At 71.6% G+C, this 112,961-nt stretch carries 98 protein-coding genes and 2 pseudogenes (1 of these 100 running past the window's edge); 53 read left to right on the forward strand and 47 right to left on the reverse strand.

Translation table 11 applies throughout. The annotated features are described in order from the left end of the window. Positions 1-214 precede the first annotated feature (214 nt). Positions 215-952 (reverse strand): EI24 domain-containing protein, encoded by a 738-nt coding sequence (locus ACIBEJ_RS09365; protein WP_397182163.1) that lies wholly within the window; start codon positions 950-952, stop codon positions 215-217. Positions 953-1,220: 268 nt separating this feature from the next. Next, on the reverse strand, positions 1,221-1,595 hold the full coding sequence (locus ACIBEJ_RS09370) for an FKBP-type peptidyl-prolyl cis-trans isomerase (RefSeq protein WP_397182164.1): 375 nt from the start codon (positions 1,593-1,595) through the stop codon (positions 1,221-1,223). Between the two features lie 54 nt (positions 1,596-1,649). Between ACIBEJ_RS09370 and ACIBEJ_RS09375 the strand changes: the two genes are divergently transcribed. Continuing rightward, a complete protein-coding gene (locus tag ACIBEJ_RS09375; RefSeq protein ID WP_397182165.1) occupies positions 1,650-2,417 on the forward strand; it encodes an SDR family NAD(P)-dependent oxidoreductase in 768 nt (255 codons plus the stop codon). On the opposite strand, the gene ACIBEJ_RS09380 is transcribed toward ACIBEJ_RS09375, so the two are convergent. Next, positions 2,418-3,857 (reverse strand): GuaB1 family IMP dehydrogenase-related protein, encoded by a 1,440-nt coding sequence (locus ACIBEJ_RS09380; protein ID WP_397182166.1) that lies wholly within the window; start codon positions 3,855-3,857, stop codon positions 2,418-2,420. Positions 3,858-3,935: 78 nt separating this feature from the next. Between ACIBEJ_RS09380 and ACIBEJ_RS09385 the strand changes: the two genes are divergently transcribed. Further along, positions 3,936-4,388, forward strand: coding sequence for a GyrI-like domain-containing protein (locus ACIBEJ_RS09385; RefSeq protein WP_397182167.1), 453 nt, complete (start codon positions 3,936-3,938; stop codon positions 4,386-4,388). Here the strand turns inward: ACIBEJ_RS09385 and ACIBEJ_RS09390 are convergent. Beyond that, positions 4,377-4,922: a TetR/AcrR family transcriptional regulator gene (locus ACIBEJ_RS09390; RefSeq protein ID WP_397182168.1), complete on the reverse strand. Its 546-nt coding sequence runs from the start codon at positions 4,920-4,922 to the stop codon at positions 4,377-4,379. The genes ACIBEJ_RS09385 and ACIBEJ_RS09390 overlap by 12 nt on opposite strands. A 61-nt stretch (positions 4,923-4,983) precedes the next feature. On the opposite strand from ACIBEJ_RS09390, the gene ACIBEJ_RS09395 reads away from it, so the two are divergent. Beyond that, positions 4,984-6,225: an FAD-dependent monooxygenase gene (locus tag ACIBEJ_RS09395; RefSeq protein ID WP_397182169.1), complete on the forward strand. Its 1,242-nt coding sequence runs from the start codon at positions 4,984-4,986 to the stop codon at positions 6,223-6,225. Here the strand turns inward: ACIBEJ_RS09395 and ACIBEJ_RS09400 are convergent. Both ACIBEJ_RS09400 and ACIBEJ_RS09405 read right to left on the reverse strand, forming a co-directional pair. Then, positions 6,162-6,797, reverse strand: coding sequence for a nitroreductase family protein (locus ACIBEJ_RS09400; protein WP_397182171.1), 636 nt, complete (start codon positions 6,795-6,797; stop codon positions 6,162-6,164). The genes ACIBEJ_RS09395 and ACIBEJ_RS09400 overlap by 64 nt on opposite strands. Then, on the reverse strand, positions 6,797-7,909 hold the full coding sequence (locus ACIBEJ_RS09405; protein ID WP_397182172.1) for a CaiB/BaiF CoA transferase family protein: 1,113 nt from the start codon (positions 7,907-7,909) through the stop codon (positions 6,797-6,799). The genes ACIBEJ_RS09400 and ACIBEJ_RS09405 overlap by 1 nt, the downstream gene beginning before the upstream one ends. 167 nt (positions 7,910-8,076) lie before the next feature. On the opposite strand from ACIBEJ_RS09405, the gene ACIBEJ_RS09410 reads away from it, so the two are divergent. From ACIBEJ_RS09410 to ACIBEJ_RS09425, 4 genes are all read left to right on the forward strand, one after another. Next, a complete protein-coding gene (locus tag ACIBEJ_RS09410) occupies positions 8,077-9,585 on the forward strand; it encodes a serine/threonine-protein kinase (RefSeq protein ID WP_397182173.1) in 1,509 nt (502 codons plus the stop codon). Then, positions 9,582-10,562, forward strand: a complete 981-nt coding sequence (locus ACIBEJ_RS09415; protein ID WP_397182174.1) for an NAD(P)-dependent oxidoreductase — start codon at positions 9,582-9,584, stop codon at positions 10,560-10,562. The genes ACIBEJ_RS09410 and ACIBEJ_RS09415 overlap by 4 nt, the downstream gene beginning before the upstream one ends. A 130-nt stretch (positions 10,563-10,692) precedes the next feature. Next, positions 10,693-12,042 (forward strand): FAD-binding oxidoreductase, encoded by a 1,350-nt coding sequence (locus tag ACIBEJ_RS09420; protein WP_397182176.1) that lies wholly within the window; start codon positions 10,693-10,695, stop codon positions 12,040-12,042. A gap of 3 nt (positions 12,043-12,045) precedes the next feature. Then, a complete protein-coding gene (locus ACIBEJ_RS09425; protein WP_397182177.1) occupies positions 12,046-13,305 on the forward strand; it encodes a class I SAM-dependent methyltransferase in 1,260 nt (419 codons plus the stop codon). Here ACIBEJ_RS09425 and ACIBEJ_RS09430 read toward each other — a convergent pair. Next, on the reverse strand, positions 13,292-13,543 hold the full coding sequence (locus tag ACIBEJ_RS09430; protein WP_397182179.1) for a hypothetical protein: 252 nt from the start codon (positions 13,541-13,543) through the stop codon (positions 13,292-13,294). The genes ACIBEJ_RS09425 and ACIBEJ_RS09430 overlap by 14 nt on opposite strands. 95 nt (positions 13,544-13,638) lie before the next feature. On the opposite strand from ACIBEJ_RS09430, the gene ACIBEJ_RS09435 reads away from it, so the two are divergent. Beyond that, positions 13,639-14,439 carry an LLM class flavin-dependent oxidoreductase gene (locus ACIBEJ_RS09435; RefSeq protein WP_397182180.1) on the forward strand — a complete coding sequence of 267 codons (801 nt, stop codon included), beginning with the start codon at positions 13,639-13,641 and terminating at the stop codon, positions 14,437-14,439. A gap of 54 nt (positions 14,440-14,493) precedes the next feature. On the opposite strand, the gene ACIBEJ_RS09440 is transcribed toward ACIBEJ_RS09435, so the two are convergent. Next, positions 14,494-15,036 (reverse strand): hypothetical protein, encoded by a 543-nt coding sequence (locus ACIBEJ_RS09440; protein WP_397182181.1) that lies wholly within the window; start codon positions 15,034-15,036, stop codon positions 14,494-14,496. A 105-nt stretch (positions 15,037-15,141) separates the two neighbouring features. On the opposite strand from ACIBEJ_RS09440, the gene ACIBEJ_RS09445 reads away from it, so the two are divergent. The 8 genes from ACIBEJ_RS09445 to ACIBEJ_RS09480 all read left to right on the forward strand — a co-directional run bounded on the left by ACIBEJ_RS09445 (position 15,142) and on the right by ACIBEJ_RS09480 (position 24,269). Beyond that, positions 15,142-16,422, forward strand: coding sequence for an FAD-binding oxidoreductase (locus ACIBEJ_RS09445; RefSeq protein WP_397182182.1), 1,281 nt, complete (start codon positions 15,142-15,144; stop codon positions 16,420-16,422). Positions 16,423-16,759: 337 nt separating this feature from the next. Further along, a complete protein-coding gene (locus tag ACIBEJ_RS09450; RefSeq protein ID WP_397182183.1) occupies positions 16,760-17,272 on the forward strand; it encodes a hypothetical protein in 513 nt (170 codons plus the stop codon). A gap of 380 nt (positions 17,273-17,652) precedes the next feature. Next, a complete protein-coding gene (locus ACIBEJ_RS09455) occupies positions 17,653-18,501 on the forward strand; it encodes a DUF4097 family beta strand repeat-containing protein (RefSeq protein ID WP_397182184.1) in 849 nt (282 codons plus the stop codon). Between the two features lie 574 nt (positions 18,502-19,075). Next, positions 19,076-20,044, forward strand: coding sequence for an ATP-binding cassette domain-containing protein (locus ACIBEJ_RS09460; protein ID WP_397182185.1), 969 nt, complete (start codon positions 19,076-19,078; stop codon positions 20,042-20,044). Further along, complete coding sequence (locus ACIBEJ_RS09465) at positions 20,041-20,817, forward strand: ABC transporter permease (protein WP_397182186.1); 777 nt, start codon at positions 20,041-20,043, stop codon at positions 20,815-20,817. The genes ACIBEJ_RS09460 and ACIBEJ_RS09465 overlap by 4 nt, the downstream gene beginning before the upstream one ends. 16 nt (positions 20,818-20,833) lie before the next feature. Then, a complete protein-coding gene (locus ACIBEJ_RS09470) occupies positions 20,834-21,298 on the forward strand; it encodes a pyridoxamine 5'-phosphate oxidase family protein (RefSeq protein ID WP_397182187.1) in 465 nt (154 codons plus the stop codon). Positions 21,299-21,368: 70 nt separating this feature from the next. Continuing rightward, a complete protein-coding gene (locus ACIBEJ_RS09475) occupies positions 21,369-22,595 on the forward strand; it encodes a serine hydrolase domain-containing protein (protein ID WP_397182188.1) in 1,227 nt (408 codons plus the stop codon). Between the two features lie 63 nt (positions 22,596-22,658). Next, complete coding sequence (locus ACIBEJ_RS09480; protein WP_397182189.1) at positions 22,659-24,269, forward strand: DUF885 domain-containing protein; 1,611 nt, start codon at positions 22,659-22,661, stop codon at positions 24,267-24,269. 58 nt (positions 24,270-24,327) lie between these two features. On the opposite strand, the gene ACIBEJ_RS09485 is transcribed toward ACIBEJ_RS09480, so the two are convergent. Continuing rightward, complete coding sequence (locus ACIBEJ_RS09485; RefSeq protein WP_397182190.1) at positions 24,328-25,863, reverse strand: long-chain fatty acid--CoA ligase; 1,536 nt, start codon at positions 25,861-25,863, stop codon at positions 24,328-24,330. A gap of 149 nt (positions 25,864-26,012) precedes the next feature. Here ACIBEJ_RS09485 and ACIBEJ_RS09490 point away from each other — a divergent pair, with 149 nt between their 5' ends. Further along, positions 26,013-27,572, forward strand: coding sequence for a GMC family oxidoreductase (locus tag ACIBEJ_RS09490; protein WP_397182191.1), 1,560 nt, complete (start codon positions 26,013-26,015; stop codon positions 27,570-27,572). Here ACIBEJ_RS09490 and ACIBEJ_RS09495 read toward each other — a convergent pair. Together ACIBEJ_RS09495 and ACIBEJ_RS09500 are read right to left on the reverse strand one after the other, a co-directional pair. Next, positions 27,542-30,511, reverse strand: coding sequence for a WD40 repeat domain-containing protein (locus ACIBEJ_RS09495; RefSeq protein WP_397182192.1), 2,970 nt, complete (start codon positions 30,509-30,511; stop codon positions 27,542-27,544). The two genes, ACIBEJ_RS09490 and ACIBEJ_RS09495, sit on opposite strands and share 31 nt — an antisense overlap. Before the next feature lie 37 nt (positions 30,512-30,548). Then, positions 30,549-31,193 (reverse strand): annotated as a pseudogene (locus ACIBEJ_RS09500) (helix-turn-helix domain-containing protein); the annotation flags it as partial. On the opposite strand from ACIBEJ_RS09500, the gene ACIBEJ_RS09505 reads away from it, so the two are divergent. From ACIBEJ_RS09505 to ACIBEJ_RS09515, 3 genes are all read left to right on the forward strand, one after another. After that, entirely contained in the window at positions 31,090-31,446 is a 357-nt protein-coding gene (locus ACIBEJ_RS09505; RefSeq protein ID WP_397182193.1) for a hypothetical protein, read from the forward strand. The pseudogene ACIBEJ_RS09500 and the gene ACIBEJ_RS09505 sit on opposite strands and share 104 nt — an antisense overlap. Before the next feature lie 74 nt (positions 31,447-31,520). Next, positions 31,521-32,774, forward strand: a complete 1,254-nt coding sequence (locus tag ACIBEJ_RS09510; protein ID WP_397182194.1) for a cytochrome P450 — start codon at positions 31,521-31,523, stop codon at positions 32,772-32,774. A gap of 58 nt (positions 32,775-32,832) precedes the next feature. Then, positions 32,833-33,669: an alpha/beta fold hydrolase gene (locus ACIBEJ_RS09515; RefSeq protein ID WP_397182195.1), complete on the forward strand. Its 837-nt coding sequence runs from the start codon at positions 32,833-32,835 to the stop codon at positions 33,667-33,669. Here the strand turns inward: ACIBEJ_RS09515 and ACIBEJ_RS09520 are convergent. From ACIBEJ_RS09520 to ACIBEJ_RS09530, 3 genes and pseudogenes are all read right to left on the reverse strand, one after another. Continuing rightward, on the reverse strand, positions 33,638-34,639 hold the full coding sequence (locus ACIBEJ_RS09520) for a beta-ketoacyl-[acyl-carrier-protein] synthase family protein (protein WP_397182196.1): 1,002 nt from the start codon (positions 34,637-34,639) through the stop codon (positions 33,638-33,640). The two genes, ACIBEJ_RS09515 and ACIBEJ_RS09520, sit on opposite strands and share 32 nt — an antisense overlap. Before the next feature lie 76 nt (positions 34,640-34,715). After that, positions 34,716-34,790 (reverse strand): annotated as a pseudogene (locus tag ACIBEJ_RS09525) (hypothetical protein); the annotation flags it as partial. 61 nt (positions 34,791-34,851) lie between these two features. After that, a complete protein-coding gene (locus ACIBEJ_RS09530) occupies positions 34,852-35,538 on the reverse strand; it encodes a TRM11 family SAM-dependent methyltransferase (RefSeq protein WP_397182197.1) in 687 nt (228 codons plus the stop codon). Positions 35,539-36,392: 854 nt separating this feature from the next. On the opposite strand from ACIBEJ_RS09530, the gene ACIBEJ_RS09535 reads away from it, so the two are divergent. Further along, positions 36,393-37,634 (forward strand): cytochrome P450, encoded by a 1,242-nt coding sequence (locus tag ACIBEJ_RS09535; RefSeq protein WP_397182198.1) that lies wholly within the window; start codon positions 36,393-36,395, stop codon positions 37,632-37,634. Between the two features lie 3 nt (positions 37,635-37,637). On the opposite strand, the gene ACIBEJ_RS09540 is transcribed toward ACIBEJ_RS09535, so the two are convergent. Beyond that, on the reverse strand, positions 37,638-38,897 hold the full coding sequence (locus ACIBEJ_RS09540; protein WP_397182200.1) for a hypothetical protein: 1,260 nt from the start codon (positions 38,895-38,897) through the stop codon (positions 37,638-37,640). Positions 38,898-39,860: 963 nt separating this feature from the next. Between ACIBEJ_RS09540 and leuS the strand changes: the two genes are divergently transcribed. After that, on the forward strand, positions 39,861-42,344 hold the full coding sequence (gene leuS / locus ACIBEJ_RS09545; RefSeq protein WP_397182201.1) for a leucine--tRNA ligase: 2,484 nt from the start codon (positions 39,861-39,863) through the stop codon (positions 42,342-42,344). A gap of 6 nt (positions 42,345-42,350) precedes the next feature. Here leuS and ACIBEJ_RS09550 read toward each other — a convergent pair whose 3' ends face one another. Both ACIBEJ_RS09550 and ACIBEJ_RS09555 read right to left on the reverse strand, forming a co-directional pair. Next, positions 42,351-43,550, reverse strand: coding sequence for an RNA polymerase sigma factor (locus ACIBEJ_RS09550; RefSeq protein ID WP_397182202.1), 1,200 nt, complete (start codon positions 43,548-43,550; stop codon positions 42,351-42,353). Continuing rightward, positions 43,543-43,881, reverse strand: a complete 339-nt coding sequence (locus ACIBEJ_RS09555) for a YciI family protein (RefSeq protein WP_397182203.1) — start codon at positions 43,879-43,881, stop codon at positions 43,543-43,545. The genes ACIBEJ_RS09550 and ACIBEJ_RS09555 overlap by 8 nt, the downstream gene beginning before the upstream one ends. Before the next feature lie 129 nt (positions 43,882-44,010). Between ACIBEJ_RS09555 and ACIBEJ_RS09560 the strand changes: the two genes are divergently transcribed. Further along, positions 44,011-44,910, forward strand: coding sequence for an LLM class flavin-dependent oxidoreductase (locus tag ACIBEJ_RS09560; protein WP_397182205.1), 900 nt, complete (start codon positions 44,011-44,013; stop codon positions 44,908-44,910). Here ACIBEJ_RS09560 and ACIBEJ_RS09565 read toward each other — a convergent pair. Continuing rightward, on the reverse strand, positions 44,883-47,252 hold the full coding sequence (locus ACIBEJ_RS09565) for a discoidin domain-containing protein (protein ID WP_397182206.1): 2,370 nt from the start codon (positions 47,250-47,252) through the stop codon (positions 44,883-44,885). The two genes, ACIBEJ_RS09560 and ACIBEJ_RS09565, sit on opposite strands and share 28 nt — an antisense overlap. A 135-nt stretch (positions 47,253-47,387) precedes the next feature. On the opposite strand from ACIBEJ_RS09565, the gene ACIBEJ_RS09570 reads away from it, so the two are divergent. Next, positions 47,388-50,552 carry a PDZ domain-containing protein gene (locus tag ACIBEJ_RS09570; RefSeq protein WP_397182207.1) on the forward strand — a complete coding sequence of 1,055 codons (3,165 nt, stop codon included), beginning with the start codon at positions 47,388-47,390 and terminating at the stop codon, positions 50,550-50,552. A gap of 205 nt (positions 50,553-50,757) precedes the next feature. Here ACIBEJ_RS09570 and ACIBEJ_RS09575 read toward each other — a convergent pair whose 3' ends face one another. Together ACIBEJ_RS09575 and lexA are read right to left on the reverse strand one after the other, a co-directional pair. Beyond that, positions 50,758-51,837 (reverse strand): MalY/PatB family protein, encoded by a 1,080-nt coding sequence (locus ACIBEJ_RS09575; RefSeq protein WP_397182208.1) that lies wholly within the window; start codon positions 51,835-51,837, stop codon positions 50,758-50,760. 693 nt (positions 51,838-52,530) lie between these two features. Further along, positions 52,531-53,238: a transcriptional repressor LexA gene (gene lexA / locus ACIBEJ_RS09580; RefSeq protein ID WP_397182209.1), complete on the reverse strand. Its 708-nt coding sequence runs from the start codon at positions 53,236-53,238 to the stop codon at positions 52,531-52,533. Between the two features lie 1,036 nt (positions 53,239-54,274). Between lexA and ACIBEJ_RS09585 the strand changes: the two genes are divergently transcribed. From ACIBEJ_RS09585 to ACIBEJ_RS09595, 3 genes are all read left to right on the forward strand, one after another. Continuing rightward, positions 54,275-54,601, forward strand: coding sequence for a LysM peptidoglycan-binding domain-containing protein (locus tag ACIBEJ_RS09585; protein ID WP_397182210.1), 327 nt, complete (start codon positions 54,275-54,277; stop codon positions 54,599-54,601). 598 nt (positions 54,602-55,199) lie between these two features. Beyond that, on the forward strand, positions 55,200-55,691 hold the full coding sequence (gene nrdR, locus ACIBEJ_RS09590; RefSeq protein ID WP_397182211.1) for a transcriptional regulator NrdR: 492 nt from the start codon (positions 55,200-55,202) through the stop codon (positions 55,689-55,691). Continuing rightward, positions 55,688-58,516: a vitamin B12-dependent ribonucleotide reductase gene (locus tag ACIBEJ_RS09595; protein WP_397182212.1), complete on the forward strand. Its 2,829-nt coding sequence runs from the start codon at positions 55,688-55,690 to the stop codon at positions 58,514-58,516. The genes nrdR and ACIBEJ_RS09595 overlap by 4 nt, the downstream gene beginning before the upstream one ends. Positions 58,517-58,582: 66 nt before the next feature. Here ACIBEJ_RS09595 and ACIBEJ_RS09600 read toward each other — a convergent pair whose 3' ends face one another. Continuing rightward, positions 58,583-59,332, reverse strand: coding sequence for a BTAD domain-containing putative transcriptional regulator (locus ACIBEJ_RS09600; protein ID WP_397182213.1), 750 nt, complete (start codon positions 59,330-59,332; stop codon positions 58,583-58,585). A 110-nt stretch (positions 59,333-59,442) separates the two neighbouring features. Continuing rightward, a complete protein-coding gene (locus ACIBEJ_RS09605) occupies positions 59,443-59,985 on the reverse strand; it encodes a CGNR zinc finger domain-containing protein (protein ID WP_397182214.1) in 543 nt (180 codons plus the stop codon). An 87-nt stretch (positions 59,986-60,072) separates the two neighbouring features. Between ACIBEJ_RS09605 and ACIBEJ_RS09610 the strand changes: the two genes are divergently transcribed. Then, positions 60,073-60,915: an alpha/beta fold hydrolase gene (locus ACIBEJ_RS09610; protein WP_397182215.1), complete on the forward strand. Its 843-nt coding sequence runs from the start codon at positions 60,073-60,075 to the stop codon at positions 60,913-60,915. Here ACIBEJ_RS09610 and ACIBEJ_RS09615 read toward each other — a convergent pair. The 3 genes from ACIBEJ_RS09615 to ACIBEJ_RS09625 form a co-directional block, all read right to left on the reverse strand. Then, complete coding sequence (locus tag ACIBEJ_RS09615) at positions 60,881-61,468, reverse strand: TetR/AcrR family transcriptional regulator (RefSeq protein ID WP_397182216.1); 588 nt, start codon at positions 61,466-61,468, stop codon at positions 60,881-60,883. The two genes, ACIBEJ_RS09610 and ACIBEJ_RS09615, sit on opposite strands and share 35 nt — an antisense overlap. Then, entirely contained in the window at positions 61,449-62,651 is a 1,203-nt protein-coding gene (locus ACIBEJ_RS09620) for an MFS transporter (RefSeq protein ID WP_397182217.1), read from the reverse strand. Before ACIBEJ_RS09620 ends, ACIBEJ_RS09615 begins: the two co-directional genes overlap by 20 nt. A gap of 115 nt (positions 62,652-62,766) precedes the next feature. Continuing rightward, complete coding sequence (locus ACIBEJ_RS09625) at positions 62,767-63,975, reverse strand: amidohydrolase (protein WP_397182218.1); 1,209 nt, start codon at positions 63,973-63,975, stop codon at positions 62,767-62,769. A gap of 31 nt (positions 63,976-64,006) precedes the next feature. Between ACIBEJ_RS09625 and ACIBEJ_RS09630 the strand changes: the two genes are divergently transcribed. Further along, entirely contained in the window at positions 64,007-64,369 is a 363-nt protein-coding gene (locus tag ACIBEJ_RS09630) for an ester cyclase (RefSeq protein WP_397182219.1), read from the forward strand. Here the strand turns inward: ACIBEJ_RS09630 and ACIBEJ_RS09635 are convergent. The 3 genes from ACIBEJ_RS09635 to ACIBEJ_RS09645 are packed head-to-tail and all read right to left on the reverse strand — an operon-like array spanning position 64,329 to position 69,022. Continuing rightward, positions 64,329-65,732 carry an MFS transporter gene (locus tag ACIBEJ_RS09635; RefSeq protein ID WP_397182220.1) on the reverse strand — a complete coding sequence of 468 codons (1,404 nt, stop codon included), beginning with the start codon at positions 65,730-65,732 and terminating at the stop codon, positions 64,329-64,331. The two genes, ACIBEJ_RS09630 and ACIBEJ_RS09635, sit on opposite strands and share 41 nt — an antisense overlap. A gap of 34 nt (positions 65,733-65,766) precedes the next feature. Further along, on the reverse strand, positions 65,767-68,538 hold the full coding sequence (locus ACIBEJ_RS09640) for a BTAD domain-containing putative transcriptional regulator (RefSeq protein ID WP_397182221.1): 2,772 nt from the start codon (positions 68,536-68,538) through the stop codon (positions 65,767-65,769). Positions 68,539-68,557: 19 nt separating this feature from the next. After that, positions 68,558-69,022: a PPOX class F420-dependent oxidoreductase gene (locus ACIBEJ_RS09645; RefSeq protein WP_397182222.1), complete on the reverse strand. Its 465-nt coding sequence runs from the start codon at positions 69,020-69,022 to the stop codon at positions 68,558-68,560. A gap of 86 nt (positions 69,023-69,108) precedes the next feature. Here ACIBEJ_RS09645 and ACIBEJ_RS09650 point away from each other — a divergent pair, with 86 nt between their 5' ends. Beyond that, complete coding sequence (locus ACIBEJ_RS09650) at positions 69,109-69,894, forward strand: alpha/beta fold hydrolase (protein ID WP_397182223.1); 786 nt, start codon at positions 69,109-69,111, stop codon at positions 69,892-69,894. Here ACIBEJ_RS09650 and ACIBEJ_RS09655 read toward each other — a convergent pair. Then, positions 69,878-70,471 carry a GntR family transcriptional regulator gene (locus ACIBEJ_RS09655; protein WP_397182224.1) on the reverse strand — a complete coding sequence of 198 codons (594 nt, stop codon included), beginning with the start codon at positions 70,469-70,471 and terminating at the stop codon, positions 69,878-69,880. The genes ACIBEJ_RS09650 and ACIBEJ_RS09655 overlap by 17 nt on opposite strands. An 82-nt stretch (positions 70,472-70,553) precedes the next feature. Between ACIBEJ_RS09655 and aceE the strand changes: the two genes are divergently transcribed. The 3 genes from aceE to ACIBEJ_RS09670 are packed head-to-tail and all read left to right on the forward strand — an operon-like array spanning position 70,554 to position 74,799. Beyond that, entirely contained in the window at positions 70,554-72,992 is a 2,439-nt protein-coding gene (gene aceE, locus ACIBEJ_RS09660; RefSeq protein WP_397182225.1) for a pyruvate dehydrogenase (acetyl-transferring), homodimeric type, read from the forward strand. Positions 72,993-73,044: 52 nt separating this feature from the next. Next, positions 73,045-74,133: a PrsW family intramembrane metalloprotease gene (locus ACIBEJ_RS09665; RefSeq protein ID WP_397182226.1), complete on the forward strand. Its 1,089-nt coding sequence runs from the start codon at positions 73,045-73,047 to the stop codon at positions 74,131-74,133. A 42-nt stretch (positions 74,134-74,175) separates the two neighbouring features. Beyond that, complete coding sequence (locus ACIBEJ_RS09670; RefSeq protein WP_397182227.1) at positions 74,176-74,799, forward strand: pyridoxamine 5'-phosphate oxidase family protein; 624 nt, start codon at positions 74,176-74,178, stop codon at positions 74,797-74,799. Here the strand turns inward: ACIBEJ_RS09670 and ACIBEJ_RS09675 are convergent, their stop codons facing one another. Further along, positions 74,800-74,970, reverse strand: a complete 171-nt coding sequence (locus ACIBEJ_RS09675; RefSeq protein ID WP_397182228.1) for a hypothetical protein — start codon at positions 74,968-74,970, stop codon at positions 74,800-74,802. 346 nt (positions 74,971-75,316) lie between these two features. Between ACIBEJ_RS09675 and ACIBEJ_RS09680 the strand changes: the two genes are divergently transcribed. Together ACIBEJ_RS09680 and ACIBEJ_RS09685 are read left to right on the forward strand one after the other, a co-directional pair. Beyond that, on the forward strand, positions 75,317-75,763 hold the full coding sequence (locus ACIBEJ_RS09680; protein WP_397182229.1) for a hypothetical protein: 447 nt from the start codon (positions 75,317-75,319) through the stop codon (positions 75,761-75,763). Between the two features lie 160 nt (positions 75,764-75,923). Continuing rightward, positions 75,924-76,169: a hypothetical protein gene (locus ACIBEJ_RS09685; protein ID WP_397182230.1), complete on the forward strand. Its 246-nt coding sequence runs from the start codon at positions 75,924-75,926 to the stop codon at positions 76,167-76,169. 3 nt (positions 76,170-76,172) lie between these two features. Here ACIBEJ_RS09685 and ACIBEJ_RS09690 read toward each other — a convergent pair whose 3' ends face one another. The 5 genes from ACIBEJ_RS09690 to ACIBEJ_RS09710 form a co-directional block, all read right to left on the reverse strand. Continuing rightward, the gene (locus ACIBEJ_RS09690; protein WP_397182231.1) at positions 76,173-76,811 is read right to left on the reverse strand and encodes a response regulator; all 639 of its coding nucleotides are present in this window, start codon (positions 76,809-76,811) and stop codon (positions 76,173-76,175) included. Beyond that, the gene (locus ACIBEJ_RS09695; protein WP_397182232.1) at positions 76,802-77,899 is read right to left on the reverse strand and encodes a sensor histidine kinase; all 1,098 of its coding nucleotides are present in this window, start codon (positions 77,897-77,899) and stop codon (positions 76,802-76,804) included. The genes ACIBEJ_RS09690 and ACIBEJ_RS09695 overlap by 10 nt, the downstream gene beginning before the upstream one ends. Before the next feature lie 11 nt (positions 77,900-77,910). Further along, on the reverse strand, positions 77,911-78,687 hold the full coding sequence (locus ACIBEJ_RS09700; RefSeq protein WP_397182233.1) for an ABC transporter permease: 777 nt from the start codon (positions 78,685-78,687) through the stop codon (positions 77,911-77,913). Then, entirely contained in the window at positions 78,684-79,580 is an 897-nt protein-coding gene (locus ACIBEJ_RS09705; protein WP_397182234.1) for an ATP-binding cassette domain-containing protein, read from the reverse strand. Before ACIBEJ_RS09705 ends, ACIBEJ_RS09700 begins: the two co-directional genes overlap by 4 nt. 64 nt (positions 79,581-79,644) lie before the next feature. Beyond that, complete coding sequence (locus ACIBEJ_RS09710) at positions 79,645-80,346, reverse strand: sulfotransferase family protein (RefSeq protein WP_397182235.1); 702 nt, start codon at positions 80,344-80,346, stop codon at positions 79,645-79,647. Between the two features lie 110 nt (positions 80,347-80,456). On the opposite strand from ACIBEJ_RS09710, the gene ACIBEJ_RS09715 reads away from it, so the two are divergent. From ACIBEJ_RS09715 to ACIBEJ_RS09730, 4 genes are all read left to right on the forward strand, one after another. Further along, a complete protein-coding gene (locus ACIBEJ_RS09715) occupies positions 80,457-80,903 on the forward strand; it encodes a hypothetical protein (protein ID WP_397182236.1) in 447 nt (148 codons plus the stop codon). A gap of 93 nt (positions 80,904-80,996) precedes the next feature. Continuing rightward, positions 80,997-82,400, forward strand: a complete 1,404-nt coding sequence (sthA, locus tag ACIBEJ_RS09720; RefSeq protein WP_397182237.1) for a Si-specific NAD(P)(+) transhydrogenase — start codon at positions 80,997-80,999, stop codon at positions 82,398-82,400. A 140-nt stretch (positions 82,401-82,540) separates the two neighbouring features. Beyond that, positions 82,541-82,852: a hypothetical protein gene (locus ACIBEJ_RS09725; RefSeq protein WP_397182238.1), complete on the forward strand. Its 312-nt coding sequence runs from the start codon at positions 82,541-82,543 to the stop codon at positions 82,850-82,852. 127 nt (positions 82,853-82,979) lie between these two features. Beyond that, positions 82,980-83,219, forward strand: a complete 240-nt coding sequence (locus tag ACIBEJ_RS09730) for a hypothetical protein (RefSeq protein WP_397182239.1) — start codon at positions 82,980-82,982, stop codon at positions 83,217-83,219. Positions 83,220-83,228: 9 nt separating this feature from the next. Here ACIBEJ_RS09730 and ACIBEJ_RS09735 read toward each other — a convergent pair whose 3' ends face one another. Continuing rightward, positions 83,229-83,672: a lamin tail domain-containing protein gene (locus ACIBEJ_RS09735; protein WP_397182240.1), complete on the reverse strand. Its 444-nt coding sequence runs from the start codon at positions 83,670-83,672 to the stop codon at positions 83,229-83,231. Positions 83,673-83,854: 182 nt separating this feature from the next. Here ACIBEJ_RS09735 and ACIBEJ_RS09740 point away from each other — a divergent pair, with 182 nt between their 5' ends. Further along, a complete protein-coding gene (locus tag ACIBEJ_RS09740) occupies positions 83,855-84,778 on the forward strand; it encodes a DMT family transporter (RefSeq protein WP_397182241.1) in 924 nt (307 codons plus the stop codon). Positions 84,779-84,782: 4 nt separating this feature from the next. On the opposite strand, the gene ACIBEJ_RS09745 is transcribed toward ACIBEJ_RS09740, so the two are convergent. Together ACIBEJ_RS09745 and ACIBEJ_RS09750 are read right to left on the reverse strand one after the other, a co-directional pair. After that, positions 84,783-85,412, reverse strand: coding sequence for a DoxX family protein (locus ACIBEJ_RS09745; protein ID WP_397182242.1), 630 nt, complete (start codon positions 85,410-85,412; stop codon positions 84,783-84,785). A gap of 68 nt (positions 85,413-85,480) precedes the next feature. Further along, entirely contained in the window at positions 85,481-87,010 is a 1,530-nt protein-coding gene (locus ACIBEJ_RS09750; protein ID WP_397182243.1) for an MFS transporter, read from the reverse strand. A gap of 183 nt (positions 87,011-87,193) precedes the next feature. Here ACIBEJ_RS09750 and ACIBEJ_RS09755 point away from each other — a divergent pair, with 183 nt between their 5' ends. The 7 genes from ACIBEJ_RS09755 to ACIBEJ_RS09785 all read left to right on the forward strand — a co-directional run bounded on the left by ACIBEJ_RS09755 (position 87,194) and on the right by ACIBEJ_RS09785 (position 97,936). Further along, complete coding sequence (locus tag ACIBEJ_RS09755; RefSeq protein WP_397182244.1) at positions 87,194-88,906, forward strand: tetratricopeptide repeat protein; 1,713 nt, start codon at positions 87,194-87,196, stop codon at positions 88,904-88,906. A gap of 9 nt (positions 88,907-88,915) precedes the next feature. Continuing rightward, positions 88,916-89,809, forward strand: a complete 894-nt coding sequence (locus ACIBEJ_RS09760; protein WP_397182245.1) for a haloalkane dehalogenase — start codon at positions 88,916-88,918, stop codon at positions 89,807-89,809. 64 nt (positions 89,810-89,873) lie between these two features. Further along, positions 89,874-92,210, forward strand: a complete 2,337-nt coding sequence (locus tag ACIBEJ_RS09765; RefSeq protein WP_397182246.1) for an AAA family ATPase — start codon at positions 89,874-89,876, stop codon at positions 92,208-92,210. Positions 92,211-92,287: 77 nt separating this feature from the next. Then, the gene (locus ACIBEJ_RS09770; protein ID WP_397182247.1) at positions 92,288-93,274 is read left to right on the forward strand and encodes an ABC transporter permease; all 987 of its coding nucleotides are present in this window, start codon (positions 92,288-92,290) and stop codon (positions 93,272-93,274) included. Further along, positions 93,271-94,179: an ABC transporter permease gene (locus ACIBEJ_RS09775; protein WP_397182248.1), complete on the forward strand. Its 909-nt coding sequence runs from the start codon at positions 93,271-93,273 to the stop codon at positions 94,177-94,179. Before ACIBEJ_RS09770 ends, ACIBEJ_RS09775 begins: the two co-directional genes overlap by 4 nt. Further along, on the forward strand, positions 94,176-96,233 hold the full coding sequence (locus tag ACIBEJ_RS09780; RefSeq protein WP_397182249.1) for a dipeptide ABC transporter ATP-binding protein: 2,058 nt from the start codon (positions 94,176-94,178) through the stop codon (positions 96,231-96,233). Before ACIBEJ_RS09775 ends, ACIBEJ_RS09780 begins: the two co-directional genes overlap by 4 nt. Next, positions 96,230-97,936, forward strand: a complete 1,707-nt coding sequence (locus ACIBEJ_RS09785; protein ID WP_397182250.1) for an ABC transporter family substrate-binding protein — start codon at positions 96,230-96,232, stop codon at positions 97,934-97,936. The genes ACIBEJ_RS09780 and ACIBEJ_RS09785 overlap by 4 nt, the downstream gene beginning before the upstream one ends. 3 nt (positions 97,937-97,939) lie before the next feature. On the opposite strand, the gene ACIBEJ_RS09790 is transcribed toward ACIBEJ_RS09785, so the two are convergent. Beyond that, positions 97,940-98,662: a hypothetical protein gene (locus ACIBEJ_RS09790; RefSeq protein ID WP_397182251.1), complete on the reverse strand. Its 723-nt coding sequence runs from the start codon at positions 98,660-98,662 to the stop codon at positions 97,940-97,942. A 156-nt stretch (positions 98,663-98,818) separates the two neighbouring features. Here ACIBEJ_RS09790 and ACIBEJ_RS09795 point away from each other — a divergent pair, with 156 nt between their 5' ends. Next, positions 98,819-99,907, forward strand: a complete 1,089-nt coding sequence (locus ACIBEJ_RS09795; protein WP_397182252.1) for a winged helix DNA-binding domain-containing protein — start codon at positions 98,819-98,821, stop codon at positions 99,905-99,907. Between the two features lie 11 nt (positions 99,908-99,918). Continuing rightward, on the forward strand, positions 99,919-100,746 hold the full coding sequence (locus ACIBEJ_RS09800) for a PhzF family phenazine biosynthesis protein (RefSeq protein WP_397182253.1): 828 nt from the start codon (positions 99,919-99,921) through the stop codon (positions 100,744-100,746). A gap of 205 nt (positions 100,747-100,951) precedes the next feature. Here the strand turns inward: ACIBEJ_RS09800 and ACIBEJ_RS09805 are convergent, their stop codons facing one another. The 6 genes from ACIBEJ_RS09805 to ACIBEJ_RS09830 all read right to left on the reverse strand — a co-directional run bounded on the left by ACIBEJ_RS09805 (position 100,952) and on the right by ACIBEJ_RS09830 (position 105,937). Continuing rightward, the gene (locus ACIBEJ_RS09805; RefSeq protein WP_397182254.1) at positions 100,952-101,950 is read right to left on the reverse strand and encodes a biotin-dependent carboxyltransferase family protein; all 999 of its coding nucleotides are present in this window, start codon (positions 101,948-101,950) and stop codon (positions 100,952-100,954) included. Further along, a complete protein-coding gene (locus ACIBEJ_RS09810) occupies positions 101,947-102,564 on the reverse strand; it encodes an allophanate hydrolase subunit 1 (protein ID WP_397182255.1) in 618 nt (205 codons plus the stop codon). Before ACIBEJ_RS09810 ends, ACIBEJ_RS09805 begins: the two co-directional genes overlap by 4 nt. A gap of 13 nt (positions 102,565-102,577) precedes the next feature. Next, a complete protein-coding gene (locus ACIBEJ_RS09815; RefSeq protein WP_397182256.1) occupies positions 102,578-103,333 on the reverse strand; it encodes a LamB/YcsF family protein in 756 nt (251 codons plus the stop codon). Between the two features lie 11 nt (positions 103,334-103,344). Beyond that, positions 103,345-104,103: a thioesterase family protein gene (locus ACIBEJ_RS09820; RefSeq protein ID WP_397182257.1), complete on the reverse strand. Its 759-nt coding sequence runs from the start codon at positions 104,101-104,103 to the stop codon at positions 103,345-103,347. 10 nt (positions 104,104-104,113) lie between these two features. Beyond that, the gene (locus ACIBEJ_RS09825) at positions 104,114-105,607 is read right to left on the reverse strand and encodes a hypothetical protein (protein ID WP_397183242.1); all 1,494 of its coding nucleotides are present in this window, start codon (positions 105,605-105,607) and stop codon (positions 104,114-104,116) included. Between the two features lie 105 nt (positions 105,608-105,712). Next, the gene (locus tag ACIBEJ_RS09830; RefSeq protein ID WP_397182258.1) at positions 105,713-105,937 is read right to left on the reverse strand and encodes a hypothetical protein; all 225 of its coding nucleotides are present in this window, start codon (positions 105,935-105,937) and stop codon (positions 105,713-105,715) included. Between the two features lie 208 nt (positions 105,938-106,145). Here ACIBEJ_RS09830 and ACIBEJ_RS09835 point away from each other — a divergent pair, with 208 nt between their 5' ends. The 3 genes from ACIBEJ_RS09835 (at position 106,146) to ACIBEJ_RS09845 (ending at position 110,900) form a co-directional block, all read left to right on the forward strand. Continuing rightward, positions 106,146-106,715 (forward strand): HhH-GPD-type base excision DNA repair protein, encoded by a 570-nt coding sequence (locus ACIBEJ_RS09835; RefSeq protein WP_397182259.1) that lies wholly within the window; start codon positions 106,146-106,148, stop codon positions 106,713-106,715. A gap of 206 nt (positions 106,716-106,921) precedes the next feature. Next, positions 106,922-109,015: a SpoIIE family protein phosphatase gene (locus ACIBEJ_RS09840; protein WP_397182260.1), complete on the forward strand. Its 2,094-nt coding sequence runs from the start codon at positions 106,922-106,924 to the stop codon at positions 109,013-109,015. A gap of 241 nt (positions 109,016-109,256) precedes the next feature. Next, positions 109,257-110,900, forward strand: coding sequence for an RNA polymerase sigma factor (locus ACIBEJ_RS09845; RefSeq protein ID WP_397183243.1), 1,644 nt, complete (start codon positions 109,257-109,259; stop codon positions 110,898-110,900). Between the two features lie 343 nt (positions 110,901-111,243). On the opposite strand, the gene ACIBEJ_RS09850 is transcribed toward ACIBEJ_RS09845, so the two are convergent. Together ACIBEJ_RS09850 and ACIBEJ_RS09855 are read right to left on the reverse strand one after the other, a co-directional pair. Continuing rightward, complete coding sequence (locus ACIBEJ_RS09850) at positions 111,244-111,669, reverse strand: hypothetical protein (RefSeq protein WP_397182261.1); 426 nt, start codon at positions 111,667-111,669, stop codon at positions 111,244-111,246. Between the two features lie 63 nt (positions 111,670-111,732). Further along, positions 111,733-112,488: an ABC transporter permease gene (locus tag ACIBEJ_RS09855; protein ID WP_397182262.1), complete on the reverse strand. Its 756-nt coding sequence runs from the start codon at positions 112,486-112,488 to the stop codon at positions 111,733-111,735. Positions 112,489-112,565: 77 nt separating this feature from the next. On the opposite strand from ACIBEJ_RS09855, the gene ACIBEJ_RS09860 reads away from it, so the two are divergent. Next, positions 112,566-112,961: the 5' portion of a TetR/AcrR family transcriptional regulator gene (locus ACIBEJ_RS09860; RefSeq protein WP_397182263.1), read on the forward strand. 201 nt of this gene lie beyond the right edge of the window; the window shows 396 of its 597 coding nt (coding positions 1-396); it begins with the start codon at positions 112,566-112,568; the stop codon falls past the right edge of the window.

Raw genomic sequence — 112,961 nt, forward strand, 5'->3', positions numbered from 1 at the left:
GATGGTCTGGCGCGTGCCCAGGAGGCGATGGTCTGGCGCGTGCCCAGGAGGCGATGGTCTGGCGCGTGCCCAGGAGGCGATGGTCTGGCGCGTGCCCAGGAGGCGATGGTCTGGCGCGTGCCTGGGAGGGGGTGGCCTGGCGCGTGCCCAGGGAGGGGATGGCGGGGCGTGCCAGGGAGGGGATGGCGGGGGTGGGGTGGGGCTGGGGTGGGGGCTACTGGGTAATGGGGGAGAGGCGGTCGCGGACCAGGAGGGCGGCGCCGGCTACTGCGGCGGGCATGGCGAGTACGGCGATGAAGGGGATCAGGAAGAGGAGGAACACCGCTACGCCGAAGCCCAGGGCGGCTGGCTTGTTGCCGCGGAGGAGGGCGAAGCGCTGCTTGCGTAGCATTCCTCGCCTTTCCATCGAAAGGGTCGTGAGCTCTACTGTCAGGAAAAATCCGGAAACGGCGGCGCCTATTACGGGGATCACCGTCTGTCCCACCACGGGGATGAAGCCCAGGAAGAACAGCGGGATGGTGATCAACAGGACCCAGCCCAACGTGACCAGGCTGTCCTTGATCGATCGGGGCAGCGTGCGCCACCAGGGGAGTTCCTCGTACCCGGGCACCACGTCCACCGTCGCCGACAGCTTCTCGTAGAACGGTTCCCCGATCACCAGCGTGATGGCCGTGAACGTCACCACCGCCAGCGCCAGCCCGCCCACGAACACCACGATCGCGATCATCACCCGGAACGCGTCCCGCCACCCCCACGTGTCGGCGAACGGCGTCATCCAGTTGGCGAGTTCGATGGCGTTGTTGCCCAGATAGACCAGCGCCGCCACATAGACGGCGAAGGCGATCAATGCGGGGATGAGCCCGAAGAGCCACCAGCGCCCGTTCCGCGCCACCCAGCCCAGCCCCTGGAAGAAGAAGCCGACACCGGTGAAGAAATCCCGCACAGATCGCATGCCCGGCATGCTAGCGCGCGGGACGGCGACGTCGGCGCGCCCGGCCACGCCGGGCGGACTGATGGGGACGAACCGGGCCGAGCGCCGCCCCGCCCGTCAAGGCACGGCGACGCCCAACCACCCCAAGGCCAACCAGCCCAAGGCCAACCAGCCCAAGGCCAACCAGCCCAAGGCCGACCAGCCCAAGGCCGACCAGCCGAAGGCCAACGAGCTCAATGGCCAGCCAGCCCACCAACCCAGGGCCGACCAGCCCACCAGTTCAAGTCGGTTAGCCGACCCCGAGCAGGTCCACCACGAAGATGAGGGTCTCGCCCGGCTTGATGCGCGCCCCGGCGCCCCGGTTGCCGTACCCGAGGTGCGGCGGGATGACCAGCTTGCGCCGGCCACCGACCTTCATGCCGGCCACCCCCTGGTCCCATCCGGCGATCACGCGCCCGCCACCGAGCGGGAACGAGAACGCCTCGCCCCGGTTCCACGACGCGTCGAACTCCTCACCCGTGGAGAACGCGACGCCGACGTAGTGGACGTTGACGGTGTGCCCGGGCTTGGCCTCGGGGCCGTCGCCCGTGACCAGGTCGACGATCTCCAGGTCGGCGGGCGGGTTGCCCTCCGGGAAGTCGATCTCCGGCTTCTCGAGTGCCACGAAAGTACTCCTGATGAACGAAACGAATGGACCCGACGACTCTATGCTGTCGGGATGGCCCTTTCTCCCGATGGGATCCTGCTCACCGGGCGCGTCGCCGTGGTCACCGGCGGCGCCGAGGGAATCGGGCGGGCGGTGGCGGAGGCGTTCGAGGACTTCGGGGCGTCGGTGGCGATCTGCGATCGGATCAAGGTCGCGAGCGATCGCAGCAGGGTCACGAGCGATCGGGCCAGGGTCACGAGCGACCGGCTCAAGGTCACGGACGATCGGGTCATGACAGCGGACGACGGGGTCAAGACGACGGACGACGGGGTCAGGACGACGGACGACGGGGTCGAGGGCGTGCGCGGGCAGAGGCTGGCGATGACCCTGGACGTACGCGACCCGATCGCCGCCGACGTGTTCGCCCGAGCGGTGGAGGAGCGCTACGGCCGGGTCGACATCCTGGTCAACAACACCGCGAACGGCCCCGCCCAAGCCAGGTTCGCCGAGATGACGGCCGCGGCCGAGCGTACCCTCATCGAGGAGAACTTCACCCAGCTCACGGCCATGATCAGGCGCCTCCTGCCGCTCATGCGGGCCGGTTCGTCGATCATCAACATCGGGGCGGCGCCGGGGTTCGCGATCCAGACCGCGATGACGGCCGCCGTGGCGGGACTCACCGCCTCGCTGGCCGTGGAGCTGGCGCCGATCCGGGTCAACGCGATCGCGCAGGGACGGCCGCTGGGCGATCTGTCCGGCGCCGCGGCGGCCGCGGTGTTCCTGGCCGGGGAGATGGCGAGGCTCGTCACGGGTACGACGATCCGCCTCGGCCAGGAGTGATCACCAGCTCTGGTGCAGCGGCATGCCCTCGGTGTAGCCGGAGGACGACTGGATGCCGACCACGGCCCGCTCGTAGAACTCCTCCAGCGTCGTGGCGCCCGCGTACGTGCACGCGGACCTGAGGCCGGCGACGATGGCGTCGATCTGGTCCTCGACGCTGGGACGCACCGGGTCCAGGTACATGCGGGAGGTGGAGATGCCCTCCTCGAACAGCGCCTTGCGGGCCCGCTCGAACGGGCTGTCCTCGGCGGTGCGCAGGCGTACGGCCCGCGCCGAGGCCATCCCGAAGTTCTCCTTGTACTTGCGGCCGTCGGCCGCGGTGCGGGTGTCGCCGGGCGACTCGTACGTCCCGGCGAACCAGGATCCGATCATCACGTTGGAGGCCCCGGCGGCCAGCGCGAGGGCGACGTCACGCGGGTGCCGTACGCCGCCGTCGGCCCACACGTGGCGTCCCAGGCGGCGGGCCTCGGCCGAGCACTCCAGCACGGCGGAGAACTGGGGCCGTCCGACGCCGGTCATCATGCGGGTGGTGCACATGGCGCCCGGGCCGACGCCGACCTTGAGGATGTCGGCTCCGGCGTCCACGAGGTCGCGTACGCCCTCGGCCGTCACGACGTTGCCCGCGGCGACCGGCACGGACGGGTCGAGGGCGCGCACCGCGCGCAGGGCGGAGATCATCTTCTCCTGGTGGCCGTGCGCGGTGTCCACGACCAGCACGTCGACGCCGGCCTCCAGCAGTTCCTTCGCCTTGGCGGCCACGTCGCCGTTCACGCCGACGGCGGCGGCGATCCGGAGCTTGCCCGCGGCGTCCAGCGCGGGGTCGTAGAGGGTGGCGCGCAGCGCGCCGGTGCGGGTGAGGATGCCGATGAGGCGGCCCTCGCCGTCCACGATGGGGGCCAGGCGGTGGCGGCCGTCGTGCAGGCGGTCGAAGGCGGCGCGCGGGTCGAGCCCGGCGGGCAGCGTGAGCAGCTCGGTGGACATCACCTGCGAGAGCTGCGTGTACATGTCCACGCCCTGGCAGTCGGCCTCGGTCACCACGCCGACGGGGCGGTTGTCCCAGTCGACCACGATGACCGCGCCGTGGGCGCGCTTGGGCAGCAGGTTGAGCGCCTCGCCGACGGTGTCGTGGGGCGTGAGGGTGAGCGGCGTGTCGTGGACCAGGTCCCGCTTCTTGACCCAGTCGACGACCTCGGCCACGACGTCGATCGGGATGTCCTGCGGGATGACGGTGATGCCGCCCCGCCGCGCCACGGTCTCGGCCATGCGACGGCCGGCGACCGCGGTCATGTTCGCGACGACGAGGGGGATGGTGGTGCCCGTGCCGTCGTTCGTCGAGAGGTCGACGCCGAGCCGGGAACCGACCGAGGAGCGCGACGGGACCATGAACACGTCGCTGTAGGTCAGGTCGTGGGACGGCTCGAGTCCGTTGAGAAACTTCACGTTCGTCCATCCTATGCGGTAGCCGGTCAAGTCCCGCCATATGATCGGCCCTGGATACTTATGGGGGATGGAGGAGCAGTGGACGTCACCGAACGCGCCGAACTGCTGGTGGTCGGCTACGCCGTACGCACGACGAACGCCGACGAGATGGATCCCTCGCGCGCGAAGCTGCCCGCGCAGTGGCAGCGGGCGGGCGCGCCCGGCGCGTTCGCGCACGTTCCCGGACGGACGGACGAGAACCTGTACGCGGTGCTCACCGACTACGAGAGCGACCACCACGGCGCCTACACGCAGATCGTCGGCGTTTCCGTCCGGACCGTTCCAAGGCTGCCCGAGGGCATGGTCGCGGTACGCGTCCCCGCCGGCCAGGCACTGACGCTGGCCGCCCGCGGCCCGATGCCGCAGGCGCTGATCGAGACCTGGCAGCACGTCTGGAAGCACACCGAGTCGGGCGGCACCCCGCCGCGCGCCTTCACCACCGACCTGGAGGTCCACCACGCCGACGGCGCGGACCTCTACCTAGCCATCTGACGTCAGCCCGAGCGCGTCGCACGCGGCCCGGACGGCGGCGGCGCGCACCAGCTCCGCGGGCTCGTTCTCGAACTGCACGGCGCAGTCGGCCACCCCGCCCAGCGCGATCGTCGCGCGCGCGGCCTGATCCAGGGTCGGATTCTCCCCCACCAGGAGTACGGCCAGCCGGTCGCGCGAGCTGAAGGCCCAGTCGACCAGCCCCAGGTCGTCCAGCGCGACCGACTCCCTGAGCAGGAGCATCACAATCTCCCTGTGCCGGCGGTGGTAGTCGAAGTACTCCCGGAGCAGTTCCACGGCGTCCAGCTCGGTCCGCGCCTCCAGCCGTGACACGTACGCCTCGCCGTCCTGGAACAGCGGCTCGATGATGCTGCGCACCAGCTCCTCGCGCGAGGAGAAGTGGTAGTAGAGCGCCGGTTTGGTGATCCCGAGCCGGTCGGCGATGTCCTGGAGGCTCGTCTTCTGCACGCCCTTGGCCAGGAACAGCTCGCGGGCGACGGCCTGGATGCGGCTCTTGGTGTCACCGGGTCTTGCCATGGCCCCCAGTATGGCTTACCTTCCGTTAAGTCAGCGACTTACCTACCGTTAGGTAAAAGCCATGCGCGTCCTCATCTCCGGCGCCAGCGTCGCCGGCCCCGTCCTCGCCTACTGGCTGGCCCGCCACGGCTTCTCGGTCACCGTCGTCGAACGCGCGCCCACGCTGCGCAAGACGGGCGGCCACGCCGTGGACCTGTTCCGCCCCGCCATGGACATCGCCGAGCGCATGGGCGTCCTGGAAAGGGTTCAGGAGGCCGAGACCGGCACCCGCCACCTCACCTACCACCGCGCGGGCCGGCGCCCGGTCGAGCTGGAGATCGGCCGGCTCGTCTCGGCCGTCTCCGACCGGCACGTGGAGATCATGCGCGACGACCTCAGCGAGATCTTCTACGAGCGCTCGCGCGAGGACGCCGAGTACGTCTTCGGCGACTCCGTCACCGCCATCTCCGACGACGGCGAGGTGAGCTTCGAGCGGGGGCGGCCCCGGCGTTTCGACCTCGTGGTGGGGGCCGACGGCCTGCACTCGAACGTGCGCCGCCTGACGTTCGGCGCCGCCGAGGAGCACTGGATCGGCGCCTATCTGGCGGTGGCGTCCGTCCCCAACCACCTGGGCCTGGACGGCCGCATGGAGGTCGCCGCCGGGCCCGGCAGGATCGCCGGGATCTACGGCGCCGCCCGGCTGCCCGACGCGCGGGCGTTGTTCCTGTTCCGCCCGCCCGCGCGCCTCGACTACCACCACCGCGACGTGCCCGCGCAGAAACGCCTGCTCCGGGAGGCTTTCGCCGGCATGGGCTGGGAGGTGCCCCGCCTGCTGGACGAGGCCGGCCGCGCGCGGGCCTTCTACTTCGACTCGGTGACCCAGTTGCGCCTGGACACGTGGTCACGCGGCAGGGTCACGCTGGTCGGCGACGCCGGCTACTGCCCCGGTCCCGCGGTGGGCGGCAGCACCAGCCTGGCGGTCGTGGGCGCGTACGTCCTGGCCGGGGAGCTGGCCGCGCACGGGGGCGACCACACGCGCGCCTACCCGGCCTACGAACACGAAATTTCCGACTATGTACGGCGAAGCCGCGCCTTCGCCGTCGCAGCCGCCAAACGCCTGGTCCCGGCCACGAACCTGGACGTCTGGGCCCTGGCCCAGGGCGCCAGGCTCGTCAACCGCCTCCCGAAAGCCCTGACCCGCCGCCTGGCCAAGCTGAACACCGGCGGCCTGCGCCTGCACGACTCGGTCACCCTGAAGCCCTACGACGGCCAGAGCGGCTCGTCCACGGTGAAGCCGACCGGCTCGCCCCAGCGGTTGCGGTAGCTGACCTGGTGGACGGGACGGCGCGGCGCCACGCCCCATCGCCCGGTGGGATAGCCGAAGGTGACGGTGCACGCCAGCCGCCAGCCCTCGTCCTCGGGCACGCCCAGCAGCCGGAGCGTCTCCTTGGGGTGGAAGATGCCGAGGATGGTGGTCAGCGCGGTGCCGACGCCGTGGGCGCGGGCGGCGAGCTGGGCGTTCCACACGGCGGGGAAGATCGAGCCGCCGGTCGGATCGTGCTGGACGAACGCGAACAGCAGCAGCGGATAGCCGTCGAAGTGGTCGGCCAGGTACCGGGCCGAGGCGGACACGCGGCGGGCCTGGTCGTCGGCGTCGTCCAGCCGGTCCTTGTAGTACGTCTCGTACAGGCGGCGCAGCCCGTCCTGGTAGAGCGGGGCGAGCTCGGCCCTGATCGCCGGGTCGTCGGCCAGCAGGAAGCGCCAGTTCTGGGCGTTGCCGCCGGTCGGGGCGCGGACGGCGGCGTCCAGGATCGAGCGCTGCACGTCCATGGGGATGGGGTCGGGCTTGACCCTGCGCATCGCCCGCGTCGTGTAGAGGGCCTCGAAGACGTCCATCAGGCCAGCACCCCCGCCTCGCGCAGCTTGCCGGCTTCCTCGGCGTCCAGTCCCCACGCCGACAGGTCGGCGATCCGGGTGGCGGGGGACAGGTCGGGCGCGGGCGTGCCCAGCAGGCGCGGCGCGGGCACCGGCTGCCGGAAGTCGCCCACCTGCGTGAAGCTCTCCCTGGCCACGTTGTGGGGGTGCTCGACCGCCTCGCCCATGGACAGCACCGGGGAGACGCAGGCGTCGGAGCCGGCGAAGACGGCCTCCCACTCGGCCCTGGTCTTCGTCCGGAACGCGTCGGCGAGCCGGGCCTTCAACGCCGGCCACTGCTCCCTGTCGCCCCGGTCGGGCAGGTCTTCCAGCTCCATGAGCCGCACCATCTCCTCCCAGAACTGCGGTTCGAGCGAGCCGACCGCCACGAACAGCCCGTCGGCCGTCTCGTAGGTGTCGTACATCGGGGCGCCGGTGTCGAGAAGGTTGGTGCCGCGCGGGCCCCAGAAGCCGGACTGCACACCGTGGTGGAACATCGCGAACAGGATCGAGGCGCCGTCCACCATCGCGGCGTCGATCACCCGGCCCTTCCCGGTGCGCCGGCGCTCGAAAAGGGCCAGCAGCACGCCGTACGCCAGCATCAGCCCGCCACCGGCGAAGTCGCCGAGGATGTTGATCGGCGGCGTCGGCTTCTCGCCCGCCCGGCCGAGCATCGACAGGACGCCGGAGACCGCGATGTAGTCGATGTCGTGCCCGGCGGTGGCGGCCAGCGGCCCGTCCTGTCCCCAGCCGGTCATGCGCCCGTAGACGAGCCCCGGGTTGACCTCGTGCAGGTCGGCGGGGCCGATGCCGAGGCGTTCTGCGACACCGGGGCGGAACACCTCGATGACCACGTCCGCGTGGCGCGCCAGCTCCTTGAACGCGCGCACGCCCTCGGGCGACTTCAGGTCGAGCCCGACGGTGCGCTTGCCGCGGTCCATGACGTCCGTGCGCGGCCGGTCGGTGACCGCCTTCACCCGGTCCACGCGCAGCACCTCGGCGCCGTGGTCGGCGAGCATCATCCCCGCGAACGGCCCCGGCGCGAGCCCCGCCAGCTCCAGCACCCGCACTCCGGCCAGCGGACCTTCACGCATGGACATCTCCTCGACCTCGTTCCGGTACGGCGGCGCGAGCCGACGTCACGCGCCCACCCCAGTAGAACAACATTCGGTAGCAGGTCGCAACCATGCCGGGCTCATGTGATCACACTCTCCCGCCCTCCCACATATGGGAAACTTGCCCACTGTTGTGGAGGTTGGACATGGTTTCGGAACGGCTCGTCGCTCGGCGGTACCAGTTACTGCGCGAGCTGGGGCGCGGCGGCATGGGCGTGGTCTGGGAAGGTCGCGACACGCTCCTCAACAGGCAGGTCGCGATCAAGGAGGTGCTGCTGCCGGACGGGGTCCCACCCGCCGACCGCGAGCGGCAGCTTCTGCGCACCGCCCGCGAGGCGCGCACGGCCGCACGGCTCAACCACCCGTCGGTCGTCGCGATCTACGACGTCGTCGAGGAGGACGGGCGCCCGTGGATCGTCATGGAACTGCTGAGGGCACGCTCCGTCGAGGAGATCGTGGCCACCACCGGCGCGCTGCCCATCCCGCAGGCCGCCGAGGTGGGCAGGCAGGTGCTCTCCGCGCTGCGCGCCGCGCACGAGCTGGGCATCCTCCACCGTGACGTCAAGCCGAGCAACATCCTGCTCGACGACGACGGCAGGGTCGTGCTCACCGACTTCGGCATCGCGACCGCCGAGGGCGACTCCTCGCTGACCAGCACCGGCATGGTCACCGGCTCGCCCAGCTTCCTCGCGCCCGAGCGGGTGCGCGCGGCCGAGGCCGGGCCCGCCTCCGACCTGTGGTCGCTGGGCGCCACGCTGTTCGCGGCGATGACCGGGCGCTCGCCGTTCGAGCGGGGCGAGCCCATGGCCACGCTCACCGCGCTGCTCAACGAGGAACCCGACTACCGGCGCATCCCGCCCGCCCTGCATCCGGTGCTGCGCGGGCTGCTGCGCAAGGAGCCGCACGAGCGGCTGTCGGCCGAGGAGGCGGACCGGCTGCTGGCCGGGCTGGCGGCCGGCCGTACCGTGGAGTCGGCGGAGACGGTGGGCGGACGCAAGCTGCTCGTCGCGGGCGCGGCGGCGGTCGTGCTGGTGCTCGGGGGCGGCGTCGGCGCGTACGCGATGCTGTCGTCGGGACCCGAGCCCACCACGCGCCTCGCGCAGCGCGCGGCCAGCAGCCCGATGCCGAGCGTCTCCACGCCGACCCCGAGCCCCACGCTGTCACCGACGCCGACACCCACCCCGACCAGGACCCGGCGGCCGATGCGCGTCTGGACCTCGCCCGACGGCTGGTCGATCTCCCGTCCCGCCGGCTGGCGGGGCGCGCGCGGCGACGGCACCGCCACCTGGACCAGGCCCGACCGGCGCGGGCACCTCGCGGTCGAGGCCGTCTTCTCCGAGACCGACCCGCACCAGCTCCTGCGCGACTCCGAGGAGATGTTCAAGGAGAGCGGCCAGGAGTTCACCACCGTCGGACGCAAGGTCGTCAGGCACCGCGGGGCGACCGCGGTGGAGTGGGAGTTCACCTGGCGGGCCGCGGGAGGCGCGGGCGAGGGCGCGTGGGCGCAGGCCGGGCAGCGCTACCGCGAGGTCAGGCGCGCGGTGACGATCGGCCAGACCGCGTACGTCCTGTCCTGGACCTTCACCGAGGCCCAGTGGCCGCGGCACCGCGCGCTCATGCGCAAGGTGATCAACAGCTTTACAGTGGGCGCATGACGCCCTGGAACCTGCTGGCGCTGCCGCCCCTGCCCGAGGACATGCTGCGCGGCCTGCTCACCCCCCTCGGCGATCGGGTACGGCTGCGCGTCCCCGCCACCCGCGACCGGGCCGCCGTGCTCGACGCCCTGCCCGAGGCGGAGATCGTCCTGGGCGACTGGTCGGGTGAGCTGGCGCTCGACGCCGGTGCGGTCGCCGCCGCGCCCAGGCTCGCCTTCGTCCAGCAGCCGTCGGTCGGCGTGGACGGCCACGACCTGCCCGCCCTGGCCGCCGCCGGGGTGCCGCTGGCCAACACCGCGGGGGTCAGCGCGGTCGCGGTGGCGGAGTGGTGCGTGTCGGCGGCGCTGGCCGTACGCAGGAAGCTGGTGGAAGCCGACGCGGCGGTGCGCGCGGGCGGGTGGCCGCAGCAGGAGCTGCGCCCGAGCGAGCTGTCCGGGTCGAAGGTGGGGATCGTCGGCTACGGGCCGATCGGCCGGGAGTGCGAGCGGTTGTTCCGCGCGTTCGGCTGCCAGGTCGCCTATTGGACGCGCACCCCGCGCGAGGACCCCGCCTACACGCCGCTGGAGACGGTCGTGGCCGAGTCCGACGTGCTCGTCGTGGTCATCGCGCTGTCGGAGCAGACCCGCGCCGTCGTCGACGCCCGGCGGATGAAGCAGGGCGCGCTGCTCGTCAACGCGGCGCGCGGCGAGGTCGTGGACCAGGCGGCGCTGGTCGAGGCGCTCGGCGGGCACCTCGGCGGCGCGGCGCTCGACGTGTTCGCCACAGAGCCGCTGCCCGCGGACGATCCGCTGCGCTCGCTGGATCACGTCCTGCTGTCGCCGCACCTGGCCGGGGTCACAGGTCAGTCCACCGGACGCCTGCTCAGGGCCGTCATGGACAACCTCGCGGCGGCCCTCGACGGGCGCCCACTAGTCAACGTTGTCAACGGGGTCAACGGACCAGTTACCAGGAAATTTGGTGATTCGCCCGCGGCGTAGGGCCTCTACCTGGCACTGTGAACAGTTTTCGTGTCTTTAACAGACCCCGGTCTGTTCTATGGGATTGGAGGGAGATACGGTCTTACGGACGATCTCTACCAGCTCCAGGGGGTGTTCCGTGACGACAGACATGTCGACACACCAGAGGGCCGTAGAGCAGATTCGGCAGTCGTACGCCGAGATTCCAGGGGACGCCGCGCCCCGCCTGGCCAAGGCCACGTCGAACCTCTTCAGGTTCCGCGACAACGGCAAGACGGCCAAGCTCTCCGCACGTGACCTCGACGAGGTCATCAGCGTGGATCCGGTCGCGATGACGGCGGAAGTCCAGGGGATGACGACCTACGAGAACCTCGTGGACGCCACTCTCCCGCACGGGCTCATGCCGTACGTCGTGCCGCAGCTCAAGACGATCACGCTCGGGGGAGCGGTGACGGGTCTGGGCATCGAGTCGACCAGCTTCAGGGACGGCCTGCCGCACGAGTCGGTCGAGGAGCTCGAGATCCTCACCGGCGACGGGCGCATCGTCATCGCCCGCGACGACAACGAGCACCGCGACCTCTTCCGTGCCTTCCCGAACTCCTACGGCACGCTGGGCTACGCCCTGCGCATCCGGATCAAGCTCAAGCCGGTCCAGCCGTACGTGCATCTCACGCACGTGAAGTTCACCGACGCGGACAAGTGCATGCTGGCCATGCAGGAGATCTGCGACACGATGCACCACGACGGCGAGCAGGTGGACTTCATCGACGGGGTGTTCTTCAGCCCCGACGAGATGTACATCACGCTCGGGCGATTCGCCGAGCGCGCGCCCTACGTCTCGGACTACACCGGGATGCGCATCTACTACCAGTCCATCCGCAAGCGCAACCGCGACTGGCTGACCGTGCGCGACTACCTGTGGCGCTGGGACACCGACTGGTTCTGGTGCTCGCGCGCGTTCGGCGTGCAGCAGCCGGTCGTGCGCTCGCTCATGCCGCGCCGCTACATGCGCTCCGACGTCTACCGCAGGCTCGTCGCCCTCGACCGCAAGCACGGCTTCACCGCCCGCATCGACCGGTGGCGCGACCAGCCGGTGCAGGAGTCGGTGATCCAGGACGTGGAGACGCCGGTCGAGCGCGGCGCGGAGTTCCTCAGGTTCTTCCACGAGAAGGTCGGCATGACGCCGGTCTGGATGTGCCCGCTCAAGTCGTCGAGCGACTGGCCGCTCTACCCCCTTGAGAAGGGCAAGCTCTACGTCAACTTCGGGTTCTGGGGGCTGGTCCCGTTGCCTCGGGGGCAGTTCGACGGGTACTACAACCGGCTCATCGAGAACTCCGTGCACGAGCTGGACGGGCACAAGTCGCTGTATTCGACCAGTTTCTATGCCCGTGACCAGTTCTGGCAGCTGTACAACGGCGATGCTTACTGGCCGGTCAAGCGGGAATACGATCCGAACGGTCGCCTGCTTGACCTGTACGACAAGTGTGTGCGGGGAAGGTAAGTGATGGCGCTCGCAACCATCTTTGAGAAAATCGTCGGCTCCAAATCGAACGTCTCGTTCCTGGCCTACGACGGCAGCAAGGCCGGGCCGGACGGGTCCGACATCACCATCGAGGTGAAGTCACCCATCGCGGTGGCGTACCTGGCGCAGGCTCCGGGGGAGCTGGGTCTGGCGCGTGCCTATGTCTCAGGACACATCGACGTGCACGGTGACATGTACACATTGCTCGACCGCATGTGGAACATCACCACCAACGACCTGACTCTTGCCGAAAAAGTGGACGCTGTCCGCTCTTTGGGCGTAAAGCCGCTGATGATGCGTGTTCCGCCGCCTCCGCAGGAGATGCGGCAGAGCACGCTCGCCCGGCTCGGCTCCCGGCACGCCAAGCAGCGTGACGCCGAAGCCATCCACCACCACTACGACGTGTCCAACCGCTTCTACGAGTGGGTGCTCGGACCGTCGATGGCCTACACCTGCGCGGTCTACCCCACCCAGGACTCCACGCTGGAAGAGGCCCAGTTCGCCAAGTTCGACCTGGTGGCCAAGAAGCTCGACCTGAAGCCCGGGATGCGCCTGCTCGACGTCGGGTGCGGCTGGGGCGGCATGGTCATGCACGCCGCCAAGCACTACGGCGTCAAGGCGCTGGGCGTCACGCTGTCGAAGCAGCAGGCCGAATGGGCGCAGGCCGCCATCAAGGAGGCCGGGCTAGAGGACCTGGCGGAGGTCCGCTTCATGGACTACCGCGACGTGCCCGAGACCGGCTTCGACGCCGTGAGCAGCATCGGCCTGACCGAGCACATCGGCGCCGCCAACGTCCCGGCCTACTTCTCCTTCCTGTACGGCAAGCTCCGCCCGGGCGGCCGCATCCTGAACCACTGCATCACGCGGCCCACGGGCAAGGAGAAGACGTTCAACAAGGGCGGCTTCATCAACCGCTATGTCTTCCCCGACGGCGAGCTGGAGTCGGTGGGCTGGCTGGTCAGGCAGATGGAGGACCTCGGCTTCGAGATCCGCCACGAGGAGAACCTGCGCGAGCACTACGCCAAGACGCTGCGCGCCTGGTGCGACAACCTCGACGCCAACTGGGAGGACGCGGTCCAGGAGGTCGGCATGGGCACGGCCCGGGTGTGGGCCCTGTACATGGCGGGGTGCATCGTCGGCTTCGAGCGCAACAAGGTGCAACTGCACCAGGTGCTGGGCGTGAAGCTCGACGAGTCAGGCAACTCCGGCATGCCCCTCCGCCCCTCCATCACCTGGCCGTAGCCCCTGTTATCCCCGCTGGAGCCTCCAGCGCTCCAGCGGGGCCCTCATGGCGCGACCAGGTCTCCAACGGGACCGCCACCCGAAGGGGCAACTCGAGCTCAAGCCGGTCCCGATGCACCCTGTGCAGCCGATACTCCGAAACCACCGCGTCCAGGTGGAACTCCCTGACCTCGGTGATCTCGTACTTCTCCTCGGTCATCGCCACCGGGAGCGCGCCGTACCAAGGGGGAACCGTCATTCGGGGCTGCCTCACGTGTGTCCGACGCCGGTGGCGCGGGCGGAACGAAGCGTAGCCGCCGGGAACTGTCGGTGGCGGGTGGTTGGGTGGGCGGTATGCGTTACGGCATCGACGTCGCGATCATCGGTGACCTCGCGGACCCGGCATGCCTGGTCACCCTGGCCCAGGAGGCCGAGGCCGCCGGGTGGGAGGCCGTGCTGGTCTGGGACCATCTGGCCTTCGCCTGGGGCACGCCGTCGACCGATCCGTGGGTGGCGCTGGCCGCCGCGGCCCAGGTGACCTCACGGGTTCGGCTGGGCACGGCGGTGACGGCCGTGGCCGGGCATCGGCCGGAGCGGCTGGCGCAGACCGTGGCCACGCTCGACCGGCTGAGTGGTGGCCGGGCCGTTCTGGGTGCGGGGCTGGGCGGGGTTGAGGCGGAGTTCACCGCCTTCGGCTCCGCGCGGCCCGGCGGGGCCGTGCTCGACGAGACGCTCGACGTGCTCGGCGCGCTCTGGTCCGGCGACGAGGTGCGCCACCGGGGCGCCCACCACACCGTCGAAGGGGTACGGCTCGCGCCGCTGCCCGTCCAGCGTCCCCGGGTGCCGGTCTGGATCGGCGGCACCGCCCCCGGCGCCCTGCGGCGGGCCGCCCGCTGGGACGGCTGGATCGTCGCGGGCGACGACCAGGAGGGCCGCATGACGCTCACCCCCGACGCCCTGGCCGATCAGGTCGGCGAGCTGCGCCGGGCCGGTGCGGGCGAGATCGACGTGGCGGTCATCGGCGTGAGCGACCCCGGCTCTTCGGTACGCGCTTACGCCGGCGCGGGCGCCACCTGGTGGCTCGAACACCTCCACGGCCTGCGCGGCCCGATGGAAGCACTGCTACGCCGGGTCAGAGCCGGCCCGCCCGGGTAAGGGGCGCCGGGCTGGGCGACGAGCCTGGGTGAGCGCGGTAGGCCGGGCCGGAGCCTAACGGATCGGATCGACGCGCTGGAGGAGCCCGTAGACGAAGCGGGCGCGGTAGGCGGCGCCGTCGTGCGTTAGGACGACGGCCCAGTGGTGCGGCGCGGACCCCTCCTCCTGGGCCGCGTCGGGGAAGCTCGCGGCCACGTCGGCCACGACGCACTCCCACGGCACCAGACCGGCGAAGCTCACCTTCCGGTCACCCGACGGCCTGACGAACCACTGGTTCCAGATCTCGCCGCCCGGCCCGACCAGCAGCTCGAACTCCAGCTCCCGCCAGTACGGCAGCGCCCAGCGCACCACGTCACACGTCAGGCTGCCGATGGGCCGTTCGCCCTCGAAGGCCGGCCGCCCCAGCGCCATGCGGAACCGGCCCACGCCCTTCGGCGCCCGCCGGGCGTAGGCGGTGCGGGTCCACGTGGCGTGGGCCTCGCGCAGTTCCGCGCGGGTGGCGGACATCTCGGCGAGGGCGTCCTCGACGCGGGCGGGGTTGAGGTCCCGCATCCGGTGCATGAGCGCCAGTTCGAAAGCGCGGACCCCGAAAGCCATGACCCCACCCTTCCACGTCGGAAGGAAAATCTTGGACGGTCATGTAGAGCGGGCGCCGGTGGTTCCGACTTGTCGGTGAGAAGACGGAAGGAAAGGGTGAACAACATGACGAACGACACGCTGGCCACCGAGATCGTCCGGCCCGGTGACGAGGGGTACGAGCGGCTGAGCCGTACCTTTGCCAAGGAGGGCGCGCCGGCGCGGATCGTCCGCCCGCGCAGTGCCGCGGGCGTGGCGGAGGCGGTGGGGCACGCGGCGCGCGAGGGGCTGGTGCTGTCGGTGCGCAGCGGCGGGCACAGCGCGCCCGGCTACGGCACCAACGACGGCGGGGTGGTGATCGACCTCGCGCACCTGGACGGGGTGGAGGTGCTGGGCGGCGACCTGGTGCGGATCGGCGCCGGGGCCCGCTGGGGCGAAGTCGCCAAGGCGCTGGCCCCGCACGGGCTGGCGATCTCCTCGGGCGACACCGACTCGGTCGGCGTCGGCGGGCTGATGGTCGGGGGCGGGATCGGATGGCTGGTGCGCAAGTACGGCCTCGCGCTCGACCACCTGGTCGAGGCCGAGGTGGTGACCGCGGCCGGTGAGGTGCTGCGGGCGTCGGCCGAGGAGAACGCCGACCTGTTCTGGGCCATCAGGGGCGGTGGCGGCGAGTTCGGGGTGGTCACCTCGTTCCTGGTCAGAGCACGCCGCGAGACGACGGTGACGTTCGCCCGCGTGGGGTACCCGGCCGACGACGCCGCGACGCTGATCAAGGCGTGGCGGGACGTGGTGCGGGCGGCGGGCGAGGAGCTGACGTCGTCGGCGCACATGTACCCGGCGTTCGGGGAGGACGCGCCGCCGGCCATCATGATCCTGGCCGTCTACGCGGGCGACGACCCCTCGGTGATCGAGCCGCTGACCCGGCTGGGCGAGTCGACGTTCCAGGACATCTCCACCGTTCCCTACGCCGAGGTGCTGGAGAGCGCGGAACTGCCGCCGGGCTGGCGTCCGATGGTCCGCAACCGGTTCGTCCCGGTCCTGACGGATGAGCTGATCGATGCGTGGGTGTCGCCTGAGGTGCCCATGATGTTCCGCGAGATCCGGGCGATCGGCGGGGCGATGGGGCGTGGCGAGGACACGGCGTTCGCGCACCGGGACAGCGAGGCGATGCTGCTGGGGGTTCTGCTGGGGGCGCCGGACGACCATCCGGCCCGTCTGCCCGCTTATGACGCGTTGTGGGAGGCGGTGGAGCCGTACGTTTCCGGCGCGTACGCGAACTTCTTCAGCGACCCGCGCCCGACCGACGTGGCCGCCGTCTACCCACCCGTGACGCGGACGCGCCTGGAGTCCATCAAGCGCGCCTACGATCCGACCGGCGTGTTCTCCCAAAACCTCGCCCACTTCTAATCATTCACACCCGCCATCTTCTGGCCCTCAACACCCGCCATCTTCTGCTCTCTAACACCCACCATCCGTTACGGCCAGCCAGCCTGACCCCGCCCGCCGACCGTGGCCAGCCCTGTCCAGGGGAACGGTCGTCCAGCGTGCGGGGTCGGCCGCCGTTACGACCGCCCCGCCGGCCGGCTAAGGCCCTACGCGCAAGCCGGAGACCAAGTCGTCTCCTCGCTTCTCCCGCGGCCCTGAAGCCATGAGAAGCTTGCCCTGACCTGGCGATCGGCATGATGGCACCACTATGGTGCCATCATGACTTGTTATGGCGCCATCGGCATGTCATAGTGGTGTCATGGAACTCGCGCCATTTGTCGATCACCTCCGCCGGGAGCTGGCGGTCGCCGCCGAGGTGGGTGGTGAGGAGCATCGGGCGCTCGCCGAGCGCCTCATCGCGTCCCTGGAGTCGGCTGCCCGGCTGGCCCTGCTGGAGGCGCTGTCGGCCGCCGCCAACGAGATCACCAGGGAACTCGCCCCCGGCTCGGTGGACGTGCGGTTGCGCGGACGTGACCCGGACTTCGTCGTGACCCCGCCACCCATGGCACCACCACGGGACACCGACCCGGGTCCCGCCCAGGCCCGCCCCGTGCGCCCGCCGGACGGCGAGGAGGGTGGCACCACGCGGGTGGCGCTGCGGGTTCCCGACCATCTCAAACCGCGCATCGACGAGGCGGCCGCCCGGGAAGGGCTGTCGGTGAACTCCTGGCTCGTACGGGTGGTGGCCTCGGCCCTTGATCCCGACCACGGGGGCCGGGCGTCGAGGGACAGCTTCACCGGCGGCCAGCGCTACACCGGCTGGGTCCGCTGACCCCACCACACGGCACCGCCCGTGGTGCCGCCATGACACCCGCCCGCCACACCAGAACCTGACAACCGGCGGGCCCACAGATCGGCCCGCGCTCCCATGCGGGGGTGAGCTTCAGGATCGGCCCGCGCTCCGTGCGCGGGTGAGTCTCAGGATCGGCCCGCCTCGCCATCTGATGCCGGCGGGCTCATAGATCGGCCCGCTCTGTTGGCGGGACCCATAGATCCGCCCGTCGTCGGTCGCCTGCGGGTGGCGGGTCACGATATGTCCGCCCTCGGCAGGGTCCGTGGGCATGCTTCCGCCGTACCGGGGCGGAGGACACCAGCATCGGCTCGCCGCGCGGGGCGCAAGAGGGCGGCGGATATCAAAGAGGAGGCAGCGCCATGCCCAGGTTCGACACGAACGAACCGATCTCGGCTGACATCGAGATCGGCACCGGCTACATCCGCGTCGTCGCGAGCGAGCGTGCCGACACGGTCGTGGAGGTACGTCCCGCCGATCCGGGCAACGAGTCCGACGTCAACGCCGCTGCGGAGACCAGGGTCGAGTACGCCGGTGGCAGGTTGACCGTGAAGACGCCCAAGGACACCGGGCGGGGGTTCTGGTGGTGGTTGTGGGGTGGTTCGGTCGAGGTACTGGTCGAACTGCCGGCGGAGTCCGGGGTGGAGGTGAAGGCGGACGCGCGGGTGCGTTGCGGCGGGCGGCTGGGGGACTGCCGGTTCACCACCTCGATGGGAGACGTCGAGATCGACGAGACCGGACGGGTCCAGATCCACACGGGCGACGGCGACGTCTCGGTGACGCGGGCCGGTGGGCCGGCCGAGATCATCACGGCCAACGGCGACATCCGGGTGCGCGAGATCGACGGCGCGGCCGTGGTGAAGACGTCCAACGGCAGCATCATGCTCGGCCAGGTGTCCGGCGATGTCCGGATGAACACCGCTTACGGCGACATCCAGGTCGAACGTGCGCTCTCCGGCGTCTCTGCCAGAACCGCCGCGGGCGACGTACGGCTGGGCCAGATCGTCCGCGGCTCGACGGTGATCGACACGGCCTACGGCGAGCTGGAGATCGGCGTCAGGAAGGGCACCGCCGCCTGGCTGGACGTCTCCTCCCAGTACGGCGACGTGCGCGTGCAACTCGACGCCAACGACGGCCCGGCCGAGGCGGAGGACATGGTCGAGGTCCACGCCACGACCGGCTACGGCGACATCCTGATCCGCCGCGCCTAACCCCACCCATTTACCCAACCACCCAGCCCCCGACCTGACCTCCGCCGCTTAACCACACAACCCTCCGACTACACCCTCTCCGCCACGGGCCGCCCGGTGACCGCTCCCGGAACCGCAGGCCAGGCAACCCTGCCCCGCCGCCTGGCGCTCGACCACGCCCAAAAAGCAACCACGCCCAGAGCGGCCAGACCCAAAGGCCGCAGGGCCCAAAGCGACCAGAACCAGAGCGGCAGTGCCTAGAAGCGGCTGCGCCGGAGGCTGGCCGTGCCCCAGAGCGGCAGTGCCTCGAAGCGGCTGCGCCGAGGGCGGCTGCGCCGAAGGCCGACTGCGCCGAGGGCGGCTGCGCCCAAGGGGGCCGTGCCTGAAGGCGGCTGCGCCCGGGGGCGAGTTGTGCCCGGAGGCGGCTGCGCCGGAAGGCGACCGCGCCCAAGGGAGGACGTGCCCAAAGCGGCTGCGCCGAAGGGCGGCCGTGCCCCGAAGTGGCCGTGCCCCGAGGTGACCGGGACAAAGCGACCGGAACCCAAGCCCCTTGGACGAAGACCCGAAGTTTCATGGACGAAAGAGACGAGGCATCATGCCCACCCACGCCCCACCAGCCATCGCCGTAACCGCCCTGCGCAAGTCCTACGGCGACAAGCTGGTCCTGGACGGCATCGACCTGACGGTCCCCGCCGGCACCATCTTCTCCCTCCTGGGCCCCAACGGCGCAGGCAAGACCACCGCGGTAGAAATCCTGGCCACCCTGAAGAAACCCGACTCCGGCCAAGCGAAGATCAACGGCTTCGACCTGGCCAAGCAGTCCGACGACATCCGCATGTCCATCGGCGTCACCGGCCAGTTCGCCGCCGTCGACGGGTATCTCACCGGCGAGGAGAACCTGCTCCTCATGGCCGACCTCAACCACCTGACCAGGCAGGAAGGCCGCCGTCGCACCGCCGAGCTGCTGGAGCGGTTCGATCTGGTCGAGGCGGGCAGGAAGGTGTCGGCCACCTACTCGGGCGGCATGCGCCGCCGCCTCGACCTGGCCATGACGCTGGTCGGCGACCCGAGTGTCATCTTCCTCGACGAGCCGACCACCGGCCTGGACCCGCGCAGCCGCCACACCATGTGGCAGATCATCCGCCACCTGGTCTCAGGCGGCACCACGATCTTCCTGACCACGCAGTACCTGGAGGAGGCCGACGAGCTGGCGGACCGCATCGCCGTACTCGATCATGGGCGGATCGTGGCGGAGGGCAGCGCGGACGAGCTCAAGCGGCGCATCTCCGGCGGTCACGTGCGCCTGCGCTTCGCCGACCCCGGCGCGCTGCGGGCGGGGGAGCGCGCGCTCGGGGCGGCGGGCGAGGTGAGCGCGGACGAGGACGCGCTCACGCTGCAGGTGCCGAACGACGGCAGCTTCCGCGCGCTGCGCGCCCTCATCGACCGGCTGGACGGCGCGGCGGTCGAGGTGGAGGAGCTGTCGGTGCACACCCCCGACCTCGACGACGTCTTCTTCGCGCTGACCGGCCACCCCCACGACTCCCAGAAGGACGCACTCCGATGAGCTCGACGACCCTCGCCATGCGCGACTCGATGACGATGCTGCGGCGCAACCTGCTGCACGCGAAGCGGTATCCGAACATGACGCTGTCGGTGGCGTTCATCCCGATCTTCATGCTGCTGCTGTTCGTCCACGTCTTCGGCGGGGCGATCGGCAAGGGGCTGGCGACCGGCGACTACGTGGACTTCGTCACCCCCGGCATCCTCATGATGGCGACCATGTCCGGCTCGGTGGTGGTGGCCGTGTCGGTCTCGGTGGACAAGACCGAGGGCATCATCAACCGGTTCCGGACGATGCCGATCTCGCGGGCCTCGGTGATGACCGGGCAGGTGGTCGGCAGCGTCATCCAGACGATGATCAGCGTGGTGCTGGTGACGGTGGTGGCGTTGCTGATCGGGTTCCGTCCGGCGGCGGGGCCGCTGGGCTGGCTCGGCGCGATCGGGCTCATGGTGCTGGTGGCGTTCGCGATCACGTGGATCTCGGCGGCGTTCGGGCTGATCGCCAAGGGCGCGGAGACGGCGAGCAACATCGGGCTGCCGTTCCAGTTCCTGCCGTTCCTCGGCAACGCGATCGTGACGCCGGAGTCGATGCCGTCGTGGCTGCGCTGGTTCGCCGAGTACCAGCCGTTCACGCCGATCATCGGCACGCTGCGCGCGCTGCTCATGGACCAGCCCGTCGGCACGGACGGCGTGGTGGCGGTCGCCTGGTGCCTGGCCGGCGGCTTCGCCGGATATTTCTGGGCACGTTCGGTTTTCAATCGCCGGGAGGACGGCTGACGCGCATACTCGGGCAATGGAGCCGAGGACCGAAGTGCTCGACCTGCCCGAGGGGTATCGCACCCAGCCGCAGACCACGACCCTGACCTGGGACGAGGTGCGGGAGAAGCTCCGGGCCGCCCCCAGCTACTGGCTGGCGACGGTGCGCCCGGACGGCCGCCCGCACGTCGTCCCCGTGGACGGGCTGTGGGTGGCGGACGCGTTCTACTTCAGCGGCAGCGAGCAGACCGTCCACGTCCGCAACCTGCGCGCGAACGGCCGCGCCGGCGTCCACCTGGAGGACGCCACCGCGGCCGTCATCGTCGAGGGCACGGCCGCCTGGATCACCCCCGGCCAGGACCTGGCCCGCCGCCTTGAAGCCGCCGACAAGGCGAAATACGGCTACGGCGCGTTTCTGCCCGACGTGTGGGCATTGACGCCGGAACGCGTACTCGCCTGGAACAGCCTGCCCGAGGACGCCACCCGCTTCACCTGGACATGACACCTGTCATCGCCAAGTGATGACGCGCCGGACTGACCCCGCTACCTCCCCAGCGATCATGCTGATCCCCATGAGACGAGCATGGATCGCGACCCTCGCCGCCGTCGCGGCGGCCCTGCATCTCGGCGGCGCCCCGGCGGCCGCCACGACGGGCGAACTCGACCGGCGCGAGCTGCGGCGGTCGCTGGACGCCGTCCACACCGCGGGCATGTACGGCGTCTACGCGCAGGCGCGCTCCGGCCGCCAGGAGTGGTCGGGCGCCGCGGGCGTGGCCGACGTGGACACCCGCCGTCCGGTACGGCCCGGCCTGCGCCACCGGGTCGGCAGCATCACCAAGTCGTTCGTGGCCGTGGCCGTGCTCCAGCAGGTCGAACGCGGCCGGATCGACCTCGACGCCCCCGTGGCCCGCTACCTGCCCGACCTCGTCCCCGGCGAGCGCGGTCAGAAGATCACCATCCGCATGCTGCTCAGCCACACCAGCGGCATCTCCGACCACATCGCCGGCGCGTTCCCCTCCCTGCTGGAGGGCTCGCCGAAGAGCATCGACGACAACCGTTTCCGCACCTTCGCCTCCGCGGAACTGGTGAAGCTCGGTCTGGCCGCCCCCTCGTACGGCGAGCCGGGTTCCCAGCCGGGCTCCTACTCCAACACCAACTACGTGATCGCCGGGCTCGTCCTGGCGAAGGTCACCGGGACCGGCGCCGAGGACTACATCACGCGCCACGTGATCAGGAAGGCGGGGCTGCGGGAGACGGCCTTCCCGCGCTCGCCGTACCTCCAGGGGCCGCACTCGAAGGCGTACGAGAACCTGTACGGCCTGATCGACCCGCCGCGCGACTACAGCGTGTACGACATGTCGTGGGCCGGTGTCGCGGGGAACCTGGTCTCGACCATGGACGACCTCAACACGTTCTACCGGGCGCTGCTGCGCGGTGACCTGATCGGCCGGGCGGCGCTGGCGCAGATGAAGACGACGGTGAAGGTGTCGGTGGCCGGGTTCACCATGGACTACGGGCTCGGGCTCTTCCCGATGGACCTGCCCTGCGGCCGGTTCTGGGGGCACGACGGCGGGGTGTTCGGGATGGGCACGCAGGCGATGATCAGCGAGGATGGCCGGCGGCAGGTGTCGCTCGGCATGAACCTCATGAAGTACCAGCGCTTCGGGCCTGACGGGCAGATGCTGCCCAACGACATCGACCCGGCGCTCGGCGCCTTCCTGCTGAAGAGCTCGTGCGGCACGGACACCGTCACCAAGTCGGCCCAGCCCGCCATTCCCCTGTTCCCCACCTCACGCTGATTCGACCGGCCCCGGGCTCCGCGCCCGGGGCCGGGCGCAGGGAAATGTGGCTATTGTGCCTGGGTGAGCGCAATCTTCCGTCTGTGTGAGCAGTACATTCTGAAAGCGGCCGCCCTGGACCCGGTCGAATCCGTCTACCTGGGCATCGCCGGAGACTTCGGCGTCGCCACGGACTACAGCCCCGACGGCCACGCGGCCAGGCAGGAGCTGGTCCGCGAGACGCTGACCGAGCTGAGCCGCCTGTCCCCGGCCTCCGACTCCGACCGCAGGGCCGCGGCCCACCTGCGCGAACGGCTGGAGGCGCAGGCCGCCGTCCATGCGATCGGCGAGCCGTACCGGGACGTCAGCTCGCCCTTCGGGCTCATGTCCCAGATCAGGGACAGCATCGACCTGCTGCCGCACAACGACGACGAGCAGTGGCACGTGATCGCCACGCGCCTGTCGGCCATCCCCGGCATGCTGAACGGCTGGCGCACCACCCTCGACGCCGGCCTGGACCGCGGCCTGCGCGCGGCGCGGCGGCAGGCGCTCGGCGCCGCCGACCAGGCGGAGCGCTTCGCGGGCACCCACGACGAGCTGATCGCCGGCTACGGCGACGGCCCGGTCGCCGGCGAGCTGGCCGAGGCCGCCCGCGCCGCCTACCGGGGGTACGCGGAGACCGCGCGCTACCTGCGCGAGCAGTACGCGCCTCGGGCCGAGGAGCGCGACGCCGTCGGGCAGGAGCGCTACGCCGTCGCCGCCCGCATGCAACTGGGCGAGGACATCGACCTGCGCGACGCCTACGCCTGGGGCTGGGCCGAGCTCGACCGCATCGAGGCCGAGATGGCCGCCGAGGCCCGCGCCATCCTGCCCGGCGCCACCGTGGACGAGGCCACCGCCCACCTCGACTCCACCGAGTACGTGGTCGGCACCGACGCGTACCTGGCGTGGCTGAAGGAGCAGCACGAGCGGGCCATCGCCGCGCTCAACGGCGCCCAGTTCGACATCCCCGAGCAACTCCGCACCGTCGACGTGGTGCTCGCGCCCGGCTCCACCTCCGGCGCCCCCTACTACACCCAGCCCAGCGAGGACCTGTCGCGGCCGGGGCGTACGTGGTGGCCGCTGGCGGGGCGGGAGAAGTTCGCCACGTGGAGCGACCTGACCACGGTCTTCCACGAGGGCGTGCCCGGCCACCACCTGCAGCTCGGCGCGGTCGCGGTCGCGGGCGACAAGCTCTCGCGCTACGCCAGGATGTCGTGGGTGGGCGGCCACGGCGAGGGCTGGGCCCTGTACGCCGAGCGGCTGGCCGACGAGCTGGGCTGGCTGACCGCCCCGGGCGCCCGCCTGGGCATGCTGGCCGCCTCCGCCCTGCGCGCCGCCCGCGTGGTGATCGACATCGGCGTCCACCTGGAGCTGCCGCTGCCCGACGGCTCGCGCTGGACGTTCGAGAAGGCCTGCGAGGTGCTGCGCGAGCGCGGCAGGGCCGAGGCGCACAAGGTCCACCCCGAGGTTCTGCGCTACTTCGGCTGGGCCGGCCAGGCCATCTGCTACAAGCTCGGCGAGCGCGCCTGGCTGGAGGCGCGGGCCGAGGCGCAGTCCAGGCCCGGGTTCGACCTCAAGGCGTGGCACACCGCCGCCCTGGACCTCGGCCCGATGGGCCTCGGCACCATGCGCGAGGAACTGGCCAGGATCTAGACACGAGTACGGCTCGCGCCTCAGGGGGGAGGGCGCGAGCCGTACGGGCCGGTGGGGTTCAGCGCAGTTCGCGCTTGAGGATCTTTCCTGAGGCGGTCATCGGCAGGCTGTCGCGGAACTCGACGGTGCGCGGGTACTTGTAGGCCGCCATGTTCTCCTTCGACCAGGTGATCAGCTCGTCCTCGGTGATCTCCGAGCCGGCCGAGCGGATCACGAACGCCTTGACCTCCTCGCCGTGCGACTCGTGCGGCACGCCTAGCACGGCCACCAGCGAGACGTCCGGGTGGGACATGAGAACCTCTTCGACCTCGCGCGGGTAGACGTTGAAGCCACCTCGGATGATCATGTCCTTGGCGCGGTCGAAGATGGAGTAGTAGCCGTCGGCGTCGCGGGTGGCGATGTCGCCGGTGCGGAACCAGCCGTCGTTCATGACCTCGGCCGTGGCCTCGGGCCGGTTGTAGTAGCCCTTCATGATGTTGTGGCCCCGGATGGCGATCTCGCCGGGCCCCTCGCCCTCGACCGTGTTCCAGTCGGCGTCGACGAGCTTCATCTCCACGCCCCAGATCGGCGTGCCGATCGTGCCCGGCTTGGTGGGCCGGCCGAGCTGGTTGAAGCTGGCCACGGGGGAGGTCTCCGACAGGCCGTAGCCTTCGAGGATGCCGATGCCGAACGTCTTCTCGAAGTCGTTGAGCACCTCCAGCGGCGAGGCGGCGCCGCCGGCGACGGCCACGTTCAGCTTCGACGGCACCTCGGCGCCCTCGGCGTGGATCTTCGTGAGCATTGCCCAGTACATGGTCGGCACGCCGGCGAAGAACGTCACGCCCTCCTTGCGCATGACCTCCAGCGCGTCACCGGGGTCGAAGCGGGCCTGCAGCACCATCGTGGCGCCGCGCAGGAACCCGGTGTTCTGGACCACGGTCTGGCCGAAGGAGTGGAACAGCGGCAGCACGCCCAGGTAGACGTCGCCCTCCTCGCTCCGGGGGAACATCTTGTCGCAGACCATGGCGTTGACCAGCATGTTCTGGTGGCTCAGCTCGGCGCCCTTGGGCTGGCCGGTGGTGCCGGAGGTGTAGAGGATCACCGCGGTGTCGTCCGGCGCGGTCTGCACGGTGGCGAACTCGCCGGACATGCCGCCCAGCGCCGCCCAGATCGACTCGCCGTGCGCGGACTCGGTCGCCAGCGCCGTGGCGGGCAGCACGAAGAAGTGCTCGCAGCCCTCGGCCGCCTCGAACCCGGCCTTGCCCCGCTCACCCAGCGGCAGCTCGGGGGTGCCCTCGAAGCAGAACAGCGCCTTGGCCTCGCTGTCGCCGAGGTGGTAGGCGATCTCCCTGCCCTGCAGCAGGACGCTCAGCGGCACCACGGTCGCGCCGGCCTTGAGGATGCCGAAGTAGACGAAGGAGAAATAGGGCAGGTTCGGACAGGCCAGCGCGACCTTGTCCCCCTTGCCGATGCCCCGCGAGACCAGAAGGTTGGCCACCTGATTGGCCACGGTGTCAACCATCGAGTACGGCAGTCGCATGTCGCCGAAGACGATGGCCGTCTTGTCGGGCGCGTTCCTCGCGCTGTCCTCCAGGACGATCGACAGGTTGAGCATGGAAGAGCTTCCTCCCTCGGTGCCGGCTTGCCGCCATCTAAGCAGGCGACGCATACCGACCGGTAGGTAACTGAGGTCACAACTGCGTATGGACGGGATCTGTCCGCTGGGGTAGGCAAGTACCAGGTTACTTACCGTTCGGAGGGGTCATGGAGTACGACTACGTGGTCGTCGGAGCGGGCTCGGCCGGGTGCGTCCTGGCCAACAGGCTGTCGGCCGATCCGGGGGTGACCGTGGCGCTGGTCGAGGCCGGCGGGCAGGACGACAAGCTGGAGATCCGGATGCCGGCCGGGTTCAAGGCGCTGTTCAAGACCGAGTACGACTGGAACTACACCACCGTCAAGCAGGCCGAGATGGCCGGGCGCGAGCTCTACTGGCCGCGCGGGCGCGTCATCGGCGGCTCCTCCTCGCTCAACGCCCAGATGTGGGTACGCGGCTGCGCGGCCGACTACGACCAGTGGGGCGTCCCCGGCTGGCGCTTCGACGACGTCCTGCCGTACTTCAAGAAGGCCGAGCACCGCGTCGGCAGCAACAACGGCGGCGTGTACGGCACCGCCGGCCCCCTCCACATCTCCGAACTGCGCAGCCCCAACGTCACCACCGCCGCCTTCCTCCAGGCCTGCCGGGAGCTCGGCATGCACCGCCTCGGCGAGCTGAACGAGCGCACCAACGAGGGCTACAGCCCCACCCCGGTCACCCAGGACCGCGGCCGCCGCTGGAGCTCGGCCGACGCCTACCTGCGCCCGGCGCTCAAGCGGCCCAACCTCACCGTGCTCACCGGCGCGACCGTGGACCGCGTGGTGTTCGAGGGCAGCCGGGCGGTCGGGGTCGAGCACGGCGGGGTCCGGGTGTCGGCCAGGCGGGAGGTCGTGCTGTCGGCGGGGGCGATCGGCTCGCCGTACCTGCTGCTGCGCTCGGGCGTGGGCGCGGCCGAGGACCTGCGCGAGGCCGGGGTGGAGGTCGTCCACGACCTGCCGGAAGTCGGCAGGAACCTTCAGGACCACCTGTCCACCGGCGTCTACGTCGAGTCCAAACAGCCGGTCACGCTGGTCAAGGCCGAGTCGCTGGTGCAGCTCGTCCGCTACATCGTGCTGCGCTCCGGCATGCTCACCACGAACGTGGGGGAGGCGGTCGCCTTCCTCAGGACCTCGCCCGAGGAGCCCGCGCCGGACATCGAGCTGATCTTCGCCCCTGGGCCGTTCATCGACCACGGCCTCACCCCGCCGGCCGGGCACGGGCTGACCGTCGGCGTCGTGCTGCTGCAACCCGAGAGCCGCGGCCGGGTCTCGCTGAGCGGGCGCGAGGTGGCCATCGACCCCGGCTACCTGACCCAGGAGGCCGACGTGAAACGCCTGGTCGCCGGCCTGAAGGCGGCCAAGCAGGTGTTCACCACCGCCGCCATGCGCCCCTACGCGGGCGGGCCCATGGCCCCCTACTGGGCGCCCGAGAGCGACGAGGAACTGGCCCAGTGGGTACGCGAGCGCGGCGAGACCCTCTACCACCCGGTCGGCACCTGCCGGATGGGCACCGACGCCGAGTCCGTCGTCGACCCCGCGCTCAGGGTGCGCGGCCTGGAAGGGCTGCGCGTCGTCGACGCCTCGATCATGCCGACGCTCAACCGGGGCCACACCCACGCGCCCGCCATCATGATCGGCGAGAAGGGCGCCGACCTGATCCTTCAGTCGCGCGCGGGGCAGACCGGCGTGTAGGAGCCGTCGGAGACGTGCCGGCTCCACTCCCTCGGGCTGACGGGGGTGGGGTCCAGCGCGCAGATGCGCGCGGCCACCGGCTCGGGGGCCAGCGTCCACCGGTGGAGCAGGCCGTCGTGGCCGCCGGAGACCAGCCGCCCGCCGGGCAGGAAGCGCAGCGCGCCGCCCCCGGTCTGCCAGACCGCCTGGAGCCGGTGCTCGTACCACAGGCGCAGCGTCCCGTCGGTGCCGATCGTGGCCAGCCGCCCGCCCGCGGCGTCGAACGAGACGCTCCTGACGACCCCGGTGTGGCCGGTCAGCCGCGCGACGGGGGTGTCCTCGTCGCGCGACAGGTCCCACACCAGCGCGGTGCCGTCGTGCCCCGCGCTGGCCAGGTACCGGCCGCCCGGATGCCAGTCGAGGTCGTCGGAGTAGCCGGTGTGGCCTCGCAGCACCCGGACCCGCTCCGGCGCGTCGGGGTGGCCGACGTCCCAGATCTGCACGTCGTCGTCCCCGTCGCCGACGGCCAGCAGGTCCTCCCTGAGGATCACGTCGGTGACGCCGTGGACGCCGGGCAGCCGGCCCAGCGGCTTCCTGGTCGCCGGGTCCCACAGCAGCACGTGCCCGTTCTCGCAGACGCTCGCGCCGATCCGGCCGTCCTGGCTGAGGGCGACGCCGACCACGTCGGTGTCGTGCCCGGTGAACCGGCCGAGCAGGCGCGGGCCGCCCGGCCGGGAGACGTCCCAGACGCCGACCGTGCCGTCGTCGCTGGCCGAGGCCATCCGGCCGCCGCCCAGCGCGAGGTTGTTGACCTGGCCGGAGTGCCCGGCCGCCGTGCCCAGCGGGGCTCCGTCGAGGGTGCGCAGGCCGACGCCGCCGTCACCGCCGCTGGTCGCCATGATCCGCTCGTCGGAGGTGACCGCCAGGACCTCCTCGGCGTGGGCGCGCGGGGCGGGCGGCGGCATCGCCCAGCGGAAGACCTCGCCGTCGGCTACCCCGGCCAGCAGGTCGCGGCCGCCGTAGGCCAGCGCGCGCACCTCGGCCGGGTGCGGCAGGTCGGTCAGGACGGCGGCGTCCTCGGTGGTCCACAGGCGTACCCCTGGGGCGCTGGTGCCCGCGGCGACCTGGCCGCCGTCGGGGCTGAAGGCCAGTGAGTAGATGTGGCCGCCGGTGGTCGGCAGTTCCCTGGCCCGGCCGGACGCGCGTTCGACCAGCCACAGCCGGTGCCGCTCCGCTACGGCCAGGGTCTCGCCGTCGGGGCTGAGGACGACGAGCGTGCCCTCCCTGTCCGTGCCGACCGTGCCGCCGGAGGTGACGCCGACGAGCCGGTCCGTCCGCCTCTCGCGCTCCGGCGCGGGGCCCCGCCACGTGAGCGTCTCAGCACCCGCCCCGGCGACCACGGCCGCGCCGTCGAAGCCCAGAAAGTACACCCCGGAAGCCGCATAGGTGGCCGCCGGCCCCGCTCCGGCCTCGCCTGCCGGTTCGGCCATGGCCAGCGGCCCCGCCCCGGTCACCGGCCAGACGCGCACGCCCTTCTCGCCGCCGACCGCCACCGCCCGTCCGTCCGCGCGGAAGGCCGCCGTGGTGATCCGGCCGAGGTCCCAGGCCAGCCGTACCGCCAAGTCTCCGGTACGGCGCAGCCACACCTCACCCGCCGAGTCGCCCGTCACGACGGCGGCGCCGTCCGCGCTGGCGGCCATGACCGTCACCCGCCCGGAGCCCGCCCGCGACCGGCTCCCGGCGGGGAACCCGCTGGAGCCGAGCAGCGCGCCGAGCGACTCGGGCGTCTCGGCCCGCCGCCACGCGGCCAGCGCCAGCCCGGCCGCCAGCGGCGCGTTGCCGGGCCGCACGGAACCGGCGAGCGCGGCCACCTGGCGCGCGAGCGTCTGGTCGCGCTCGGCCCTGGCGTCGGTGACCTGCCACACCACCACGCCCGCGGTCATGGCCGTGACGAGCACCAGCGCGGTGCGCGCCGCGACCAGGCGGCGCAGCCTCCTGGCCGCGCGCCGCTCCTCGTGCTCGCTCGCGCGCAGGAACTCCGCCTCGGACGGGCCCAGCTCGTCGGGGTGCGCGGCGGCCCACTCGCGCGCCACCGCCAGCGATGCGCCCCGGTAGGTGAAGGAGGTGTCCTCGCCCGCCTGCCGCCAGGCCAGGGCCGCCTCGCCCAGCCTGCGCCGGGTCTGCAGGCCCGCGCGGTCGGTCTCGACCCAGTCGCGCAGCCTCGGCCAGGCGCCCAGCAGCGCCTCGTGCGCGATCGACACCTCGCTCTCGTCGGCCGTCAGCAGGCGGGCGTCGAGCAGCGCGTCGAGGACGGGCCGCCACGCGGGCGCGATCAGGCCCAGCGGCACCCGGCGGCGGGTCTGGCCGCCGTCGGGGTCGAGCTGCACCAGCCGCAGCAGCAGGCGCCTGGCCACCTCGCGGGCGTCGTCGTCGAAGCCGGTGTAGAGGTCCTCGGCGGTGGTGGCGACGGCGCCCTGGATGCCGCCGGTGCGGTGGTAGCCGGCCACGGTGAGCATGCCGCCCTCGCGCTGCTGCCACAGCGCGCGCAGGGCGTGGGCCAGGAGCGGCAGCGTGCCCGGCTCGCGGGCGTCGCGCAGGAGGAGGTCGGCCAGGCCCGGTTCGAGCGTCAGGCCCACGGCCTTGGCGGGTTCGGTGATGGCGGCGCGCAACTGCCGCTCGGTCAGCGGGGCCAGCGCGAGCTGGCCGCCGCGCAGCGCCGCCACCAGTTCGGGGTGGGCCAGCAGGTGGCCGTAGTAGTCGGCGCGCAGGCCCAGCACGACCAGCGCCCGGCCGGAGCCGGCCAGCTCGTTGAGCGTGCGGACGAACAGCTCGCGCTCGGCGTCGTCGCGGCAGAGCGTGAACGCCTCCTCGAACTGGTCGGCCACGAGGACCTGCGGGCCGCCTGCGCCGAGGACCTCCGTCAGCCTGGCCATGGGCCTGGCGGTCGGGGTGAACAGCACGACCGGCCACTCGCTGGATCCCGCCCTCGGCAGCGCCTCGGGCGATCGCGGGCACCAGACCGGCGCCGAGCAGCGAGGACTTGCCCGCTCCCGACGGCGCCACCACCACGAGGGGGCCGCCGCCGTCCATCCTGGCGGCCAGCCGCATGGTCAGCTCGGCGGTCGCCTCCTCGCGGCCGAAGAACCAGTGGGCGCCGCCGGGGCCGAAGGCGTCGAGCCCGGGGTAGGGGCATTCGTCGCCTTCTGTGCCGGTTCTGGGCGGGGCCAGCCGCACCAGGGAGCCCTCGGCGTCGAGGGCGCGGTCGCAGGCGCGCGCCAGCTCGGGCGTGGGCCGCTTGTCACCGTTCTCGATCTTGCTCAGGTAGCCCTTGCTGTAGTGGACCCGCTCGGCCAGCGTCGCCAGCGAGAGCCCCCGGAGCGTGCGCCACCTGCGTAGTTCCGCGCCGAACGCGGTGGTTTCCTGACGTCGCCCATCCATCGGGAAACGGTCAACCCCTCCCCATCGCCGCACCGTCCCGCCGACAGTGAGGGCATCGCACAGCGTAGCCATCCCGCTACGCGACGAGAGGGGAAATCTCATGATCAAGAAGACTCTGCTGGTCCTGGCCGCGGCCATGGTGGTGGGCGGCACGCCGGCGATGGCCTCGGACGACCGGCCCTTCCGCTGCAAGGCCCCGGCCATGGGCTGGAACAACGGCTGCCAGGTCCGCACGGTCCCCGCCGGGCGGTGCGTGTGGGTCTACAACCGCACCTCCCAGGCCACCGACATCACCTACCGGATCCAGGGCTCGCAGGTGCGGCTCGCGGAGCGCCGGTCGGGGCGGCTCTGGGCGAACGCGTCCCGGCACCCCGTGGACGTGACGATGGGTGTGTACGCGCATGATCTGGACGACTCGGTGTGGGCCGAGGGCAAGACGTACATCGACGGCTGCTGACGCCCCGCCGGCCGGCGTCGTGCCCGCGGCGCCGGCCTTGACGTAAGTGATTGCTTGCGCAACTCTTGGGAGACATGACGGCGACATCCGACATCGATCTGTCGCAGATACCGTTCTGGGCCTTACCGCAGGCCGAGCGCATGAACGCCTTCCGTCAGCTACGCGCGCTGGAGCGCCCGGTCTTCGTCCGCGAGAACCACGTGCCCTTCATCGGCGGCGGTCCCGGCTACTACGCCCTGGTACGCCACGCCGACGTCACCGAGGCCAGCCGCAACGCGGCGGTGTTCAGCAGCGAGCCCTGCTCCAACAGCATCCCGGACATGCCGCGCTGGCTGGCCGTGTACTTCGGCTCGATGATCAACATGGACGACCCCAAGCACGCCAGGTTACGCAGGATCGTCTCGCGCGCGTTCACCCCGCGCATCCTGTCCAAGATGGAGGAGGACCTGGCCAGGGCGGCCGCCGAGATCGTGGACGAGGCGATCGAGCAGGGACCGGGTGACTTCGTGGAGCAGATCGCCGCCCGGCTTCCCGTACGCGTCATCTGCGACATGATGGGCATCCCCACGAAATTTCATGACATGGTGCTGCGGCGCACCAACGTCATCCTCGGCAACACCGACGCCGAGTACACCGGCATCGAACCCGACTTCAAGCGCCTGAACGTGGCGCGCGGCCTCGGCAAGCTCCTCCACGCCGGCTACAGCCTCAACCGTCTCGCCGCCCGCCTCGGCGACCAGCGCCGCAAGCGTCCCACGGGCGACCTGGTGAGCCTCCTGGTCAACGGCGACGAACGCCTCACCCCGCAGGAGCTCGGCTCCTTCTTCATCCTCCTGGTCGTCGCCGGCAGCGAGACCACCCGCAACGCCATCGCCTACGGGCTGAAGCTCTTCACCGACCATCCCGGGCAGCGCGAGCACCTCATGGCCGACTTCGACGGCCGCATCGCCAAGGCGTGTGACGAGATCGTCCGGTACTCCACGCCGGTCATCCAGTTCCGCCGCACGCTGACGCGGGATTTCGAGTTGAACGGCATGCCGTACCAGCAGGGTGACAAGGTTCTGCTCTTCTACAACTCCGCCAACCGGGACGAGGCGGTCTTCACCGACCCCGACACCTTCGACATCACCCGCGACCCCAACCCGCACGTGGGCTTCGGCGGCCCCGGCCCCCACTACTGCCTGGGCGCCCACCTGGCCAAGCGCGAGATGACCGTGATGTTCCGCGAACTGCTCACCCGCCTGCCCGCCATCAGGGCGGCCGGCGAACCCGACTTCCTGCTGTCCAACTTCATCAACGGCATCAAGCACCTGCGCTACACCACCTGACCACCAGGGGCGCGGTTGTCGATGGACGGCGGGCGGGCAGGGCACTAGGTTTCCGCGCATGGAGATCAGGAATATCCACGCCAACGGTGTGGAGTTCGCTTACCTCGCATTGGGTGACGGGCCGCTGGCCCTGTGCCTGCACGGCTTCCCCGACACCGCGCACACCTGGCGGCACCTGATGCCCGAACTGGCCGAGCGCGGCTACCGCGCCGTCGCCCCCTTCATGCGCGGCTACGCCCCCACCGAGATCACCGAAGGCTACGAGCTGGGCGCCCTGGTGGCCGACGCCAACGCGCTGCACGAGGAGCTGGGCGGCGACGAGAACGCGGTCATCATCGGCCACGACTGGGGCGCCTACCCGGTCTACGGCACCACCGAGCGCTTCAGGAAGTCGGTGGCGCTCGCCGTACCCCCGACCAAGTGGCTGCTCGGCAGCTTCTTCACCTACGAGCAGCTCAAGCGGTCGTTCTACATCTTCCTGTTCCAGACGGCGCTGGCCGAGACCGCGGCGGCGGCGCCCGGGTTCCTCGACGGGCTGTGGAAGGACTGGTCGCCCGGCCACGACGCCACCGAGGACCTCGCCTTCCTCAAGCAGAGCCTGGGCGAGCCCGCGAACCTGGCCGCCGCCATCGGCTACTACCGCGCCATGCTCGGCACCACCCCGCCCTCGGGCCGGTACGCCGCCGAGCAGGCCGCGGCGACGGACGGCCCGGCGCGGCCGGTGCTGTACCTGCACGGCGCCCAGGACGGCTGCCTCGGCGCCGACCTGGTGGCGGACGTGGCCGGCGTGCTGCCCGAAGGCTCGCGGGCGGAGATCGTCGAGGGCGCCGGGCACTTCCTGCACCTGGAGAAGCCGCGCGAGGTCAACGCGCGGATCCTCGACTGGCTGGGGTGAGCACCAGGCTCACGTTGTGGCCGCCGAAGCCGAACGCGTTCACCATCGAGGGGCCCGGCCGCCAGTCGCGGGGCGCGCCGGTGACCACGTCCAGGTCCACGCGCGGGTCGAGGCGGTCGAGGTTACGGGTAGCGGGGATCAGGCCGTCACGCATGGCCAGCACCGCGGCCACGGTCGCCAGCGCGCCCGACGCCCCGCACAGGTGGCCCGTCATCGACTTGATCGCGGTCACCGCCGGGTGCCCGCCCACGGCCGTGGCGATGGCGGCGGCCTCGACCGCGTCGCCTTCGAGGGTCGAGGTGGCGTGCGCCTGGACGTGCGCCACGTCCCCACCCGACAGCCCGGCCTCGCGCATCGCGGTCCGCATCGCGCGTACCTGGCCGTCGAACTGGGAGGCGGTGATGTGCTCGGCGTTGGAGGTGACCCCATACCCCGCCACCCGAGCCAGCACCCCGCCGCCATGCCCGGCCCGCCCCACGCCCTCACGTCGCCCGCCCAGCGCCGCGCCGTCCGGCCGTCCGGCTCGTTCCGCGGCTTCGCGCCGCCCTGCTCGTTCCAGGACGACCATCGCGGCGCCCTCGGCCAGGACGAAGCCGTCGCGGGTCGCGTCGAAGGGGCGTGATGCGTCCTCGGGCCGGTCGTTGCGGGTTGAGAGTGCTTTGGCTTGGGCGAAGGCGGCGAGGGTCAGCGGGTGTACGCACGCCTCCGTGCCACCGGCGACGACGACGTCCGCACGACCCAGCCGGATCAGGTCGGCTCCGGCCGCGATCGCCTCGGCCCCCGCCGCGCAGGCGCTCACCGGGGCATGGGCGCCTGCCCGCGCGCCGAGGTCGATGCTGACCCAGCCGGCCGGGCCGTTCGGCATGAACATGGGCAGCGTGTGCGGCGACACGCGGCGCACGCCCTCCTTCTCCAGCACGTCGTCCTGGTCGAGGAGGGTGGTGAGGCCGCCGGTGCCGGTGCCGATCACGACGGCGAGCCCGCGCGGGCAACTGCTCCGCCCACGGCTCCCGTAGGGCCGCCACCCCCGACCGGCCGGCCAGCAGTCCCGACCACGTCGAGTCGACGTCGCCACCCAGCGGCGTCACCGCCCCGAGCCCGGTGATCACAACCTCGGTCATGCGTCCACGCTGCCAGCCGCCGGGCCGGGTCCGGGTGTCGTTCGCCCACCAAAAACCCTGATCAGGATTTGTCCGGACTCAGCATGGCCAGGATGGGATGTCGCCCAAACAGCGAAATCTCCACCCTTTCCAGTACGGCCCAGCCGCGCGGCACCTCCGGCACCAACGCCACCACCCGTCCACCGTCGGCCAGCACCCGGCGCAGCTCCGCCCAGAGTCGGTGACCGGAGCCGGCCAGCCGTACCTGCCGCTGCCAGGGCGGGTTGACCAGCACGCGGTCCACGCTCCCCGAGGCCAGCGGCACCCGACCGGCGTCAGCCCGCGCCCACGCGAGCCCAGGACCGTTGACCGCAGCAGCCGCCACCGCCTCCCCGGACCGGTCGAACCCCAGCGTGCGGACCTCCGGTGCGAGGGCGGCGGCCTCGATCAGCGTGGTCCCCGCGCCGCAACACGGATCGAGCACCAGCCCCTTCGGCTCGGCCAGGTACGCCATGGCGGCGGCCAGCGGCGGATGCAGCGTCCCGGGCACCGAGCGCACCTTGTAGGCCCGGCGGTGCAACGGCCTCGGGGCGATCCGCAGGGCGATCACCGCCCGCTCACCCTCAACCGTCACCCGCCACGACGCGGCACTGGCCGGCGGCACCCTCCCGTCACGCCGCGAGTGGTAGGGCCGCCCAAGCACGGGCCCGACGGCATCCTCGATGTCGTACCGGTTGTAGCTACGCCGCCCCAGGAACGAGGCCGACACCTCCACCCCACCCCCAGAACCATCACCCCCCACAAGCCCCACGCCGGGCTCACGACCCGCACTCCGAGCAGGGCGTGCGTCGGGTTCGTGGCCGGCGCTCCGCGCAGGGCGGGTGCGGGGTCTGTCGCCCGCGCTTCGCGCTAGGTCTTCGTCGCGCGCATGGTCCGCGCTCGGCGCAGCGCGCGCGTGGGGCCCGTTGCCCGCTCTTCGCGCCAGGTCCGCACCCCGCGCCAGGCTCGCACCCAGCGCCAGGTCCGCACCCCGCTCTAGGTCCGCACCCCGCGCAAGGCTCGCACCCCGCTCTGGTGGCGCGCTCTCCGCAAGCTCGGGGTTGTGTTTCAGGGTGAGGGTGCGGTCAAGGGCGAGGCGGTGGGTGTCGATGTTGGCGGCGGCCGTGGCCAAGCGGCCTAGCGCGTCTCGGCGGGGGCCTATGCCGTTAACCACCGCTCCCACCAGCAGTACGTCGTCGGCCAGCCGGAGTCCCAGCGCTCCCGGCCCCGTGAGCTCGAACCAGACCTCCCGGTGCCGCACCTCGCGCACGATGCCCAGCCCGGCATGACGGATCTCCGCGGCCACCAGGTGTTCGATGCCGTGCACCGACCTGGCCACGGCAAGGGTATGCACGTGTCCTTCTCCCACGTCGCGACTCGGGAGGGCGTGCAGCCGTCCCGCATCGCCGGCGGTGGGTCACGAGCCGCGTGCCCGCCGACGGGGTCGCTAACGCAGGAAGAAGAACGTCATACGCCCGACGCTACCGGCCTTCAGAGCGAACCGGCCATCGATTTTCCTGGGCATACGTACGGTGTACGTCCGAAGTATTGACGTAAGTGGGCGCTTTCTCAAAAGATGGGCATATGAGCGCACTCGACTTCGATCTGTCGGACCAGGACTTCTGGGCCAGGCCCATGGCCGAGCGGGAGGCCGCGTTCGACAAGCTGCGCACCCTCGACACCCCCGCCTTCTTCGAGGAGATGGAGGTGTCCTTCGCCCCCAAGGGCATCGGCTACCACGCGCTCGTCAGGCACGCCGACATCCTGGAGGCCAGCCGTAACCCGGAGGTGTTCAGCTCGGGCAGGGGCGGCGCCACGAACATTCCGGACATGCCGCCGGAGTTCGCCGAGTACTTCGGGTCGATGATCAACATGGACGACCCCCGCCACGCCCGCCTGCGCCGCATCGTCTCCCGGGCCTTCACCCCCAAGATGATCAAGCAGTTCGAGGCCGACGTGGAGACCGCCGCCGCCCGGATCGTCGACGACCTCCTGGTCACCGGCCCCGGCTGCGACTTCGTCACCGAGGTCGCCGCCCGCCTGCCGTTGAAGATCATCTGCGACATGATGGGCATCCCGGAGAAGGACTACCAGTTCATCTTCGAACGCTCGAACCAGATCCTCGGCGGCTTCGACCCCGAGTACGCGGGCGACGACGTGACCAAGATCGCCGAACGCCTCCTCAACGCCGGTATGGAGCTCCAGCAGCTCGTCCAGGACCTGGCCGCCCACCGCGCCGACCACCCGACGTCCGACCTCATCTCCGCCCTGGTCAACGCCAACATCGACGGCGAACGGCTGACGCTCCAGGAGCTCGGCTCCTTCTTCATCCTCCTGGTCGTGGCGGGTAACGAGACCACCCGCAACGCCATCTCGTACGGCATGCGCCTGCTCTCCAACCACCCCGACCAGCGCGCCCTCCTCCTGGCGGACATGGAGGCACGCCTGCCCGGCGCCGTCGAGGAGATCGTCCGCCTGGCCTCACCGGTGAACTTCATGCGCCGCAAGGTCACCCGCGACCACGAGATGAACGGCAACCTGTACCGCGAGGGCGAGAAGGTCGTCCTGTTCTACTGGGCCGCCAACCGCGACGAGCGCGTCTTCGCCGACCCGTACGCCTTCGACATCACCCGCGACCCCAACCCCCACGTCGGGTACGGCGGGCCCGGCCCCCACTTCTGCCTGGGCGCCCACCTGGCCCGCCGGGAGATCACCGTGATGCTGCGCGAACTGCTGAGCCGCGTCCCCCAACTGGAAGCCGGACACCCGGACCGGCTGTACTCCAGCTTCATCAACGGCATCAAGCACATGGAGTGCACGTTCTGAGGCTCAGGCCGGGTTGGTCACCTTGATCTGCTTGACGACGGTGTTGATGTCGGGCAGCAGCCGCTTGGCGTCGCCGGGGACCGACATGTAGACGATCGCGGGCAGCTCGTTGGCGGTGTTGATCGCGGCGGTCACGATCGTGGCCTTGCCGGTGCCCGAGGTCAGCTCGTACGCGATGAGCCGGCCGGTCGAGCCGCCGATCTTGAGCGGCTGCTGGGCGATCTTCCTGACCTTGTTGTCCTCGGGGAAGAACCGCTTGCGGGCGTTCAGCACGACCTGCTTGATCACCGGCTCCAGGTCGTCCTTGGAGGTGTAGGAGGCGGCCATGCGCTGGGAGAGCGGCCCGGTCATCACGTTGGCGTAGGTGTCGACGCCGACCTTGACGTACTGGCGGGTGTCGAAGCCGTACGTGGTCTTCACCAGGGGGCGCTGGTCGAGCAGCCAGTTGCCGCCGAGGCGCGGCACCGAGATGCCGGCCTGCGGGTCGGGGACCACGCCCATCACCGGGGCGGCCTTGCCGGGGAAGCGCTTCAGCGGGCCGATGGAGGTGGACGTCTTGGCGGGGGTGGGTTTGCTGGCCTGGGGCTTGGCGGCGGGCGGGTCGGTCGGCTCGCTCTCGCTGGCCAGCGGGCCCGCGACGAACGCCCACACCAGCGCGATCACCAGGGCGACCGCGACGGAGGCGGCCAGCGCGAACAGCCACACCGGCTTGCCCGGCTCGTCCAGGTCCTCCTTGTCGTCGCCGATCTCCTGGTAGTTGTCGCCGAAGACGGTGTTCCAGAGCTCCTGCTGGCGCTCGGGCGGAGGGGTGCGCGAGCCGCTGATCTGGCCCGCGGTGACGAACGGGCGATCCGGGTCGGAGGGGTCGCGGCTCAGGTTGGAGCCGGGGCGGGCGTGCTGGCCCTGCTGCCCGTTCTGCTCCGGCTCCTGCTCCTGCGGCGGGGCCGCGGGAGTCGGGTATGCCTCGTTGTAGGTGATCGTCCTGTCCATGGGGTCGCCCTTGGGCTCGGGCTGCCGGGCGGGAGCGTCCTGCTGCCACCCTTGGGCCGCCTCGGGCGAGCCGCCGCCCTGCCAGGCCGGGGTCGCCTCGGGCGTGCCGTTCTGCCAGGCCGGGGTGTCCTGTGGCCAGGCTCGCGCGTCCGGCGGAGGATCGGCGGGCGGCGGCGCGGCCGGGGGCCACGGGTCCTTCTGCGGCGGACCGGCCGGAGGCCACGGGGCGGGGCTGGACAGGTTGGACCACGCGCCGTCGGCGGGCGGCGGCATCTCCGGCCATACCTGCTGCCCCGGACTCGGCTGCTGCGAAGCAGCGCCGTGTGAAGGTGCGCCGTGTGAAGCAGCGCCGTGTGAGGGTGCGCCGTGTGAAGCAGCGCCGTGTGAGGGTGCGCCGTGTGAAGCAGCGCCGTGTGAGGGTGCGCCGTGTGAAGGCGTGCCAGGCGAAGACGGGCTGTGCGCGGCGGGGCTCTGGGTGGAGGAGTGCTGCGGAGGCGGGCCCTGGGAGGCGGGAGCGGGCTGGGCGGTGTCCTGCCAAGGGGCCGCGGCCTCGGACCAGGCGGGCAGCGGGTCGCGTACCTGGGGCTGATCATTGCGGCCCTGCGTCTCCCGGCCGCGCGCACCACCGGACAGATCGCCCAAGGGGTCGCGGGGGTCCACCGGCTCCCTGCCGCCAAGAGGGTCACGTCGCGGCGGCTCCGGCCACGTGGGCTGCGGCGGCGGTCCCGCCTCCGGCCACGAGGTGGGCACCTCGTCACGAGCCTCCGGCCAGGACGTGGGCACCTCGGGCCAGGATGGCGGCAAGTGTGGTGCTCCGGAATTCTCCGTTGCCATTGCTGCCGTACCTCCCGAGGTTATGTCCGGATTAGACGCATCCGGCATGATCTCATGTGGCCCGTGGGGTTCCGCAGGGAAACGTGCGAAGCCGTGCGGATCCGTCGGCGGATCCTGCATCGGCAGGTCGGCCGCTGATCGTTCAGGCTCAGCAGGGTTGGCCACGGCGACGAGAGTAATCTAAAGGGACATATGAGGTCACAACGGATAGATCTCAACGAGGTCTCATAGGACCTGAAGGGCTCATTCTGCCGGGTGCCCCACCCGTAGTCCCCTCATTCTTCCGAAGACGTGCGCTAGGCTTGACCTATGCGTTCCGCGACCCTGCTTCTTAGCGGGCCGCGACGGCCCTGAGATCTCGCCGTCGCGGCTACCCCTCGTTGTCACACGAGGGGTTTTCTTATGGGGTCAGAATCAAACCAGAAGGACACCGCCGTGAGTGAGTACGACCCGCAGGCGCTGCAGGCCAAGTGGCAGCAGCGATGGGAGGAGCAGGACCCGTTCCGGGCCAGCGAGGACGCCGCCGACCCCCGCGAGCGCCGCTACATGCTGGACATGTTCCCTTACCCCTCCGGTGACCTTCACATGGGCCACGGCGAGGTGTTCGCCATCGGCGACGTCGTCGCGCGCTACTGGTTCCAGCAGGGCTACAACGTCCTGCACCCCATCGGCTGGGACTCCTTCGGCCTGCCCGCCGAGAACGCCGCGATCAAGCGGAACGCCCACCCCGCCGAGTGGACCTACGCCAACATCGACGTCCAGGCCCACTCCTTCAAGCGCTACGCGATCTCCTTCGACTGGTCGCGCCGCCTGCACACCAGCGACCCGGAGTACTACCGCTGGAACCAGTGGCTGTTCAACCGCTTCTTCGAGCGCGGCCTGGCCTACCGCAAGGGCGGCCTGGTCAACTGGTGCCCCAACGACCAGACCGTGCTGGCCAACGAGCAGGTCGTGGCGGGCAAGTGCGAGCGCTGCGGCGCCGACGTCGTGCGCCGCGAGCTGACGCAGTGGTACTTCAAGATCACTGACTACGCGCAGCGCCTGCTGGACGACATGAGCCAGTTGGAGGGCGGCTGGCCGGAGCGCGTGCTGACCATGCAGCGCAACTGGATCGGCCGCTCAGAGGGCGCCGACGTGCTGTTCGAGATCGAGGGCCGCGAGGAGCCGGTCCACGTCTTCACCACGCGCCCCGACACCCTGTTCGGCGCCACGTTCTTCGTGGTCGCCGTGGACGCCGCGCTGGCCGACGAGATCGTCACCGACGAGCACAGGGCCGAGTTCGAGGCGTACCGGGCGGAGGTCGCCAAGCTGAGCGACATCGAGCGGTTGTCCACCGACAAGGACAAGAGCGGCGTCTTCCTGGGCCGCTACGCGATCAACCCGGTCAACGGCGAGCGCATCCCGGTCTGGGCGGCCGACTACGTCCTGGCCGACTACGGCCACGGCGCGATCATGGCGGTGCCCGCCCACGACCAGCGCGACCTGGACTTCGCGCTGAAGTTCGGGCTGCCGGTGAAGGTCGTCGTGCACACCGGGCTGGCCGACCCCGGGGAGACCGGCGAGGCCACCCCCGGCGAGGGCACGCTGGTCAACTCGGGCCCGCTGGACGGCCTGTCCAAGGCCGAGGCCATCGCCACGATCATCAGGAGCCTGGAGGACGACGGCCGGGGCAAGGGCGCGATCAACTTCCGCCTGCGCGACTGGCTGCTGTCGCGCCAGCGCTTCTGGGGCACGCCGATCCCGATCATCCACTGCCCCGACTGCGGCGAGGTCCCGGTCCCCGACGACCAGTTGCCGGTCACGCTGCCCGACCTGCGCGGCGAGGCGCTGGCGCCGAAGGGCATCTCCCCGCTGGCCGGAGCCACCGAGTGGGTCAACGTCGCCTGTCCCAAGTGCGGCGGCGCCGCCAAGCGCGACACCGACACCATGGACACCTTCGTCGACTCCGCCTGGTACTTCCTGCGCTACACCGACCCCCACTACACCGACGGCCCGTTCGACGTGGAGAAGGTCCGCAAGTGGGGCCCGATCGACATGTACGTCGGCGGCGTCGAGCACGCGGTCCTGCACCTGCTGTACTCGCGCTTCTTCGTCAAGGTGCTGCACGACATGGGCATGGTCGACTTCACCGAGCCGTTCATGCGCCAACTGGGCCAGGGCCAGGTGATCAACGGCGGCAAGGCCATGTCGAAGTCCCTGGGCAACGGCGTCGACCTGGGCAAGCAGATCGACGACTTCGGCGTCGACGCGGTCCGGCTGACGATGCTGTTCGCCAGCCCGCCCGAGGACGACATCGACTGGGCCGACGTCTCGCCGCAGGCCTCGCAGAAGTTCCTGGCCCGCGCCTTCCGCGTGATGGACGAGGTCTCCTCCGCGCCCGGCGCCGACGTCGAGCAGGGCGACCTGGCGCTGCGCCGGGTCACTCACAAGACCGTCGACGAGGTCACGAAGCTGATCGAGTCCTACCGGTTCAACGTCGCCATCGCCCGGCTGATGGAGCTGACCTCGGCGGCCCGCAAGGCGATCGACTCGGGTCCCGGCGCGGGCGACCCCGCCGTGCGCGAGGCGGCCGAGGCGCTGGCGGTCATGCTGTCGCTGGTCGCGCCCTACACCAGCGAGGAGGGCTGGGAGCGGCTGGGCCGTACCGGCTCGGTGGCGCTGGCGGGGTGGCCGGTGGCCGACCCCGCGCTGCTGGTCGAGGACTCGGTCACGGCCGTCGTGCAGGTGGCGGGCAAGGTGCGCGACCGGCTGGAGGTGGCGCCCGGCATCTCCGAGGACGAACTGCGGGAGCTGGCCCTGGCCTCGGAGAAGGTGCGGGCGCACCTGTCCGGCGAGCCGCGCAAGGTGATCGTCCGCGCGCCGAAGCTGGTCAACATCGTTCCCTGACCGGGCTCATGGCAGGGCCGCCAGCCGGCCCCGCAGGAACGCGCGCTCGGCGGCGTTGCCGGTGAGCGCGATCGCCCGTTCGTAGGCCCGCGCCGCCTCGGCGTTCCTGCCCAGGCGGCGCAGCAGGTCGGCGCGGACGGCGTGGTAGACGTGGTAGCCCTCCAGCGCGAGCGCCTCGACCAGGGGCAGCGCCGCCGCCGGTCCCCGGACCTCGGCGAGGGCGACCGCCCTGTTCAGCGCCACGACGGGGGTCGGCGTCAGCGCCGCCAACTGGTCGTACAGGGTCAGGATCTGCGCCCAGTCGGCCGGCGGCGGGTCGCTGTGGACCGCGTTGATCGCCGCCTGGATCTGGTAGGGGCCGGGGCTGCCGCGGCGCAGGCACCGCCGTACCAGCTCACGGCCTTCCTCCAGGAGCGCGCGGTTCCACCGCGCGCGGTCCTGCTCGGCGAGCGGGACCAGCTCACCCGACTCCCCGGTACGGCCGGCCCGCCGCGCCTCGATCAGCAGCATCAGCGCCAGCAGCCCGACGACCTCGGGCTCGTCCGGCATGAGCGTGGCCAGCAGCCGCCCGAGCCTGATCGCCTCGGCGCAGAGGTCCTCCCTGACCAGGTGTTCGCCGGAGCCGGCCGTGTAGCCCGCGTTGAAGATCAGGTAGACGACGGCCAGCACCGAGCGCAGCCGGTCGGGCAGATCGGACTCCTTCGGCACCCGATAGGGGATCCGCGCGTCGCGGATCTTGCCCTTCGCGCGCACCAGGCGCTGGGCCATCGTCGGCTCCGGCACCAGGAACGCCGCCGCGATCTCGGTGGTGGTGAGCCCGCCGAGCAGCCGCAGCGTGAGCGCGACCTGGGCGTTCCTGGCCAGGGCCGGATGGCAGCAGGTGAAGATCAGGCGCAGCCGTTCGTCGCGCACGGGCCCCTCCTCGGCGGGCGGCTCCTCGCGGGCCAGCAGGAGCGCGGCCTGGACGTGCCGCTCCTGGCGGGTGGACTCCTTGCGCAGCCGGTCGACGGCCCGGTTGCGGGCGGTGGTGATGATCCAGCCGGCCGGGCTGGGCGGCGGGCCGTCCTCGGGCCAGCGGCGCAGCGCGGTCGCGAACGCGTCCTGGACCGCCTCCTCGGCGAGGTCGATGTCGCCGAAGGCGCGGACCAGGACGGCGACCGCGCGGCCGTACTCCTCGCGGAAGGCGCGCTCGATCCGGTCAGTCACCGTGGATCGGGCGCACCTCGACCGGCAGGGTGGTGGCCCTCGACAGCTTGCCCGCCCACTCCAGGGCGTCGTCGAGGTCGGCGGCGCTGATCACGGTGAAGCCGCCGAGGTGCTCCTTGCCCTCGGTGAACGGCCCGTCGGTCATGAGCACGTCACCGTCCCCGGCGCGCACGACGGTCGCGGTCGAGGCCGGGTGCAGCCCAGCGGCGAACACCCACTGCCCGGCCGCCTTGACCTCCTCGTCCCAGGCCATGACGCGCGGGATCACCTCGTCCAGCAGTCCCTGCGGCGGCTCGCCGTCGGGCTGGTACAGCGCGAGCAGGTAGTTCATGGTGATGTCCTTTCCCTCGTTCACCTTCTACACGAACGGCCGGGCTCGTTCTCGACACCGTTTTGACCTCAAGTCGAGTTGAGGTTGCACAGTGGGTTCATGGTGAACATCGGTATTGGACTTCCGACGATGCGGGAGATCGAGGCGCTCGGCCCGGACGGCGTGGCCCGCGCGGCGCGGCTGGCCGAGGAGGCCGGACTCGACGCGGTGGGCGCCGCCGACGTGCTGGTGGGGGACGGGACGCTCGCGCTGGAGTGCGTGGTCACCATGGCCACCGCCGCGGCCGTCACACGGCGGATCAAGCTGGACTTCGGGGTGCTGTCGGTGCCCACCCGGCCGGTGGCGATGATGGCGGCGCAGGTGCAGACGCTGCAGTACCTGTCGCGGGGCCGGGTCAGGCTGGGCGTGGGCATCGGCGGCTTCCCCGGCTCGCCGTTCTGGAGCGCGATCGGCGCGGGCGGCACGCACCGCGGCCGCGCGACCGACGCGGCGCTGGGCGCGCTGCCCGGCCTGATCGCGGGGCGGCCCACCGCGGTGGGCGACGGGCCGGAGGTGACGCTGGCCCCCGGTACGGCGGTGCCGCCCCTGCTGGTCGGCTCGGGCACCAGCGAGGCGGGCCTGCGGCGCGTGGCCCGCCTCGCCGACGGCTGGCTACCCTCCGGCCTGACGCCCTCCCAGCTCAAGCCCGCCGTGGCCAGGCTGAGGGAGTACGCCGAGGAGTACGGCAGGCCCGCGCCGCTCGTCAACATGGGCGTCCACGCCGTCCTGGGCGACGACCCCGAGGCAAGACGGGCGATGGAGACACAGCTCGCCGGCTTCTTCCAGCTCTCCGAGCAGGAGGTCCGCCAGGCCACGGTCAGCGGCTCACCGGAGGAGGCGGCCGAGCGGGTGGCCGCCTTCGCCGAGGCGGGCGCCGACGAGGTCGGCTTCGGCCTCGACGGCGGCGACTTCCTGCACCAGGTCGAGCTGGCCGGAGAGGTCCGCGCGCGAGTGGCCGGGGGTCAGCCGCCCCACGCCTCGAACTCGTAGATCCGGGCGGCGGGGTCGCCGTTTTGGGTGGGTGTGGTCACGTTCAGGCGTACGTGGCGGGCGGTGAGCGCCACCGGGTGGTCGGAGACGGCGGCGGTGTTGGCCGGCACCGTGACCGCGGTGGTCCAGGGGTCGGCGGCCGAGGCGCGGACCTGGATGGTGAAGGCCCGGGTGTTCCAGGAGGCGGACTCGCCGCCGGCCTGCGCGTGCCTGACGGTGAACCTGGTCAGCGCCTTGGCCGCGCCGAGATCCACCTCCATCCACTTGGCCGAGGTCAGGGCGCACCACTTGTCAGTGTTGCCGCCGCCCACGCTGCCGTTGACCGCCTTGGCCGGCCCCTCGTTCGAGTTGCACTGGCCCGAGGCGGTGGCCGGGCGGTTCAGGGCCAGGTTGGCCTCGCCGGTGCCGGTCCAGGAGATCGTGGTGCTGGCCGGGGCCGAGCGGCCGTATTCGGCGCCGACCGCCTCCACGTCCAGGACCGTGCTCGTCTCGGAGCCGACGCGGTCGAGCCGCGGCACGAAGTAGGCGTCGGCCGGGGTGGCGCCCAGGTAGGTGCGGGTGCCGTCCGGGTTGCGGCGGTACAGGTCGTAGTGGTGGGGACGTCCCGAGCCGGTCCAGTTCAGGCGGAGCGACTTGGTCGTCGGGGAGACGTCGGTGGCGCCGAGCACGGTGAGCCCCGAGGGCGCCGCCGGCACGTCGACCGCGCCGTCGTAGACCGCGAGCTGGCCGACCCTGACGTCGTAGGCGCCCGCCGCACCCTCCGCGCGCAGTCCGAGCTGGGCGATCGTACGGCCGGCGTACGCGGACAGGTCGAGGTTCTTGCGCTCCCAGCCGGTGCCGGAGGTCGAGCCGAGGTCCAGGGGCACGAAGGTGGTGGGCGCGTCGGTGAACGCCACCGCCGCCTTCAGCCGGGTCGGCCCCGCGACGGGCGTCTTCACCACGACCGACAGCTTCGTGCCGGCCGCCACCGGCAGGCGCGTCTGGTAGAGGCGCAGGGTGTTGGCGGCGCCGAGGGTGCCGGTCAGGCGGAGCGAGGAGCCGCCCTCGTAGGCGTCGCCGTAGTCGATCGCCGGGGTGAGCCTGGTCCCCGCCGAGGTGATGACCCAGCGGTAGGTGGGCGGCACGTCCTGGACGGACAGATTGTTCCAGCCCCCGGTACGCACGCGGGTCCCGCCGACGTTGTAGAAGTCCCCGTGACCGGTGTTGAACCCGGTGACGAACGGCTTGGCGGTGACCGGGCTCGACTCGGCCACGTAGGTGGCCAGGCCCTTCCAGGCCGAGGTGGTGGTGGTGTCGGACGGGTCGGCGTTGGCGCCCACCCAGTAGCGGGAGTCGCGGGCGCGGAAGTCGGCCGGGCCGCTCGCGGACTTCCACGTCCATTCTGGGCGGTAGATGCCCAGCGAGGTCACGTGCGGCCGGCCGCCGGGGAAGACCGCGTTCCAGTTCACGCCGGAGTCGTAGCCGTTGGCCTCGGTGTCGATGCCGCTGTACAGGTCGAACTCGCTGCGCCCCAGCGTGCGGGCCAGGTCGCGGGAGGAGGTCAGGCTGGACCAGCCGAAGTCGATGAACATGTTGTCCGACGCCTGGAAGAAGCTGTCGTTGGCGCTGGTCAGCGCGTCCTGCCAGGAGATGGCGCCGGACTCGGTCATGGCGTCGTACCACATGACCTGCATGCCCTTGGCGCGCAGGTAGGAGATCACGTTGCGCAGTTCGGTGGCCAGCGCGGCGTCGCCGCCCGCGGTCTCCTGGTTGATGAACCAGCCGTCGAAGCCGTAGTGCTGCGCCACCTGGGCGAGCTTGTCGGCGACCGGGTAGGTGGAGCCCTGCTTCTGGACGAAGTCGCGTACCCACTGGATCTGGCCGCCGTAGACGGTCGGCGGGAAGAAGACGGTCCCGTAGACCCGCACGCCGTTGCGGTGGGCGGCGTCGATCACGGGGCCGTTGGGGGCGAGAATGAGTCCCTCACCGGCCGAGCCGCCCCAGAAGACCAGCGTGTCGATGTACTGCCAGTAGGTGAAGGCGTAGTAGTTCGGGTCGAGGCCGCCCTGGGAGGGGTTGCCCGAGGTGGGGGCGAAGGCGGCCAGCGAGGCGATGCGGCCCTCTCCGGCGCGGGCGTTGGCGTTGGCCTTCAGCGCCGGGTCCGAGATCCGGGGGCGCAGCGGGACGCTCGACCGGTTGAACCGGGCGTCGGGGTCGCTCGCCGGGTTCCACGACAGGATGGTGTTCGGGTGCCAGTAGGAGGCGTACGGCTGATCGCCGGGGGCGGCGGCCCGTGCGGGGAGGGCGACGAGGGCGGTCGCGACCAGGACCCCGCACAGCAGGGGTAACAGACGACGGGTCATGAAGCTCTCCTCGATGCTAAATCGCTTTAGCTGTCTGCGGTGGAGACGCTACTTCATCCTCTGTTCCTGTACTAGATCGGTTTAGCTGACTGGTGGCCCGCAGCGAGCGTGAGCCACCGCGACTAGTGTTCAGATGTGACAAATGGCGCATACCTGAGATATCCGCATCTGCACGGTGACCTGGTCACCTTCGTCGCCGACGACGATGTCTGGCTCGCTCCGCTGGACGGCGGCCGCGCATGGCGGTTCACCGCCGACCGTACTCCGGTCAGCTTCCCCCGGTTCTCACCCGACGGTACCCGCATCGCCTGGACCGGCGCCCGCGAAGGCGCGCCCGAGGTCTTCGCCGCCGAGATCGACGGCGGGGCGGGCGATCGGCTGACCCACTGGGGCAGCGGCACGACCGTCGTGGGCGGCTGGACCGCCGGCGGCGACGTGCTGGCCGTGAGCGCCGCGGGCCAAGGCGGGCGCAGCCGGACCTGGGCCTACGCCGTGCCCCTCGACGGCGGGCCGGCCACGCGCCTGCCGTACGGGTGGGTCAGCGAGGCCGCCGTCGACGGTGAGCGGGTCGCGGTCGTCTCCGCGGTGTGGCGCGAGCCGTCGCAGTGGAAGCGCTACCGCGGCGGCACCGCGGGCAAGATCTGGGTGGACGCCGACGGCGACGGGGAGTTCACGCGGCTGTTCGCCGACCGGCTCTCGCCGTACTGGTCGGTCATGTGGGTGGGGGAGCGGCTGGCGTTCCTCAACGACGAGGACGGGACCGGGCACCTCTACTCCGCCCTGGCCGACGGCTCCGACGTGCGCCGCCACACCTCGCACGACGGGTTCTACGCCCGGCACGCGGCCACCGACGGGCAGCGCGTGGTATACAGCCATGCCGGGGACCTCTGGATGCTGGAGAGCCTGGAGGCGGAGCCGTACAAGCTGGACATCACGCTTGGCGGGCCGCGCCCGGCCCGTGCCAAGCGCCCGGCGCCCACCCGCGTCGGCGGCTTCTCGCCCGACGCGACGGGACGCGCCAGCGCGGTCGAGATCCGCGGCACCGCGCACTGGGTGACCCACCGCGACGGTCCCGCCGGCGCGCTGCGCGCCGAAGCAGGCGTGCGGGTACGGCTGCCGCGCGCCCTCGACGCCGACGGCCGCGCCATCTGGGTCTCCGACGCCACCGGCGAGGACGCGCTGGAGATCGGCGTGCCCGGCGGCGAGATCCGCACCCTGGCCGCGGGCGAACTCGGCCGGGTGCTCGAACTGGTCGCCGCGCCCGACGGCAAGCACGCCGCCGTCGCCACCCACGACGGCCGCCTGATCGCCGTCGACCTCGACCAGGGCACGCTGCGCGAGCTCGACCGGACCGTCCAGGGCGACATCGGCGACCTGGCCTTCTCCCCCGACTCGGCCTGGCTGGCCTGGGTCCACCCGCACGCCGACCCGCTGACGCAGATCAAGGTCGGGCGCATCGACGGGACCGCCACGCTGGAGGTGACGCAGCCGCGCTTCGCCGACTACTCGCCCGTCTTCACCAAGGACGGCAAACACCTGGCGTTCCTGTCCATGCGGACCTTCGACCCGGTCTACGACTCGCACGTCTTCGACCTGTCCTTTCCCAACGCGTGCCGGCCGTACATCGTGCCGCTGCAGGCCACCACGCCCAGCCCCTTCGACCCGAGCCTCCAGGGACGCGGCTTCAACGGCGAGGACGACGACAAGGGCGGCAAGGACGGCAAGGACAAGAAGAACGGCGACACGCCGCCGCGCACCGAGGTGGACGCCGACGGGCTGGGCGCCCGCGTCGTGCCCGTCCCCGTGCCCGCTGGCCGCTACGGCAACCTGCGCACCGCCAAGGAAGCGCTGCTGTGGCTGCGCCACCCCCTGACCGGCCAGCTCGGCGACGGCAGCGACGTCACCCCCGAGGTGGTCCTGGAGCGCTACGACCTCAAGAAGCGCGCCAAGGCCGAGCTCGGCAAGGAGTACCGCGCGTTCGAGGTCAGCGCCGACGGCAGCCGCCTGGTCACCAACGGCAAGAACGGCCTGCAGACCCGCGCCGCGGCCGAAGGCGACGAGGTCGTCACCATCGACCTCGACCGGGTCGGCGTCACCATCGACCCCGTCGCCGAGTGGCGCCAGAGCTACCGCGAGGCCGGCCGCCTCATGCGCGACCACTACTGGCGCGAGGACATGAACGGCGTCGACTGGCAGGGCGCGCTCGACCGCTACGCGCCGCTCGTGGAGCGCATCGGCGCCTACTCCGAGCTGATCGACCTGCTCTGGGAGGTACAGGGCGAACTCGGCACCTCCCACGCCTACGCCCGCGCCAACGGCCCCGGCGTCGACCCCAGGCGCCGCCAGGGCCTGCTCGGCGCCGACCTGGCCCGCGACGAGGACGGCACCTGGCGCGTCGCCCGCATCCTGCCCGGCGAGACCTCCGACCACGACGCGCGCTCGCCGCTGCTCGCGCCGGGCGTCGCCGTCCGCGAGGGCGACGCGATCCTCGCCGTCGGCGGCCGTCCCGTCGACCCCGTGCGCGGGCCGCTCGCCTCCCTCGCCGGCACCGCCGGCCAGCCCACCGAGCTCACGGTACGGCCGGCCTCGGGCGGCGACCCGCGCCGCGTGGTCGTCACCCCGATCACCGACGAGACCCAGCTCCGCTACCACGAGTGGGTAGAGGGCCGGCGGGCCTTTGTGCACGAGTTGTCCGGTGGGCGGCTCGGCTACCTGCACGTTCCCGACATGGTGGCCTCCGGGTGGGCGCAGTTCCACCGCGACCTGCGTACCGAGATGGACCACGACGGGCTCGTCGTGGACGTGCGGGAGAACGGTGGCGGGCACACCTCCGAGCTGGTCCTGGAGAAGTTGTCCCGCCGGGTGTCGGGGTGGGCGCGGGCGCGCGGCTACGAGCCCCGGCGTTATCCCGAGGACTCTCCTCGCGGGCCGATCGTGGCCGTCACCGACGAGTTCGCCGGGTCGGACGGCGACATCGTCAGTGCCGGGATCAAGATCCGCGGCATCGGGCCGCTGGTCGGGACCAGGACGTGGGGCGGGGTCATCGGGATCGACTCGCGGTACTCGCTGGTCGACGGGACCGTGGTCACGCAGCCTCGGTACTCGTTCTGGCTGGAGGGGCACGGGTGGGGGGTCGAGAACTACGGCGTGGACCCGGACGTCGAGGTGGTGATCACGCCGCAGGATCGGGTGGCGGGGCGGGATCCGCAGCTTGAGAAGGCGGTGGAGTTGGCTTTGGCGGCGCTGGAGGAGCACCCGCCGGCCACGCCGCCCGACCTCCCGCCCGTTCCCCGACCCTGACGGCCCCCTGGCCGACTCCTTCGCTGGGTCCTAGGGTCGCCGATCCTCACGTTGCCTGATCCTCATGTTGGCCGATCCTCGCGTTGCCTGATCCTTACGTTGGCCGATCCTCGCGTTGCCTGATCTGCCGGTTTCCGGATTTTTCGCGTTTTGGGGTCTTTCGCGTTTCAGGATTTCTTGCGTTTCGGGATCTTTGCCCGGATCGTCACGTGAGGATCGGCACGATGCGGTCGAGGATCTGGGCCACGGTGTCCTCGGTGGTGGCGAAGTTGAGGCGTACGTAGTCGTCGCCACCGGGGCCGAACACGGCGCCGTCGTTCAGCAGGACCTTCGCCTCGCGCTCCAGGACCTCGGCCATGCCCGGACGGCCCACGTGCAGCCAGGCCAGGTACGTGGCCTCGGGCACCCGGTAGCGGACCGTGCCGGGCAGGCGGGCGGCGAGGGCGTGGCGGTTGCGGTCCAGGAGGGCGAGGGTGTCGGCCAGCCAGGCGTCGCCGTGCCGCCAGGCCGCGACCGTGGCCTCGACGCCGAACAGGTGGGCCGAGCCGTACACGAAGGCGGGCTGCTCCTCCAGGGCCTTGCGCACCTCGGGCATGCCGACGTGGGCGATCGAGCAGCGGATGCCGCCCAGGTTGAACGCCTTGGTGGCCGAGGTCAGGGTGACGGTGCGTTCCGGGAGGATGCTGGCGAACGGGATGTGCCGGTGGGGCGCGTACACGAGATCGGCATGGATCTCGTCGGAGATCACCAGCAGGTCGTGGCGTACCGCGTGCTCCGCCAGGAGCTCCAGCTCCTCGCGCGTGAAGACGCGTCCGGTCGGATTGTGCGGATTGACCAGCAACAGCACCCGGCACCCGCTTAGATCCGGCACCTCGAACCGCCAGGACTCGCCGTCGGGCTCCATGTGAATGGGGCGCATCGGACGTTCCATGTCGGCCAGCGTGCCCAGGAACGGATGGTAGGCAGGCGTGTGCAACGCCACTCCGTCACCGGGCCGTGTCCAGACCTGCAGGAACACCTGGAGGGCCTGGTTGAGGTCGCTGTAGGTGCGGCAGTGGGTGATGTCGGGAGCCCATCCGAACCGGCTCTCCATGCGCTCGGCGAACGCCTCCGACATCGGTCCGGCCTGGTAGTTGTCCAGCCAGGTCGGGTACCCCAGATCACCTTCGGCCCGCGCCTTGAGCGCCTCGACGACGGCCGGGGCGGTGGGCAGATCCATGTCCGCCACCCAGGCCGGGATCACACCCGGTTCGACCTTGCTCCACTTCAACCCATCACGTTTCACCCGATCATTGTAATTTTCACAACATTTCCCACCAGCCCCACACACCAACCCCAACCCACCGACTCGCCCGCGGCCCCGCCCCAACCTGCAGCTCTGCCCGCCGCCCGCTCCCGCGCCACCGGTCTCGCCCGTCGCTGACCAGGCCCGCCGTGCGTCCCGACACCACCGCTCCCGCCGGTCGTGCCTGCGACCCGCCCTGGCGCAACCGGGCCTTGCCCGCGACCCGTCCTGGCACAACCGGGCCTTGCCCGCGACCCGTCCTGGCACAACCGGGCCTTGCCCGCGACCGGAACCTGCCCGCGACCGGAACCTGCCCGCGACCGGAACCTGCCCGCGACCGGAACCTGCCCGCGACCCGCCCAACCGCTACCGGCCCCTGCCCAGCGCCCCGACCCGTCACCGCCGCGCGTCAAGGAGGAGCCGCGCGGCGGTTGAGGGAGAGGGCAGGTGGCAGTCCAAGGCTGGGCCGCCCGAGGCTAGGTGGCTCGGGGTTGGGTGGCTCCGGGCTGGGAGCGCGATGCCTGGGAAAGGGCGCGCGAACCAGCGGCTCGGGCCCAGGTGGGCGAGCCGTACCGGGTGAAAGTGGGCCTGCCGTATCAGGGGAGGGCGGCACGCAGGACCGGGTGAGAGGCGGTCCTGTGTAGCGGGTGGAAAAGGGGCCCGGTGCGGGTGGGGGCCGGGCCCCTCTTGGGGTCAGAGGCGGCGGAGGACGGCTACGACCTTGCCCAGGACGCTGGCCTCGTCGCCAGGGATGGGGTCGTAGTTGGGGTTGTGGGGGACCAGCCAGACGTGGCCGTCCTTGCGCTTGAAGGTCTTGACCGTGGCCTCGCCGTCGATCATGGCGGCCACGATGTCGCCGCTCTCCGCGACCGGCTGCTGGCGGACCACGACCCAGTCGCCGTCGGCGATCGCGGCCTCGATCATCGAGTCACCGGTGACCTGGAGGAGGAAGAGGGTGCCCTCGCCGACGAGCTGCTTGGGGAGGGCGAAGACGTCCTCGACGCTCTCCTCGGCCAGGATCGGGCCACCGGCGGCGATGCGGCCGACGAGCGGGACGTACGCCGCGGTCGGGCGGCTCACCGCGGGCTCGTCGTCGGTGGCGTCGGGGTCGACCCACAGGACCGGCTCGCCGGGCAGGCGGACCTCCAGCGCGCGCGGGCGGTGGGGGTCGCGGCGCAGGTAGCCCTTCCGCTGCAAGGCGGTGAGCTGGTGCGACACGCTGGACGTGCTCGTCAGTTGGACGGCCTCGCCGATCTCCCGCATGGACGGGGGATAACCGCGCTGCTGGACGGAATCGCGGATCACCTCGAGGATCTTGCGCTGCCGTGGGGTCAGGCCCAGGGAGTCACGCCGGCGCACCGCGAGGTCGCTGACCCCGTTTGCGTCATCCCGCTCGCTCATGCTCTCCTCCTCGCCCGGTGGCCCGCCTCTGCGGCGGCCCTGCCGGTCTGTGGTCTTCGTGTCGCACACAGCGACGATATCGCCGTCGAAGATCAACCTCAAACAATTGTTCGAGTCTTCCTCGAAAATGTCGCCAGCGTGGTGTACAACATCGTACGGGAGTTCGATCGACACCGTGTTCGATTTGCCGATCTTTATTGGGCCTTTTGCTGAGGCCACAAGGGGCGGGAGGCCAATCGTGCGAGCGACCACCAGACCAACGACCAGCGACGACGTCCAGAGGCTCACGCTGATCGCCGACATCGTCCTGGCCGACTCGCGGCGCGCCTCCGAGGCTCGCCGTTCGGAAAAGGGGGCCATCGGACGTTCGAACAACGGGAGCACTGGACGTTCGAACGGCGGAGGCGCCGGGCGTTCGAACGGCGGGGGCATTGGACGTCCAAGCGGAGGTGCCGGACGTCCAAGCGGGGGCACCGGACGTCCAAGCGGAGGTGCGGGACGTCCGAGCGGGGGCACCGGACGTTCCAGCAAGGGCGGGCCGGGTGATCCCGCTGAGCGGGCCGCGGCGCGCACGGCCGGGCAGGGCTCTCGTCCCGGCCGCGTGCGCCGCGGCCGTCCGGGCGGCCCGACCCTGTGGCTGGTCCCACCCCCACGCACAGAGACCTCGTCTTCCGGCCCACCCCCGGCAGACTCCACACCCCTGGACAACTCCGGACACGTGGATGGGCGTCTGGACACCTCCGCGCAGGGTGCCGGGCCTGCGGATGGCGACGGTCGTTCAGGGGAACGGCCACGCGGTCGCCGACAGCGTGCCAGGCGCGGCGAGCGGTCTCGGGGCCGTGCGCAGACCAGGGTCGCCGGGGCCACGGGGGCTCCCGGGGACACCGGAACGCACGAAACCCAGCCGATCCGGCGCGACACCCGCGGTCCCGATGGGCGTGAGAGCGCGAAGCGCGAAGACATTGGGCGTGATGGCAGCCGTCAGGGCGTGGGGCGCGGGGTTGCTGGGCGTGGTGGGGGGTCGCGTGGGGGTGGGGTGCGGGTCAACAGGCCCAAGCCGCCCGTACGGCTGACGCGTCGCGGCCGGGCGGCCCTGGTGGTGGTCGTGGCCGCGCTCTCCCTGGGTGGACTGTGGCTGGGCACCAGGGCGGTGAGCCTGGCCGCGGCGGCCCAGCCCGTCCCGAGCCACGCGGGCCTGCCGTGGGTCGTGGTCGAGGACGGCGACACCCTGTGGACCATCGCCGAAGCCGTCTCCCCGGAGGGCGACCCGATCGCGGTGGCCCAGGACATCATGCGGCAGAACGGGTTGAAGAGCTCCCTGATCCGTCCGGGCACCCGCCTGTACATCCCCTCGGGTCACTGAGGGGGCACCGCCGTACCCCCAGATCGAAGGCGCACGCCCGGCCGGAAGGGCGCGCGCCTTTCGTGCCGCCTAGAGCGCAAAGGGGGGCGAAGAGGGGAAGCGAAAGCCTGGCGCACAACGAGCGGAGCGCAAGAGGACCGCAACCCCTGAAGCGCCCGAGGCGCGCGAGGGGCTCGCGGATCGTGAAACCCCGGCGCGCAAGGGGTTCGCGGCCCCGGAAGCCCGGTGCGCGGGGGCTCGAAGCCACGGAAACCCCGACGTGCAAGGGCTTCCCGCCCTTGAAGCTCGGCGAGGCGCCGAACACCCGCCGAGCTGCGGAAACAGCTCCGGGAACACCCGCAGAGGCCCGCGTGTTCACCCCGACACGCCCGGCAGAAGCGCCCATCAGCCCGCTGATCAGCGACTTCGATCGGAAGGGCCGCGCCAACTTGCGTTCATGGTCGCGCGCTTCTACGTTAGGACCACAACATCTAGTAGTTACACCGATGTAGTTCACCACAACTTGTGTTTCCGTGACCGCTCCATGGCTCGCCGTGGGGTGTGCGCGAGCGTACGGGGACAACCGCTTTACGCGGCCGTTCGAGGAGGCGAAAGCAGCGTGCACTGTCCGTTCTGCCGCCACCCCGACACGAGGGTCATCGACAGCCGCTCCACGGACGACGGCGCGGCCATCAGGCGGCGCCGGACCTGTCCGGAGTGCGGGCGCAGGTTCACCACCCAGGAGACGGTCCTGCTGATGGTGAGCAAGCGTAGCGGGGTGACCGAGCCCTTCTCCAGGGAGAAGGTCGTCGCCGGCGTACGGCGGGCCTGCCAGGGCCGGCCGGTGACCGAGGACTCGCTGGCCCAGCTTGGGCAGAGGGTCGAGGAGGCCATCCGGGCCAGGGGCGCGGCGGAGATCCCCTCCAACGAGGTGGGGCTGGCGATCCTGGGCCCGCTGCGGGACCTGGACGAGGTGGCGTACCTGCGGTTCGCATCGGTATATCGCGGTTTCGAGAGCCTGGCGGACTTCGAGGCCGAGATCGAACAGTTGAAGGCGGAGCGGGAGTCGAGCCCCACCGGCAAGGCGCGGGGCGAGAAGGGGGAGTCATGACGGAGACGGCGAGCGGTTCGGTGGCACGCGGGGGCAAGAGGCCCCGCAAGGGTCTGAAGATGAAGCGGATCTTCACCAAGCCGGGCGTGCATCCCTACGACGAGATCACCTGGGAGCGCCGCGACGTCGTCATGACCAACTGGCGCGACGGGTCGGTCAACTTTGAGCAGCGGGGCGTGGAGTTCCCCGAGTTCTGGTCGGTCAACGCGGCCAACATCGTGACCACCAAGTACTTCCGGGGCGCCGTGGGCACCCCGCAGCGTGAGTGGAGCCTGAAGCAGTTGGTCGACCGCGTGGTCGGCATGTACACCAAGACCGCGGTGGAGCACGGCTACTTCGCCACCGACGAGGACGCCGAGATCTTCGACCACGAGCTCAAGTACGCGCTCGCGCACCAGGTCTTCGCCTTCAACTCGCCGGTCTGGTTCAACGTGGGCACGCAGTCCCCGCAGCAGGTCAGCGCCTGTTTCATCCTCTCCGTGGACGACCAGATGGAGTCGATCCTGGAGTGGTACAAGGAAGAGGGCGTGATCTTCAAGGGCGGCTCGGGCTCCGGCATCAACCTGTCGCGCATCCGCTCGTCCAAGGAGCTTCTCTCCAGCGGCGGTACGGCCAGCGGCCCCGTCAGCTTCATGCGCGGCGCCGACGCCTCGGCCGGGACCATCAAGTCGGGCGGTGCCACGCGGCGCGCGGCCAAGATGGTCGTGCTCGACGTCGACCACCCCGACATCGAGGAGTTCATCGAGACCAAGGCCCGCGAAGAGGACAAGATCCGCGCCCTCCGCGACGCCGGTTTCGACATGGACCTGGGCGGCAAGGACATCGTGTCCGTGCAGTACCAGAACGCCAACAACTCGGTGCGCGTCTCCGACGAGTTCATGCACGCGGTGGAGAAGGGCGGCCAGTTCGGCCTGCGCGCCCGCCTGACCGGCGAGGTCATCGAGGAGATCGACGCCCAAGACCTGTTCCGCAAGATGGCCAAGGCGGCGTGGGAGTGCGCCGACCCGGGCATCCAGTACGACGACACGATCAACGACTGGCACACCAGCCCGGAGACCGGCCGCATCACCGCCTCCAACCCGTGCAGCGAGTACGTCCACCTGGACAACTCCTCCTGCAACCTGGCCAGCATCAACCTGCTGAAGTTCCTGAAGGACGACAACTCCTTCGACATCGCGAACTTCGTGAAGCTCACCGAGCTGATCATCACGGCGATGGACGTCTCGATCACCTTCGCGGACTTCCCGACGGAGAAGATCGGCGAGACCACCCGCGCCTACCGCCAGCTCGGCATCGGCTACGCCAACCTGGGCGCGCTGCTCATGGCCACGGGCCACGCCTACGACTCCGACGGCGGCCGCGCGGTGGCCGGGAGCATCACCAGCCTGATGACCGGGGTCTCCTACCGCCGCAGCGCGGAGCTGGCCGGGGCCGTCGGCGCGTACGAGGGCTATGCCCGCAACGCCGAGCCGCACAAGCGCGTCATGCGCAAGCACGCCGCCGCCAACGACAACCTGCGCACGGTCGGCATCATGGACTCCAAGATCCACTCTGAGGCGTCCAAGCAGTGGTCGGAGTGCCTCAAGCTCGGCGAGAAGAACGGCTACCGCAACGCCCAGGCGTCGCTGCTGGCCCCGACCGGCACCATCGGCCTGATGATGGACTGCGACACCACCGGCATCGAGCCCGACCTGGCGCTGGTCAAGTTCAAGAAGCTGGTCGGCGGCGGCTCGATGCAGATCGTCAACCAGACGATCCCGCGCGCGCTCAGGCAGCTCGGCTACCAGCAGGAGCAGATCGAGGCGATCGTCGAGTACATCGCCGAGCACGGCCACGTCGTCGACGCCCCCGGCCTCAAGCTGGAGCACTACGAGGTGTTCGACTGCGCGATGGGCGAGCGCGCGATCGCGCCGATGGGCCACGTGCGGATGATGGCCGCCACGCAGCCGTTCCTGTCCGGCGCGATCTCCAAGACGGTCAACCTGCCCGAGTCGGCCACGATCGACGACATCGAGCAGGTCTACCTGGAGGGCTGGAAGCTCGGCCTGAAGGCGCTGGCCGTCTACCGCGACAACTGCAAGGTCGGCCAGCCGCTGTCGGCCGGGGGCAAGAAGGAGGAGGCCAAGAAGGAGACGGCCGCGACCGAGGAGCCCCAGGTCAAGGTCATCGAGGTCAACCGGCCGACCCGCCGCCGCATGCCCAACCAGCGCCCCAGCACGACGACCCGCTTCACGGTCGGCGGCGCCAAGGGCTACATGACCGCCTCGTCCTACCCCGACGACGGTCTGGGCGAGGTCTTCCTCAAGATGTCCAAGCAGGGTTCGACGCTGGCGGGCGTCATGGACGCCTTCTCCGTCGCGATCTCGATCGGGCTGCAGTACGGCGTGCCGCTCGAGACGTACATGAGCAAGTTCGTCAACATGCGCTTCGAGCCCGCGGGCATGACGGACGACCCGGACATCCGGATGGCCACGTCGGTGATGGACTACATCTTCCGCCGCCTGGCCCTCGACCACCTCCCGTATGACGAGCGGGCCGCCCTGGGCATCTTCTCGGCCGCCGAGCGGGCCGCGCAGCAGCGCGGTGAGGACCCGGCGCCGCTGCCCGAGTCGGTGGACAGGGAGATCCTGGCCCAGTCCGCGCCGATAGAGGCGGCCAAGCCGGAACCGGCCGCCGACGCGGCTTCGGGCCGGGAGCTGACGCTGGAGAGCCACCAGCGCTTCACGGCCGACGCCCCGCTCTGCATGACCTGCGGCACCAAGATGCGGCCCGCGGGAAGCTGCTACGTCTGCGAGGGCTGCGGCTCGACCAGCGGCTGCAGCTAGACACCGCCGGCACGACGCGACGCCCGGTTCCCCTCGGGGGAGCCGGGCGTTCCGCGTCTCCAGGGGTCAGCCGCGTGGGTCCAGTGCCGGGTCACGGCGCAGGACGGCCTGGTGCAGGCGGCGCAGGGCCGTACCCGGCTCGATGCCCAGTTCGTCGGCCATCACGCGGCGGGTGTCGAGGTAGACGTCGAGCGCCTCGGAGGGCCGTGACGCCCGGTACAACGCCAGCATGAGCTGCGCGCGCGGCCGTTCCCGCAGCGGGTGCGCGGTGACGTGACCGGCCAGCACCGGCACCACCCCGTGGTGGTCACCGGCGGCCAGGCGCAGGTCGGCGTGGTCCTCCTGGGCGATCAGGCGTTCCTCCTCCAGGCGGGCGGCCTCGGCGCGGGCCCAGGGGGTCCTGATGCCCGCCAGCGCCTCCCCTCGCCACAGGGCCAGCGCCCGGTGGAACAGCGTGTCGGCCGCCGCGAGATCCCCCTGCGCCTTGGCGGCACGGGCCTGGCGGGCCAGCAGCGGGAACTGGAGCGCGTCCACCTGCTCGCGGGGAACGTTGAGCTGGTACCCGCCGGAGACGGTGGCGATCCCGGCATGCGGCGAGAGCAGGGCGCGCAGCTTGGACACCACGATGTGCAACTGCTTGTCCGCCGTGGTCGCGGTGCTCTCGCCCCAGATCTGGGCGAGCAGGTGGTCGGCGGAGACCGGCTGCCCGGCGCTCAGCGCCAGCCTGGTCAGCACCCCGACCCGCCGCGTACCGGCCAGCGGGAGCCGCGTGCCGCCTACCCTGACCTCCCACGGCCCCAGGACGTTGATATCCATTCGCATCAGAGCGCGCAACCGCGACCTTTCCTCCGCCTCCAAGCTGAGCTCCACCGTATGCACGGGGCGGGTGGGGTGGTGTCCGGTGAACGCCCTACTTTCGCGGCCGTTCAGGCGGGCTTGTGGCGCTGGTAGTGGCGGGCCACCCGGGCCCGGTTGCCGCAGCGGGCCGTTGAGCACCAGCGGCGGCGCGGGTGCGCGGGCACGAACAGCATGACGCAGTCGTGCCCCTCGCACTGCCGGATCCGCCCGGCGTCGGGCCCGGCGAGCAGGTCGGCGGCGGCCTCGGCGAGCTGGGCCACCAGGCGTTCGCCCGGGGTGCCGGAGCGCCGGGCGGTGGCGGTGACGGCCCCGTCGCGCCAGCCCAGTTCCCGGTACGGCGGCGCCATCCGCTGGGCCTGCGTGAGGGCGCGCAGCACCTCGTCGGGCGGAGCGGTCCCGGCCCGCACGTGCCCGACGGCGACGGTCACCAGTTCGCGCAGCTCGCGTACCTGGGCGACGTCACGCTCGGCGACCGGCTCGTCCAGCAGCCTGCCCCGCTGCAGGACCAGCCAGTGGCGCAGGTCGGCCGGAGTGGCGAGCAGGTCGCCGACGCTCGGCCGGGTGTTGACGAGGTCGAGGGCCAGGTGTTCGCCGGTGAGAGGGTCCGTCATTCCCTAATGCTACGCCTCCGGGTTGACGCATTAGATCGCGACACGCTAGAACTAATGCATCTTCTCTGAGGAAAGGCATTAGGAAGCATGTATGTCGACGTCGAAGGCGTGCGCGTCTTCTACCGCGAGTCCGTCCCCGCCGAGCCCGACGCGCCCGTGCTCCTGCTGCTGCACGGCTTCCCCTCCGGCTCCCACCAGTTCCGGCGGCTGATCGACGAGCTCGGCGACCGGTACCGGCTGATCGCCCCCGACTACCCCGGCTTCGGCCACACCCAGGCCCCCGAGGACTTCACGTACTCCTTCGACCGGCTCGCCGACATCACCGAGGGCTTCGTGCGCGAGCTGGGGCTCACCCGCTTCGTCATGTACGTCTTCGACTTCGGCGCCCCGGTCGGCTTCCGGCTCGCGGAGCGGCACCCGGAGTGGATCGCCGGACTCGTGGTCCAGAACGGCAACGCCTACGAGGAGGGCCTGTCGCCGGGAGCCCGCGACTTCGTCGCGCTGCGGCCCGGGACGCCGGGCGCCGAGAAGACCATCCGCGACCTGCTCACACCGTCCGGCACACGCGGCCAGTACGAGTCGGGCACCAGGCGCCCGGAACTCCTCTCGCCCGACGGCTGGACGCTCGACCAGCACTTCCTGGACCTGCCCGGCCGCAAGGAGGCCCAGGTCGCGCTGGCCTTCGACTACCACTCCAACGTCGAGCGGTACGACCGGTGGCAGGCGTGGCTGCGCGAGCACACCCCGCCCGCCCTGATCGTGTGGGGCCGCAACGACCCGTTCTTCCCCGAGCCCGGCGCCCGCGCCTACCTGCGCGACCTGCCGGACGCCGAGCTGCACGTCTTCGACACCGGCCACTTCGCGCTGGAGGAGGACCTGCCGGAGATCGCCCCGCTCATCGCCCGCTTCCTGGACCGGGTGTGGGCGTGACCAGCACGGTGCGCAGGATCTCCGTCCAGTCCTCCTGGCCGGGCGGGGTGTCGGTCAGCAGCGCCTGCATCAGCACGCCGTCGATCGTGCCGGCGAGGACGCGCAGCCGTACCGGATCGTCGGTGTGGCGGCGGCCGAAGCGCTCGACGGCGGCCAGCCAGCGCCGGGTGGGCTCGCGCAGCTCGGGGCGGCGGGCGGCCAGCAGGTAGAGCTCGTACTCGGCCAGCAGGTGGGCGGGGGCGGCCACGACCCGGCACATCAGCGCCGCCAGCTCGCGCAGGCTCTGGTCCGGGTCCTCGACCTCGTCGGCCAGGCGGCGCACGCGCTCGGCGTCCTCGTCCATGCAGGAGGTGAGCGCGGCGGTGAGCAGGTCGTCGATGGTCTTGAAGTAGTACGCGGCGGCGGTGGCCGGCTGACCGGCCTCCTTGGAGACGGTGCGGTGACTCACGCCCGCCACGCCGTCGCGGGCGACCACCCGGATCGTCGCCTCGATCAGCTCCCGTTTGCGCTGCTCGCCCTTGATGCGGCGCCCGTCAGTGAGCGGTTCGTTCACCTTCCGCCTCCTTTCCCACCGGGGTGCGCGCGCCCCAGGCGGCCAGCGCCAGCGCGAGCGCGCCGGCCGCGACGGCGACGCCGAACCCGGCCGTCGGGCCGTGGCGGTCGACCAGCGCGCCCGCGAGCGCCGCGCCCAGCGCGATGCCCGCGCTCAGCCCGGTGATCGCCCAGGTCATCCCCTCGGTCAGCGACGAGGCGGGAACCGCGCGCTCCACGAGCCTCATCACCACGATCATCGTAGGGGCGAAGAACAGCCCGGCGGCGAACACCGCCGCGGCCAGCGCGGCCACCCCGCCCGCGAACAGCAGCGGCACCGTGGTCAGGGCGGTTCCGGTCACGCTGAGCAGCAGCAGCCGGGGCAGCGGCGCGGTCAGCCGCAGCGCGCCGAACACCAGCCCGGACAGCGCCGACCCGCCCGCGTAGGCGGCCAGGACGAGCCCGGCGCTCGCCGGCGCGCCCGCCTCGGCGGCGAAGGCCACGCTGACCACGTCGACCGTGCCCGCGATCACGCCGCCCGCCGCCAGGAGCGCCGCCATCAGCCGTACCGCCGGCACCCGGATGGCCGAGGAGGAGGCGGCGGCGCCCGTCTGGACCGGCGGCTCGGTACGGCGCTGCGGCACCAGCAGCACGACCCCGATCACCAGCAGCGCGCCCGCCACCAGCGGTCCCGCCTCGGGGAACCACGCCGTGGACAGCGCCACGGACAGCGCCGGGCCGATGACGAAGGTCAGCTCGTCCACCACCGACTCCAGGGAGAAGGCCGCGTGCAGGTGGGGCGAGCCGCGGTGCGCGTGGGTCCAGCGGGCGCGGACCATCGCGGCCAGGTTGGGCAGCGTCCCGGCCAGCGCGGCGAAGACGAACAGCGTCCAGGCGGGCGCGCCGGAGCGGGCGCACAGCAGCAGGGCGGCCAGCCCGGCGACGCTGAGCCCGGCGGCGGGCGGCAGCACCCGCCGCTGGCCCAGCCGGTCCACCAGCCGCGACACCTGTGGCCCCGCGAGGGCGGTGGACAGCGTGAAGGTCGCGGCCACGGCTCCGGCGAGCGCGTAGCCGCCGCGCGTCTGGGACAACATCGTCAGCAGCCCGATGCCGGTCATCGAGATGGGCATCCGCCCCGCGAATCCGGCAAGGGAGAAGGCCACGGCGCCGGGCGTCCTGAACAGCGCCGCATAGGAGTTGGCCATGAAGAAGCCTCCGCAAACAAATTGAACGAGTGTTAGATTTTCTCACTGTACGGCATGCGGAGAAACAACGGCGCCGCGCCCCCGACGGGGACGCGGCGCATTAAATGCTGAAAAATCAGGGCTCGCGGTAGTACGGGTTGGCCACCACGCCCTCACCCAGCTCCTCGGAGAACGTGTACACCTCCCGCCCGGACACGAACACCCGCAAAGCCCGGCTCATGACGTCCAGCGGATCCCCCGACCAGATCACCACGTCACCGTCCAGCTCCGGCGCCAGCGCGCCCACCCGGTCGTCGAGCCCCATGATCCGGGCCGGGTTCACCGTGATGGACCGCAGCGCCGTCTCCCGGTCCAGCCCCTCCTTGACCGCCAGCGTCGCCTGGTGGACCAGGAAGTGGATCGGCACCACGGGATGGTCGGTCGTGATGGCCAGCTCGACGCCCGCCCTGGCCAGGATGCCCGGGTTGCGCAGGGACCGCTGGCGCAGCTCCACCTTCGACCGGCTCGTGAACAGCGGCCCGATGATCACCGGGATCCGCCGCTCGGCCAGCACGTCGGCCAGCAGATGACCCTCGGTGGCGTGGTTGACGATCACCCGGTACCCGAACTCGTCGGCCAGGCGCAGCGCGGTGGCGATGTCGTCGGCCCGATGGGTGTGCTGGCACCAGGGCAGCTCCCCGTCCAGCACCCTGACCAGCACCTCCATCGTCCCGTCCCGGTCGAACGGCTTGCCCTCGTCGGCCGCCGCCGCCCGCTTGGCCCGGTAGTCCTGGGCCTTCATGAACGCGTCGCGGATCACCGCGGCCACGCCCTGGCGGGTCGAGGGCAGCTTCTTCTGGTCGCCGTACACCCGCTTGGGGTTCTCGCCGAGCGCGCTCTTCACGCTGACCGGCTCGCGCAGGAGCATCTCCTCCACGCTCCTGCCCCAGCACTTCAGCGCAACGGTCTGGCCGCCGATGGGGTTGGCGGAGCCCGGCTTGATCACCGCGGTGGTGACGCCGCCGGACAGCGCGTCGCCGAAGCCGAGGTCGGCCGGGTTGATCGCGTCCAGGGCGCGCAGGCGGGCCCCGTTCGGGTCGGTCGTCTCGTTGGTGTCCTGGCCGGCCCAGCCGTCGGCCTCCTCGTGGACGCCCATGTGGCCGTGGGCCTCGACGAAGCCGGGCAGCACCCAGGCGCCCGCCGCGTCCACGATCTCGACGCCGTCGGGCACGGCCACGTCCGCGCCGACGGCGGTGATCTTGCCGTCCTGGATGAGGACGGTGCCGCCCTCGATGGCCGCGCCCGTCACGGGCACGACATAACCCCCGGTAATCGCTAGGTTCATGAGGGGCAACCTAGTGGGTACGTCGCTCGACATGGTCACTAACCTGTACGAGCGCTGGCTCCTGGAGATGTGGAACGGCGACTTCGAGCTCGCCGGGGAACTCGTCACGGACGACTTCGTCGGCCACTGGCCCGGCATGGACGTGCGGGGGCCCGACGAGCTGATCGAGGTGCTGAAACAGGGGCACGAGCCGTTCACCGACGTGAAGGTCACGCTCGACGTGGGCCCGATCGTCACCGGCGACCTCGTGGCCGCCCGCTGGACGTTCGGCGGAGACTACCAGGGCAGGCGGGTGGCCTTCAGCGGCCACGACATCCTGCGGGCCCGCGGCGGCCGCTTCGCCGAGTACTGGGTCATCTCCGACGTGAAGGGACTGGAGGGTCAGCTCGGGTGAGCGCGCGGCGGCTGTTGTAGGCCACGACGGCGACCACGACCAGGATCAGCGCGAGGTCGATCCCGGCCGACCAGCGCATGCCCGCCGCGTAGCCGCCCGGCCCCGCCGCCCCTTCGGCCGCCGCGAAGAACACCGCCCCGATCACCGCGACCCCGCCGGCTCCGGCGAACTGCTGCGCGGTGGTCAGGAAGCCGGAGGCGATGCCGGCCTGCCCCGGCTCGACCTCGACCAGCGCGGTGCCGATGAGCTGCGGCAGCACCAGTCCGTTGCCGGTGCCGACCACCATGAGCGCCGCGATCGTCCACGGCACGCTCTGCGTGAACAGCATCCCGGTCAGCCCGGCCGCGGTGACGCAGCCGCCGATCATGACGACTCGCGGGCCGTACCGGCGGACCAGGCGGCTGCCGAGCAGCGAGGTGATCGAGAACATCAGCCCCATCGGCGCGAACGCCAGCCCCGCCTGGAAGGCGTCCAGCCCGAACCCGCCCTGGAGCAGCAGCGTCAGCGTGAACATGAACGACACGAAATAGGCGGTGAAGGCGGTCACCGCGCCGACCCCGGCGACATAGGAGCGGACCTTCAGCAACGCCAGGTCCAGCACGGGCTGACCGCCGCGCGCGGCCAGCACGCGCTGCCACCACCCCGTCAGCGCCAGCACCGGTACGGCCGCGCCCATGCACACCCACGCCCACACCGGCCACCCCAGACCGTGCCCGAGCCCGAGCGGCACCAGCACCAGCGCGAGCCCGAGCGCCAGGCCCGCGGCGCCGCGCAGGTCCAGCCGCGTGTAGCCGGCCGAGCGGGCCGTCGGCAACAGGCGGGCGGCCAGCACCACGGTGACCACGCCGATCGGCAGGTTGAGCAGGAAGACGATCCGCCAGCCCAGCCCCAGGACGTCGAGGGTGAGCAGCAGGCCGCCGAGCACCTGCCCGGCTATGGAGCCGACGCCGCCCGCCACGCCGTACCAGCCGACGGCCCTGGGACGCTCGCGCGGCTCGAAGATCACCGGGATCAGCGCGAGCACCTGGGGCACCATGATCGCGCCGGCCAGTCCTTGCATGAGCCGGGCGGCGATGAGCTGGGCCGGGTCGAGCGCCAGCCCGCACAGGACCGAGGCGAGGGTGAAGGCGGTCATCCCGGTGACGAACATCGTGCGGTAGCCGTAGCGGTCGCCCAGCCGCCCGCCGGTGATCATCCCGGCGGCGAACGTGAACGCGTAGCCGCCCACGATCAGCTCAAGCTGGGCCTGGCTCGCGCCCAGCTCCCGTTCGAACGCGGGCGCGGCGACGTTGACCACGAAGAAGTCGAACTGCGCCATGAACCAGGCCACGAGCAGCACGGCGAGCATCCGTCCACGTCTCACGGACCCCACGGTAGGACCTCAAGCGCTCTTGAGATCAAGGCGGGGTGGCGCGGATCGCCCGCTCCTCCTGGCGGAGGCGTTCGAGGTGGTAGGTGTCGCCGGTGTCCTCGATGAGCGCGGCGGCGGCGCGCACGTGGGCGTGGGCCTTGGCCGGGTCGCCGAGCCGCCGGTAGGCCGTGGCCAGGGCCATCAGGCAGGCGATCGTGCACTGCTTGCTGTCGAGCGCGAGGGCTAGGGCGTGGGTGCGCGTCAGCCGTTCCAGCGCCGCGTCGAAGTCGTCCAGGTCCAGGTAGAGCTCGGCCAGCTCGCGGCCCGTGGACAGGACCTGGAAGTCGTCGCCCGCCTCGACCGCCAGGTCGAACGCCCGCGTCAGCAGGTCCCGCGCCTCGGGCAGCCGGCCCAGGCCGCGCTGGGCGGCGCCGGCGACGAACAGGGCGAACCGCTCCCCGACGGGGTACCCCTCCGCGCGGGCCAGCGCGAGCTGGGCCAGGGCGGAGTCGAGCGCCTGCGCGAACAGGCCGGCGGTGTGCTGGGTGGCGGCCATGTTGCCCAGGGCGCGCTGCTCGCAGAACGGGTCGGACAGCCGCCGGGCCAGGTCGAGCTGCCGCTGGAAGTGCCGGACGGCCTCGGCGGTGCGGTGGTGGGAGTTGGCCGCGTGGCCCAGGTGGTTGTGGCACTCCAGGATCAGCCGGTCCTGGCCCAGGCGCCTGGACACGGCCAGGGCCCGCTCGTTGAGCCGCCGGATGTCGGAAACGGCGCACGCGTCGGTCTGGTACCACAGGAGCGCGAAGGTCAGGGCGACGCCCAGCGCGGCGATCTCGTCGTCGGGCTCGGCCATCGCCTGCCAGGCCGCGGCGACCAGGTTGTGCTCCTCGGCGACGAGCCACGCGCACGCCTCGTCCCGGCCGGCGAAGGGCTGCGGCTCGGCCGCGACCGGCGGGCCGACGGGCTGCACCCGGTGCGGGTCGCGCAGGACGGTCGCCGCGCGGGCCGTGGCGGCGTAGTGGCCGAGGGCTCTGAGCAGGGGTTCGCGGCGCCGTTCCGGGGCGATCTCGCGGGCGAACAGCCGTACGAGGTCGTGCAGGTGGTAGCGGCCGGACCGGGCGCGGTCGATCAGGTGCGCGGCGGCCAGCCTGCTCAGCGCCCGCTCGGCCACCGCGACGCCGGCGCCCATGAGCGCCGCCACCGCCCGCGCGGACATCTCGGGCACGTCGAGGAGCCCCATGGCGGACAGGGCGGCGGCGGCCTGCCGGTCGCGCTCGTGCTCGCCGCCGGCCAGCGCGCTCCAGCTTCCCATCAGACTGGAGCGCACCGCGATGTCGCCGGCCTGCAGCTCCTCCAGCCGGGAGTGCTCGTCCTCCAGCAGGGCCACGTGCCTGGCCAGGCCCGCGTGCGGGTCGTCCAGCAGCCGCGCGCCGGCGACCCTGATCGCCAGCGGCAGCCCGCCGCACAGCTCGACCAGCCGCCGCCCGGCCTGCGGCTCCGCCCGCACCCGCGCGCCGCCGACCAGCCCGGCCAGCATCGCCGCGCCCTCCTGCGCCGGCAGCGTCGCCAGGCCCACCTGCGCGCAGTCGTCGACGCAGGAGAAGGACTCCCTGCTGGTCACCAGTACGGCGTTGCCCGCGGGCACCGACAGCAGCGGCCGTACCTGGGCCGGGTCCCTGGCGTCGTCGAGCACCACGAGCATGCGCCGGCCGTCGAGGCGGCTGTGCCACAGCGAGACGGCCTCGTCCAGGTCGACCGGGAGGTCCCCGGCCGGCACGCCGAGCGCCCGTAAGAACCGGCCCAGCGCCTCCAGCGGGGTCACCACCCGCGCCCCCGGCGTCGCGCCGCGCAGGTTGGTGAACAGCCGGCCGTCGGGGAAACGCTCGTGCAGCAGATGGGCCACGTGGACGGCGAGCGCGGACTTGCCCGCCCCCGCCACGCCGGTGACGGCCACCACGGACGCCGCGGGCGCCCCGCCCGGCGGCGCCAGCAGCGCGCGCAGCTCCGCGGCCTCTGCCGCGCGGCCCACGAAGGTACGCAGGTCGCGGGGCAACTGCTGGGGCACGCGGCGGTCATGGACCGGCCGCAGACCCTCCAGGGCGTCGCGCAGGCCCTGCCCGGGGTTCACGCCCAGCTCCTCGGCCAGGTTGTGGCGGGCCCGCTCGAACGACCTGGCCGCCTCCGCCCGGCGTCCGCTGCCCGCCTGGGCGCGTACCAGCAGCTCCCACAGCCGCTCGCGCAGCGGGTGGGCGTGCGCCGCCTGCTCCAGCCCCTCCAGCGCGTCGGCGTCGCGGCCGGCGTCCAGCAGCAGCGCCGCCCGCTGCTCGACGGCGGTCAGCCGCAGCTCCTCCAGCCGCCGTCCCTCGGCCTCGGCGAACGGTCCCGGCAGGCCGAACAGCGCGGGGCCCCGCCACAGCCCGAGCGCCTCGTCCAGGAGGGGCAGCGCCTCGTGCCCGGGTAAGGCGCGGGCCCGTTCGAGATGGGCGGCGAAGACCAGGGAGTCGACCCGCGAGGGATCCACGGCCAGCAGGTAGCCGCCGCGCCCGCCGGTCAGCAGCCCCGAGGGCGCGCGGGGCGAGCGCTCCGGCTCCAGGGCCCGCCGCAGGCCGGCGATGTAGGTGTGGACGTTCTGTACGGCACTGCGCGGGGCACGCTCGCCCCACACTCCGTCGACCAGCCCGTCCACCGTGACCGGCGCGCCCGCCCGCGCGGCCAGCATGGCCAGCACGGCCTGCCTGCGCGGCGGCCCGAGCTCCAACGCGCGCGTGCCGTGCCGCGCGTCCACCGATCCGAGCAGCCGGATGAAGATGCCTTGCGCCACCCCTCCAGCATCCCCGATGTCAGTCCGCCAGTCGCGCGGGGAATCCGCCGGTGGCGATCGGGCCCCAGGAGTCGATGGTGATCCGGATCAGCGACTTGTCCTGCGCGCGCATGGCCTCGCGGTACTCCTGCCAGTCCGGGTGCTCGCCGGCGATGCATCGGAAGTACTCCACCAGCGCGTCCTCGGCCGCTGGCATGTCCAGCACCTCGGCGCGGCCGTCGACCTGCACGTAGGGGCCGTTCCAGTCGTCGGACAGCACGCAGATCGACACCCGCTCGTCGCGGCGGGCGTTGTGCGCCTTGGCGCGGTCGGGATAGGTGGAGACCACGATCCGCCCGGATTCGTCCACGCCGCAGGCGACCGGCGAGAGCTGGGGGCGGCCGGAGGCGCGGGTCGTGGACAGCAGCCCGTGGTGGCGCGGGCGCAGGAACTCCAGCAGCTCGGGCAGCTCGACCTGGGTGGCGGTGGCGATCGTGCGGGGCATGGCGCGACTCTAGCGCGCGTGTCCTCGCGCGGGCGATGTTGTACGGTCGCCGCCGTGCACATCCACGCCACGCGGAGGAGGAAGTGATGGCGGCCATCGCCAGAGAAGGAGCCGAGCTGGCCTGGTCGGCGAGCGGCAGGGAGGGCGGGCCGGTCGTGGTCCACGCCCACGGCGCCATGTCCAGCCGGGCGGGGGAGGAGCGGCACGGGCTGTTCGGCTGGGAGCCGGTGGCGCGGGTGGCCAGGCTGGTGCGCTACGACGCGCGGGCCCACGGCGCGTCGAGCGGGCGGGCCGTACCGGAGGATTATCTGTTCACGAACCTGGCCCGCGACCTGCTCGCGGTGGTCGACCACCTGGACGCGGGGCCGGTGACCGGGATGGGCGCCTCGATGGGCACGGCCACGGTGCTGCACGCCGCGCTGGCGCGGCCGGACGCGTTCGAGCGGCTGGTGCTGGTCATCCCGCCGACCGCGTGGGAGACCAGGAAGGCGATGGCCGCCCACTACCGGGAGGCGGCCGAGGCGGTCGAGGCCCGGGGGCCGAGGGGATTCGCCGAGACGATGGCCGGCGAGGAGCCCGCGGCGATCTTCGCGGAGGGGCCCGCGTTCCCGCTGCCGGACGTCCCGTGGAAACTGCTGCCCTCGGTGATGCGCGGCCTGGCCGCCTCCGACCTGCCCGCGCCGGCCGAACTGGCCACGCTGGCGCAGCCGGCGCTGATCCTGGCCTGGGAGACCGACGACGGCCATCCGCTGTCCACGGCCGAGGCGCTCGCCGACCTGCTGCCCGCCGCCACCCTGCACGTCTCCGCCACGGTGGCCGACGTCAGGACCTGGGGCGCGCGCGTGGCGGCCTTCCTCACGGCGCGTAGCTGAGGATGTGCTCGCGCAGGAGGCCCGGGGCACGGGGGTCGCCGGCGCGGAAGGCGTCCACGAGGGGGCGGTGGTCGGCGGCGTTCTCGTGGAGTTCGGCGCGGAACACCCGGATCGACAGGTGCGTCCAGACCTCCAGGCCCAGGCCGTCCCACACCGACAGCAGCAGCGCGTTGCCCGAGGCGGCGACGATCTCCCGGTGGAAGGCGATCCCCGCCGACACCTGGCCGTGTAGGGAGCCGGTCGCGGCGGCGGCTTCGAGACGGTCCGTGTGGGCCTCCAGCGCCTGCGCCGCGGGCGCGCCGAGGCGGGCCGCGGTCTCCTCAAGCCCGGCCCGCACCTGGTAGACCTCGCGCAGGTCGTCCTTGGTGACGGGACGTACGCGGGCGCCCTTGTTGGGTGAGGACTCGATCAGGCGCAGTGACTCCAGCTCGCGCAGCGCCTCGCGGACCGGCGCCTGGCTGACGCCGAGGTCGGCGGCGACGCGGCGCTCGACGATGCGCTCGCCGGGCGCCCAGCGGCCGGTGATCAGGCCGTCGAGCAGTTGCCTGCGGATGTCGTCGCGAAGCGGTGATCGCACTACGGGTTTCACACATGAGATTAAATCGCGAATCGAGTCACCCGAACACCCAATGATCGATCATTGGGTGTTTAATAGAGGTATGGAGAAAGATCTGGATCCTCAGGAGACCGCGGAGTGGCTGGAGTCGCTCGACGCGGTCAGGCGGGCGGCCGGTCCCGAACGGGCCGACTACCTGCTGCGGAGGCTGGCCACGTCCTCCCGATACGTGAACACGGTCTCCACGGCCGAGGAGCCGCCCTACCCGGGCGACCTGGAGCTGGAGGAGCGCATCGCGGCCTACGACCGCTGGAACGCCGCGGCCATGGTCAGCAGGGGCAGCAAGCTGGGCCTGGGCGGGCACCTGTCCACCTACGCCTCCGCGGCCTGGCTGTACGAGGTCGGGTTCAACCACTTCTTCCACGGCGCCGACGACCAGGTCTACTTCCAGGGTCACGCCTCGCCGGGCATCTACGCCCGCGCCTTCCTTGAGGGGCGCCTGAGCGAGGCCCGCCTGGACGCCTTCCGCCGCGAGACCCTGGGCGGGCTGCCCTCCTACCCGCACCCTCGGGCGATGCCGGACTTCTGGCAGTTCCCGACCGTCTCCATGGGCCTCGGCCCGCTCAACGCGGTCTACCAGGCCAGGTTCAACCGCTATCTCCATCACCGCGGCATCAAGGACACTTCCAACAGCCACGTCTGGGCCTTCCTCGGCGACGGCGAGATGGACGAGCCCGAGTCGACCGCCGCGCTCACGCTGGCCGCCCGCGAAGGACTCGACAACCTCACCTTCGTGATCAACTGCAACCTGCAGCGCCTCGACGGCCCGGTACGCGGCAACACCCGCATCGTCCAAGAGCTGGAGAGCGTTTTCCGGGGCGCCGGCTGGCACGTGGTCAAGGCGCTGTGGGGCCGGGACTGGGACGGCCTGCTCCACGACGACGAACTGGTCGCGCGGCTGGGTGAGATCCCCGACGGGCAGTTCCAGACGTTCGCCGCCTCCGACGGCGCCTACATCCGCGAGCGCCTGTTCGACGGCCTGCGCGTGGACGTGAGCGACGAGGAACTGCGGCGCATCGTCGGCGGTTCGCGGGCCGGGCACGAGCCGCGCAAGGTGTACGCCGCCTACCAGCGGGCCAGGTCGTTCACCGGCGCGCCCACGGTCGTCCTGGTGCAGACGGTCAAGGGCTGGACTCTCGGCGCCGGGGTCGAGGCGCGCAACGCCAACCACCAGATGAAGAAGCTCACCCTGCCGGAGTTCCGCGAGATGGGCGAACGGCTGGGCCTGCCGGTCCCGCCGATGGAGGGCGAGTACCCGCCGTTCCTGCACCCCGGCCCCGACTCGCCCGAGGTCAGGTACGCGCTGGAGCGCCGCGACGCGCTCGGCGGCCCCGTCCCGAGGCGCGCCTACGTCCAGAAGACGCTGGACCTGCCGGGCGAGCGGCCCTTCCAGGCGCTGGCCAAGGGGTCCACGCAGCCGGTGGCCACCACCATGGCCTTCGTCCGCCTCGTCAAGGACCTGATGAAGGAGCCGGAGACCGGCCGCCGCTGGGTGCCCATCGTGCCCGACGAGGCGCGGACGTTCGGCATGGAGTCGCTCTTTCCCACCGCGAAGATCTACTCGCCGCTCGGCCAGCGTTACGACTCCGTCGACCGTGAACTGCTGCTGGCCTACAAGGAGTCGGAGCAGGGCCAGATCCTCATCGAGGGCATCACCGAGGCCGGGTCGATGGCCTCGCTCACCGCCGCCGCCACCAGCTACGCCACCCACGGCGAGCCGATGATCCCGTTCTACATCTTCTACTCGATGTTCGGCTGGCAGCGGACCGGCGACCAGATGTGGGCGCTGGCCGACCAGATGGGGCGCGGGTTCCTGATCGGGGCGACGGCCGGCCGTACCACGATGACCGGCGAGGGACTCCAGCACGCCGACGGGCACTCGCACCTGCTGGCCTCGGCCAACCCGGCCGCGCTGTCCTACGACCCGGCCTTCGCCTACGAGGTGGGCGTGATCGTGCGTGCGGGCCTGCGCCGCATGTACGGCCCCGCCGCCGAGAACGTCTTCTACTACCTCACGGTCTACAACGAGCCGCTCCCGCAGCCCGCCATGCCGGAGGGCGTCGAGGAGGGCGTCGTCAGGGGCATCTACCGGTACTCCGCGGGCGGCGGCCAGGCCCACATCCTGGCCAGCGGCACCGCCGTGCACTGGGCGCTGGCCGCGCAGAAGATGCTGGAGGAGGAGTACGGCGTGGGCGTCGACGTCTGGTCGGTCACCTCCTGGAGCGAACTGCGCAGGGAGGCGATGGAGACGGACGGCGTGCCGTACCTGAAACAGGCGCTCGCCGGGACGGAGGGGCCGGTCATCGCGGTGAGCGACTGGATGCGGGCGGTGCCCGACCAGATCGCGCCGTGGATCGAACGCCCGTGGACCTCGCTCGGCACCGACGGCTTCGGCCTGTCCGACACCCGCGAGGCGGTGCGCGAGCACTTCGGCGTGGACCCGCGCTCCATCGCCGACGCCGTTCTGAAGGCGATCGAGTAAAGATTTAAGCGGCCCGCAAGCGGATGTCGACAGGACGGGGCCACAGTGAGGCATGGCTGTCGACCTTCGCCCCCCGGCGCTGGCCCCGCGACCGAGCCTGCGGCTGCTGCTCGGTCTCGGGATCTCCAGCGCGCTGGCCGCGCTCGTGCTCACCGTCCTGCTGCTCAGCGGCGGCCCGGCAGGCTGGGGCCTGTCGATGCTGCTCGCGCTGGCGCCGCTGCCGATCCTGCTGTCGGCGGTGCTCGGCCTGGACCGGCTGGAGCCGGAGCCGCGGCTGTACCTGGGCTTCGCGTTCGCGTGGGGCGCCGGGGTGGCGATCGTGCTCGGGATCGCGCTCACGATGGCGGGCCAGGCGGTGGTCGCCGGGCTCGGCTACAGCGCGGGCGTCACCGACGACGTGGGCACGGTCGTGCTCGCGCCGGTGATCGAGGAGGCGCTGAAGGGCGCGGCGCTGCTGGCGCTGCTGCGCAGGCGGCGCGAGATCGACGGGCTGACCGACGGCATCATCTACGCGGGCATGGCCGGGCTCGGCTTCGCCGCGGTGGAGAACGTCGGCTACTACCTGGGCTCGTTCGGCCAGGGCGGGGTGGACGGGGCCGTGGCGACGTTCGTGCTGCGCGGGCTGATCTCGCCGCTGGGCCATCCGGTCTACACGTCGCTGATCGGGATCGGGGTGGCGTACGCGGCGGTGCGCCGCCGCTACTGGGCGATCCCGCTGGGCTACCTGGGCGCGGTGTCGCTGCACATGCTCTGGAACGGCAGCGCCACCACCGGCTCCCTGCCCTTCTTCGGCCTCGCCTACCTGGTGATCATGGCGGTGCTCGTCGTGCTGATCCTGGTCACGGTACGCGAGCGGCGGGCACTGGTGGCCAGGATGGGCGACGTGCTGCCCCGCTACGAGGGCACCGGCCTGGTCGGCGCCCAGGACCTGCGCATGCTGACCACGCTGAAGGCCCGCAAGCACGCGCGGGCCTGGGCGAAGAAGGCGGGCCTCGGCCGGGCGATGTCGGACTACCAGCAGGCGGCCACCGAGCTGACGATGCTGCACGTGCGGGCCGAGCGCGAGCGCATGGACCTGGAGTCGTTCGCGGCCGAGCGCGACGCCCTCCTGGACGTGATGGCGCGGGCCCGCCGCTGGTGACCCGCCTGTCCGCGACGCCCGCCTATGGTCAAGAATGGGGCAATGACCTGGATGGAGATCGAATCAGCTGAAGAACTCCGTGACCTGCTGGGCGAGGTGATGCCGCGAGCGGCGACCAAGGAACGCCCCAAACTGCACGAGCTCGACCGCGCGTGGCTGGCGGCCTCGCCGTTCTGCCTGATCGCGACCTCGAGTGACGACGGCACCTGCGACGTGTCCCCGAAGGGCGACCCGGCGGGCTTCACCCACGTGATCGACGACTCCACGATCGCCATCCCCGACCGGCCGGGCAACCGCCGCGCCGACGGGTTCCTCAACATCCTGCGCAACCCGCACGTCGGGCTGATCTACATGATCCCGGGCAGGAACGAGACCCTGCGCATCAACGGCAGGGCGCGCCTGGTGCGCGAAGCGCCGTTCTTCGACGAGATGATCGTCAAGGGCCACCGGCCCCACCTGGCGCTCGTGGTGGAGATCGAAGAGGTCTTCCACCACTGCGCGAAGGCGTTCATGCGGTCTTCGCTGTGGAAGCCGGAGACGTGGAGCCCCGACGGGCTGCCCTCGCACGCCCGGATCGTCAAGGACGTCCAGACGGTCACCGAGAGCGTCGAGCAACTGGAGGCGTACTACAGCAGAGGCTACGCCGACAAGCTCTACCAGGCGTGATCACGCGGCGGGCGTCGGCCCGCCGGGGAACAGGATCACGTTGCGGCCGCTGTAGGCGCGCAGGTCGACGACTTTGGGGTCGGGGACCACGGGCCTGCGGCGGTCGCCGGAACGGATGTCACGAACCTTGTGCCTGGCGACACGTGGCGGCACCACCACAAGCCTCTTCATCCTCATGCCCCCCGGCGTGATGTTTCTGTTACCTATGTTATCTACAGAACCACCCGTAAGTTGGTCGTAAGGACCACAATCAGTAAGGAAGTCGTCGTCCCGACGGGGTGCGCAGGTCCAGGTCAGGGCGTTTCTTGGTCGATGGCTTGCTCTTTCTGACGCGTCGCATGGTCCGCCCCCTCTCGCTTCCCACGGTGACCCGGCCCGGTTGCCGCCGGGTTGGCAGGCAGTTGCAACCTAACCGGCGCCCGTCTCCGCTCTCAACGCATTTCTCCCGGGACTTCCGTTACACAACCGGGTGGTGACCGGGAACCCGTCTTGGAACTGGGCGGGCATCTTCATCTGCATGAACACCAGAACGATCATCACGGCCGCCCTCGCAGCGGGCGCCCTGGGCGCGCTCGCCCTCTTCCCCGCCTCGGCCGCCGCCGCCAAGGACCGGTGCGCCTTCGCCCCGAACCGGGTCGAGTACTCCGACAACAGCAAGATCGCCAAGCGGCAGCACCGCACCTACTGCAAGAACGACCTCATCGGCAGGGACGGCTCCCTGACCGCCAAGGGCCGCGCCTGGCAGAACCTCAGGAACGGCGAGACCGCGCCCGCCGGCTCCGAGGAGCAGGCCGGCACGCAGCTCTACCGCTACCACAAGCTCGGTCTCTGGAACCCCGACAAGGTCGAGTACGCCGGCGGCGCGGCCCGCGCGCTCAAGCAGTTCAAGAACTGGCACTCCCGGGAGTACCTCGACGTCAAGGGCGGCTGGAACAAGCGGGGTAAGGCGCGCTTCCCCCGCTGACCCGGCCCCCGCGCGGGCGCGCTGCCGACGGACCTGCGGCAGCGCGGCCGCGCAGGCCAGACGGCGGCGCGCGGTGCAGAATATGGGCTGCCGTTGGGGAAAGGGCGAGATGAGAAGGGGTATCTCCTCCGCGCGATCGACCGACGAGAGGAGCCCGGCCATGGCGGCCTGCGAGACCTGCGGCAACGACTACGACATGAGCTTCGAGGTGCACGCGCAGGGCGCCGTGCACACCTTCGACTCCTTCCAGTGCGCGATCCAGGCGATGGCGCCGATCTGCGAGCACTGCGGCGCCCGGGTGATCGGCCACGGCGTCCAGGTGGACCGCGCCTGGTACTGCTGCGCCCACTGCGCCCGCCAGGAAGGCGCCACCGGCATCGTCGACCGCGCCGGCGCCTACGCCTGAGGCTCAGTCCTCCAGATAACGCAGGATCGCCAGCACCCGGCGGTTGTAGTCGGCGTGCTGCGGCAGCTCCAGCTTGTCGAAGATGGCGTTGACGTGCTTCTCCACCGTGCTGAGCGAGACGTGCAGCCGCTCGGCCACGGCCGTGTTGGCCAGGCCCTCCGCCAGGTGCTCCAGGACCTGCCGCTCGCGCGCCGACAGCCGCGCCAGCGGGTCGGCGTGCGTGGTGCGGGCCAGCAACTGCCTGACCACCTCGGGATCCAGCACGGTACCGCCTGCCCGCACCCGCTCCAGCGCGTCCAGGAACTCGCCGACCTCGGAGACCCGGTCCTTCAGCAGGTAGCCGACGCCGGTGCCGGACAGCAGCCGGGCCGCGTAGGTCTTCTCCACGTACTGCGACAGGACCAGCACGCCGGTCCCGGGCCACCGCGAACGGATCTCCAGCGCGGCCCGCAGGCCCTCGTCGGTGTGGGTGGGCGGCATCCGCACGTCCACGACCGCCACCTCGGGCCGGTGCTCCTCGACCGCCGCCAGCAGGGCGCCGGCGTCGCCCACGGCCGCCGCCACCTCGTGGCCGGCGTCCTCCAGCAGCCGGATCAGCCCCTCGCGCAGCAGGACCGCGTCGTCGGCCAGGACTAGCCGCACGGCAGCACCGCCCGCACGGTGGTCCCGCCCGCGCCGCTGACCACCTCGAAGCGGCCGTCGAGCGCCCGCACCCGCCTGGCCAGCCCGGACAGGCCGCCTCCCGACGGGTCGGCGCCGCCCACGCCGTCGTCGGAGACCGTCATCGCCACCATCGCCGCATCCTCCTCGCGCAGATCGACCAGGATGTCACGGGCACGCGCGTGCTTGACGGCGTTGGTGATGGCCTCGCGGGCCACGAAGTACAGGGCGGTCTCGACTTCGGAGACGGGGCGGGCGCGCAGGCCGTACCGGACGGTGACGGGGACGCCCGCGCGCTCGGCCACGCCGTCGAGCGCGGCCCTCAGCCCGAGCTCGTCGAGCGCGGTGGGGTAGACGCGCCAGGCGACGCTGCGCAGTTCGTCGAGGAGCCTGCGCGACTCGCCGTAGGCCTGGTCGATGAGCTCGGGCGCGGCGGCGGGGCTGTGGCGGGCGCGGCCGAGCAGCATGGCCAGCGCCACGCCGCGCTGCTGCACGCCGTCGTGCAGGTCCCGCTCGATCCTGCGCCGCTCGTCGTCGACGGCGCGCACGATGCCGAGCCTGGTGTCGGTCAGCTCGGCGATGCGCAGCCGCATCCGCTCCTGCGGTCCAGGCCCGAGGAAGAGTACGGCCAGCCGCCGCTCCGCCCACGCCACCAGCTCCACCGCGCCCAAGGCCAGCGCCAGCACGACCAGGCCGCCGCTCAGCCCGATCGTCCAGCTCAGCGTCTCCAGGCGCAGGCCGGGGAAGGTCAGCGAGACGACGTCCGAGCTGCCGGTGACCAACGCCCAGACCGAGCCGCCCAGGAACAGCGCGGCCACGAAGACCAGCACGAACACCGCGTACCCGCCGGTGACGCCGAGCAGCGAGCGCAGCGCCAGGTAGGAGTAGGACGGCGGCGCGGCGTCGCCGTCGCGGCCGAGCCAGGCGAGCCTGCGGTGTTCGAGCCGCATGACGGCCGGGCCCCAGCGTCGCCTGGCGGGCCAGGCGACGGCCAGCAGCCCGAGTTCGAGCAGGCCGGACAGCAGTCCGGCGAGCACGCCGGCCAGCCTGATCCCGATGACTCCCGCCACGGCTGCGCAGTCTAGGCGTCGCGCCGGCGCAGGACGACATATCCGGCGGCCAGCGCCGCCGCCGCCCACACCAGCAGCCACGCCAGCCCCTCGGCCGGCGCGTACGGCATCGGCCCGCCCGTCATGTTCTCCGCGCTCTCCATGAACGCCAGCCCGGCGAACATCGGCAGCCGCATCGACGCCTCGATCAGCGCGGGCGCCCCGGTCATCATGATCAGCAGCGGCAGCCCCATCATCAGCAGGAACACGACCGTCAGCGTCCCCGCCGCGCTGCGCAGCGCCGCCCCGGCCCCGACGGTCAGCACGCCCACCAGCGCGCAGAACACCCCCAGCCGGACCAGGTCGCCCGCCGTCTCGCCCGCCGCCAGCGTGACCGGCGCGGAGAACGGCTCCATCCGCAGCAGCAGGTACGCCGGCACCGCCCCCGCGCCCCCGCTCACCACGCCGGCGGCGAACATGACCGGCGCCACCACCAGCGCCTTCGCCGCCAGCAGTCGGCCCCTGACCGGCGTCGCCTGCAGCGCCACCCGGATCCCGCCGGAGGAGTACTCCGAGGTGACCACCAGCATCGCCAGCGCCACCAGCGCGAACTGGGCGAACACCGACGCGGACACCACCGGCTCCGTGGCGGCCAGCCGTTCCGTGCGCGGCTGGCCGTTGTGCGAGCCCAGCGCGCCGGCCACCGTGACCGAGGCCAGCACCATCAGCGCCGCCGCCCCCGCCAGGCACCACCAGGTCGAGCGGACCGACCACAGCTTGACCCACTCCGCGGCCATCGCCCGTCTCATACCCGGCTCCCGTACTCGGTGCTGTCCGCGGTCAGCTCGTGGAAGGCCTGCTCCAGCAAGGGCTCCTGGGCGCTCAGCTCGTGCAGCCCGATGCCCGCCTCGTGGGCCAGGTCGCCGATCCGCTCGATCGTCGCGCCGGTGACCACCAAACTGCTCTCGCCGGTCCTGGACACCTCGGCGCCGGCGGCGCGCAGCCGTACGGCGAGGTCTCCGGCGTGCGGGGTGCGGACCCGCACCGCGCCCGCCGCGACCACCTCGCTCAGCGGCGCGTCCACGATCAGCCTGCCGCGCCCGATCACCACGAGATGGTCGGCGGTGAGCTGCATCTCGCTCATCAGATGGCTGGAGACGAAGACCGTCCTGCCCTCGCCGGCCAGGCGGCGCATCAGCCGCCTGACCCAGCGCACGCCGTCCGGGTCGAGACCGTTGACCGGCTCGTCGAACATCAGCACCGCCGGGTCGCCCAGCAGCGCGGCGGCGATCCCGAGCCGCTGGCTCATGCCCAGCGACAGCGCGCCCGCCCGCCGGCCCGCCGCGCGCTCCATCCCCACGGTCTCCAGCACCTCGCCGACGCGCGCCCTGCCGATCCCGTTGGCGCGCGCCAGCGCCAGCAGATGCGCCCGCGCCGAGCGCCCCGGATTCACCGCGCGGGAGTCCAGGAGCGCGCCGACCGTCCGCAGCGGGTTCTCGATCCTGTGGTACGGCCGGCCGCCCACGAGCGCCGTGCCCGCGTCCGGCCGGTCGAGTCCGAGGATCATGCGCATGGTCGAGGATTTGCCCGCGCCGTTCGGGCCGAGGAAGCCGGTCACGGCGCCGGGCCGTACCTCCAGGGTGAGGTCGTCGACCGCGGTGCGCGCGCCATAGCGCTTGGTCAGCCCGCGTAGTGTGATCATGGCTCAACGCTAGGGAAAGCCCAGGTGAGCGGCCATGGGGGCGGACCGTCGAGTCCTATGGCGGTTAACCGCCACCGAACGGCGAGCTCACCACCCCCTCCGTCGTCAGCCGCGCCAGCATGGCCTTCATCGCGTCGGCGTCGTTGAGGTGGGGGAACGGCTCGTCCGGCACCTCGGCGCCCAGGAACGCGCACAGCGGCTCCCAGCCCTCGCGCACGTCGAAGACCAGCAGCCGCTCGGGCTCGATCGCCCGCTTGACGGCCTCGGTGTGCAGGTCGAAGAACTCCACGGCCACCTCCACCGGCGGCATGTCCTGGGCCATCGAGAAGTCCGGCCCGAACGCCGCCCGCCCGATGGAGTCCATGACCGGCGCCAGCCTGCGCATCGAGCCGAGCACCCGCTCGGCGGCGGGCGGCAGGTCGCCGGCGGCCAGCATCCTGGGACCGCTGGAGATCAGCGTCCGCATGCTCGCGTGCCAGCGCACCGGGTCGCGTACGGTGAGCACCACCTTGGCCTCGGGGTAGGCCGCGGCCTGCTCGCGCCAGAAGTGGCTCGCGGGCCAGTCCATGGCCGAGCGGTAGCCCGCCAGGACCCGGTCCCAGTCGACCTCGCGGCCCTCGGCCACGGCCACCCAGCGGTCCACGTGGTCGGGGTGGGTGAGGACCTCGTACATGTGATAGCAGGGACCGAAGCCCAGCCGCTCCAGAGCGGCCTTCATCGAAGAGGTACCGGTGCGCGGGAAGCCCGCGCCGATCACGTCGAGCATGACGCCGTCTCCTCTGCTGATCATGGATTCGCGCCGGGCGAATATCTGTCTACGATTACATGACCAACTGGAGAATTCTCCCGTTAGGACCTGTTGTCATGCTCGGATCGTTGGCCAAGATCGCTGGCGAGGGCGGTGTACCCCAGGCCGCCCCCGATCGAAGGGCAATGATGAAGAACCTGCTCAAGACCGCCGTGGTTGGTGTCACGGTCGCCGCTGCCACGTTCGCTCTCGCCCAGCCCGCGCTGGCCAACTCCTTCAGCCGCAACGTCGGTGACGGCACCGTCGCCTACGACGACGGCGGCGACCGCTTCTGCGCCGCGGCGTTCAACACCGAGGGCGCCCGCTGGGTGCGGGTCAAGCTCGTCCCGATCTCCCGCCCCGGCCCCTCGCCGGAGATCACCGACCGCAACAACTACTACGGCCACTCGGGCAACACCTGCACCACCGCCCTGGCCACGGCCTACGAGGACACCCGCTACCGCGCCGACATCACCTCCTACTGGGGCGAGCGCGGCACGACGGTCACCCACAGCCCCACCTACTTCTACAGCTAGTCGTCTCCGGTTTCCGGCCCGTTCCGCGCGGGCCGGAAACCGCCGGGCCCTCGGCTGGTGACCGGCGTGGAGGGGAACCGTACTGTGGGTCGTGTGACCGACTTTGACGTGCTCGTGGTGGGTTCGGGACCCGGCGGGCAGAAGGCGGCCATCGCGGCCGCCAAGCTGGAGAAGCGGGTCGCCGTCGTGGAACGGCGCAACATGATCGGCGGCGTGTGCATCAACACCGGCACGATCCCCTCCAAGACCCTGCGCGAGGCCGTCCTCTACCTCACCGGCCTCAACCAGCGCGAGATGTACGGCCAGTCCTACCGGGTCAAGGACGAGGTCACGGTCGCGGACCTGGGCATCAGGACGCAGCACGTGATCGGCCGCGAGGTGGACGTGATCCGCAGCCAGCTCTCCCGCAACCACGTCGCGGTGCTGACCGGCTCGGCGCGCTTCGTCGACCCCTACACCCTCGACGTCATCGACGAGCAGGGACGTGACGTCAAGGTCAGCGCCGCCAAGATCATCATCGCCACCGGCACCCGGCCCGCACGGCCCGAGTCCGTCGAGTTCGACGAAGAGACGATCATCGACTCCGACGGCATCCTGAACCTTCCCGCCGTACCCGACTCGCTGGTCGTGGTGGGCGCCGGGGTGATCGGCATCGAGTACGCCTCGATGTTCGCCGCGCTCGGCACCAAGGTCACCGTCGTCGAACGGCGCGAGCGCATGCTGGACTTCTGCGACCTGGAGATCGTCGAGGCGCTCAAATACCACCTGCGGGACCTGGCCGTCACCTTCCGCTTCGGCGAGACCGTCGCCGCCGTCGAGAAGCGGCCACGCGGGGCGATCACGCTGCTGGAGAGCGGCAAGAAGATCCCGGCCGCGACCGTCATGTACTCCGCCGGACGCCACGGGATGACCGACGAGCTGGGCCTGGAGGCCGCGGGGCTCTCGGCCGACGACCGGGGGCGCATCTCGGTGGACGCCTTCTACCGCACCGCCGTACCGCACATCTACGCCGTCGGCGACGTGATCGGCTTCCCCTCGCTGGCGGCCACCTCGATGGAGCAGGGCCGCATCGCCGCCCACCACGCCTGCGAGGAGCCGCTGGGTGGGCTGTCGTCACTGCAGCCGATCGGGATCTACACGATCCCCGAGGTGAGCTTCATCGGGCAGACCGAGGACGACCTGACCCGTTCGCACGTGCCGTTCGAGGTGGGCATCTCCCGCTACCGCGAGCTGGCCAGGGGCCAGATCATCGGCGACACCTACGGCATGCTCAAGCTCCTGGTCTCGCCCGAGGATCGTTCGCTGCTGGGCGTGCACGTGTTCGGCACCGGCGCCACCGAACTGCTGCACATAGGCCAGGCCGTCATGGGCTGCGGGGGGACGGTCGACTACCTGGTGGACGCGGTCTTCAACTATCCGACGCTGGCCGAGTCGTACAAGGTCGCGGCGCTGGACGCGGTCAACAAGCTGAGGCGGGTCGCCAGGTTCGAGCTGTGAGGTCTTGACGCGCCGGGGTGGGCACGTATCTTTCACTTAGGAAAGTTTCCTAAGAATTCCCTCTCTTCTCCCAGCCCGGAGCGAGGTCGGCACCGGGCGCACCGAACGTCGCCCCGCGTCACCAGCATTCTGGAGAGGTCATGAGAAGAACCCTGCGCGCCCTCGCCGCGACCGCGCTCGCGGCCGGAGCCGTCACGGCCGGGCTGGTCACGCTGACCCCCGCGTCGGCGGCGGTCGCCGAGTGCGAGTACGGCTTCGGCCAGAACTCGTTCTCCGCCCGCTGCACGACGAGCGGCTCCGCGTACGAGTACCGCGCGTGGGTCCAGTGCGTCAACGGCCGTAGGGACGGCAGTTGGGCCAGGACCAACAGCGGCGTGTGGAGCGCCGCGAGCTGCGGACCCTGGTGGATCGACCGCGTGAGCTACGGCCTGGACAAGCGCCCCGTAGCCTGACCCACCCGCGCCACGACAGAGAGCCCGCTCCCACACACCCCGGGGGCGGGCTCTTGCCGTGGCGCGTTACGAGCGTGTGATCACGATCGGCCACGATGGGCGGACGGCCGGCGGACGGGGGCGTGACATGAGGCGGTGGAAGACGGCGACGGTCCTCGTCGCCATGGGGCTGGCCCTGCTGGTCAGCGCGGACACCCGGCAGAGCGTCAGCTGTGGGACCACCTTCACCGACGCCGAGATCCAGGAGTTCTGGGCCGGAACACAGCACCAGCAGCCCCAGCAGCCCCCGGACCCGAGTTTCTGGATGAGGGGGGCTCAGAAGCCCGGCTTCGTGGCGCCCATCGGAGTCGAGACCGGCTGCCCCTGAACGGGTGGCCTACGAGCAGTCGGTCCAGCCGCCGCCACGGCCCCAGTCGCAGGCGTCGACCTTCTTCAGATCCGTGCCCCGGTAGAGGGCCGCCATGTCGCCGTCGTTGTTCCACACGTACTGGCGGCGGTTCCAGAACACGCCACTCGTCCCGTCGTTGCCCTGACCGGTCCGCACGGTCACCGTCTTGCCGGGCTTGAGGACGAAGGCGAGGAACCGGTACTTGTAGCCGGTCTCGTCGCGCAGGATCCACTTCTCCAACTGGATGGCCGTTCGCGTCGTGTTCTTCAGCACCACGTACTCGGCGTTGAGGCTCGCGTTGGAGCGCGTGTCCTTGCCCGGGCTGTCGTAGTACACCTTGATGATTTGTACGGCCGGAGTTGCCGCGTGGGCGGGCAGGCCGGTCGAGACGAGGGCGGCCAGCGTGGCCGCGGCGATGGGGAGAGCTCGCACCGTCGAGTCCTCTGCGTCGGAGGTGAACAGGAACGTTCCATGGGACGGCGGAGCCCGACAATTCGTTGTCACTCCGTCCGGATCCGGACATCCCCATCTCCAGAGGGCATCGGGATATATGTCTACGTAACTTGGGAAAAGACCGCTACGCTCCTGCCGATCCATCTGACCGGGAGGAACCGATGCGGCGCTGGCTGCCCGCCTATCTCGTGCTGGCGCTCGTCTGGGGCAACAGCTTCTTCTTCATCAAGGTCGCCGTCGGTGAACTGCATCCGCTGCAGGTGTCGTTCACCCGCATGGTGATCGGCGCCGCCACGCTGCTGGTCGCCGTCGCGATCAGTCGTAAGGCGCTGCCGCGTGATCCGCGGCTCTGGGGGCACTTCCAGGTGGCCTCGGTGGTGCTGACCACGCTGCCGTTCACGCTGTTCGCCTGGGGTGAGCAGTACGTGTCCTCCGTGGTCGCCGCTATCTGGAACGCCACCACGCCTCTGTGCACGCTCGCCTTCACCCTCCTGCTGCGCGCGGAAAAGCCGACCGCGAGCCGGATGGCCGGGCTGGGGCTCGGGTTCGCGGGGGTCATGGTGGTGCTCGGAGTCTGGCAGCCGATGGCGGGCGGGCAGCTCGGCGGCAGCCTCGCCTGCTTCGGGGCGGCGCTCTGCTACGGCGTCGGCGGCGCGTACATGGGCCGGTTCATCACCGGGCGGCGGAGCGAGGCGCCCGTGGTGCTGGCGGCGGGGCAACTGCTCAGCGGGGCCGTGCAGCTCGGCGTGATCACCGCGATCGCGGGGGTGCCGCTGGTGGACACCACGGTCTCGGCCGGGGTGTGGTGGAGCATGCTCGCGCTCGGCGGGCTCGGGACCGGGGTGGCGTACCTGCTGCTCTACTGGGTCCAGGGGCAGGCGGGCGTGACGACCACCTCGACGGTGACCTATCTGCTGCCCGTGTTCGCGGCCCTGTCGGGGGTGGTGATCCTGGGCGAGGCGCTGACCTGGAACCAGCCGGTCGGCGCCGTGGTCATCCTGGCGGCCATCGCGCTCACCCAGGGGGTGACGCGGCGCGGGGCCGTCCCTCTCAAGACGCCCGTCACCACGCGCGCGGACGTCTGAGCGCTCAGTCCTCCGCGGGCTCTGCGGGCTTGCGGGCGCGCGCGGCGGAGGGCTTCTTGCGGCCCGCCACGAGCGTGTCGCCCGGCTCGTCGGACCCTCCGTTACGGCTGCGCGGGCGCGGATGCGGCGTGGTGTCCTCGGAGGCGGCGGCGGGCTTCTCCTTCTCCTTCTCCTCCTCGGCTGGGGCGGGGATCGGCGGCGCGTACGGCTCCCGCAGCGAGGCGATGACCCGGTCGGCCTCGTTGTCGGCGGCGAACTCCGAGGCCGCCTCGGACTCCCTGCGCCTGATGACCACCATGTGGTCCACGGAGATGCGTCCGGCGCCCACCACGGCCAGCAGGATCGCGGCGGCGCCCAGGGCGATGAGCTCGTTGGTGGTGACGGGGTTGAGCGGCGGCGCGATCAGGAAGACGGCCAGCGCCTCGACGAAGAGGACGAGCCCGGTCACCGGCACGGCCAGCCCGGCGATGAGCAGCGCGCCGCCGATGAGCTCGGTGAGCATGGTGACGGTGGCCCAGGCCCCGGGCGCGGGGGCGCCCTGCTTGGCGAACTCCTCGCCGGTGGCCAGCAGGCCGACCTGAAGCTTGCTCCAGCCGTTGGCGAAGAAGAGCCCGCCCACGCCGACACGAGCCACTAAAGCCGCTATATCTCGCATTGCCTGTCTCACGGTAGATGCCTGCCCTGAACGGGACATCACACACCTCAATCGCGGCGAAGCAGCCAGGCGACCGCGAGCGCGGTCAGGCTGAGGAGGAGCACGCTGACCACGACCGTCGTGTGCAGCGCGTTGACGAAGGCCCAGCGCGCGGCGCCGAGCAGTTCGCGTCCCGCCTCGCCGCCGACCTGCTCGGCGACGTGGGCCGCGCCCGCCAGCGACTGCCTGGCCTGGTCCATGCCGACCTCAGGCACCCCAGCTACGGCCGGCACCGCGGGAGAGTAGGCGAGGGTGGTGATGGTGCCCAGCACGGCGACGCCGAGCCCGGCCCCGAGCTCGTAGGCGGTCTCCTCGACGGCCGCCGCCCCGCCCGCGCGCGACTCCGGGCAGGCGGACATGATCGTGTCGGAGGCGGCGAGCAACGCCACCTGCACGCCGAACCCGATGCCGACGAAGCAGAAGGCGAGCATCACGGGGTGACCCTCGACGCCCCAGGTCAGCGTGGGCGACAGCGACACCGCGACCAGCGCGAGCCCGCCGCTCATGGTGGCCCGCATGCCGATCCTGGGCAGGATGCGCGCGGCGGCCAGCCCGCCGGTGATCGCGGAGACGACCAGCGGCAGCATGCGCACGGCGGCCTGCAGCGGGCTGTCGCCGAGCACGAGTTGCAGATACTGGGCCAGCATCAGTTGCAGCCCGACCAGCGAGAAGACGCCGAGCAGCACCCCGGCGACCCCGGTGGTGAACTCCCTGCGGCGAAACAGCTCCACGTCCAGCAGCGGCGCGGCCAGCCTGGTCTGCCGCCTGACGAACCACACCAGCAGCGCCACGCCCCCCGCGAAGACCGCCAGGGCCGCGGCGAACGGCAGCAGCCCGCCCGAGCCCGCCTCCTTGAGCCCGAAGGCCAGCGCCAGGATGCCGAGGACGGACAGGACGGCGCTGAGCGCGTCCCAGCGGCGCCCGCCGCGCTCGCGCGACTCCGGCAGCAGCCGGACCGCGGCGGGCAGCAGCACGAGCAGGATGGGCACGTTGACGAGGAAGACCGCGCCCCACCACCAGCCGACGAGCACGCCGCCGACGAGCGGCCCCACGGCGGCGCCCGCCGCGGCCACGGCGCTCCAGACGCCCAGCGCGACGGCGCGCTCGCGCCGGTCGGTGAAGACCTGGCGGATGATCGAGAGCGTGGCCGGCATGATCATGGCCCCGCCGACGCCGAGCAGCGCGCGGGCCGCGATGAGCATGGCGGGGCTGGTCGCGGCCGAGGCCAGGGCGGAGGACACGCCGAACAGGACGAAACCGGTCAGCACCAGCCTCTTACGGCCGTAGCGGTCGCCCAGGGTGCCGAACAGGATGAGCAGCGGGGCCACGACCAGGGAGTAGACGTCGATGATCCACAGCAGTTGCACCGCGGACGGCTCCAGCGCGGCCGTCAGCGCGGGCACCGCGATGTGGAGCACCGTGGCGTCCACGGTGATCAGCAACAGGCTCAGGCACAGCAACACGAGCACGGCCCAGCGGTTGTCGTTTCCGACCCGCTGGGCCCGTTTCATGATGGGCGCGGCCTGGGTGACGGTCATGGAACCCCCAGCGGGCCGCCTCGGTCGCAACGGGCCCGCGTAAGCATGCGTGGCAGCTTAGGCGATGTGCGGCACTTGGCATAGCGGTATCGGATGATCCACATCTCGCCCGGACCTCTCTAGAGAGATACAGGCATATGTCCGGATCTATGAAAGTTCTACCAACCACCCGATCATGACCGTGTGGGGAAAGACGGGACGGGCGACGATCCTGACCGATCCCCGCGCGAATGGTGCGCCCTGTCCGCGGCCCGGCTGCGCGACGGCCGCCCCGAGTCCGCCCTCGAAGCCGCCCAGAAGGCCGCGGGACTCGACCCCGACGCCGAATGGGCCCACCGCCTCATCAGCCTCGCCGAGGAACGGCTCGGCCGCGACGCCGAGGCCCTGGCCCACGCCGAGCACGCCGTACGGCTGGCCCCCGGCTCCTGGCAGGCCCGCCTGCGCCTGTCCGCGGCCCTGCGCCACGCCCCCGGCGGCTGGGAGCAGGCGGTACGCCACGCCGAGCTGGCCCGCTCCTACGCCCCCGAAGAGCTGACCCCGCACCTCCAGCTCGGCGACCTGGCCCTGATCCGCGGCGAGCACCGCAGGGCCAGGACCGCCTACGCCGCCGCTCTGGAGCGTGACATCGCCCACCCCCAGACCCGCGTCAACCTCGGCCTCGCCTGGCTGCGCTGGGACAGCCCCCGCGCCCACCACGACCCCGTCTGGCCGCTCGACCCGCGCGAGAGCGGCCGCGCCAGGCGGGCTTTGGAGGTGTGGTCGCGCCAGACCCGCCTGCTCCTCGCCGTGGCCACGCTGGCCGTCGCCTTCGCCGCGCTCGTCCTCGATCTCGGGCCGCAGGCCAGGCTGGGCGGCGCGGCCGTCCTCGCGGTCGTGGTGGTGCTGACCGTGCGGCAGGCGCGCAGGGTCGGCGTGTGGTCCTACGTGCCGGCCATGTTCGGCCGCGCGCCCTGGCTCGGCACGACGGTCGTCTCGGCGCTGGTGGCGGTGGCCGCGTTCGCCGCGTGGCTGGTGCTGCCCGCGTTCACCGCCGCGTTCGACCCGGTCTGGGCCGGGCTGACCGGCATCCTCGTGCTCGGCTGGCCCGCCCTGGCCGTCCTGCACGGGCTCGGCGGCGTCTGGCGGGGCCGGCCGCTGCGGGCGCTGGAGGAGTTCGCGCTGGCCCGCGGGGAACGCGAGGGGCGGCGGAACACCGGGGTGGTGCTCTGGATCGTTCTCGGCCGGGTCTGGTCGGTGCTCGTGCCGCTGGTGCTCGGGGCGCTCGTCCTGGAGCCGCGGGCGGCGGTGGTGGCGCTGGCGGTGCCGTACCCGCTGGTGGAGGCCTATCGCAAGGCCCGCCACGGCGAGGACCGCTGGCTGCTGGCCGCCGCGCTGCTGGTCGTCGTGGCCGCGCCGGCGTGCGCGGCCGGGGGAGTGTTCGCGCTGGCCTGGGCGTGGTGGGCGGGGCTGGCCGCGCTCGGCGCGGTCGCGGCACTCTTCGCGCTGCGCGGCGCGCGCGCCTGGTGGAAGGGCGCGCCGGGCCCGTGGCGCGCCTCACTGATCATGGCCGAGCCCCTGCTCGGCGACGCGCCGTCCGTGGCCCTTTCCCCCGAGGTACGGCAGGCCTTCGCCTACGCCAGATCCGTGGTGCTCACCTACACCGACCCGGCGGGCCCGCGGGTCGTCGGCGCGGTCGCCTCGGTGACCAGGGCGGGCGAGCTGCGCCTGATCGCCGAGCCGCGGGCATGGGCGGCCGTCGAGGCCGACCCCAGGGTGGCGGTGTTCGCCGCCGACCCGCTGCAGCGCAGGTTCTGGGTGGAGGTACGCGGCATCGCCCTGGCCGGCTCCGACGTGCTCCGGGTGACACCGAGCCATGTTCTGGTAGGGGAGTTCCCGGGCCGGCACCAACGCCGCTAACGTCGGGAGATGGATCTGCTGCGCACCCCGGAGGAACGCTTCGCGAACCTGCCGGACTTCCCCTGCGAACCGCGCTACGCCGAGGTCGACGGCATCCGCATGGCCTGGTACGAGGCGGGCCCGCCCGGCGCGCAGCCGGTCGTGCTGCTGCACGGCGAGCCGAGCTGGTCCTTCCTCTACCGCCACGTCATGCGCGAACTGGCCGAGGCGGGGCTGCGCGCGATCGCCGTCGACCTGGTCGGCTTCGGCCGCTCCGACAAACCGGCCGACCCCGCCGACCACACCTACGCCCGCCACGTCGAGTGGACCCGCCGCCTCCTGCTGGACGAGCTCGGCCTGACCGGCATCACCATGGTCGGCCAGGACTGGGGCGGACTGATCGGACTCCGGATCGTCGCCGAGCACCCCGAGCGCTTCGCCAGGATCGTCGCCGCCAACACGGGCTTGCCGGCCGGTGACATTCCCATGCCCGAGGTCTGGCACCGGTTCAAGGACGCCGTCATGACCGCGCCCGCGCTCGACATCGCCAGGTTCGTCCAGTCCGGCTGCCGCACCGAGCTGTCCCAGGCCGTCCGGGACGCCTACGACGCGCCCTTCCCCGACGAGAGCCACAAGTCCGGCCCGCGCGCCCTGCCCGGACTCGTCCCGGACACGCCCGAAGATCCGGCCGCGCCCGCCAACCGCGCTGCCTGGCAGATCCTCACCACGCTCGGCCTGCCGTTCCTCGTCGCCTTCTCCGACGGCGACCCCATCACCGGCGGCATGGCGCCCATCCTGAAGCGGACCATGGCAGGCGCCGCCGGGCTGGAGCATCCGGTGATCGCGGGGGCCGGTCACTTCCTCCAGGAGGACGCGGGCGCGGAGCTGGGCCGGCACATCGCCGCATTCGTCACCGCCACCTAGCGTGTCGGCAGCGCCCAATCGTCGGTCCGGTGCGGTATAACCGGGGTCGGACCGGGGAGGCGTGATGCGGGAGTCCGACAGGACCCGGCCGGCGGGCAGAGCCGCCGCACGGGATCTGTTCGAGCGAGTGAGGTTGCGGTATTTCCAGTTTCCCCCGGCCGTGCGCCGGGTGTTCTACGTCGGCGTGCTCGTCGCCGCCCTCGGGGTCGGCGCGGCGCTGGGCTGGGAGCTGGGCCAGACCTTCCTGGTGACGATCGTGCTGCTGGGGTTCGCGGCGCTGACGTTGCACTTTCCCCGCGCCGCCGCCACGGCGGTGGTGGTCGCGGGCTGGCTGGCGCTGCTGCCGGTCTACATGACGATGGTGTTCGAGCCGCGCTCGGCCGCGCCCATGCTGCTCATGGTGCTGGTGGTGCCGGTCGCGGGCCTCGCCCACCTCATCCGCTGGGTCCCGCCCTGGCTGACCACGCTGATGGCGCTGGTGCCCGCCGGGTCCCTGGCCGCCGCGCTGGCCTCGGTCTCCGAGAGCGTGGCCCTGTGGGCGGCCTACGGCGCCGCCGCCGCGGTCCTGCTCTACCGCTTCGTCGCCGCCCGCCAGGTCAAGGCCCAGCTCACCAAGGAGGAGCAGGTACGCGTACGCGCCCGCGACGGCAGGCAGGAGACGCAGCAGGAGCGCGGCGCCCCGCACAAGCCGATCTCGGTCGAGGAGGCGCTCGCCGAGCTGGAGAGCATGATCGGCCTCGCGCCGGTCAAGGACCAGGTCCGCTCGATCGCCGCCTCCATCGAGGCCTCCAGGCTGCGCGCGGAGGCGGGCTACTCGGCCGAGCGGCCCACCCGCCACTTCGTCTTCGTCGGCCCGCCCGGCACCGGCAAGACCAGCGTCGCCCGCACCCTCGCCAAGATCTTCTACGCGTTCGGCCTGCTGGAGACGCCGCTGGTGGTCGAGGCGCAGCGCGCCGACCTGGTCGGCGAGTTCCTGGGCGCGACCGCGATCAAGACCAACGAGCTGGTCGACCGGGCGCTCGGCGGCGTGCTGTTCATCGACGAGGCCTACAGCCTGATCAACTCCTCCGACGGCCAGCCCGACCGCTTCGGCGCCGAGGCGGTGCAGACGCTGCTCAAGCGGGCCGAGGACGACCGCGAACGGCTGATCATCATCCTGGCCGGCTACGAGCAGGAGATGGCCGGCTTCCTGGCCTCCAACCCGGGCCTGGCCAGCCGCTTCGCCACCCGCGTGCGCTTCCCCAGCTACTCGCCCGCCGAGCTGGCCCAGATCACCGAGCTGCTCCAGGGCAGGCGCGGCGACCGCATGGGGCAGGGGGCGCCCGCCGCGCTGCTGGGCCTGTTCGAGGACGTCCAGCGCCGCGGCCTGGTCGACGAGCTGGGCAACGCCCGCTTCGTGCGCAGCCTGGTCGAGGCCGCCGCCCAGGCCCGCGACGTGCGCGTGGTCGGCGCCGGCGGCACCCCCACCACCGAGGACCTCGTCACCACCACCACGGCCGACCTCACCAAGGCCTTCGACGAGCTGACCGCCCGCTTCCGCGGCTACGAGGCCACGCCCACGCTGGAGGAGGCGCTCGGCGACCTCGACCGCATGGCGGGGCTGGAGCCGGTCAAGCGGCAGGTCCACGCGATCGCCGCCCAGCTCCAGGTGGCCAGGATGCGCCAGGAGCGCGGGCTGCCGACGCCGCCGCAGACCCGGCACTTCGTCTTCGCCGGCCCGCCCGGCACCGGCAAGACCACGGTCGCCCGCGTGCTCGGCCGCGTCTTCGCCGCCCTCGGCCTGCTGGCCAGGCCCGACGTGGTCGAGGCGCACCGCGCCGACCTGGTCGGCCAGCACCTCGGCGCCACCGCGATCAAGACCAACGAGCTGGTCGACCGGGCGCTCGGCGGCGTGCTGTTCATCGACGAGGCCTACAGCCTGGTCAACCCCGGCTACTCCGGCGGCGACGCCTTCGGCGCCGAGGCCGTGCAGACGCTGCTCAAGCGGGCCGAGGACGACCGCGACAGGATCGTCATCGTGCTGGCCGGCTACCAGCGCGAGATGGACGCCTTCCTGGCCACCAACCCGGGCCTGGCCAGCCGCTTCAACCAGCGCGTGGCCTTCCCCAGCTACAGCCCCGCCGAGCTGTCGGAGATCGCCGCCCTGCTGGCCGACAAGGCCGGCGACCGCTTCGACGAGGCGGCCCTGCGCGACCTCGACGAGGTCTTCGCCTGGGTGTGCTCGGAGAAGCTCATCGACGGGCTGGGCAACGGCCGCTTCGCCCGCTCGCTGTTCGAGCGGGCCGCGCTCCGGCGCGACGTGCGCCTGGCGGCGCTCGGCGGCGACGCCAGCTCCGCCGAGCTGACCACTATCACCAGCGAGGATGTCCGGGCAGCGGTGGACGAACTATCCGGACGCTAACGTAACTCCTCTTTGACACTTGGCTGCGGCCCCTCCATTACATGGTGTAGCACTATGACTACGGAGGGGAGGTGTGGATGGCGGGGTTCCTGGCTCGCAGGCTGCTCAACTATCTGGTGCTGGTCGCGGTGGCGTCGAGTCTGGCGTACATGCTGGCGGCCGGGGCGCTCGACCCGCGTTCCAACTACGCCGACCGCACTCCCAAGCCGCCGCCCGCCGTCGTCGACGCCCAGCTCACCGCGCTCAACCTCAACGACAAGACCCCGCTGCTGCAGCGCTACGCCACGTGGGCGGCCGGGGTGCTCCACGGCGACTTCGGCAAGACCGTCACCGGCACTTCGGTCAACGAGGACCTCGCCCGGCGGGCCGGGGTCACCTTCCGGCTGATCATGCTCGGGCTGGTCTTCGGCAGCCTGGCCGGCGTGCTGGTGGGCGCGTACGCGGCGGTCAGGCAGTACGGCTGGTTCGACCGGCTCTCGGCGGGGATGTCGTTCCTCGTCCTCGCGATCCCCGTGGTCGTGCTGGCCACCATGCTCATCCTCGCCGGCACCTGGCTCAACGAGAACGTCTTCGGCGGCCAGGTCTTCCTGGTCAGCGGCGAGTACTCCGACGGGCTGGAGACCGGGTTCTGGGGCGGCGTGCTCGACCGGCTGCAGCACCTCATCCTGCCGACGGTCTCGCTGTCGCTCGGCCTGATCGCCACCTTCAGCCGCTACCAGCGCAACATGATGCTGGACGTGCTCGGCGCCGACTTCGTGCGCACCGCCGTGGCCAAGGGGCTGAGCAGGCGCAAGGCGCTGACCAGGCACGCGCTGCGCACCGCGCTGATCCCCGTCGTCACCTACTTCGCCTTCACCTTCGGCACGCTGCTGACCGGGGCCACGTTCACCGAGAAGATCTTCGGCTGGCACGGGCTCGGCGAGCAGCTCATCAACTCGATCTTCACCAACGACGTCAACACCGTGGCCGCCATCGCCTTCCTCGCCGCCATCGCCGTCCTGGCCGCCTCGCTGGCGGCCGACGTGCTCCACGCCGCCCTCGACCCGCGGGTGAGAACGGCATGAGCCTGCAGGAGGAGGAGCTCGCCGAGGAGCTCCGGCAGACGCCGCGCGCGCCGTCGCGGCTGCGGATGGTGGGGCGCCGCTTCTTCGGCTCGGTCCAGGGGCGGATCGGCTTCGCCGTACTGGCGATGATGTTCCTGCTGGCCTTCGTGGGGCCGCTGTTCAGCCCGTGGACCTACACCGACAAGGACTTCACCGCCTTCCTGCAGCCGCCCTCGGCCCGGCACTGGTTCGGAACGCTCCAGACCGGCGCCGACGTCTACGCGGTCACGCTGCGCGGCATGCAGAAGTCGCTGATCGTGGGCCTGCTGGCGGCGCTGCTGTCCACGGCGCTGGCCGCGGCGGTCGGCGCGTTCGCCGGGTACTTCGCCGGGTGGACCGACCGCACGCTGAGCTGGATCACCGAACTGCTGCTCGTGCTGCCCGCCTTCCTCATCCTGGCGATCATGTCGCCGCTGTTCGGCGGCGGGCAGTGGGTGCTGTTCGTGGTGATGCTGGCGCTGTTCCTGTGGATGGTCACCTCGAAGGTCGTCAGGGGCATGACGATCTCGCTGAAGCAGCGCGAGTACATCCAGGCCGCCCGCTTCATGGGCGTCCCGCCCGTGACGATCATCTTCCGGCACGTGATCCCCAACCTGTCGTCGCTGCTCATCGTGGACGCCACGCTCAACGTCAGCGCCGCCATCCTCACCGAGACCTCGCTGTCGTACTTCGGCTTCGGCATCCAGCCGCCCGACGTCTCCTTCGGCACGCTCATCGCCGACGGCGCCAAGACCGCCGTCTACGCGCCGTGGACGTTCTGGTTCGTGGCCGCGCTGCTGGTCGTCACCGTGCTGGCCGTCAACCTCATCGGCGACGCGCTGCGCGACGCGTTCGACCCGGCCGCCGCAAGGAAGGGGCGGCGATGAGCGCGGGTGAGCCGGTGCTGGAGGTGCGCGACCTGCACGTCACCTTCGGCGACGTGCGCGCCGTGCGCGGCGTCAGCTATGCCGTACGGCCCGGCGAGGTCCTCGGCATCGTCGGCGAGTCAGGCTCCGGCAAATCCGTCACCTCCGCCGCGGTCATGGGACTGCTGCCCCCGAGCGCCGTGGTCACCGGCTCGGTGCGGCTCAAGGGCCAGGAGCTGATCGGCGCCCCGGAGAAGCGGCTGACCGCGCTGCGCGGCAGGACGATCTCCATGGTCTTCCAGGACCCGCTCTCGGCCCTCACCCCCGTCTACCGGGTCGGCGACCAGATCGCCGAGGCGGTGCGGATCCACCAGAAGGTCACCAAGGAGCAGGCCATGGTCCGGGCGGTGGAGCTGCTCGACCTGGTCGGCATCCCCAACCCGGGCCAGCGGGCGCTGGGCTTCCCGCACGAGTTCTCCGGCGGCATGCGCCAGCGGGCGGTCATCGCCATGGCCATCGCCAACGACCCCGACGTGATCATCTGCGACGAGCCGACCACCGCGCTCGACGTCACCATCCAGGCGCAGGTGCTGGAGGTGCTGAAGACGGCCCAGCGCGAGACCGGCGCCGCGATCGTCATGATCACCCACGACCTGGGGGTGGTGGCCGGGTTCGCCGACCGGGTGCTGGTCATGTACGCGGGGCGGCCGGTCGAGGTGGGGGCGGTGGACGACATCTACTACCGCACGCGCATGCCGTACACGGTGGGGCTGCTCGGCTCGATCCCGAGGGTCGACACGGGCGGGCGGCGGCCGCTGGTGCCCATCGAGGGCACGCCGCCGGCGCCCGCCGCGCTGCCACCCGGCTGCCCGTTCGAGCCGCGCTGCCCGATGGCGGTCGAGGAGTGCTCGGTGGCCGAGCCGGCGCTGCTGCACGTCGGGCCTGGGCACGAGGCGGCCTGCATCCGCTGGGCGGAGGCCGGGGTCAGGCCGCCGGGGCGGCACGCGGCCCACGCCGCGGCGGCTGCCGTACGCGGGGGGCGGGGCACGCAGGAGGTGGTCCTGCACGTGGACGGGCTGGTCAAGCAGTACCCGCTGATGAAGGGGTCGCTGTTCAAGCGCCGGGTCGGGACCGTGCACGCGGTGGCGGGGATCAGCTTCGACATCCGCCAGGGCGAGACGCTCGGGCTGGTGGGGGAGTCGGGCTGCGGCAAGACCACGACGCTGATGGAGATCCTGGAGCTGGCCGAGCCGCAGGACGGCAGGATCGTCGTGCTCGGCCAGGACACCGCGCGCATGGGCGCCGGCGACAGGATGGCGGTCAGGCGCGACCTGCAGGTCGTCTTCCAGGATCCGCTGGCCTCGCTCGACCCGCGGATGACCGTCCACGACATCCTGGCCGAGCCGCTGCGCACGCACCGGCGCGGCGACACCGGCTCGCGGGTGCGCGAGCTGCTGCGCCTGGTCGGCCTGGAGGAGGCCCACGCCGCACGCTACCCGCAGGACTTCTCCGGCGGCCAGCGCCAGCGCATCGGCATCGCCCGCGCGCTGGCCCTCGAACCGAAGCTGGTCGTCCTGGACGAGCCGGTCTCCGCCCTCGACGTCTCCATCCAGGCCGGCGTGATCAACCTGCTCGGCGAGCTGCGCGCCAGGCTCGGGCTGTCCTACCTGTTCGTCGCCCACGACCTGGCCGTCGTGCGCTACATCGCCGACCGGGTGGCCGTCATGTACCTCGGCAGGATCGCCGAGATCGGCCAGGTGGACACCGTCTACGACGCGCCCATGCACCCCTACACGCAGGCGCTGCTGTCGGCGATCCCGCTGCCCGACCCGGAGCGCGAACGCACCCGGCGCAGGATCCTGCTCGACGGCGACCTGCCCAGCCCCGCCGACCCGCCCTCGGGGTGCCGCTTCCGTACCCGCTGCCCGAAGTTCAGGACGCTCGCCGAGCACGAGCGGACCCGGTGCGTGGACAGCGAGCCCGAGGTACGCGCTCTCGCCCACGACCACGGCGTGGCCTGCCACTACGCCGAGAAGCTCGAAGTCGTTCAGAACCACGAGGAGTCACATACATGAAGGCATCACGTCTCGCCCTCGCCGCCGCGCTGACCGGCACGCTGGCTCTGGCGGGCTGCGGTGGCGGCGGCAGCGGCGGATCGGCGGGCGGCAGTGGCGCCGGGCCCTCCGGCGACGGTGCCGCGATCAAGGCGTTCGACATCAACCTCCAGCCCCGCGACCAGGTACGCGACGGCGGCACGCTGCGCTGGGGGCTCAACGAGTTCCCCTCCCAGTGGAACCGCAACCACGTCGACGGCAACCTCCTCATGGCCTCCGTGGTCAGCAACGCCCTGTTCCCGACGCCGTTCCGCTCCGACGAGAAGGCCCAGATCGCCGCCAACCCCGACTACCTCGTGGACGCGAAGATCACCGAGAGCGAGCCGAAGCAGGTCGTCACCTACACGCTCAACCCGAAGGCCAGGTGGTCCACCGGCGACCCCATCACCTGGCAGGACTACGCCGCCCAGTGGAAGGCGCTCAACGGGAGCGACACCGCCTTCCGCATCGTCTCGCCGACCGGCTACCAGGACATCGAGAGCGTCAGGCGGGGCAAGGACGACTACGAGGTGGTCGTCACCTTCGCCCGGCCGTTCGCCGACTGGCAGTCGCTGTTCGGGCCGCTGCTGCCGAAGTCGGCCAACAGCTCGCCGGAGGCGTTCAACACCGGCTGGCTCAACAAGATCCCCGTGACGGCGGGGCCGTTCAAGTTCAAGGGCTTCGACCAGACCGCCAAGACGATCACGATCGTCCGCGACGACGCGTGGTGGGGCGACCGGGCCAAGCTCGACCAGATCATCTACCGCGCCTCCGAGCAGGACTCCCTGATCGGCGCGTTCGGCAACGGCGAGCTCGACATCACCGACGTCGGCCCCTCCGCCCCCGACTACGCCCGCGCCAGGTCCACCTCCGGCGCCGAGGTACGGCAGGCCGCCGGCCCCGACTTCCGCCACTTCACCTTCAACGGCTCCAGCGAACTGCTCAAGGACGTGAACGTGCGCAGGGCGGTCCAGCTCGGCATCAACCGCCAGGCGATCGCGCAGTCCGACCTCCAGGGCCTGGACTGGCCGATCACGCTGCTGAACAACCACTTCTTCATGAACACCCAGGAGGGCTACCAGGACAACGCCGGCGAACTGGGCGTCTACAACCCGGAGAAGGCCAAGCAGCTCCTGGACGCGGCCGGGTGGAAGCTCGCCGGCAACGTCAGGCAGAAGGACGGCAAGCCGCTGGACCTGCGGTTCGTGGTGCCGACCGGGGTGCAGCTCAGCAAGTCGGAGGGCGAGCTGGCCCAGAACATGCTCGCCCAGATCGGCGTCAAGCTCACGCTGAAGGCGGTGCCGAGCGACGACTTCTTCACCAAGTACGTCATCCCCGGCAACTTCGACATCACGCCGTTCGCCTACATCGGCACGCCGTACCCGGTGTCGAGCAGCTACGGCATCTACGTGAACTCGCCCGACGGCGGCAAGACGTGGAACGCCAACTTCGGCAGGACCGGCTCGGCGGCCATCGACGCCGCCATGCAGAAGGCCGGGTCCGCACTCGATCCGGCGCAGGCGCGGGCCGAGACGAACCAGGCCGACAAGCTGATCTGGCAGGAGGTCAACGTGCTGCCGCTCTACCAGCGCCCGCAGAACGTGGCCGCCAAGGCGAACCTGGCCAATGCGGGCGCCCGCGGCTTCTACGACCTGCGCTACCAGGACATCGGTTTCACCGGATGACGGCTAGCCGTAGTTGATGACCGAGGAGATGCGGTCGTTCCAGCCGATGCTGTCGAGCTCCCGCATCTCCTGGTACGGGCGCACGTGCAGCGAGTCGCCGCCGAGGTCGATGTGGTCGTAGTAGGCGACGTGGCAGTCGTTGGTGCTCATGGAGCTGATCGTGTCGTTCCAGGAGGGCGAGGTGGGCCAGCCGCCGCGCCGCTTGACGGCGAGGTTGGGCCAGTAGTAGCCGGCCTGCAGCCAGAACCAGTCGCCGCCGTAGTGGTGGTGCTCGAACATCTGCACCTCCCTGGCCGCCGCCTGGACGCGCGGGCGCGTCTGCGCGGCGGCCCAGGCGGCGGCGCGCAGGTGCCGGCCGTCGGTGAAGGCGTGCAGGGTGGGTCCTGTCTCGTCGAGGGCGAAGGTGAGCGGTCGTCCGTCGAAGCGCGTGATGTCGGCCGGGTCGTACTCCACGCCGTCGACCACCAGCGCGATCCTCGGCGGCCGGTGGGAGAGGGCGGGGTCGCCCGCCTGGCCGTGGAGCGTGCTGAGGCCGCTGATCGGGCTGGGCCGGGCCACGGGCGGCTGGGCGAGCGCGTGGCCGACGAACTCCGGCAGCGTGGTGATGCCGCGCTCGCTCAGCACCTCCAGGACGTCCTCCTCGCTGATGCCGCCCACATGTGCGGAGAAGTCCAGCAGCCGCTCGACCTCGCGCCGGGTCTCGGTGGTGATCGGTTCTCTACTCACGTCCCGCTCCTTTCGGCCGCACCGTTGCGGCCAGGGACGCCATGTTCTCCGTGGCCCGCGGGGGCCGGACAGTAGCCGGACTGTGACACCTTGACTACTTCTCTCGACTGTCAGTCAAGATGAGCGTTCATGCGGGTCAGGTGTAGAAAGGGGCAGGTGAGTGTCGCACTGACCTGGTCGCAGGTCCTGTCGTGGCGCCTGCGGCGTCAGTACGTGAGCGGGCCGGGGGCGGACGGCCCGGTGGAGGTGGCCAGGCGCCTGTCAGGGGTGCAGACCCAGGTGGCCTCCTCGGCACAGCAGGCGGTGGCGCTGCGCAGCGCCCGGCCGGACCCGGACGCGATCGACCGGGCCCTTTGGCAGGAGCGCACGCTGGCCAAGACGTGGGTGATGCGCGGCACCCTGCACCTGGTGCCGGCCGACCGGCTGCAGGACTACTGCGCGGCCCTGGCCACGCTGCGGTTCTGGGAGAAGGGCGTGTGGCAGCGCGGCCACGGCGTGAGCGCCGCCGAGATCGAGGCGATCGTCGAGGCGGTGCCGAAGGCGCTGGGCGAGAACCCGCTGACCCGCGAGGAACTCGTCGACGCCGTCGTCGCCGTCACCGGGGACGACCACCTGCGCGAGGCGCTCACCTCGGGCTGGGGCGCGCTGCTGAAGCCCCTGAGCCGGCTGGGCGAGCTGTGCTACGGCCCGCCGCGCGAGGGCCGGGTCACCTTCACCGCGCCGCACCGCTGGCTGCCGTCCTGGCCGGGGGCGCTGCCGCCGCAGGAGGAGGCCGGCGTACGCGTGCTGCGCGACTACCTGGGCGCCCACGGACCGGCCTCGCCGGAGACGTTCGACCGATGGCTGTTCGGCGGCGTCGCGAAGAAGTCGGTGCTGAAGGGCTGGTTCCGCGACCTGGCGCCCGAGCTGACCGAGGTCGAGGTGGACGGCGAGCCGCTGCACGCGCTGACCGAGCACCTGGACGAACTGGCCGCCGCCCGGACCTCGCGGGAGGTGCACCTGCTGCCCGGCTTCGACCAGTACATCCTCGCCGCGCCCAGGAACCTGGCCGCGCTCGTCCCGCCCGCGGTCAAGCCGAAGGTCAGCCGCCAGGCGGGCTGGATCTCGCCCGTGGTCGTCCACGAGGGCCGGGTGGCCGGGGTGTGGGAGCCCAAGGACATGAACGTGGAGCTGTTCGAGGAGGTCCCGGCCGGTCGGCTGGCCGAAGCGGTGACCGGGATGCGGGCGTTGCTCGCCAAGCTGTGACACTTGACCTCATGACCCGAGACTTCGTGCAGGTCGATGTTTTCACCGACACCCCGTACCGGGGCAACCCGCTCGCCGTGGTCCTCGACGCCGAAGGGCTGAGCACCGAGGACATGCGCCGCTTCGCCCACTGGACGAACCTGTCGGAGACCACCTTCGTCCTGCCGCCCACCGCCTCCGAGGCGGACTACCGGGTGCGGATCTTCACTCCCACCGCCGAACTGCCCTTCGCCGGACACCCCACGCTCGGCACCTGCCACGCCTGGCTGGAGGCGGGCGGCAAGCCCGCCGGAGGCGACACGATCGTGCAGGAGTGCGGCGCGGGGCTGGTCGACGTGCGCCGCACCGCCGAGGGGCTGGCCTTCGCCGCGCCGCCGCTGCTGCGCGAGGGGCCGGTGGAGGAGGAACTGGTCCAGCGGCTGGCCGAGACCCTGCGCGTCGACCGCTCGGCGATCGTGGACGCGCAGTGGGCCGACAACGGGCCGGGGTGGGTGGCGGTGCTGCTCGGCAGCGCGGAGGAGGTGCTGTCGGTGCGGCCGGGGGTGGTTGACCTGGACATCGGCGTGGCGGGGCCGTACCCGGAGGGGTCGCCGCAGGCGTGGGAGGTGCGGGCGTTCTTCCCGCTGCACGGCGCGACGGCCGAGGACCCGGTCACAGGGAGCCTGAACGCGTCCCTGGCCCGCTGGCTCCTGCGCACCGGCCGCGCCACCGCCCCCTACACCGCCTCCCAGGGCACCGCCCTCGGCCGCGCTGGCCGCGTCCACATCTCCACCGACGCCGACGTCATCTGGGTCGGTGGCTCTGTCGTCACCTGCATTCGCGGGACCGTCCAGCTCTAGCCGGTCCCGCTGTTGTCGCTGTTCAGGCTCACCATCCGTTACGGCTCCGCCACCCCCACGCCACCCGCCGCCGTGGGCGGGCGCCGATCGTGGGGGTCGCTTCTCACGTCTGACGTGGTCCCCACCGTAACGGCCCACGTCGACCAGCGCCGTGGCCCTCGTCAGCCAGCGGTCCGGCCCTCGTCAGCCAGCGCCCCGGCCCTCGTCAGCCCGGGAAGGGGCGGGATCTGTCCAGGGTGAAGCGGATCTGCTGGCCTGGGCGGAGTTGGGCGGCGGCCGGGAGGTCTGCTTCCGCCAGGACGGCGATCACCGGATAGCCGCCGGTCGGCGGGTGGTCGGCCAGGAAGACGATCGGCTGGCCGCTCGGCGGCACCTGGATCGCCCCCTCCACCATGCCCTCGCTGGGCAGTTCGCCCTGGCGGGCACGCTCCAGCACCGTCCCGCTCAGCCTGACTCCCACCCGGTTGCTGTCCTGGGTTACCTCGTAGGGGTTGCCGCACAGCTCCTTCAGTGCCGCCGGCACGAACCAGTCGTCGCGCGGCCCCGCCAGCACCCGCAGCACGGCGGCGTCCGGTTCCGGCAGGGGGGCCACGTCCACCGAGATCTCCGTGAGCCCGGTCGTCTCGCCCGTCGGCAGGACGGTTCCGGACCGCAGCGCCGGTGGGCCCAGGCCGGACAGGGAGTCCGTCGAGCGGCTCCCCAGCACCGGTTCCACCGCGATCCCGCCCCGGACGGCGAGATAGGTACGCAGACCCCTGGCAGGCGTCCCGAAGCGCAGCTCACTCCCAGGCGGAACCCAGAACGGCGCTGCCATACCCGCTCCACCCGCCACCGGCCGACGCGTGCCGCCGGCCGCCAAAGGGCGCGCGCCACCCACCACAGGGCGCGGGCCTTCCGCCGCTGCCGTGGGGTCTTCGGGCGTCGCCAGAGGGGGCGGTGCCGGGGGGCTGGGGGTGTTGGTGGTTGTCAGGGGGCAGGAAGCGCCGGTTATCGCGACCCAGGCGCCCGTGGGGAAGGTCAGTCTGGCGCCGCCGAATGTCAGTTCGATGCCCGCGTGGCCCTCCGGGTTGCCGACCAGGCGGTTGGCCAGGCGGAGGGCCGCGGCGTCGGCGGCGCCCGAGTGGCCGACGCCCAGGTGGGCGTAGCCGGGGCGGCCCAGGTCCTGGACGCTCGCGTAGGGACCGGGGTGGATCACCTCGATCATGCGGGCTCGAATCGTACGCGGGTGCCGGGACGGAACAGCGAGGGCGGATCGGCCCGCACGTCCCACACCCGGAGATCGGTACGCCCCAGCAACCGCCACCCTCCGGGCGAGGCGCTCGGGTACACCGCCGAGTGCGGCCCGGCGATCGCCACCGAGCCCGCCGGCACGGAGGTGCGGGGCGTGGCCAGCCTGGACACGTGCAGCACCGGATCGAGCCCGGTCAGATAGGCGAACCCGGGCGCGAACCCCAGCCACCCCACCACCAGTTCCCGCCCGCTGTGCCTGGCCACCACCTCGTCCTCGGTCAGCCCGGTCTCCTCCGCCACGTCGGCCAGGTCGGCCCCGTCGTAGACGACGGGCACCACGACCTCGGGCGAGCCCGCCGCCCGGTCGCCCGGGGGCGGCTCGGCGGCGGCGCCGGCCAGCTCCGCCAGCCGTTCACGAAGCCTCGGCCGGTCGGCGCCGGGCGCGATCACCAGCACGGTCGCGGGGCCCGGCACGATCTCCACGACGGAGCGCGGCCGCTCGGCCCGCAGCAGCGCGTCCAGGCGGTGTGACACCTCCAGCGACCCGGTCTCCACGAGCAGGCCGTGCTCCCCGGCCGCCCTGATCACCGCTGCGCCGCGGTCATGCGAACGCCTGCAGGACCACGCCGGCCTCCAGCAGCCCGTCGCGTACGGACTGCGCCAGCCGTACCGCGTCGGGGGTGTCGCCGTGGACGCAGATGGAGCGGGCGCGCACCGCGACCTCGCTGCCGTCGGCGGCGAGCACGCTGTTGTCCACGGCCATGCGGACGGCGCGGGCGGTCACCGCGGCCGGGTCGTGGATCACCGAGCCGGGCTCGCGGCGGGGGACCAGCGTGCCGGACGGCGTGTAGGCGCGGTCGGCGAACGCCTCGGTGATCGTGGGCACGCCCTCGGCGGCGGCGAGGTCGTGGACCACGGAGCCGGGCAGCGTGAGGACCGGCAGCGTCGGGTCGTAGTCGGCCACCGCGTCGATCACCGCGGCGGCCTGGGCGGGATCGCGGCAGATGCGGTTGTACAGGGCGCCGTGGGGCTTGACGTAGGAGACCCGGCCGCCCATGGCGCGGGCGATGCCGTCGACGGCGGCGAGCTGGTAGAGCACCTCGGCGCACAGTTCCTCCGGCTCGACCTCCATCTCCCTGCGCCCGAAGTGCGCCAGGTCGCGATAGGAGACCTGCGCCCCGATCGAAACGCCGCGGTCGACGGCGGCGGCGCAGGTGCGCCGGATGGTCACGGGGTCGCCGGCGTGGAAGCCGCAGGCCACGTTGGCGCTGGTCACGATGTCGAGCAGCGCCAGGTCGTCGCCGAGCCGCCAGATGCCGAATCCCTCGCCGAGATCCGCGTTGAGGTCGATCACCATGGCCCTATCTTCTACCGTGGCGCGACGAAGAGTGTCTGTACGGCGGCGCCGACCTCGCCGGCCTCGTCGAACAGCGCCGAGCGGGTGAGGCCGCGGCCGGACGGTCCGACGACGGTCTCGGCGTCCATGCAGATCCATTCGCCGGCCGGCGCGCGGAACAACGAGACCGTGAGATCCACGTTGACGAACAGATGCGTCTCGAACGGCAGGGCGTGGCTGATGCCGTTGCCACTGTCGGCCACCGCCAGGAGGCGTTCGAGCGGGGACATGGGCTCGTTCTCGACCAGCGGCACGTCCAGGCGCATCCAGGCGGTGGCGGGGCCGGTCTCCATGGGGCCGCCCTTGACGAAGCGCCAGTCCATGGCCCTGCCGTACCCGAAGCCCGTGGACAGCCACGACGGCGAGCTCGGCGCGGCGGGGAGCGGGGCGGGCGGCGGCTGGGTGGCGGTCTCGGGGCTGTCGCCGGCGCGGATGCGCCAGGCGGTGGCGCGCACGTACTCGCGGCCGCCCGCGCGGACCGTCGCGGCCAGGCACTGCACGCGCCGGCCGTCGCGGACGACCTCGGTGTCGACCTCCAGTTCGCCGATCGGCACCGGGGCGAAGACGTCGGCGGCCAGGCGCGACAGCTCCAGGCCGGGCACGGGCGCGGTCAGGCCCAGCTCGTGGGCGATCAGCGCGGTGACCGGGCCCAGGTGCTGGAACTCCGGATGCCAGGGGCCCTGGGTGTGCTCGGAGGCGCGGTAGCGGCCGGGACCCAGCCACGCGTACATCGACATATGTCTAGATCTCGTCGGGGATGTCGGCGATGTCGTCCAGTGCGGCGGCGAGCTCCTCGGGGTCGCCGCCGATGCGCTCGGCGATCTCGATCAGCACGTGGAGCACGTCGTGGCGGTCGTGCCCGAGGTCCAGCAGGCGCTGGGCGGCCTCCCAGAGCTGGGGCGGGTCGCCGTCCCACAGCCGGGTCGCGATCTCCTCGTGCCAGGCCAGGTGCTCCTCGTCGATGTCGCCCACGTGGTCGAAGCGCAGCAGCGTGCGCCGGTCGGCCTGGTCGGCGGGGTCGAGCTTGTCCAGGTCGATGTCGCCGTGCATGCCCTGCAGGAACGGGAACGCGAACACCCGCCTGGCCAGCGCCGACAGGTCGCCGTCCGGCAGCAGCCGCTCCAGCAGCGGCAGGTCCAGGCCGAAGGAGGTCGGGTCGCGGTAGGACTCGGGGAACTTCGCCGTCGCCTCCCACACCGCGTCCTGCGTCGCCCGCAGCCCCCGCTCGGGCAGTCCGGTACGGCCGGCCGCGAAGCGCACCCACGCCGACAGCACGTGCGGCATCGCCTCCTGCTCGGCCCGGCTCAGCATCACCTTGCGCGGCAGCCAGTCCAGCAGGAACGTCTCGCACTTGACCGGGCTGACCCGCATCGGCCGGTTGAAGTCCTGCTCGCAGCCGTAGTCGATGATGTGGTCGGCGCAGCGCGAGGCCGCCGACGGGTCCGACAGGTGCTCGGCGGCGTCGGAGGACAGGAACTCCGCGGCCAGCATGGCCCGCCGCTCGCGGCTGTAGGGGGCCTCGATGTGCAGCGGCGCCGGGCGCTTGCGGCCGGGCGGCAGCGCCTTCAGCCGGGAGCGGGCGAAGGCGTGGTAGGCGCTGTAGCTGTCGCTGACCGGCGGCGGCGTCTTGGGCTCGCGGGTGGCCTTCATCGCCGACTCCAGCAGCGCCCGCGCCTGCTGCGGCTCGATCTCCTCGAACAGCAGCATCGGGTCGGCCTCGGCTTCGGTCCTGGCCTGGTCGAGCAGCTTGTCCACGTGGGAGGAGACCCAGGCGTCGCGGGCCATGCCGTTCATGTTGTGGTCGACGACCATGACCAGCGCGTGCCGGTCCTGGGGACGGTCGGCGGCCTCGCCCCAGCGGTAGGCGAAGGTGCAGATCACGGTGTCCTGGTCGCCGTAGGCGTCGCGGGAGACGTAGCAGCCGGTGGGCTTGACCGCGCCCACCCGGTCGGCCCAGCCGGGCCGCGCCACCCCGCCCTCCATCATCGCCAGCGCCGCGCCCTCGGCCTTGGCGCCCTGGCGGGCGGTGCCGAGGTAGGCCAGGCAGATGAGCAGCGTCAGCGAGGCGGGCGTGCCGGCCTTGGCCGCGTAGTCGACCAGCCCCTCGCCGAGCACCTGCTCGACGTCACCGCCCTTGACGCGCTTTCCCCACCAGGCGCCGATCATGTCGGAGACCATGAGCTCCGCGTCGAGGGGCGTCCGCACGGCGAGAAGTTCGCGCGCCGCCTGCAGCATCTCCTGGAAGACCTCATCAGGATTGGTTCGGTGTCGGCGCACGCCCTCACTCTCTCGCATTCCAGGCACAAACGGCGCGTTTCACGCAGCCTGGTGACCCCGATGTTATCGGGCGCTACGGGGAGGAGGCGCGGAGTTCACGATGGCGAGCAGGTGCTCGCGCGCGATGCGCTCGACGATCTGCGGAGTCGCCTGGATGCCGAGGTGCTCCGCGCAGGCGCACACGTCGGCCACACATCGGTCGATCGTGTCGACGGGCACGGTGAGAAACTCTTCGGCCAGCCGATGACTAACTGGCTCTTTGAGCATGCGTGTGGCCAGAGCGAGCATAGTCGTGAGATTCCTCTGCAAGCCCGGGGGCAAACCCCCCGGAGTCGGACGCGGGCGACTTGCGCTCTCATTCCATCTGTTCTCGGGCCGGTGTCAAGCCTCCAGGCCGACTGTGTTCCCTTCGTTTGCACGACGTTCTCTCTCGGCTGTACGGCACAGCGAGGCCGACCGCCGAACGTGAGAGACCCTTTCGTGCGAAGCTGTTGCCATGCGCATCCAGCTCGCCCAGCGGACGGAGGCCGACGAGCTGCTCGGCCGCAGCCCGCTCGCCCTGCTCGTCGGCATGCTGCTTGATCAGCAGATTCCGATGGAGTGGGCGTTCACCGGCCCGCACACCATCTCGGAGCGGCTCGGGCACGACCTCACGGCCGGGGAGATCGCCTCCTACGACCCCGAGGCGTTCGCCGCGCTGCTGGCCGAGAAACCCGCCGTGCACCGCTATCCGAAGTCGATGGCCGGCCGCGTCCAGCAACTGGCCGCCTACCTCGTGGAACGCTACGAGGGCGAGCCCGAGCGGATCTGGGCGGATGCCGCCGACGGCAAGGAATTGCTCAAGCGACTGCAAGATCTTCCGGGCTACGGCAAGCAGAAGGCACAGATTTTTCTGGCCCTGCTGGGTAAGCAGCTCGGAGTGCGGCCGCCCGGATGGCGCGAGGCGGCCGGACTTTACGGCGAGGAGGGTTCCCACAGGTCGGTGGCCGACGTCACCGACCAGGAGAGCCTGGGCAAGGTCAGGGCAACCAAGCAAGAGGCCAAAAGGGCGGCGAAGGCCAAGTAGCCTGATCTTGCTGCGTAACGTGGAGCGATTTTGACAGGATGCGTTGTCCATAGTGGAGACCCGCGGGTGGCGGGGGGTTCCATCCGCGCACACCCATCGCCGATGATGTACAGCAGAATCCGGTCGCCCGGAGCTGCGCTACGCCGATACACAGTTATGGAGATGTGCCGCGTGGGAGACCCTGGCACGCGACGGAGGTGCCGACCATGAGCGCCGAGACCTCCGTTCCCCGTCCCCGGGAGTCGGATGTGGACATCTCAGACTCCGGCCTGTTCAAGGGCCTGCTTTCCGAGGCGGAGTTCGCCTTCGCCTTCTTCGACGTCGAGGGCCGCGTCCAGCAGGTCAACGACGTGTTCACCGACGTCGTCAGCGTGCCCGCGGACAAGCTGACGGGAAAGCCGCCGGTCGAGACGCTCGCCGCCGACCTCAGCCAGTTGATCACGCACGCCGTCCAGGCCGTGGTCGAGAGCGACGGTCCCGTCACCGAGGGCCGGGTGCGCGTGCGCACCGCCGAGGGCGACACGCGCCACTGGTCGCTGTCGTTCTCGCCGATCCACGACGAGGGCGGTGAGCTGCGCGCCGTCGCCCTGGTCGGGCTCGACGTCACCGAGAGCCGCCAGACCGAGGAGGAACTGCGCCGCAGCGAGGAGCGCTACCGCTCGCTGGTCGAGGCGCAGTCCCAGCTCGTGTGGATCACCTCGCCCACCGGCGCCGTGGTGGAGGACGCGCCCCAGTGGCGCGCCATCACCGGCCAGGGGCTGGAGGAGTACCTCGGGCAGGGCTGGCTCGACGCGGTCCATCCCGACGAGCGCCAGCAGACCGAGGAGGCCTGGCGCGAGGCCCTGCGCGGGCGGACCATGTTCGAGTGGAACTACCGGGTGCGCACCCGGGCCAGCGGCTACCGGCACTTCGAGGTGCGGGCCGTACCGATCATCAGGCACGGCCGGGTGGTCGAGTGGGTCGGCGCCAACACCGACGTGACCCCGCAGCGCGAGGCCGAGGAGATGCGCGGGCGGCTGACCGACCAGCTCGGCGCTGCCGCGCTGCGCACCGCCAGGCTGCAGGGCGCCACGGCCATGCTGGCCGAGGCGCTGACGGTCGAGCAGGTGGTCCAGGTCATCATCGACGTCGGCCGCACCGCGCTGGCCGCCGACCGCTCCGCCGTGGCGCTGCTCGACACCGACCGGGCCGCGCTCAAGCTGGTCAACGGCGAGGGCGTGCCCGAGGTGCCCGGCGCCTCCGGCGAGGAGATCCCGCTGTCGCACTCCAGCGTGATGACCATGGCGGTCAACAGCCGCCGGCCGGTCTTCGCCGAGTCGCCGGAGTCGCTGAAGTCGCAGCTCCTGGAGGCGGGCGGCAGCGAGGAGGTCCTGTCGGCCTACCTCAAGCACAGCGACGAGCGGGCCTGGGTGGGCCTGCCGCTGCTGGCCGCGGGCCGGGCGCTGGGCGCGCTGCGCTTCTCCTTCACCAGGCCGCAGAAGATCTCCCAGGAGGACGGCGTCTTCCTGGAGGCGCTGGCCGGGCAGTGCGCGCTGGCCGTCGAGCGGGCCACGCTGTTCGAGCGCGAGCACCGCACCGCCGAGACGCTGCAGCGCAGCCTGCTGCCCGACCGGCTGCCCGTGGTCAAGGGGCTGGTGCTGGCGCAGCGCTTCCGTTCCGGAAGCCGTCACGTGCAGGTCGGCGGCGACTGGTACGACGCCTTCGTGCTCCAGGACGGCCGCGTGGCCGCGGTGGTCGGCGACGTCATGGGCAAGGGCGTCAAGGCGGCCGCCGGGATGGGCCGCATCCGCAACGCCATGCGGGCGCTGGCGCTGACCAATCCGCCTCCCGCGGCCGTGCTGACCGGTCTCGACCGGGTCTTCGAGGCCACGGAAGAGGAGGAGCAGGTCACGACATTGGCGTACATGGTGGTCGAGCCGGTGACGGGAGAGGGGACGCTGGCGATGGCCGGCCACCCGCCGCCCGTCCTGGTTTCGCCGCAGGGCACGGCGATTCTGTGCGACGCCGAGCCCGGTACTCCGCTAGGCTGGCCGACCAGCCGTAGGCAGTTCCGGTTCGTGGTGCCGCCTGGCCATACAGCCGTGCTCTACTCCGACGGTCTGGTGGAGAACAGGAAGCGTGGGCTGGACGCCGGTCTCGCGGAACTTTGCTCTGTTGTGACCGAAGCGCCGCCTGAGGTGGTCAGTAGTCCGCACATGCTGCTGGACTTCCTGGTAGACCGGATGTTGTCGGGATATGAACAGGATGATGACGTTACCGCGCTGGCCATTCACGTTCCGCCGGCCACGAAGAGTGACTGAATGAAACAGTCATAAGGGTTGCTTTCGGGTATCAGTGCCGCGCTTACGTACGCACTACTGTCCGGGTCGGCCTAGGGTGGAGGTCAACCGCCGGGAGGTGGCCGTATGAGGTGCTGGGTCGTGCCAGAATGCTGGATGGTCCGTTTGCGCTCCGCACGGCCTCGCCGTACTCCTAGAGAGGCATAGCCCCCCAGCGGGGATCTGGGTCCATTGTCGCCACGCGTTCGTTCGAGAGGTGTTCGTGTCGCCTGCAAGTTCGACTCGCTCGAAGCCACAAGAGCTGAACGAGCCCGTCATTCAGCGACTGCTCGAGCGTGGGCGCTCGCAGGGTTTCCTCGAGTCTGAGGATGTCCGCCAAGCCTTCGAGGAGGCGGACATCCCGATGTCGCACGCCGCCGCGTTCTTGCGGAACCTCAGTAAAGAGGGCGTGACCGTGGTGGTGACCGCCGCGGATTCGGCGGCACCGAAGAAGTCTCGTGGTCCAGCAAAGCGCCGCACCGCTGCCCCCGTCAAGACGAAGACCGCAGCGGCCGCCAAGGAGCAGCAGCCCGAGACCGTGACCGCGGTCGTGGGCGCGGCTGAAGCCGAGCCCGCCAAGAAGGCTGCTCCTGCCAAGAAGGCCGCCCCGGCGGCCAAGAAGGCCGCACCCGCCAAGAAGGCCGACAAGCCGGAGAGCAACAACTCCGGCCCGGCCGACACCAAGCCCAAGGCGTCGGAAGGCGCCGACGACGAGGACATCGACCTGGAGGGCGACGTCGATCTCGAAGACCTCGAGGACATCGAGGTCGACGACGAGGAGATCGTCGCCGAGGCGGAGACCGACTCCGAGGGCGACGACTCCGACGACGATTCCGACGAAGAGCCCAAGGCCGAGGCCGCGGCCGTCGCCGCGCCGGAGAAGAACGAGGAAGAAGTCCTCATCCTCTCCGACGACGACGATGACGCCCCGGTCGCCCAGGTGGCCGCCGCCGGCGCCACCGCCGACCCGGTTAAGGACTACCTCAAGCAGATCGGCAAGGTCCCCCTGCTCAACGCCGAGCAGGAGGTCGAGCTGGCCAAGCGCATCGAGGCCGGCCTGTTCGCCGAGGAGCAGCTCGGCGGCGAGGTCGACAACCTGCCCGTCGACGTGCGGGCGGAGCTGGAGTGGATCGCCGAGGACGGCCGCCGGGCCAAGAACCACCTGCTGGAGGCCAACCTCCGCCTGGTGGTCTCGCTGGCCAAGCGCTACACCGGCCGCGGCATGCTCTTCCTGGACCTGATCCAGGAGGGCAACCTGGGCCTGATCCGCGCCGTCGAGAAGTTCGACTACACCAAGGGCTACAAGTTCTCCACGTACGCCACGTGGTGGATCCGGCAGGCGATCACCCGAGCCATGGCCGACCAGGCGCGGACCATCCGCATCCCGGTCCACATGGTCGAAGTGATCAACAAGCTGGCCCGGGTCCAGCGGCAGATGCTGCAGGACCTCGGCCGCGAGCCCACGCCCGAAGAGCTCGCCCGTGAGCTGGACATGACGCCCGAGAAGGTCGTCGAGGTCCAGAAGTACGGCCGTGAGCCGATCTCCCTCCACACGCCGCTGGGCGAGGAGGGTGACAGCGAGTTCGGTGACCTCATCGAGGACTCCGAGGCCATCGTTCCGGCCGACGCCGTCAGCTTCACGCTGCTGCAGGAGCAGTTGCACTCCGTTCTCGACACGTTGTCGGAGCGCGAGGCGGGCGTCGTGTCGATGCGCTTCGGGTTGACCGACGGGCAGCCGAAGACGCTCGACGAGATCGGCAAGGTCTATGGCGTGACCCGGGAGCGGATCCGCCAGATCGAGTCCAAGACCATGTCCAAGCTGCGGCACCCGTCGCGGTCCCAGGTCCTGCGGGACTACCTGGACTAGCCGTCTGGCCTTTACGCGGGCCCCGTACCCCTCGCCGGGGGTACGGGGCTTTCGCGTTCTCCGGGTCCGCTTGGGCGGGCGGCTTTCCCGGCTCGCTGGGCGCGCGGCTTTCCCTGGCCCGCTTGGGGCACGCGGCGTTCTGGTACGGGAGTCCCCTGCGCGCGAGCCGCGTCCGTGAGCGTCGGTCGTGGCGGGTGGCGGGTGGCGGGTGGCGGTCCGTGTCGCGGGGCCGTTACAGCCGTTACAGGGGTGCGGAGGATCTGAGGCGTGTTGCCTCGTGCCTGGGAGGCGTGTCCAGCGGGCGCTCGCGTGACGGCCCAGGAAGGGGTTGCTCGGAGTGGGGTCAGGGGCAGCGTTTGGCCAGGTCGGCTTCGCCTTGGGTGGAGGAAGTGGTGAACTTCTGGCGGGCTGCCTCCAGGGTCTGCTGGATTTTCTGGAGCTTCGCGGGGTCGCCCTGGGATTGGATGGCGTCCGTGATCGCCTTTTCCAGCGCTTCCAGGCCGTCCAACTGGGCTTGCCAGGCGGGTTTGATGTCGGCCGGGGCGGCGGAGAGGATCGTCCGGGTGGCGGCCTTCGCCTGTTCCAGGGCCGAGGTCATCTGGGCCGGGTCGCCGGACAGGAGGCCCTGGCTGAGGTCGGCGCGTGCCTGCCGGCCGGCGGCCGCGGCGTCGCAGTAGGCGTCGGCGGCGTGGGCGTCGACGGGAGGGGCCGCCCATGAGCTCACGGTGATGACCGCGGTGGCCAGGAGGGTTCCTGTTACACGTCGCACGGCCCATCTCCTCGCTTAGGTGGACATATATGGATATTTCTGCCCGTATGTGGTGAAAGCTAGTCATTTGTCGGTTGTGGAGGGTTGCCAGGCGCCGCGGGCGGCCAGTTCGATGGTGGCCACGCAGGCCACCGCCTCGGCGGCCAGCAGGGCGATGAGGACCACGAGCTGGACGACCCCCGCCGCCAGCGGGGTGGCGCCACCCAGGAGCATGCCGACGAACGCGCCGGGCAGCGTCACCAGGCCCACGGTCCGGGTCTGGTCCAGGGCGGGGACCAGCGCCTGGGCGGCGGCGGGACGGCAGATCTCCAGGCGGGCGCTGCGTGGGAGGAAGCCCAAGGACAGGGCGGCCTCGACCTCGCCGTGGCGTTGCCTCAGCTCGTCCAGGGCACGTTTGCCGGCCAGCGTGGTGGCGGTCATGCAGCCGCCCAGCAGGATTCCGGCGATCGGGATGACGACCAGGCCGTCGGTGGAGATCACCTGGCAGGCCATCAGGAGGGCCAGGACGGGCACGGTTCCGGCGGCGATCGGGATGCCGGCCTGCCACCAGCCCCGGCCGCCGGTGATGCGGCGGCCCGCGGTGAAGGCGGCCACGCCGTACATGAGAAGGACGAACGCGGCGATCGCGGCCGGCAGTGTGAGCACCCAGGTGATCACCACGGAGACCGCCCCGAGCTGGACGGCCGCCCGCGCGCAGGCGGTCACGATGTCGCGGCCGTGGCCCAGGCGGCCGAGCCAGGCGACCGCCGCGCCCGCCGCGACCAGGACGGCGAGTGCCACGGGGAGCAGCGGGGTGATGTCGATCAGAGAGGAGCCCATGCAGGAGGAATATCAGGTCCGGAAAGGACGGTACGCTGTGAACGGCACGGACATTTGTTCACAGGAGGCTCTTGCGCATGCCACCGGCATTCACCCAGCGTGAGCGGGCACGGATCACCGAGCAGTTGCTGGCGGCGGCCACGCGGCTGTTTGCGACCCAGGGGTTGCGCAAGACGTCTCTGCAGGAGCTCACCGAGTCCGCCGGCATCGCCAAGACGTCCCTGTACGCCTTCTTCGACTCCAAGGAGGACCTCTACCTGGAGGCCATGCTCCGCCAGAACGAGCAGGTCAGGCGACGTGTCATCGACGAGGGGCTGAACCGGGGCGAGAACACCCGCGACAGCCTGCGCCGCTTCCTGCGGGCGACGGTCGCGGAGCTGGAGGCCAACCCGCTGTACCGGCGGCTGCTCGCCCATCCGGAGGAGATCGCGCTGGTGGCCGCCAAGCTCACGCCCGAGCGGGTGGCGCAGGCG

Source organism: Nonomuraea sp. NPDC050790, assembly GCF_044456745.1.
GTDB lineage: Bacteria > Actinomycetota > Actinomycetes > Streptosporangiales > Streptosporangiaceae > Nonomuraea.

Excerpts from the sequence above, each read along its gene's own strand:
- ACIBEJ_RS09365 (WP_397182163.1), bottom strand. The coding sequence starts at position 952 with ATGCGATCTGTGCGGGATTTCTTCACCGGTGTCGGCTTCTTCTTCCAG.
- ACIBEJ_RS09375 (WP_397182165.1), top strand. The coding sequence starts at position 1,650 with ATGGCCCTTTCTCCCGATGGGATCCTGCTCACCGGGCGCGTCGCCGTG.
- ACIBEJ_RS09390 (WP_397182168.1), bottom strand. The coding sequence starts at position 4,922 with ATGGCAAGACCCGGTGACACCAAGAGCCGCATCCAGGCCGTCGCCCGC.
- ACIBEJ_RS09395 (WP_397182169.1), top strand. The coding sequence starts at position 4,984 with ATGCGCGTCCTCATCTCCGGCGCCAGCGTCGCCGGCCCCGTCCTCGCC.
- ACIBEJ_RS09400 (WP_397182171.1), bottom strand. The coding sequence starts at position 6,797 with ATGGACGTCTTCGAGGCCCTCTACACGACGCGGGCGATGCGCAGGGTC.
- ACIBEJ_RS09405 (WP_397182172.1), bottom strand. The coding sequence starts at position 7,909 with ATGCGTGAAGGTCCGCTGGCCGGAGTGCGGGTGCTGGAGCTGGCGGGG.
- ACIBEJ_RS09410 (WP_397182173.1), top strand. The coding sequence starts at position 8,077 with ATGGTTTCGGAACGGCTCGTCGCTCGGCGGTACCAGTTACTGCGCGAG.
- ACIBEJ_RS09415 (WP_397182174.1), top strand. The coding sequence starts at position 9,582 with ATGACGCCCTGGAACCTGCTGGCGCTGCCGCCCCTGCCCGAGGACATG.
- ACIBEJ_RS09420 (WP_397182176.1), top strand. The coding sequence starts at position 10,693 with ATGTCGACACACCAGAGGGCCGTAGAGCAGATTCGGCAGTCGTACGCC.
- ACIBEJ_RS09425 (WP_397182177.1), top strand. The coding sequence starts at position 12,046 with ATGGCGCTCGCAACCATCTTTGAGAAAATCGTCGGCTCCAAATCGAAC.
- ACIBEJ_RS09430 (WP_397182179.1), bottom strand. The coding sequence starts at position 13,543 with ATGACGGTTCCCCCTTGGTACGGCGCGCTCCCGGTGGCGATGACCGAG.
- ACIBEJ_RS09435 (WP_397182180.1), top strand. The coding sequence starts at position 13,639 with ATGCGTTACGGCATCGACGTCGCGATCATCGGTGACCTCGCGGACCCG.
- ACIBEJ_RS09440 (WP_397182181.1), bottom strand. The coding sequence starts at position 15,036 with ATGGCTTTCGGGGTCCGCGCTTTCGAACTGGCGCTCATGCACCGGATG.
- ACIBEJ_RS09445 (WP_397182182.1), top strand. The coding sequence starts at position 15,142 with ATGACGAACGACACGCTGGCCACCGAGATCGTCCGGCCCGGTGACGAG.
- ACIBEJ_RS09450 (WP_397182183.1), top strand. The coding sequence starts at position 16,760 with ATGGAACTCGCGCCATTTGTCGATCACCTCCGCCGGGAGCTGGCGGTC.
- ACIBEJ_RS09455 (WP_397182184.1), top strand. The coding sequence starts at position 17,653 with ATGCCCAGGTTCGACACGAACGAACCGATCTCGGCTGACATCGAGATC.
- ACIBEJ_RS09460 (WP_397182185.1), top strand. The coding sequence starts at position 19,076 with ATGCCCACCCACGCCCCACCAGCCATCGCCGTAACCGCCCTGCGCAAG.
- ACIBEJ_RS09465 (WP_397182186.1), top strand. The coding sequence starts at position 20,041 with ATGAGCTCGACGACCCTCGCCATGCGCGACTCGATGACGATGCTGCGG.
- ACIBEJ_RS09470 (WP_397182187.1), top strand. The coding sequence starts at position 20,834 with ATGGAGCCGAGGACCGAAGTGCTCGACCTGCCCGAGGGGTATCGCACC.
- ACIBEJ_RS09475 (WP_397182188.1), top strand. The coding sequence starts at position 21,369 with ATGAGACGAGCATGGATCGCGACCCTCGCCGCCGTCGCGGCGGCCCTG.
- ACIBEJ_RS09485 (WP_397182190.1), bottom strand. The coding sequence starts at position 25,863 with ATGCTCAACCTGTCGATCGTCCTGGAGGACAGCGCGAGGAACGCGCCC.
- ACIBEJ_RS09490 (WP_397182191.1), top strand. The coding sequence starts at position 26,013 with ATGGAGTACGACTACGTGGTCGTCGGAGCGGGCTCGGCCGGGTGCGTC.
- ACIBEJ_RS09505 (WP_397182193.1), top strand. The coding sequence starts at position 31,090 with ATGATCAAGAAGACTCTGCTGGTCCTGGCCGCGGCCATGGTGGTGGGC.
- ACIBEJ_RS09510 (WP_397182194.1), top strand. The coding sequence starts at position 31,521 with ATGACGGCGACATCCGACATCGATCTGTCGCAGATACCGTTCTGGGCC.
- ACIBEJ_RS09515 (WP_397182195.1), top strand. The coding sequence starts at position 32,833 with ATGGAGATCAGGAATATCCACGCCAACGGTGTGGAGTTCGCTTACCTC.
- ACIBEJ_RS09535 (WP_397182198.1), top strand. The coding sequence starts at position 36,393 with ATGAGCGCACTCGACTTCGATCTGTCGGACCAGGACTTCTGGGCCAGG.
- ACIBEJ_RS09540 (WP_397182200.1), bottom strand. The coding sequence starts at position 38,897 with ATGCCGCCGCCCGCCGACGGCGCGTGGTCCAACCTGTCCAGCCCCGCC.
- leuS (WP_397182201.1), top strand. The coding sequence starts at position 39,861 with ATGGGGTCAGAATCAAACCAGAAGGACACCGCCGTGAGTGAGTACGAC.
- ACIBEJ_RS09555 (WP_397182203.1), bottom strand. The coding sequence starts at position 43,881 with ATGAACTACCTGCTCGCGCTGTACCAGCCCGACGGCGAGCCGCCGCAG.
- ACIBEJ_RS09560 (WP_397182205.1), top strand. The coding sequence starts at position 44,011 with ATGCGGGAGATCGAGGCGCTCGGCCCGGACGGCGTGGCCCGCGCGGCG.
- ACIBEJ_RS09565 (WP_397182206.1), bottom strand. The coding sequence starts at position 47,252 with ATGACCCGTCGTCTGTTACCCCTGCTGTGCGGGGTCCTGGTCGCGACC.
- lexA (WP_397182209.1), bottom strand. The coding sequence starts at position 53,238 with ATGAGCGAGCGGGATGACGCAAACGGGGTCAGCGACCTCGCGGTGCGC.
- ACIBEJ_RS09595 (WP_397182212.1), top strand. The coding sequence starts at position 55,688 with ATGACGGAGACGGCGAGCGGTTCGGTGGCACGCGGGGGCAAGAGGCCC.
- ACIBEJ_RS09600 (WP_397182213.1), bottom strand. The coding sequence starts at position 59,332 with ATGGATATCAACGTCCTGGGGCCGTGGGAGGTCAGGGTAGGCGGCACG.
- ACIBEJ_RS09605 (WP_397182214.1), bottom strand. The coding sequence starts at position 59,985 with ATGACGGACCCTCTCACCGGCGAACACCTGGCCCTCGACCTCGTCAAC.
- ACIBEJ_RS09610 (WP_397182215.1), top strand. The coding sequence starts at position 60,073 with ATGTATGTCGACGTCGAAGGCGTGCGCGTCTTCTACCGCGAGTCCGTC.
- ACIBEJ_RS09620 (WP_397182217.1), bottom strand. The coding sequence starts at position 62,651 with ATGGCCAACTCCTATGCGGCGCTGTTCAGGACGCCCGGCGCCGTGGCC.
- ACIBEJ_RS09625 (WP_397182218.1), bottom strand. The coding sequence starts at position 63,975 with ATGAACCTAGCGATTACCGGGGGTTATGTCGTGCCCGTGACGGGCGCG.
- ACIBEJ_RS09630 (WP_397182219.1), top strand. The coding sequence starts at position 64,007 with ATGGTCACTAACCTGTACGAGCGCTGGCTCCTGGAGATGTGGAACGGC.
- ACIBEJ_RS09645 (WP_397182222.1), bottom strand. The coding sequence starts at position 69,022 with ATGCCCCGCACGATCGCCACCGCCACCCAGGTCGAGCTGCCCGAGCTG.
- ACIBEJ_RS09650 (WP_397182223.1), top strand. The coding sequence starts at position 69,109 with ATGGCGGCCATCGCCAGAGAAGGAGCCGAGCTGGCCTGGTCGGCGAGC.
- aceE (WP_397182225.1), top strand. The coding sequence starts at position 70,554 with ATGGAGAAAGATCTGGATCCTCAGGAGACCGCGGAGTGGCTGGAGTCG.
- ACIBEJ_RS09665 (WP_397182226.1), top strand. The coding sequence starts at position 73,045 with ATGGCTGTCGACCTTCGCCCCCCGGCGCTGGCCCCGCGACCGAGCCTG.
- ACIBEJ_RS09670 (WP_397182227.1), top strand. The coding sequence starts at position 74,176 with ATGACCTGGATGGAGATCGAATCAGCTGAAGAACTCCGTGACCTGCTG.
- ACIBEJ_RS09675 (WP_397182228.1), bottom strand. The coding sequence starts at position 74,970 with ATGAAGAGGCTTGTGGTGGTGCCGCCACGTGTCGCCAGGCACAAGGTT.
- ACIBEJ_RS09680 (WP_397182229.1), top strand. The coding sequence starts at position 75,317 with ATGAACACCAGAACGATCATCACGGCCGCCCTCGCAGCGGGCGCCCTG.
- ACIBEJ_RS09685 (WP_397182230.1), top strand. The coding sequence starts at position 75,924 with ATGGCGGCCTGCGAGACCTGCGGCAACGACTACGACATGAGCTTCGAG.
- ACIBEJ_RS09700 (WP_397182233.1), bottom strand. The coding sequence starts at position 78,687 with ATGAGACGGGCGATGGCCGCGGAGTGGGTCAAGCTGTGGTCGGTCCGC.
- ACIBEJ_RS09705 (WP_397182234.1), bottom strand. The coding sequence starts at position 79,580 with ATGATCACACTACGCGGGCTGACCAAGCGCTATGGCGCGCGCACCGCG.
- ACIBEJ_RS09710 (WP_397182235.1), bottom strand. The coding sequence starts at position 80,346 with ATGCTCGACGTGATCGGCGCGGGCTTCCCGCGCACCGGTACCTCTTCG.
- ACIBEJ_RS09725 (WP_397182238.1), top strand. The coding sequence starts at position 82,541 with ATGAGAAGAACCCTGCGCGCCCTCGCCGCGACCGCGCTCGCGGCCGGA.
- ACIBEJ_RS09730 (WP_397182239.1), top strand. The coding sequence starts at position 82,980 with ATGAGGCGGTGGAAGACGGCGACGGTCCTCGTCGCCATGGGGCTGGCC.
- ACIBEJ_RS09740 (WP_397182241.1), top strand. The coding sequence starts at position 83,855 with ATGCGGCGCTGGCTGCCCGCCTATCTCGTGCTGGCGCTCGTCTGGGGC.
- ACIBEJ_RS09750 (WP_397182243.1), bottom strand. The coding sequence starts at position 87,010 with ATGACCGTCACCCAGGCCGCGCCCATCATGAAACGGGCCCAGCGGGTC.
- ACIBEJ_RS09760 (WP_397182245.1), top strand. The coding sequence starts at position 88,916 with ATGGATCTGCTGCGCACCCCGGAGGAACGCTTCGCGAACCTGCCGGAC.
- ACIBEJ_RS09765 (WP_397182246.1), top strand. The coding sequence starts at position 89,874 with ATGCGGGAGTCCGACAGGACCCGGCCGGCGGGCAGAGCCGCCGCACGG.
- ACIBEJ_RS09770 (WP_397182247.1), top strand. The coding sequence starts at position 92,288 with ATGGCGGGGTTCCTGGCTCGCAGGCTGCTCAACTATCTGGTGCTGGTC.
- ACIBEJ_RS09775 (WP_397182248.1), top strand. The coding sequence starts at position 93,271 with ATGAGCCTGCAGGAGGAGGAGCTCGCCGAGGAGCTCCGGCAGACGCCG.
- ACIBEJ_RS09780 (WP_397182249.1), top strand. The coding sequence starts at position 94,176 with ATGAGCGCGGGTGAGCCGGTGCTGGAGGTGCGCGACCTGCACGTCACC.
- ACIBEJ_RS09785 (WP_397182250.1), top strand. The coding sequence starts at position 96,230 with ATGAAGGCATCACGTCTCGCCCTCGCCGCCGCGCTGACCGGCACGCTG.
- ACIBEJ_RS09800 (WP_397182253.1), top strand. The coding sequence starts at position 99,919 with ATGACCCGAGACTTCGTGCAGGTCGATGTTTTCACCGACACCCCGTAC.
- ACIBEJ_RS09805 (WP_397182254.1), bottom strand. The coding sequence starts at position 101,950 with ATGATCGAGGTGATCCACCCCGGTCCCTACGCGAGCGTCCAGGACCTG.
- ACIBEJ_RS09815 (WP_397182256.1), bottom strand. The coding sequence starts at position 103,333 with ATGGTGATCGACCTCAACGCGGATCTCGGCGAGGGATTCGGCATCTGG.
- ACIBEJ_RS09820 (WP_397182257.1), bottom strand. The coding sequence starts at position 104,103 with ATGTACGCGTGGCTGGGTCCCGGCCGCTACCGCGCCTCCGAGCACACC.
- ACIBEJ_RS09825 (WP_397183242.1), bottom strand. The coding sequence starts at position 105,607 with ATGCTGCAGGCGGCGCGCGAACTTCTCGCCGTGCGGACGCCCCTCGAC.
- ACIBEJ_RS09830 (WP_397182258.1), bottom strand. The coding sequence starts at position 105,937 with ATGCTCGCTCTGGCCACACGCATGCTCAAAGAGCCAGTTAGTCATCGG.
- ACIBEJ_RS09835 (WP_397182259.1), top strand. The coding sequence starts at position 106,146 with ATGCGCATCCAGCTCGCCCAGCGGACGGAGGCCGACGAGCTGCTCGGC.
- ACIBEJ_RS09840 (WP_397182260.1), top strand. The coding sequence starts at position 106,922 with ATGAGCGCCGAGACCTCCGTTCCCCGTCCCCGGGAGTCGGATGTGGAC.
- ACIBEJ_RS09855 (WP_397182262.1), bottom strand. The coding sequence starts at position 112,488 with ATGGGCTCCTCTCTGATCGACATCACCCCGCTGCTCCCCGTGGCACTC.